At 73.6% G+C, this 110,281-nt stretch carries 112 protein-coding genes, 1 pseudogene and 1 riboswitch (2 of these 114 cut by a window edge); of the genes and pseudogenes, 49 read left to right on the top strand and 64 right to left on the bottom strand.

Features of this window, described 5'->3' with window-relative positions; translation table 11 throughout:
* The 8 genes in view from ACNAVT_RS06775 to hypE are tightly spaced (at most 33 nt apart) and all read left to right on the top strand, a layout consistent with a single transcriptional unit that may run on beyond the window.
* Positions 1-459, top strand: partial view of a nickel-dependent hydrogenase large subunit gene (locus ACNAVT_RS06775; RefSeq protein WP_416293867.1) — the 3' end only. 1,341 nt of this gene lie to the left of the window's left edge; only the last 459 of its 1,800 coding nucleotides appear in the window; the start codon falls outside the window, past its left edge; the stop codon is at positions 457-459.
* On the top strand, positions 452-1,069 hold the full coding sequence (locus ACNAVT_RS06770; RefSeq protein WP_416293866.1) for a hypothetical protein: 618 nt from the start codon (positions 452-454) through the stop codon (positions 1,067-1,069). Before ACNAVT_RS06775 ends, ACNAVT_RS06770 begins: the two co-directional genes overlap by 8 nt.
* A complete protein-coding gene (locus tag ACNAVT_RS06765) occupies positions 1,066-1,680 on the top strand; it encodes a DUF5947 family protein (RefSeq protein WP_416293865.1) in 615 nt (204 codons plus the stop codon). Before ACNAVT_RS06770 ends, ACNAVT_RS06765 begins: the two co-directional genes overlap by 4 nt.
* Positions 1,681-1,694: 14 nt before the next feature.
* Complete coding sequence (locus ACNAVT_RS06760) at positions 1,695-1,898, top strand: hypothetical protein (RefSeq protein WP_416293864.1); 204 nt, start codon at positions 1,695-1,697, stop codon at positions 1,896-1,898.
* Positions 1,899-1,931: 33 nt separating this feature from the next.
* Positions 1,932-2,033, top strand: a complete 102-nt coding sequence (locus ACNAVT_RS06755) for a DUF6893 family small protein (RefSeq protein ID WP_416293863.1) — start codon at positions 1,932-1,934, stop codon at positions 2,031-2,033.
* Between the two features lie 19 nt (positions 2,034-2,052).
* Complete coding sequence (locus ACNAVT_RS06750) at positions 2,053-2,325, top strand: HypC/HybG/HupF family hydrogenase formation chaperone (RefSeq protein ID WP_416293862.1); 273 nt, start codon at positions 2,053-2,055, stop codon at positions 2,323-2,325.
* 11 nt (positions 2,326-2,336) lie between these two features.
* Positions 2,337-3,464 carry a hydrogenase formation protein HypD gene (hypD, locus tag ACNAVT_RS06745; protein WP_416293861.1) on the top strand — a complete coding sequence of 376 codons (1,128 nt, stop codon included), beginning with the start codon at positions 2,337-2,339 and terminating at the stop codon, positions 3,462-3,464.
* Positions 3,461-4,612: a hydrogenase expression/formation protein HypE gene (hypE, locus tag ACNAVT_RS06740; RefSeq protein WP_416293860.1), complete on the top strand. Its 1,152-nt coding sequence runs from the start codon at positions 3,461-3,463 to the stop codon at positions 4,610-4,612. Before hypD ends, hypE begins: the two co-directional genes overlap by 4 nt.
* 16 nt (positions 4,613-4,628) lie before the next feature.
* On the opposite strand, the gene hypF is transcribed toward hypE, so the two are convergent.
* The 5 genes from hypF to ACNAVT_RS06715 are packed head-to-tail and all read right to left on the bottom strand — an operon-like array spanning position 4,629 to position 8,824.
* On the bottom strand, positions 4,629-6,914 hold the full coding sequence (gene hypF, locus ACNAVT_RS06735; protein WP_416293859.1) for a carbamoyltransferase HypF: 2,286 nt from the start codon (positions 6,912-6,914) through the stop codon (positions 4,629-4,631).
* A gap of 9 nt (positions 6,915-6,923) precedes the next feature.
* Positions 6,924-7,589 (bottom strand): D-sedoheptulose-7-phosphate isomerase, encoded by a 666-nt coding sequence (locus tag ACNAVT_RS06730; protein ID WP_416293858.1) that lies wholly within the window; start codon positions 7,587-7,589, stop codon positions 6,924-6,926.
* Complete coding sequence (locus tag ACNAVT_RS06725) at positions 7,586-7,825, bottom strand: HypC/HybG/HupF family hydrogenase formation chaperone (protein WP_416293857.1); 240 nt, start codon at positions 7,823-7,825, stop codon at positions 7,586-7,588. Before ACNAVT_RS06725 ends, ACNAVT_RS06730 begins: the two co-directional genes overlap by 4 nt.
* Positions 7,822-8,436: a D-sedoheptulose-7-phosphate isomerase gene (locus ACNAVT_RS06720; RefSeq protein WP_416293856.1), complete on the bottom strand. Its 615-nt coding sequence runs from the start codon at positions 8,434-8,436 to the stop codon at positions 7,822-7,824. The genes ACNAVT_RS06725 and ACNAVT_RS06720 overlap by 4 nt, the downstream gene beginning before the upstream one ends.
* A gap of 10 nt (positions 8,437-8,446) precedes the next feature.
* Entirely contained in the window at positions 8,447-8,824 is a 378-nt protein-coding gene (locus tag ACNAVT_RS06715; RefSeq protein WP_416293855.1) for a PadR family transcriptional regulator, read from the bottom strand.
* A 223-nt stretch (positions 8,825-9,047) separates the two neighbouring features.
* Between ACNAVT_RS06715 and ACNAVT_RS06710 the strand changes: the two genes are divergently transcribed.
* Together ACNAVT_RS06710 and ACNAVT_RS06705 are read left to right on the top strand one after the other, a co-directional pair.
* Positions 9,048-11,333, top strand: a complete 2,286-nt coding sequence (locus ACNAVT_RS06710) for a hypothetical protein (RefSeq protein WP_416293854.1) — start codon at positions 9,048-9,050, stop codon at positions 11,331-11,333.
* Positions 11,334-11,463: 130 nt separating this feature from the next.
* Entirely contained in the window at positions 11,464-12,702 is a 1,239-nt protein-coding gene (locus ACNAVT_RS06705) for a cytochrome P450 (protein ID WP_416293853.1), read from the top strand.
* A gap of 21 nt (positions 12,703-12,723) precedes the next feature.
* Here the strand turns inward: ACNAVT_RS06705 and ACNAVT_RS06700 are convergent, their stop codons facing one another.
* Positions 12,724-13,692, bottom strand: a complete 969-nt coding sequence (locus ACNAVT_RS06700; RefSeq protein WP_416293852.1) for a hypothetical protein — start codon at positions 13,690-13,692, stop codon at positions 12,724-12,726.
* The gene (locus ACNAVT_RS06695) at positions 13,686-14,018 is read right to left on the bottom strand and encodes a PadR family transcriptional regulator (protein WP_416293850.1); all 333 of its coding nucleotides are present in this window, start codon (positions 14,016-14,018) and stop codon (positions 13,686-13,688) included. The genes ACNAVT_RS06700 and ACNAVT_RS06695 overlap by 7 nt, the downstream gene beginning before the upstream one ends.
* Before the next feature lie 107 nt (positions 14,019-14,125).
* On the opposite strand from ACNAVT_RS06695, the gene ACNAVT_RS06690 reads away from it, so the two are divergent.
* The gene (locus tag ACNAVT_RS06690; protein WP_416293849.1) at positions 14,126-14,515 is read left to right on the top strand and encodes an MmcQ/YjbR family DNA-binding protein; all 390 of its coding nucleotides are present in this window, start codon (positions 14,126-14,128) and stop codon (positions 14,513-14,515) included.
* Between the two features lie 329 nt (positions 14,516-14,844).
* Here the strand turns inward: ACNAVT_RS06690 and ACNAVT_RS06685 are convergent, their stop codons facing one another.
* Positions 14,845-15,237, bottom strand: a complete 393-nt coding sequence (locus tag ACNAVT_RS06685) for a hypothetical protein (RefSeq protein WP_416293847.1) — start codon at positions 15,235-15,237, stop codon at positions 14,845-14,847.
* 179 nt (positions 15,238-15,416) lie between these two features.
* Here ACNAVT_RS06685 and ACNAVT_RS06680 point away from each other — a divergent pair, with 179 nt between their 5' ends.
* The 3 genes from ACNAVT_RS06680 to ACNAVT_RS06670 all read left to right on the top strand — a co-directional run bounded on the left by ACNAVT_RS06680 (position 15,417) and on the right by ACNAVT_RS06670 (position 17,398).
* Positions 15,417-15,752 carry a PadR family transcriptional regulator gene (locus tag ACNAVT_RS06680; protein WP_416293846.1) on the top strand — a complete coding sequence of 112 codons (336 nt, stop codon included), beginning with the start codon at positions 15,417-15,419 and terminating at the stop codon, positions 15,750-15,752.
* On the top strand, positions 15,749-16,519 hold the full coding sequence (locus ACNAVT_RS06675; protein ID WP_416293845.1) for a permease prefix domain 1-containing protein: 771 nt from the start codon (positions 15,749-15,751) through the stop codon (positions 16,517-16,519). The genes ACNAVT_RS06680 and ACNAVT_RS06675 overlap by 4 nt, the downstream gene beginning before the upstream one ends.
* Before the next feature lie 93 nt (positions 16,520-16,612).
* Positions 16,613-17,398 (top strand): alpha/beta hydrolase, encoded by a 786-nt coding sequence (locus tag ACNAVT_RS06670; protein WP_416293843.1) that lies wholly within the window; start codon positions 16,613-16,615, stop codon positions 17,396-17,398.
* A 24-nt stretch (positions 17,399-17,422) separates the two neighbouring features.
* Here the strand turns inward: ACNAVT_RS06670 and ACNAVT_RS06665 are convergent, their stop codons facing one another.
* The gene (locus tag ACNAVT_RS06665; protein WP_416293842.1) at positions 17,423-17,929 is read right to left on the bottom strand and encodes a DinB family protein; all 507 of its coding nucleotides are present in this window, start codon (positions 17,927-17,929) and stop codon (positions 17,423-17,425) included.
* A 143-nt stretch (positions 17,930-18,072) separates the two neighbouring features.
* A complete protein-coding gene (locus ACNAVT_RS06660) occupies positions 18,073-18,921 on the bottom strand; it encodes a M15 family metallopeptidase (protein ID WP_416293840.1) in 849 nt (282 codons plus the stop codon).
* A 240-nt stretch (positions 18,922-19,161) separates the two neighbouring features.
* Between ACNAVT_RS06660 and ACNAVT_RS06655 the strand changes: the two genes are divergently transcribed.
* Positions 19,162-20,193 carry a LacI family DNA-binding transcriptional regulator gene (locus ACNAVT_RS06655; RefSeq protein ID WP_416293839.1) on the top strand — a complete coding sequence of 344 codons (1,032 nt, stop codon included), beginning with the start codon at positions 19,162-19,164 and terminating at the stop codon, positions 20,191-20,193.
* Between the two features lie 103 nt (positions 20,194-20,296).
* Here the strand turns inward: ACNAVT_RS06655 and ACNAVT_RS06650 are convergent, their stop codons facing one another.
* The 7 genes from ACNAVT_RS06650 to ACNAVT_RS06620 form a co-directional block, all read right to left on the bottom strand.
* Positions 20,297-21,145: a DMT family transporter gene (locus ACNAVT_RS06650; RefSeq protein WP_416293837.1), complete on the bottom strand. Its 849-nt coding sequence runs from the start codon at positions 21,143-21,145 to the stop codon at positions 20,297-20,299.
* Positions 21,142-21,870 carry a polysaccharide deacetylase family protein gene (locus tag ACNAVT_RS06645; RefSeq protein ID WP_416293835.1) on the bottom strand — a complete coding sequence of 243 codons (729 nt, stop codon included), beginning with the start codon at positions 21,868-21,870 and terminating at the stop codon, positions 21,142-21,144. Before ACNAVT_RS06645 ends, ACNAVT_RS06650 begins: the two co-directional genes overlap by 4 nt.
* Complete coding sequence (locus tag ACNAVT_RS06640) at positions 21,870-23,117, bottom strand: MGDG synthase family glycosyltransferase (RefSeq protein WP_416293833.1); 1,248 nt, start codon at positions 23,115-23,117, stop codon at positions 21,870-21,872. Before ACNAVT_RS06640 ends, ACNAVT_RS06645 begins: the two co-directional genes overlap by 1 nt.
* Positions 23,118-23,129: 12 nt before the next feature.
* Entirely contained in the window at positions 23,130-24,890 is a 1,761-nt protein-coding gene (locus ACNAVT_RS06635) for a flippase-like domain-containing protein (protein WP_416293831.1), read from the bottom strand.
* 132 nt (positions 24,891-25,022) lie between these two features.
* Positions 25,023-26,309, bottom strand: coding sequence for a D-alanyl-D-alanine carboxypeptidase family protein (locus tag ACNAVT_RS06630; RefSeq protein WP_416293829.1), 1,287 nt, complete (start codon positions 26,307-26,309; stop codon positions 25,023-25,025).
* Between the two features lie 128 nt (positions 26,310-26,437).
* Positions 26,438-26,857 (bottom strand): protein-tyrosine phosphatase family protein, encoded by a 420-nt coding sequence (locus ACNAVT_RS06625; protein ID WP_416293827.1) that lies wholly within the window; start codon positions 26,855-26,857, stop codon positions 26,438-26,440.
* 18 nt (positions 26,858-26,875) lie between these two features.
* Positions 26,876-28,105 carry a glycosyltransferase family 4 protein gene (locus ACNAVT_RS06620; protein WP_416293825.1) on the bottom strand — a complete coding sequence of 410 codons (1,230 nt, stop codon included), beginning with the start codon at positions 28,103-28,105 and terminating at the stop codon, positions 26,876-26,878.
* Positions 28,106-28,246: 141 nt separating this feature from the next.
* Between ACNAVT_RS06620 and ACNAVT_RS06615 the strand changes: the two genes are divergently transcribed.
* Positions 28,247-28,801 (top strand): low molecular weight phosphatase family protein, encoded by a 555-nt coding sequence (locus tag ACNAVT_RS06615; RefSeq protein WP_416293824.1) that lies wholly within the window; start codon positions 28,247-28,249, stop codon positions 28,799-28,801.
* Here ACNAVT_RS06615 and ACNAVT_RS06610 read toward each other — a convergent pair.
* The gene (locus ACNAVT_RS06610) at positions 28,782-30,233 is read right to left on the bottom strand and encodes a polysaccharide biosynthesis tyrosine autokinase (RefSeq protein ID WP_416293822.1); all 1,452 of its coding nucleotides are present in this window, start codon (positions 30,231-30,233) and stop codon (positions 28,782-28,784) included. The two genes, ACNAVT_RS06615 and ACNAVT_RS06610, sit on opposite strands and share 20 nt — an antisense overlap.
* Before the next feature lie 489 nt (positions 30,234-30,722).
* Here ACNAVT_RS06610 and nhaA point away from each other — a divergent pair, with 489 nt between their 5' ends.
* Positions 30,723-32,030, top strand: a complete 1,308-nt coding sequence (gene nhaA / locus ACNAVT_RS06605) for a Na+/H+ antiporter NhaA (protein WP_416293820.1) — start codon at positions 30,723-30,725, stop codon at positions 32,028-32,030.
* Positions 32,031-32,041: 11 nt separating this feature from the next.
* On the opposite strand, the gene ACNAVT_RS06600 is transcribed toward nhaA, so the two are convergent.
* The 13 genes and pseudogenes from ACNAVT_RS06600 to ACNAVT_RS06540 form a co-directional block, all read right to left on the bottom strand.
* On the bottom strand, positions 32,042-32,260 hold the full coding sequence (locus ACNAVT_RS06600) for a hypothetical protein (RefSeq protein ID WP_416293818.1): 219 nt from the start codon (positions 32,258-32,260) through the stop codon (positions 32,042-32,044).
* Between the two features lie 178 nt (positions 32,261-32,438).
* Positions 32,439-33,026, bottom strand: coding sequence for a TMEM165/GDT1 family protein (locus ACNAVT_RS06595; RefSeq protein WP_416293816.1), 588 nt, complete (start codon positions 33,024-33,026; stop codon positions 32,439-32,441).
* Positions 33,027-33,263: 237 nt separating this feature from the next.
* Positions 33,264-34,046, bottom strand: a pseudogene (gene egtD, locus ACNAVT_RS06590) (L-histidine N(alpha)-methyltransferase); the annotation flags it as partial.
* Positions 34,047-34,125: 79 nt separating this feature from the next.
* Positions 34,126-34,791 carry a response regulator gene (locus tag ACNAVT_RS06585; RefSeq protein ID WP_416293815.1) on the bottom strand — a complete coding sequence of 222 codons (666 nt, stop codon included), beginning with the start codon at positions 34,789-34,791 and terminating at the stop codon, positions 34,126-34,128.
* A complete protein-coding gene (locus ACNAVT_RS06580; protein WP_416293813.1) occupies positions 34,788-36,029 on the bottom strand; it encodes a sensor histidine kinase in 1,242 nt (413 codons plus the stop codon). The genes ACNAVT_RS06585 and ACNAVT_RS06580 overlap by 4 nt, the downstream gene beginning before the upstream one ends.
* Positions 36,030-36,095: 66 nt before the next feature.
* Positions 36,096-37,088: a carcinine hydrolase/isopenicillin-N N-acyltransferase family protein gene (locus ACNAVT_RS06575; RefSeq protein WP_416293811.1), complete on the bottom strand. Its 993-nt coding sequence runs from the start codon at positions 37,086-37,088 to the stop codon at positions 36,096-36,098.
* Positions 37,089-37,159: 71 nt separating this feature from the next.
* Positions 37,160-37,651 (bottom strand): DUF1203 domain-containing protein, encoded by a 492-nt coding sequence (locus ACNAVT_RS06570; RefSeq protein WP_416293809.1) that lies wholly within the window; start codon positions 37,649-37,651, stop codon positions 37,160-37,162.
* 233 nt (positions 37,652-37,884) lie between these two features.
* The gene (locus ACNAVT_RS06565; RefSeq protein WP_416293807.1) at positions 37,885-39,498 is read right to left on the bottom strand and encodes an asparagine synthetase B family protein; all 1,614 of its coding nucleotides are present in this window, start codon (positions 39,496-39,498) and stop codon (positions 37,885-37,887) included.
* A 5-nt stretch (positions 39,499-39,503) separates the two neighbouring features.
* On the bottom strand, positions 39,504-40,466 hold the full coding sequence (locus tag ACNAVT_RS06560) for a hypothetical protein (protein WP_416293806.1): 963 nt from the start codon (positions 40,464-40,466) through the stop codon (positions 39,504-39,506).
* A 115-nt stretch (positions 40,467-40,581) separates the two neighbouring features.
* Positions 40,582-41,388, bottom strand: a complete 807-nt coding sequence (locus tag ACNAVT_RS06555) for an isocitrate lyase/PEP mutase family protein (protein ID WP_416293804.1) — start codon at positions 41,386-41,388, stop codon at positions 40,582-40,584.
* Entirely contained in the window at positions 41,385-42,392 is a 1,008-nt protein-coding gene (locus tag ACNAVT_RS06550) for a cytochrome P450 (RefSeq protein ID WP_416293802.1), read from the bottom strand. The genes ACNAVT_RS06555 and ACNAVT_RS06550 overlap by 4 nt, the downstream gene beginning before the upstream one ends.
* Before the next feature lie 162 nt (positions 42,393-42,554).
* The gene (locus ACNAVT_RS06545; RefSeq protein ID WP_416293800.1) at positions 42,555-43,295 is read right to left on the bottom strand and encodes an ArsR/SmtB family transcription factor; all 741 of its coding nucleotides are present in this window, start codon (positions 43,293-43,295) and stop codon (positions 42,555-42,557) included.
* An 82-nt stretch (positions 43,296-43,377) separates the two neighbouring features.
* On the bottom strand, positions 43,378-43,911 hold the full coding sequence (locus ACNAVT_RS06540) for a 2'-5' RNA ligase family protein (RefSeq protein ID WP_416293799.1): 534 nt from the start codon (positions 43,909-43,911) through the stop codon (positions 43,378-43,380).
* A 57-nt stretch (positions 43,912-43,968) separates the two neighbouring features.
* Between ACNAVT_RS06540 and ACNAVT_RS06535 the strand changes: the two genes are divergently transcribed.
* Both ACNAVT_RS06535 and ACNAVT_RS06530 read left to right on the top strand, forming a co-directional pair.
* Positions 43,969-44,397, top strand: coding sequence for a nucleoside deaminase (locus tag ACNAVT_RS06535; RefSeq protein WP_416293797.1), 429 nt, complete (start codon positions 43,969-43,971; stop codon positions 44,395-44,397).
* An 89-nt stretch (positions 44,398-44,486) separates the two neighbouring features.
* Positions 44,487-46,196, top strand: coding sequence for a DEAD/DEAH box helicase (locus tag ACNAVT_RS06530; protein WP_416293795.1), 1,710 nt, complete (start codon positions 44,487-44,489; stop codon positions 46,194-46,196).
* Between the two features lie 112 nt (positions 46,197-46,308).
* Here ACNAVT_RS06530 and lon read toward each other — a convergent pair whose 3' ends face one another.
* Positions 46,309-48,648: an endopeptidase La gene (gene lon, locus ACNAVT_RS06525; RefSeq protein ID WP_416293793.1), complete on the bottom strand. Its 2,340-nt coding sequence runs from the start codon at positions 48,646-48,648 to the stop codon at positions 46,309-46,311.
* A gap of 246 nt (positions 48,649-48,894) precedes the next feature.
* Between lon and ACNAVT_RS06520 the strand changes: the two genes are divergently transcribed.
* Together ACNAVT_RS06520 and ACNAVT_RS06515 are read left to right on the top strand one after the other, a co-directional pair.
* Positions 48,895-49,242: a histone-like nucleoid-structuring protein Lsr2 gene (locus ACNAVT_RS06520; RefSeq protein WP_416293791.1), complete on the top strand. Its 348-nt coding sequence runs from the start codon at positions 48,895-48,897 to the stop codon at positions 49,240-49,242.
* Positions 49,243-49,429: 187 nt separating this feature from the next.
* Positions 49,430-50,728 carry an MDR family MFS transporter gene (locus tag ACNAVT_RS06515; RefSeq protein ID WP_416293789.1) on the top strand — a complete coding sequence of 433 codons (1,299 nt, stop codon included), beginning with the start codon at positions 49,430-49,432 and terminating at the stop codon, positions 50,726-50,728.
* Positions 50,729-50,739: 11 nt separating this feature from the next.
* On the opposite strand, the gene ACNAVT_RS06510 is transcribed toward ACNAVT_RS06515, so the two are convergent.
* Positions 50,740-51,594, bottom strand: coding sequence for a hypothetical protein (locus ACNAVT_RS06510; protein WP_416293787.1), 855 nt, complete (start codon positions 51,592-51,594; stop codon positions 50,740-50,742).
* 275 nt (positions 51,595-51,869) lie between these two features.
* Between ACNAVT_RS06510 and ACNAVT_RS06505 the strand changes: the two genes are divergently transcribed.
* The 5 genes from ACNAVT_RS06505 to ACNAVT_RS06485 all read left to right on the top strand — a co-directional run bounded on the left by ACNAVT_RS06505 (position 51,870) and on the right by ACNAVT_RS06485 (position 54,378).
* Entirely contained in the window at positions 51,870-52,058 is a 189-nt protein-coding gene (locus ACNAVT_RS06505) for a hypothetical protein (RefSeq protein WP_416293786.1), read from the top strand.
* 13 nt (positions 52,059-52,071) lie between these two features.
* On the top strand, positions 52,072-52,482 hold the full coding sequence (locus tag ACNAVT_RS06500; RefSeq protein WP_416293784.1) for an Asp23/Gls24 family envelope stress response protein: 411 nt from the start codon (positions 52,072-52,074) through the stop codon (positions 52,480-52,482).
* Positions 52,483-52,509: 27 nt separating this feature from the next.
* Positions 52,510-53,028 (top strand): hypothetical protein, encoded by a 519-nt coding sequence (locus ACNAVT_RS06495; RefSeq protein ID WP_416293782.1) that lies wholly within the window; start codon positions 52,510-52,512, stop codon positions 53,026-53,028.
* On the top strand, positions 53,025-53,576 hold the full coding sequence (locus ACNAVT_RS06490) for a hypothetical protein (RefSeq protein WP_416293780.1): 552 nt from the start codon (positions 53,025-53,027) through the stop codon (positions 53,574-53,576). The genes ACNAVT_RS06495 and ACNAVT_RS06490 overlap by 4 nt, the downstream gene beginning before the upstream one ends.
* Positions 53,577-53,661: 85 nt before the next feature.
* Positions 53,662-54,378 (top strand): helical backbone metal receptor, encoded by a 717-nt coding sequence (locus ACNAVT_RS06485; RefSeq protein ID WP_416293778.1) that lies wholly within the window; start codon positions 53,662-53,664, stop codon positions 54,376-54,378.
* Between the two features lie 69 nt (positions 54,379-54,447).
* Here the strand turns inward: ACNAVT_RS06485 and ACNAVT_RS06480 are convergent, their stop codons facing one another.
* Positions 54,448-55,146, bottom strand: a complete 699-nt coding sequence (locus tag ACNAVT_RS06480) for a CBS domain-containing protein (RefSeq protein WP_416293777.1) — start codon at positions 55,144-55,146, stop codon at positions 54,448-54,450.
* A gap of 217 nt (positions 55,147-55,363) precedes the next feature.
* Between ACNAVT_RS06480 and ACNAVT_RS06475 the strand changes: the two genes are divergently transcribed.
* Positions 55,364-55,939, top strand: a complete 576-nt coding sequence (locus ACNAVT_RS06475; protein WP_416293775.1) for a hypothetical protein — start codon at positions 55,364-55,366, stop codon at positions 55,937-55,939.
* A gap of 159 nt (positions 55,940-56,098) precedes the next feature.
* Positions 56,099-56,467, top strand: a complete 369-nt coding sequence (locus tag ACNAVT_RS06470; RefSeq protein WP_416293773.1) for an FKBP-type peptidyl-prolyl cis-trans isomerase — start codon at positions 56,099-56,101, stop codon at positions 56,465-56,467.
* Between the two features lie 74 nt (positions 56,468-56,541).
* Here ACNAVT_RS06470 and ACNAVT_RS06465 read toward each other — a convergent pair whose 3' ends face one another.
* From ACNAVT_RS06465 to pdhA, 5 genes are all read right to left on the bottom strand, one after another.
* Positions 56,542-56,892, bottom strand: coding sequence for an STAS domain-containing protein (locus ACNAVT_RS06465; RefSeq protein ID WP_416293772.1), 351 nt, complete (start codon positions 56,890-56,892; stop codon positions 56,542-56,544).
* Between the two features lie 198 nt (positions 56,893-57,090).
* Complete coding sequence (locus tag ACNAVT_RS06460) at positions 57,091-58,356, bottom strand: Ig-like domain-containing protein (protein WP_416293770.1); 1,266 nt, start codon at positions 58,354-58,356, stop codon at positions 57,091-57,093.
* A 273-nt stretch (positions 58,357-58,629) separates the two neighbouring features.
* Positions 58,630-60,012: a dihydrolipoamide acetyltransferase family protein gene (locus ACNAVT_RS06455; protein WP_416293768.1), complete on the bottom strand. Its 1,383-nt coding sequence runs from the start codon at positions 60,010-60,012 to the stop codon at positions 58,630-58,632.
* Positions 59,997-61,001 (bottom strand): alpha-ketoacid dehydrogenase subunit beta, encoded by a 1,005-nt coding sequence (locus ACNAVT_RS06450; RefSeq protein WP_416293766.1) that lies wholly within the window; start codon positions 60,999-61,001, stop codon positions 59,997-59,999. The genes ACNAVT_RS06455 and ACNAVT_RS06450 overlap by 16 nt, the downstream gene beginning before the upstream one ends.
* Positions 61,001-62,206 (bottom strand): pyruvate dehydrogenase (acetyl-transferring) E1 component subunit alpha, encoded by a 1,206-nt coding sequence (gene pdhA / locus ACNAVT_RS06445; RefSeq protein WP_416294184.1) that lies wholly within the window; start codon positions 62,204-62,206, stop codon positions 61,001-61,003. The genes ACNAVT_RS06450 and pdhA overlap by 1 nt, the downstream gene beginning before the upstream one ends.
* Before the next feature lie 72 nt (positions 62,207-62,278).
* Between pdhA and ACNAVT_RS06440 the strand changes: the two genes are divergently transcribed.
* Complete coding sequence (locus ACNAVT_RS06440; protein ID WP_416293764.1) at positions 62,279-62,785, top strand: Lrp/AsnC family transcriptional regulator; 507 nt, start codon at positions 62,279-62,281, stop codon at positions 62,783-62,785.
* Positions 62,786-62,789: 4 nt separating this feature from the next.
* On the opposite strand, the gene ACNAVT_RS06435 is transcribed toward ACNAVT_RS06440, so the two are convergent.
* The 3 genes from ACNAVT_RS06435 to ACNAVT_RS06425 form a co-directional block, all read right to left on the bottom strand.
* Positions 62,790-63,773: a DNA polymerase domain-containing protein gene (locus tag ACNAVT_RS06435; RefSeq protein WP_416293762.1), complete on the bottom strand. Its 984-nt coding sequence runs from the start codon at positions 63,771-63,773 to the stop codon at positions 62,790-62,792.
* A 35-nt stretch (positions 63,774-63,808) separates the two neighbouring features.
* Complete coding sequence (locus ACNAVT_RS06430) at positions 63,809-64,138, bottom strand: hypothetical protein (protein ID WP_416293760.1); 330 nt, start codon at positions 64,136-64,138, stop codon at positions 63,809-63,811.
* Positions 64,139-64,290: 152 nt separating this feature from the next.
* Positions 64,291-64,521: a hypothetical protein gene (locus ACNAVT_RS06425; RefSeq protein WP_416294183.1), complete on the bottom strand. Its 231-nt coding sequence runs from the start codon at positions 64,519-64,521 to the stop codon at positions 64,291-64,293.
* 135 nt (positions 64,522-64,656) lie between these two features.
* Here ACNAVT_RS06425 and ACNAVT_RS06420 point away from each other — a divergent pair, with 135 nt between their 5' ends.
* The 4 genes from ACNAVT_RS06420 (at position 64,657) to ACNAVT_RS06405 (ending at position 69,263) form a co-directional block, all read left to right on the top strand.
* Positions 64,657-65,361 (top strand): histidine phosphatase family protein, encoded by a 705-nt coding sequence (locus ACNAVT_RS06420; RefSeq protein ID WP_416293758.1) that lies wholly within the window; start codon positions 64,657-64,659, stop codon positions 65,359-65,361.
* Between the two features lie 187 nt (positions 65,362-65,548).
* Positions 65,549-67,033 (top strand): S8 family peptidase, encoded by a 1,485-nt coding sequence (locus ACNAVT_RS06415; protein WP_416293756.1) that lies wholly within the window; start codon positions 65,549-65,551, stop codon positions 67,031-67,033.
* Positions 67,034-67,148: 115 nt separating this feature from the next.
* Complete coding sequence (locus ACNAVT_RS06410) at positions 67,149-67,649, top strand: hemerythrin domain-containing protein (protein WP_416293754.1); 501 nt, start codon at positions 67,149-67,151, stop codon at positions 67,647-67,649.
* Positions 67,650-67,718: 69 nt separating this feature from the next.
* A riboswitch (ZMP/ZTP riboswitch) is annotated at positions 67,719-67,808 on the top strand.
* An 18-nt stretch (positions 67,809-67,826) separates the two neighbouring features.
* Positions 67,827-69,263, top strand: coding sequence for a glycine hydroxymethyltransferase (locus ACNAVT_RS06405; protein ID WP_416293752.1), 1,437 nt, complete (start codon positions 67,827-67,829; stop codon positions 69,261-69,263).
* A 73-nt stretch (positions 69,264-69,336) separates the two neighbouring features.
* Here ACNAVT_RS06405 and ACNAVT_RS06400 read toward each other — a convergent pair whose 3' ends face one another.
* Positions 69,337-69,594, bottom strand: coding sequence for a hypothetical protein (locus tag ACNAVT_RS06400; RefSeq protein ID WP_416293750.1), 258 nt, complete (start codon positions 69,592-69,594; stop codon positions 69,337-69,339).
* Positions 69,595-69,741: 147 nt separating this feature from the next.
* On the opposite strand from ACNAVT_RS06400, the gene ACNAVT_RS06395 reads away from it, so the two are divergent.
* Complete coding sequence (locus ACNAVT_RS06395; protein WP_416293748.1) at positions 69,742-70,134, top strand: MmcQ/YjbR family DNA-binding protein; 393 nt, start codon at positions 69,742-69,744, stop codon at positions 70,132-70,134.
* Positions 70,131-70,817, top strand: coding sequence for an HAD family hydrolase (locus tag ACNAVT_RS06390; RefSeq protein WP_416293747.1), 687 nt, complete (start codon positions 70,131-70,133; stop codon positions 70,815-70,817). The genes ACNAVT_RS06395 and ACNAVT_RS06390 overlap by 4 nt, the downstream gene beginning before the upstream one ends.
* A 9-nt stretch (positions 70,818-70,826) precedes the next feature.
* On the opposite strand, the gene ACNAVT_RS06385 is transcribed toward ACNAVT_RS06390, so the two are convergent.
* A complete protein-coding gene (locus ACNAVT_RS06385; RefSeq protein WP_416293746.1) occupies positions 70,827-71,303 on the bottom strand; it encodes a dethiobiotin synthetase in 477 nt (158 codons plus the stop codon).
* 72 nt (positions 71,304-71,375) lie between these two features.
* A complete protein-coding gene (locus ACNAVT_RS06380) occupies positions 71,376-72,065 on the bottom strand; it encodes a TetR/AcrR family transcriptional regulator (RefSeq protein ID WP_416293744.1) in 690 nt (229 codons plus the stop codon).
* A 59-nt stretch (positions 72,066-72,124) separates the two neighbouring features.
* Between ACNAVT_RS06380 and ACNAVT_RS06375 the strand changes: the two genes are divergently transcribed.
* The 5 genes from ACNAVT_RS06375 to ACNAVT_RS06355 all read left to right on the top strand — a co-directional run bounded on the left by ACNAVT_RS06375 (position 72,125) and on the right by ACNAVT_RS06355 (position 76,085).
* Positions 72,125-72,958, top strand: a complete 834-nt coding sequence (locus ACNAVT_RS06375) for an alpha/beta fold hydrolase (RefSeq protein ID WP_416293742.1) — start codon at positions 72,125-72,127, stop codon at positions 72,956-72,958.
* A gap of 162 nt (positions 72,959-73,120) precedes the next feature.
* Entirely contained in the window at positions 73,121-73,573 is a 453-nt protein-coding gene (locus ACNAVT_RS06370) for a hypothetical protein (RefSeq protein ID WP_416293740.1), read from the top strand.
* Positions 73,574-73,747: 174 nt separating this feature from the next.
* Positions 73,748-74,356, top strand: coding sequence for a helix-hairpin-helix domain-containing protein (locus ACNAVT_RS06365; RefSeq protein ID WP_416293738.1), 609 nt, complete (start codon positions 73,748-73,750; stop codon positions 74,354-74,356).
* A 200-nt stretch (positions 74,357-74,556) separates the two neighbouring features.
* Positions 74,557-75,759, top strand: a complete 1,203-nt coding sequence (locus tag ACNAVT_RS06360) for a low temperature requirement protein A (protein ID WP_416293736.1) — start codon at positions 74,557-74,559, stop codon at positions 75,757-75,759.
* Between the two features lie 119 nt (positions 75,760-75,878).
* Positions 75,879-76,085 carry a hypothetical protein gene (locus ACNAVT_RS06355; RefSeq protein WP_416293735.1) on the top strand — a complete coding sequence of 69 codons (207 nt, stop codon included), beginning with the start codon at positions 75,879-75,881 and terminating at the stop codon, positions 76,083-76,085.
* A gap of 109 nt (positions 76,086-76,194) precedes the next feature.
* On the opposite strand, the gene ACNAVT_RS06350 is transcribed toward ACNAVT_RS06355, so the two are convergent.
* Together ACNAVT_RS06350 and ACNAVT_RS06345 are read right to left on the bottom strand one after the other, a co-directional pair.
* On the bottom strand, positions 76,195-78,306 hold the full coding sequence (locus tag ACNAVT_RS06350; RefSeq protein WP_416293733.1) for an amino acid transporter: 2,112 nt from the start codon (positions 78,304-78,306) through the stop codon (positions 76,195-76,197).
* Positions 78,307-78,458: 152 nt separating this feature from the next.
* Positions 78,459-79,325, bottom strand: coding sequence for an alpha/beta hydrolase family protein (locus ACNAVT_RS06345; protein ID WP_416293731.1), 867 nt, complete (start codon positions 79,323-79,325; stop codon positions 78,459-78,461).
* Positions 79,326-79,446: 121 nt separating this feature from the next.
* Here ACNAVT_RS06345 and ACNAVT_RS06340 point away from each other — a divergent pair, with 121 nt between their 5' ends.
* Entirely contained in the window at positions 79,447-79,995 is a 549-nt protein-coding gene (locus ACNAVT_RS06340) for a CGNR zinc finger domain-containing protein (protein ID WP_416293729.1), read from the top strand.
* Positions 79,996-80,093: 98 nt separating this feature from the next.
* On the opposite strand, the gene ACNAVT_RS06335 is transcribed toward ACNAVT_RS06340, so the two are convergent.
* A complete protein-coding gene (locus ACNAVT_RS06335; RefSeq protein ID WP_416293727.1) occupies positions 80,094-80,864 on the bottom strand; it encodes a DUF5995 family protein in 771 nt (256 codons plus the stop codon).
* Positions 80,865-80,970: 106 nt separating this feature from the next.
* The gene (locus ACNAVT_RS06330; protein WP_416293726.1) at positions 80,971-83,892 is read right to left on the bottom strand and encodes a helix-turn-helix transcriptional regulator; all 2,922 of its coding nucleotides are present in this window, start codon (positions 83,890-83,892) and stop codon (positions 80,971-80,973) included.
* 190 nt (positions 83,893-84,082) lie between these two features.
* Between ACNAVT_RS06330 and ACNAVT_RS06325 the strand changes: the two genes are divergently transcribed.
* Positions 84,083-86,224: an adenylate/guanylate cyclase domain-containing protein gene (locus tag ACNAVT_RS06325; protein WP_416293724.1), complete on the top strand. Its 2,142-nt coding sequence runs from the start codon at positions 84,083-84,085 to the stop codon at positions 86,222-86,224.
* Between the two features lie 85 nt (positions 86,225-86,309).
* Here ACNAVT_RS06325 and ACNAVT_RS06320 read toward each other — a convergent pair whose 3' ends face one another.
* The 3 genes from ACNAVT_RS06320 to paaK are packed head-to-tail and all read right to left on the bottom strand — an operon-like array spanning position 86,310 to position 88,642.
* Positions 86,310-86,876, bottom strand: coding sequence for a dienelactone hydrolase family protein (locus ACNAVT_RS06320; RefSeq protein WP_416293723.1), 567 nt, complete (start codon positions 86,874-86,876; stop codon positions 86,310-86,312).
* A gap of 49 nt (positions 86,877-86,925) precedes the next feature.
* Positions 86,926-87,297, bottom strand: a complete 372-nt coding sequence (gene paaI, locus ACNAVT_RS06315; RefSeq protein WP_416294181.1) for a hydroxyphenylacetyl-CoA thioesterase PaaI — start codon at positions 87,295-87,297, stop codon at positions 86,926-86,928.
* 37 nt (positions 87,298-87,334) lie between these two features.
* Positions 87,335-88,642 carry a phenylacetate--CoA ligase PaaK gene (paaK, locus tag ACNAVT_RS06310; RefSeq protein ID WP_416293721.1) on the bottom strand — a complete coding sequence of 436 codons (1,308 nt, stop codon included), beginning with the start codon at positions 88,640-88,642 and terminating at the stop codon, positions 87,335-87,337.
* A 249-nt stretch (positions 88,643-88,891) separates the two neighbouring features.
* On the opposite strand from paaK, the gene ACNAVT_RS06305 reads away from it, so the two are divergent.
* Positions 88,892-89,371, top strand: a complete 480-nt coding sequence (locus ACNAVT_RS06305) for a FluC/FEX family fluoride channel (protein ID WP_416293719.1) — start codon at positions 88,892-88,894, stop codon at positions 89,369-89,371.
* Complete coding sequence (crcB, locus tag ACNAVT_RS06300; RefSeq protein WP_416293717.1) at positions 89,368-89,730, top strand: fluoride efflux transporter CrcB; 363 nt, start codon at positions 89,368-89,370, stop codon at positions 89,728-89,730. Before ACNAVT_RS06305 ends, crcB begins: the two co-directional genes overlap by 4 nt.
* Before the next feature lie 3 nt (positions 89,731-89,733).
* Here the strand turns inward: crcB and ACNAVT_RS06295 are convergent, their stop codons facing one another.
* Entirely contained in the window at positions 89,734-92,838 is a 3,105-nt protein-coding gene (locus ACNAVT_RS06295) for a BTAD domain-containing putative transcriptional regulator (RefSeq protein ID WP_416293716.1), read from the bottom strand.
* Positions 92,839-93,108: 270 nt separating this feature from the next.
* Here ACNAVT_RS06295 and ACNAVT_RS06290 point away from each other — a divergent pair, with 270 nt between their 5' ends.
* Complete coding sequence (locus ACNAVT_RS06290; protein ID WP_416293715.1) at positions 93,109-93,810, top strand: MBL fold metallo-hydrolase; 702 nt, start codon at positions 93,109-93,111, stop codon at positions 93,808-93,810.
* A 7-nt stretch (positions 93,811-93,817) separates the two neighbouring features.
* Here ACNAVT_RS06290 and ACNAVT_RS06285 read toward each other — a convergent pair whose 3' ends face one another.
* Together ACNAVT_RS06285 and ACNAVT_RS06280 are read right to left on the bottom strand one after the other, a co-directional pair.
* Positions 93,818-94,150 (bottom strand): hypothetical protein, encoded by a 333-nt coding sequence (locus tag ACNAVT_RS06285; protein WP_416293714.1) that lies wholly within the window; start codon positions 94,148-94,150, stop codon positions 93,818-93,820.
* Between the two features lie 91 nt (positions 94,151-94,241).
* Positions 94,242-95,456, bottom strand: coding sequence for an MFS transporter (locus ACNAVT_RS06280; protein WP_416293712.1), 1,215 nt, complete (start codon positions 95,454-95,456; stop codon positions 94,242-94,244).
* Between the two features lie 142 nt (positions 95,457-95,598).
* Here ACNAVT_RS06280 and ACNAVT_RS06275 point away from each other — a divergent pair, with 142 nt between their 5' ends.
* Positions 95,599-96,588: a LacI family DNA-binding transcriptional regulator gene (locus ACNAVT_RS06275; RefSeq protein WP_416293710.1), complete on the top strand. Its 990-nt coding sequence runs from the start codon at positions 95,599-95,601 to the stop codon at positions 96,586-96,588.
* A 70-nt stretch (positions 96,589-96,658) separates the two neighbouring features.
* On the top strand, positions 96,659-97,366 hold the full coding sequence (locus ACNAVT_RS06270; protein ID WP_416293709.1) for an alpha/beta hydrolase: 708 nt from the start codon (positions 96,659-96,661) through the stop codon (positions 97,364-97,366).
* On the opposite strand, the gene ACNAVT_RS06265 is transcribed toward ACNAVT_RS06270, so the two are convergent.
* The 3 genes from ACNAVT_RS06265 to ACNAVT_RS06255 all read right to left on the bottom strand — a co-directional run bounded on the left by ACNAVT_RS06265 (position 97,360) and on the right by ACNAVT_RS06255 (position 100,113).
* Positions 97,360-98,538 (bottom strand): FUSC family protein, encoded by a 1,179-nt coding sequence (locus ACNAVT_RS06265; protein ID WP_416293708.1) that lies wholly within the window; start codon positions 98,536-98,538, stop codon positions 97,360-97,362. The genes ACNAVT_RS06270 and ACNAVT_RS06265 overlap by 7 nt on opposite strands.
* 114 nt (positions 98,539-98,652) lie before the next feature.
* Positions 98,653-99,069 (bottom strand): NUDIX hydrolase, encoded by a 417-nt coding sequence (locus ACNAVT_RS06260; protein WP_416293706.1) that lies wholly within the window; start codon positions 99,067-99,069, stop codon positions 98,653-98,655.
* 108 nt (positions 99,070-99,177) lie between these two features.
* On the bottom strand, positions 99,178-100,113 hold the full coding sequence (locus ACNAVT_RS06255; protein WP_416293705.1) for an aminoglycoside phosphotransferase family protein: 936 nt from the start codon (positions 100,111-100,113) through the stop codon (positions 99,178-99,180).
* A gap of 206 nt (positions 100,114-100,319) precedes the next feature.
* On the opposite strand from ACNAVT_RS06255, the gene ACNAVT_RS06250 reads away from it, so the two are divergent.
* Positions 100,320-101,768: a cellulase family glycosylhydrolase gene (locus ACNAVT_RS06250; RefSeq protein WP_416293704.1), complete on the top strand. Its 1,449-nt coding sequence runs from the start codon at positions 100,320-100,322 to the stop codon at positions 101,766-101,768.
* A gap of 51 nt (positions 101,769-101,819) precedes the next feature.
* On the opposite strand, the gene ACNAVT_RS06245 is transcribed toward ACNAVT_RS06250, so the two are convergent.
* The 5 genes from ACNAVT_RS06245 to ACNAVT_RS06225 form a co-directional block, all read right to left on the bottom strand.
* Positions 101,820-104,408 (bottom strand): discoidin domain-containing protein, encoded by a 2,589-nt coding sequence (locus tag ACNAVT_RS06245; RefSeq protein WP_416293703.1) that lies wholly within the window; start codon positions 104,406-104,408, stop codon positions 101,820-101,822.
* Between the two features lie 220 nt (positions 104,409-104,628).
* Positions 104,629-104,751, bottom strand: a complete 123-nt coding sequence (locus ACNAVT_RS06240; protein WP_416293702.1) for a 50S ribosomal protein L36 — start codon at positions 104,749-104,751, stop codon at positions 104,629-104,631.
* Between the two features lie 6 nt (positions 104,752-104,757).
* A complete protein-coding gene (locus tag ACNAVT_RS06235) occupies positions 104,758-105,606 on the bottom strand; it encodes an ABC transporter ATP-binding protein (RefSeq protein ID WP_416293700.1) in 849 nt (282 codons plus the stop codon).
* Positions 105,607-105,792: 186 nt separating this feature from the next.
* A complete protein-coding gene (locus tag ACNAVT_RS06230; RefSeq protein ID WP_416293698.1) occupies positions 105,793-107,091 on the bottom strand; it encodes a PHB depolymerase family esterase in 1,299 nt (432 codons plus the stop codon).
* A 200-nt stretch (positions 107,092-107,291) separates the two neighbouring features.
* The gene (locus tag ACNAVT_RS06225) at positions 107,292-108,173 is read right to left on the bottom strand and encodes a winged helix-turn-helix transcriptional regulator (protein ID WP_416293696.1); all 882 of its coding nucleotides are present in this window, start codon (positions 108,171-108,173) and stop codon (positions 107,292-107,294) included.
* 83 nt (positions 108,174-108,256) lie between these two features.
* On the opposite strand from ACNAVT_RS06225, the gene ACNAVT_RS06220 reads away from it, so the two are divergent.
* Positions 108,257-109,522 carry an MFS transporter gene (locus ACNAVT_RS06220; RefSeq protein ID WP_416293695.1) on the top strand — a complete coding sequence of 422 codons (1,266 nt, stop codon included), beginning with the start codon at positions 108,257-108,259 and terminating at the stop codon, positions 109,520-109,522.
* Here the strand turns inward: ACNAVT_RS06220 and ACNAVT_RS06215 are convergent.
* A protein-coding gene (locus ACNAVT_RS06215; RefSeq protein ID WP_416293693.1) for an FAD-dependent monooxygenase crosses the window boundary here: on the bottom strand, positions 109,464-110,281 show its 3' portion. The gene runs 358 nt beyond the window's last position; only the last 818 of its 1,176 coding nucleotides appear in the window; the start codon falls outside the window, past its right edge — the gene reads right to left on this strand; it ends in the stop codon at positions 109,464-109,466. The genes ACNAVT_RS06220 and ACNAVT_RS06215 overlap by 59 nt on opposite strands.

Below are 110,281 nucleotides of genomic sequence, written 5' to 3'. Positions count from 1 at the left end.
CGTTCGCGGGCCTACTTCATCGCGTACGCCGCGGCGATGTCGCTGTACTTCCTGGAGCAGGCGATGGAGCGGGTGCGCGGCGGCGACATGCGGGTCTTCGCCGAGTTCGACGTGCCGGACGAGGCCATCGGCTGCGGCTTCCACGAGGCCGTCCGGGGCATCCTGTCGCACCACATCGTGATCCGGGACCGCAAGATCGCCAACTACCATCCGTATCCGCCGACGCCGTGGAACGGCAGTCCCCGCGACAGCTACGGCACACCGGGGCCGTACGAGGATGCGATCCAGGACACGCCCATCTTCGAGGAGAACGGCCCGGACAACTTCAAGGGCGTGGACATCATGCGGGCGGTACGCAGCTTCGACCCCTGCCTGCCCTGCGGGGTGCACATGTACGTCGGCGGCGGTCGTACCCTCAAGAAGATCCACTCGCCGATGTTCGGCGCGTCGCATGGGTGAGCCGCCCTGCATCCAGCGGCTCGACGACGCGGCCGTCGAGCCGCGCCTGACCCGCCTGGACGCCGCGCTCGGCCAACTCGAGCAGACCCCCGGCCGCACCGCCGAGCTGGCGCTGGAAGCCGTCGAGATCCTGACCGAGGTGTACGGCGAGGCGCTGGCCCGGGTCACCGATCTCGCCGCCGACGACCGCCGTGCGCTCGACCGCCTCGCCGACGACGAACTGCTGCGGCACCTGCTGCTGTTGCACCGCATCCACCCGGATCCGGTGGAACGGCGGGTGGCCCGTGCGGTGGACGATCTCCGGCCGCAGCTGCGCGCCCGGGGCGCCGAGATCGCCCTGGTCGGCGTCCAGGACGAGGTGGCCCGGATCAGCCTGTCGGCGAGCTCCTGCGGCGGTGGCGAAGCCCTGCGCGACCAGGTGCGGGAGCTGGTGTTGACGTTCGCCCCGGAGCTCTCCGCGGTCGACGTGGTGGCGCCCGCGGCGGCGCCGGCGCTGATCCCGGTCGCCACCCTGTGGCAACGGCCCGACCGGGCACCGGCCGGTCAGGTGAGCGTGGGCGACCGGATGCCACAGGCCGCGGGTCCGCTGACGTCGGGTGGCCCGCCGTGACGCCCGGCGCGCTGCAACGGGTGATCCGCCGCGCGGCGCAGCGCTCGACCACGATCGAGCGCTGCGGCATGTGCGCCGGGCCGGTCGGCCCGAAGCACCGGCACGTGTGGGACGAGCAGGACGCCGAGCTGATCTGCGCCTGCACACCGTGCTCCCTGCTGTTCGAACGCGAGGCGGCCGGCGGCAGCCGGTACGAGCTCGTTCCCACCCGTGGCACTCGGTTGGCGGGTCTGTCCGCCGACGAGCTCGGCGTGCCGGTCGGTCTGGCGTTCTTCGTGAAGCAGCGGGACGGCCGGGTGCTCGGGCACTACCCGAGCCCGCTCGGCACGACCGAGTCGGAGATCGATGCCGGCGCCTGGCGGGTCGTCGAGGCACGATCGCCCGCGCTGGCCGAGCTGAGGCCACGGGTCGAGGCGTTGCTGGTGTGGACCGGCACGCCGCGCGGCGGCGACCACCAGTGGGTGGTCCCGGTCGACGACTGCTTCCGGCTCGTGGCGCTCATCCGGCAGCACTGGACGGGCATGTCGGGGGGAAGCGCGGTGTGGCGGGAGATCCGCCAGTTCTTCGACGATCTCGGCCGACGGCATGGCCGGCAGACCGGCAACGACTGATTGAGGGGGCGGAAATGGGCGAAATCCGGGTGGGCGATCCCGATGTCGAACTCGACGCGCCGGCGCACACCAAGGGTGTGGAAGAGGGCAACTCGCGGAGAAGGAAGCAGGCAGGCCATCACGATGACGGAACGGTGGATGGCCGCCGCTCGACCGGCATCCGGCCCAAGAAGCACGACCCGATCCTGCCGATCATGCCGAACCTGCCGCCGGGCTGAACGGCCCCGGGGTGGACCCGAAGGAGGTGAGCTGTGCGGAAGCTGTTCGCGCTGCTGGCCGTCGTGGCCGTCGTGGGGGTGTTCTGGAAGGAACTGCCCGCGCTGCGGCGCTATATCAAGATCGAAAAAATGTGATGGGAAGGCGAATCAGCCGATGTGTCTAGGGATCCCGGGCGAGATCGTCGAGATCAAAGCCGGTCGCGACGACCTCGCCATCGTGGACGTCGTGGGCGTCCGGCGGGCGATCAACATCGGCCTGCTCGGTCAGGACCAGGTGGGCATCGGCGACTGGGTGCTCGTCCACGTCGGGTTCGCCATGTCGAAGATCGATGAAGCCGAGGCCGCCGCCACGCTGACAATGTTGACCGGTCTCGGACAGGCGTACACCGACGAGCTGCAGGCGCTCGCCGAGTCCGACATCACCTAGGGAACGACCACATGCGTTTCGTTGACGAGTACCGCGACGCGGACAAGGCCCAGGCGTTGGCCACCCAGATCGCCGCACTGTGCGAGCCGGGGCGGCAGTACAAGTTCATGGAGGTCTGCGGCGGCCACACGCACACCATCTACAAGCACGGGATCGAGGACTACCTACCGGAGAACGTCTCGCTCGTGCACGGCCCCGGCTGCCCGGTGTGCGTGATCCCGATGGGCCGGGTGGACGACGCCATCGCGATCGCCCACGAGCCGGGCGTCATCCTGACGGCGTTCGGCGACATGATGCGGGTCCCGGGCGGGAACGGCTCGTTCTTCGACGCCAAGGCGGCCGGCGCCGACATCCGGATGGTGTACTCGCCGTTGGACGCCTTGAAGATCGCCCGGACCAACCCGGACCGCAAGGTCGTCTTCATGGCGATCGGGTTCGAGACCACCTCGCCGTCGACGGCGATGACCGTGCTGCGGGCAGCCGCCGAAGGGATCGACAACTTCTCGGTCTTCTGCAACCACGTCACGATCCTGCCGGCGATCAAGGCGATCCTCGACTCACCGGATCTGCGTCTCGACGGCTTCCTCGGACCCGGGCACGTCTCCACGGTCATCGGGTGCCGGCCGTACGAGTTCATCGCCCGCGACTACGGCAAGCCGCTGGTGTGCGCCGGGTTCGAACCGCTGGACCTCCTGCAGTCGGTCCTGATGCTGCTCAAGCAGCTCGCCGAGGGCCGCTGCGAGGTGGAGAACCAGTACACCCGGGTGGTGCCCTGGGACGGCAACCTGCGCGCGCTCGAGGCCATCGGCCAGGTCATGCAGCTGCGACCGTACTTCGAGTGGCGCGGCCTCGGCTTCATCTCCCACTCCGCACTGCGGATGCGGGACGAGTACGCGGCCTTCGACGCCGAGCGACTCTTCGACGTTCCCGGAGTGCGGGTGGCGGACCCGAAGGCCTGCCAGTGCGGCGAGGTGCTCAAGGGTGTGCTCCAGCCCTGGGAGTGCAAGGTGTTCGGCACCGCGTGCACGCCGGAGACCCCCATCGGCACGTGCATGGTCTCGTCGGAGGGCGCCTGCGCGGCCTACTACAACTTCGGCCGCTTCACGCGGCAGCGGCTCACGGAGGCGGTGCGGGCATGACGACCGAACGCACCGCCGAATGGGCCGAACGCGCCGTGACCGAGGCCGAAGCCCTGGTCGACGGGGAATCCGGACGGCTGTCGCCGGAGCAGCAGGTGCTGCAGCGCATCGAACGGGCCCGCCGACGTAAGCCGAAGGTCAGGGAGAGCCGGGTCACGCTCGCGCACGGCGCGGGCGGGAAGGCGAGCCGCACGCTGGTCGAGGGAATTTTCGTCGAGGCGTTCCGCAACCCGGCCCTGGAGGCGCTCGACGACGCGGCGGTGCTCAGCCCGGGAAGCGACCGGCTGGCCTTCACCACCGACTCGTACGTGGTGTCGCCGCTGTTCTTCCCGGGCGGGGACATCGGCGACCTCGCCGTCAACGGCACGGTCAACGACCTCGCCGTCAGCGGCGCCCGTCCGTTGTACCTGTCGGCCGGGTTCATCCTCGAGGAGGGATTTCCGGTCGCCGACCTGCAACGGATCACCACCTCCATGGCCCTCGCGGCGCAGCGCGCCGGTGTCCAGGTGGTCACCGGCGACACGAAGGTGGTGCAGCGGGGCAAGGCCGACGGCTGCTACATCAACACGGCCGGCGTCGGCCTGCTGGAGCGACCGGTGGCGTTGGGCACCACGCACGTGCGGCCCGGTGACGCGGTCGTCGTCTCCGGGCCGATCGGCGACCACGGCGTCACCGTCATGCTCGCCCGCGGCGAACTGGACATCGAAGCCGACCTCGTCTCGGACACCGCGCCCGTGCACGGTCTGGTGGCCGCCCTGTTGGACGCGGTACCCGGCGTGCGGCTGTTGCGCGACGCCACCCGGGGCGGAGTGGCGACCATTCTCAACGAGGTGGCGCAGGCGGCCGGGATGGCCGTCGTCGTCGACGAGGCCGCGGTGCCGGTGCGTCCCGCCGTCACGGGCGCCTGCGAGCTGCTCGGCATCGACCCGCTCTACGTCGCCTGCGAGGGACGCTTCGTCGCCGTGGTCGACGGCGCGCGGGCAGCGGCGGCCGTGGCGGCACTGCGGGGTCACCCGCTCGGCGAGAGCGCGACCGTCGTCGGTCACGTCGCCGCCGACCCGCCCGGGATCGTGCTGCTCAAGACCGCGTTCGGTGGCACTCGCGTCGTCGACATGCTTGTCGGTGATCCGCTGCCCCGCATCTGCTGACCAGGCCGCGCACCGCTCAGCCGGACGGGTCGGCCCGGTGGCGGGCGGCGGCCACGACGGCCTGACCGAGGGAGATGCCGCCGTCGTTGGGGGGCACCCGGGTGTGCACGAGCACCCGGAGCGCCTCCGCCTCCAACCCGCACACCACCCGGTCGAGCAGCAGCACGTTCTGGAAGACCCCGCCGGAGAGGGCGACGCTGGTCAGGCCCGTGCTCTCCCGGACGGCGACGGCCGCCCGTACCACGGCGTCCGCCAGGCCGTGGTGGAAACGCGCGGCGATCCGGCCGCGATCCACGCCGGCGCGCAGGTCCTCGACCACGCACCGGACCAGTTGGCGTCCGACGCCGGCGAGCGGCACCGGACCGGACGGGTCGATCCGGTAGCCGCCCCGCTCGTCGGGTTGAGCCCGCTGCTCCAGGGCGATGGCGGCCTGCCCTTCGTAGCTGACACGGTCGCGCAGGCCCAGGATCGCCGACACGGCGTCGAAGAGCCGACCCACGCTCGAGGTCCGCGGCGAGTTCGTCCCGCTGCGCGCCAACGCCACCACCGCGGGCCATTGCCGCTCGTGCCGCCGCAGCACCTCCAGGTCCGGCAGCGCGTCGCCGTAGATCTCGTCGAGGTACGCCGCGGCCATCCGCCACGGTTCGCGTACCGCCGCGGATCCGCCGGGCATGGGCACCGCGGCCACGTGGCCGACCCGGTCGAAGCCGATCAGGTCGGCGACGAGCAGCTCACCACCCCAGAGGGTGCCGTCCTCGCCGAACCCGAGACCGTCGAACGCGACCCCGATCACCGGGCCGGGCTCGCCGTTGTCGGCCAGGCAGGACGCGATGTGGGCGTGGTGGTGCTGCACGCCGACCAGCTCGACGTCCCCGCGTTGCAGCGCGTACTTCGTCGACAGGTACTCCGGATGCAGGTCGTGGGCGACGACCTCCGGCCGGACGTCGAAGATCCGTCCGAAGTGCTCGATGCCGTCGGTGAACGCGCACAGCGTCTCGTAGTTCTCCAGATCGCCGATGTGGTGTGACACGAAGGCGCGGCGTCCCTTCGCCAGGCAGAAGGTGTTCTTCAGCTCCGCGCCGCAGGCCAGCACCGGCCGGTCGAACCGCCACGGGACCGGCACCGGCGCGGGCACGTACCCCCGGGACCGCCGCACCGGCAGCTCGCGGCCCCGGAACAGGCGGACCACGGAGTCGTCGGTGCGGACGTGGATCCGCCGGTCGTGCGTCAGAAAGCCGTCGGCGATCCCCGCCAGCCGCGCTCGGGCGTCGTCGTCGCGGTGCGCGATCGGTTCGTCGGAGGCGTTGCCGCTGGTCAGCACGATCGGCATGCCGAGCCGGCCGACCAGCAGATGGTGCAACGGCGTGTACGGCAGCATGACACCCAGGTCGCGGTTGTCCGGCGCCACCGACGCGGCCACCGGCGCGTCGGGGCGGCGCGGTAGCAGCACCACGGGACGGCGAGCGCCGGTGAGCACCGGCACCGCCGCCGGCGCCACCTCCACCAGGGCGTGCGCCGCCGGCAGGTCGGCGGCCAGCACGGCGAACGGTTTCTCCTCGCGGTGCTTGCGGGCACGCAGCGCGGAGACGGCTCGGTCGTCGTCGGCGCGAGTGGCCAGGTGGTAGCCCCCCAGCCCCTTGACCGCGAGGATCCGCCCGTCACGCAGCCACCGCACGGCGGCGTCGACGGGATCGCCGTGGACCGGGTCGCCGTCCGCGGTGACGAGCCGGAGGGCCGGGCCGCACGCCGGGCAGCACACCGGCTCGGCGTGGAAGCGGCGGTCGCGCGGGTCCGCGTACTCGGCGGCGCAGTCGGCGCAGGGCGGGAACTCGGCCATGGTGGTGGTGCGACGGTCGTACGGGACGTCCGTGACGATGGTGAACCGCGGACCGCAGTTGGTGCAGTTCGTGAACGGGTAGCCGTGCCGGCGGTCCGCCGGATCCGACAGCTCCGCGAGGCAGTCCGGGCAGGTGGCGGTGTCCGGGGAGATCAGCACGTCCCGGCCGGCGCCGGTGACGCTGGAGACGATGACGAAACCGGGCTGCCCCGTCGGCGCGACGACCTCGGTGGTGAGCCGCTCCACCTGGGCAAGCGCCGGTGCGCGCCGGCTGAGGTCCGTCACGAAGGCGGCCAGATCGATGCCGTTCCCTTCGACTTCGACGAAGACGCCGCCGGTGTCGTTGCCGACGAACCCCGCCAGGTCGTACTCCGTGGCGAGCGCGTGCACGAACGGCCGGAAGCCGACCCCCTGCACGATGCCCTCGACGCGGACGTGGATCCGCGCCACGCTGACCAGGCCCATCGCGCTCGGTCAGAGTTCCCCGGCCAGTACCTGCTGGGTGAGCTCCCAGAGCACGTGGTAGACCGTCGTCTGCGCCTCCTGCACCCGGTGCACCGATGCGGACGGCACCACGAACAGGTGGTCGACGACGTCGGATTCCGCCATTCGGCCGCCGTCGTAGCCGGCGATTCCGACCGTGACCATGCCCCGCTGGGCCGCCTCCGTGAACGCCCGCAGGACGTTGGTCGATCCCCCGCTCGTGGACAGCCCCACCGCGATGTCCCCGGCGCGGCCGAACGCCGCCACCTGGCGGGCGAAGACCACGTCGAAACCCACGTCGTTGGAGAGTGCGGTGATCAGGGCGACGTCGTGCGTCAACGAGATGGCCGGCAGCGGGCGGGCTTCCCTCGGCGGATGCAGGAACAGCTGCGCGACGTCCTGGGCGTCGGTGCTGCTGCCGCCGTTGCCGAACGCGAACAGCGTGCCGCCGGCCTCGAAGGCCGCGGCGCAGCGGCGGGCGCAGTCGACCAACCGCTGCCCGTGCTCGGCGACCAACGACCTGCGAAGGGCCACGATCTCCGCCGCCTTCTCGGCGGTGGATGCCGCGACCGCGGCCAGCACCGCGTCCACGTCAGCCGGACCGGCGTCGAGGAACGGATAGAGCGCCCCGAGCGCGCCCTCGACCCGGGCGCTCATCGGACCTTTTCCACCACGGCGATGGCCTCCTTGGCGTGCACCAGCACGATGTCACCCGGCCCCGCCTCGACCAGGGCGACGCTGACCTCCTCCGGGCCGGCATCGGTGTCGACCACCGCCAGGCCGTCAGCCGTCAGCTCTCGAACCCGGACGGCGACCGCCGTGTCCGAGCAGGTGATGCAGCTGTCGTCGGCGTGGCATTCCGGCACCGCCCCCTGGCCGACCTGCCGGTTCATCGGACCGCCTCCCGTTCCAGCAACCCCGGCTGCTCGAAGAACACGTGCACCAGCTCCCAGAGGATGTGATAGGTCGTCACGTGGACCTCCTTGACGATGCACGGGTCGTCGGAGCGGGCGATGACGACATGATCGGCGAGCGCGTCGCGGGCGATGTCACCACCGTCGCCGCCGAGCAGCCCGACGGTGAGCAGGCCAAGGTCGCGGGCGGTCACAAGCCCCCGGCGTACGTTGGCGCAGCGGCCGTCGGCCGACAGTCCGAGCGCGATGTCCCGCGGGGAGGCGAGCAGCCGCAGCTGCGCGGCGAACACCTCGTCGAAGCCGTCCGCCCGGGCGATCCCGGTGAGGGTGGCGGCGTCGTTCGTCAGCGAGACCGCCGGCAGCGCCCGCTTACCCACGATGACCGGATGGACGAACTCGACCACGACATGCTGGGCATCGGTCGCCGGCCCACCATTGCCGAACACGATCAACTTGCCGCCTCGATGGAAGCGCCCGGCCATCTCGTGAGCGGCCCGCGCGACCCGCATCGCGTCGGCCGCGAGCGCCTCACCGGGAGCCAGCCGGCGCGCGAACGCGTGGTCAACCGCCGGCAACACAGACGATCGCATGGTCCTCCCCTCAGCCTCGAATTGCGGCGTAGGGATCGCCGTGCCCGCCACCGGCCCCGTCGACGGCGTCCGCCGAGCGCCGCAGGCAGACGTCGATGAGCTGCCTGAGTTGCGCCAGGTGGGCGATCCACGAGCGGAGATCGTCGCGGCCCTTGGCCGTCAGCTGGTAGCACCGGCGGGCCGGCCCGGCCCCGTCGGTCTCCCACGCCGAGTTCAACGACCGGTCGCGTTCCAGGCCGCGCAGCACCCGATAGACGTGGCCCGGCTCGATGTCGGGTACCCCCATCGTCTCCAGCCGCTCGATCAGGTCGTACCCGTGCCCGGGCCGCTCGTGGATCAGCAGCAGGAGGAACGGATGCAGCAACCCGCGCAGCTCGCGCCCATGCATGTCGTTCCCTCCCCGCGCCTGGCCACCGTGTCCTCCGCGCAGCTAAGCACAACCAGGTGCCAGATGTCCGTATTTTCCGGATTGAAAGGTTCGGCCCTCCTGCCGTCGATTCGACGACGAACGACGGTGCGGCCCGTCGGCCCGAATCACGTCCGATACGCGCGGCAACGCGAATCACCAGATTCAGCAGCGCGCCACGTCGCCGGTCTGTGACCCTGGCCGCGTGGGTACAGCACCTGGGGGGGAGACCGTCGAGTTGCGCGTGCACGGAGTGTCGGGCACCTCGGCGGACGGAATCCTCGATCACCCGATCGTGGTGCGCGTCGCCGGGGACCAGCACGCCGGGTTCTACCGGCCCCGACCGGGAACCGGCGAGGCCGGCGGCGCGGCCCCCGGGGTCGCCGTCGAGGCGTACCGCTGGGGTGCCCTGACGGCCGGCGTCGCCGTGCGCACGGCGTCCATGCTGCTGCTGTTGCCGTTCATGCTGGGCAACCTCGCGATCTGGCTGCGCCCGACACCGCGCGACCGGTTCGGTCTGCTCGGCGCGTTGTGCCGCCTGCTCTCCGCCACCCTCACCGTCTCTTTCATCCTCGCGATCATCGGCGCCACGGTGAACCTCGTCGGCTGGCAGTGCGTGCCGTACGTTGAGTGCCGCGCCGGCCGCTCCTACCTGTCCTGGCTCGTCAACCTGCCGATGGGTCCACGCCTTGCTCTGCTGTCGCTGATCCCCCTGCTCGCGCTGCGCATGTTCTGGGCGATCGGCGCCCGGTCCGCGCAGGCCTTCGAGGGTTTCCGACCGGCCTCGCCCGAACCGAAGCCCTCGGAGCTGACCGAAAGCCTCAGCACTCCCGGGTTCTGGGAGGACGAGCGGATCACCTCCTGGCTGCGCCACATCCACGTCGGGCTCGGCGCCGGCGTGGTCGACGTCAGCCTGCTGGCCGGCGTCTCGGACGGCGGGCACAAACTGCTTGGTTCGCTGCTGCTCGAGGCCGCCGCCGGCCTGGTGTTGTTCTGCGCGGTCCTGCTCTGCCTGCCCGCGCCCGCCAGCCCGGCGCACGCCCGTCGCCTCCTGCGCCCGCTGTGGGCGACCGTTGTCGCGGTGACCGTCCTGAGTCTCGGCTACGCCGCACTGACCCACGACGTCCGGGCCGTGGTCGGGCAGTTGCCGGGCTTCGAGGGCATGGCGAGCGGCCTGGTCGCGTCGCAGGGCGTCCTGCTCGTGGCGATCGCCGTGCTCACGCTCTCGGGCCAGTGGAAGCGTCCGACCGGGACAATTCCGCTCCTGCGGGGACTCGGCACGCCGCTCGTGTCGGCGATGTCGGTCAGCGTCGCCGCGGCCTTCACCTCGACCCTGGTCTTCCGGGTCGCCGACCAACTCGACCGCGGCGACATCCCCGATCCGATCCGGCCGAACCCACCGTCCTTCGGTCCCCTGGAGCCGCCGGTCGCGTACTGGTGGGCGGCACTCGCCGGACTCACCGCGCTGCTGATCGTCGCCGCGGCCACCGCCGCCACGCTCGTGCTCAGCCGCCGACGCCGGCGCGCCCTGGCCGAACGCGTCATCGAAGAGGACTACCCGCACGTGCCCCCGAACGCGGCGGCCCGGCTGGGCGTGGTGCGGGAGACCGTCGCCAAGGCCCAGGTGACCGAGGAGCTGGGCCCCATGCTGGTCGTGTTCTTCGTGATCTCCTCGCTGGGCCTGGCCACCGTCGCACTCGACCTGCTCGGGATCGGTCCCACCGAGCTCGTGGCCAGGCTCAGCGGGACGCGCAGCGGCATCGGACCGCTCGCCGCGTACGTCACCGACGCCGGAATCTGGGTCCTCAGCCTGCTCGTCGTGGGTCTGGTGATCCTCGGCATCAGCGCGTACCGGTCGACCCAGACCCGACGCCTCGTGGCGGTCCTGTGGGACCTGGGCACCTTCTGGCCGCGCACGGTGCACCCCTTCGCGCCTCCCTGCTACGCCGCCCGGGCGGTGCCCGAACTGGCCAAGCGGGTGACGGCGCTCGCCGCGCGGGGACGGGTGGTCATCTCCGGGCACAGCCACGGCGCGGTCCTGGCCACGGCCACCATCCTGCAACTGCCGCCGACCACCCTGCCCAGGGTCTCGCTGCTGACCTACGGCTGCCCCCTGCGCCGCATCTACGCCCGCCTCTACCCGGCCTACTTCGGGCAGCAGGCGTTGTGCGACATGGGCGAACGGCTCGGCTGGCGTTGGCGCAACCTCTGGCGCGACACCGATCCGATCGGCGGCCCCGTCTTCGAGGACCATCTACGGGGCGGGCCGCCATCCTGCGACAATCCGGCGGCCGGGTCGGTCGACGTCCGGCTCAGCGACCCCCGAGCCGTGACCATCGACCCGGCCGACACCGTGCCACCGCCGGTCGAGCGCCATTGGCCCTACCACACACAGCCCGAGTACCAGGCGGCCATCCAGGAACTCATCGACAGAAGCAGCCCCAGCAGCGGGAACAGCCCCACGGGTGGCCCGGAGCCCGCACCGCCCTGATCCTCCGCCCACGGCGGCCACTTCACCCGCGAGCAGTCTCGACCGCGCGGCGTGGCCGATGCCCAGCCAGCCGCATAACGTCTCGTTATCGATCAATTGCATGCCGTATTCGTTGATGAGATCGTGAGGCATGTTCACCCAGGGCCAGGATCTCGCTGCGGAACTGAGTCACCCGTTCTACGTCGACGCCGATGGCGTCAACCGACCTCCGGGCCCGGAGAAGCACCCGCACTACGCGCGGTTCGCCGCCTCCGGCTCCGGCCTGGTGCCGGTCCTCCGCCAGGTCGGCGGCGAGCTGGTCCCGGCGTTGCTGATCTGCCGCTATGTGGACGTAAGAGAGGTGCTGCGCCGGCAGGACCTGTTCTCCCGGGCCGCCGCCGCCCAGGCAGACCAGATCGACGTGGCGGGAACGATGCTCGGGATGGACGGCCCGGAGCACGCGCGGGTGCGCGGCACCGTCAAGGACTGCCTCACGAAGCCGGCGGTGGCCGAGCTGAGCGCCAAGGTGCGCAGCGCAGCCGAGGCCCATCTGGCCGGGCTGGTCGCTCGGGGTCGGCCGGCCGACCTGGTCCGGGACTTCGCCATCCCCTTCACCCTGGACGTCGTCTGCGACCTGCTCGGCCTGCCTCGGGAGGACCGGATGCAGTTCCGCCGGTGGGGCGACATGTTCCTCGGTGCCGGCGATCTCAGCCGCGACGAGGCCGCCCAGTCGGCCCTCGAGATGGGCGGCTACCTGTGGGGCCAGCTCGAGCGGCGGCGGGGCTGTCCCGCCGGGGACCTGCTGACGCAGATCGCGACCGCCGCCGCCGACCAGCCGATGGACGTCCAGATCAAGCTGCCGATCTCACTGGTCGTGGGCGGCTGGGAGACCGCCGCCAGCTCGATCGCCACCTTCGTCCACGTGCTGCGCACCCGCCCCTATGAGAGAGACCAGACCGGGTGGGAGTACCTGCTCGACCACCCGGAGAAGGTGGACTCCGCAGTCACCGAGTTGGAGCGCCTCTACTCCACCTCGAACGGCGACGACATGCCGCGCCGGGTGATGGCGGACGTGCAACTGCCGAGCGGCGCCCGACTTTCCGAAGGGGACATCGTCATCCCCTCGCACGACGCCGCCAACCGCGATCCGGAAATCTTCCCCGATCCGGAGCGGATGGACTTCGATCGCGATCCGAACCCCCACCTGTCCTTCGGGTACGGCCCGCACTACTGCATCGGGGCCCACCTGGGCGCCCTGGAGGTCCGCGCCGCCATCGCGCTGCTGCTGAGGGAGCTTCCCGGACTGCAACTCGCGGTGCCCGCCGACGAGGTGCAGTGGAAGGCCGGGCACGCGATCCTGGGCCCGACGGGGTTGCCGGTGACGTGGTAGTCGGGCCGCGCCGGCTGCGGATCAGGCCGGGGCCGGCGCGGCCTCCCCGGCCGGCGTGGCATCGGCCGGGCGGGTGGCCCGAACGGCGTACGCGAGCGCGTACGGTGTCAGCGCGAGGTAGAGGTACGGCTCGATCAGCACCCGGTCGGTGATCAGGAAGATCTCCCAGTCGGTCGGGCGGGGCAGCCCGAAGGCCGAGTCGGTGAGGCACGCGAACAGCCACAGGGGTGCCGAAACGTAGCTGATCGTGTCGCCCTGGGGCACCCCGTCAACGACTGACGCCGCACCGTTCGGGATCTGGCCTACCACGGCGAGGACCACGGCCAGGTCGGCCACGGCGAGCGCGCCGAGCGCGCCGAGAAGCCAGGCGGCCCACACCTGCCCCCGGGCGGCCAGCTGGCCGGCGCCCCAGAGCACCAGCGCCAGCCCAGCCAGCCAGAACAACAGGCCCGGCGCGACGGCCGGCAGCTCGTCGGGGCGTACGGCCCCCGCCAGGCCGACAGTGACCAGGACCAGCCCGATGGGCAGGACGACGCCGAGCGCGACAGGCAGCGGCCCGGTGAGCGCGGTGCGGCGCGCCCAACGGCCCGCGCCGACGGCCAACAGCACGGCCAGCGTGGCCGTGAGCGCGGTCCACACCGGCAGTTGCGCCGCCGTCGCCCAGCTCACCAGGCCCGAGAGCAGCGCGTACGCGAGACTCATCACCACTGCGCCGGCCACGACCGACGCGACCCCGCCGAGTGGGGCGAGCAGCAGCGGCAGCGCGGTCCGGCGCAGCCGGCGGTCGACGGGTGCGCGCTCGGCCTGAGGCGTGCCAGGACGGCTGACGGCCAGGCTCGCCGCGTACCGGAGCATCCGCGCCCGGCGCCCCTCGGCGGCCAGGACGTGCAGCTCGCCTGCCCACTCGCGGCCGAGGTCGCCGCGCAGCTCGGCGGGCCAGCGCCGGGCGGCCAGACGCAGCAGGAACGCCGCGAGGCGTCGGGTCACCATGCCGGCGCCCCCTGCACCCCGGTCCCGCCCGGCGACGGCCGCCCCCCGGGCGTGAGGGCGCGCAGTTCGGCGAGCGCCTGACGAGCTGCCGCGACGCCGTCGGCGGTGAGCCGGTAGTAGCGCCGAGCGGGCCGACCGGCGGCGACCGGATCGACCTCCTCCCAGTCGGCGGTGAGCCAGCCGGCGCCCTGAAGCCGGTGCAGCACCGGATAGAGAGTGCCGCTGGGCAGGCCGGTCATCCACATCAGGTCGAGACCGTAGCGCTCGGCGTCGGGGTCGGCCAGCAGCGCCGCGAGCACCTTCGCTACCGGAATGGTCATCCGCACACAGGTGACCATATCCGAACTCTACATAGGGGACAGCCTCGACCACGGCCTTCTGCCGCTGGTCACGACATAGACTGCGGCCACGTCGTTCGACCGTAGGAGACAACGTGGCCAGGGACGATGAAGGTCTGCTCGATGAGATACGGCGAATCTGCACCGCGTTTCCCGGCGTGACGGAGCGGCCCAGCCACGGCACGCCGACCTGGTTCGTCAACGGCAAGGCATCCTTTGTCCAGCTCTGGCCACACGGGCACCACCGCGACGAGTTCCCACACCTGTGGTGCGCGGCGGAGCCGGGGGCGCAGGAGGAGCTGGTGGCGGCGAACCCGCGGGTCTTCTTCCGGCCGCCGTACGTCGGGCACCGCGGCTGGATCGGCGTCCGGCTCGACCAGGGCGCCAGCTGGGCCGAGGTGGCGGAACTGTGCGAGGACGCGTACCGGGCGGTCGCCCCCAAACGCCTGCTCGCCGAGCTCGACGCCGACCTTGCGGAGAGCTGAGGTCGCGCTGGCCGGCCGATGTGGAGCCGGTGCCGGACAAGGGCCGACGACGCGCATGCGGCAGCCCTGACGAACTGAAGGCACGGTTGGGGCCCACCAGCCATCTACCCGGTCGCGATCATGCCGCCCGCGCTGCGGTGGTTCGCCCGCGTCAACCCGCTCACCTGTCAGACCGACATCCTGCGCGCCCTGATGCTGACCGGCGGACGAAGCGCCTTCGGGCTGCCGCTGGAATTCGCGGTGCTGATCGGCACACTCGTGCTCCTCGTCGTCATCGCCGCGCGACTCTATCCTCGCGTCGTGCTGTGCGCACACCGCCGCGTCGGGCGCTATCCGGCCTGGGCGACCGGATGGCGCTTCATCTCCTCCATGAAGGGGAACCGCGCGGTGAGTTCGCCGAGCGTGGACCCGGCCCGCCAGGCGTCGGCCACCTGCGCCACCTGGAGGAGGTCGGTGGCATCGCCTCGGGCCTGCACCTGCCCCGACACCCGAAGATCGATCATGAAGTAGCGCGCCTGGGAGCCGAGCCCGATGCAGACGACGCCCCGCTCGGAGGTCAGCTCAGCGCAGGTGAACCGGCTCCGGCCGTGCTCGGGGGCGCTCACCTGGCCGAGGTCGAGCTGATACCGGGCGGCCGCCTCGGCGAGCGCAGGGGCCAGACCGCCCTGCTCGACCAGGTCCGGATAGAGGCGCACACCCAGCGCGCTCGACACGTCACTCATGACTGACTCCCACTTCCTCGTGACAGAGACCAGCGGCACGCGGGTTACAGGCATGTTTCCAGCGCACCTGATCATCCTGTCCCTCCTGGACCCCCTCGGCAATAGGAACCGTCGGTTCGGCCCCCCATCGGGGCGACATCCCTTGACGCCCAGTTCTTCTATGCCTAGCCTTTCTAGGTATGGCGATGGACCTGCGTGGACACCTCGACCTGCTCATCCTGGCGGCGCTGCGGCGGACCGGCCCGACCCACGGCTACGCCCTGATCCAGGCGCTGCGGGAGCGCTCCGACGGCACCTTCGACCTGCCCGAGGGCACCGTCTATCCCGCCCTGCACCGGCTGGAGCGGGCCGGCCTGGTGGTCAGTGCCTGGCACGACGGGGGCGGCCGCCGCCGCCGCTGTTACGAGCTGACCGACCAGGGTCTGGCCGCCCTGGTGACGAAGCAGTCGGAATGGCAGGCCCTCGTCCGCGGCGTCGCCGCGGTCCTCGCGCCGACCCAGGGAGCAGCGACATGAACGAGCCACCGATCGACGCCCACCTCGACCGGCTCTTCGACCGGCTGGCCGGCACCGGCGCGGCCGGACGCCGGGCACTCACCGAAGTGGAGGACCACCTGCGCAGCGCGGCGGCCCAGGCGGTCGCCGACGGCGCCGACCCTGTCGAGGCCGAGCGGATCGCCGTGGCGCGCTTCGGCGACGCCGGCGAGATCGCCGCCCGACTACGCCGGGTCCACCTGCCCACCAGCGACGTGTTGCGCCGGGTCTTCGCCGGCGCGTGGCTGCTCGGCGCCCTCGGTCTGCTGGCGATCGGGGTCAGCGGACTGCTCGCCGAGGTGCTGGGGCGGCTCTTCGGACCGCACCTGGTCGCCGGGGACGCGCCGGGCGTCACCTATACCGCCGCGCGCTGCGCGGAGTTCCTCCGCTACGCGCCCGGCTCGTCGACCTGCGCCCGTGCCGCAGAAGTCCACCACTGGGGTGAGGTCGTGGAATACCGCGTCGCGGCCGGCCTGCTCGGGCTGCTCGCGCTCGCCCTCTACACCGCCCTACGCCGACGCGGCCCGTTGCGGGCGGCCCGGTGGACCCCGCCCACGCCCCCGCTGGCGCTGGTCGCGGTGGCCGTGTTCGGCCTGGCCGCGGCTCTGCTCACGCTGCCCGTGCTGGCGCAGGCCGCGCTCGGCGATTCGGCCGGCATCGGCGCGAACCTCTCCGCCGGCCTCGTCGCCGCGGTCGCCGCCGTGGCCGCGGCGGGCGTCGGCCTGCGCCGCCGGCACACCCTCGGCTGAGGCCGACGTCTCGCGGCAGCGGGCGAATCACCCGGGGGCTGGCCGTACGACGACTTTCCTGGGTGGCGGCAGGCGTCGGTAGGGTTGATCAGCATGGCGCGGATCCGTTGTGACTTCTTCTCCGAGGCGCTGGGCCTGGGTACCTCGATGACGGTGCTCCTGCCGGACCGGACCTCGCCCGGGATCGGCATGGCCGGCGGCGCCACCGCTGGTGATCCGCCGGTGCTCTACCTGCTGCACGGCCTGAGCGACGACGACACGATCTGGACCCGGCGAACCTCGATCGAGCGGTACGCCGCGCCGTTGGGGCTGGCCGTGGTGATGCCGCAGGTCGGGCGCAGCTTCTACACCGACGAGGCGCACGGCAACCGCTACTGGACCTTCCTCAGCGAGGAGTTGCCCGAGGTCTGCCGGTCGTTCTTCCGCCTCTCCGAGCGCCGGGCGGACACGTTCGTCGCCGGCCTCTCGATGGGCGGCTACGGGGCGATGAAGTGGGGGCTACGCGCCCCGAGCCGATTCGCGGCGGCGGCCAGCCTCTCCGGTGCACTGGACGTCGTCCGGCGGCGGGACCACCCGACCAGCCCGGTGGACCCGGCACTGTGGCACACGGTGTGGGGCGACCGGGAGGTGGCGGGCACCGACGACGACACGGTGGCGCTGTTGGAACGCGCCGGCGACGATCTGCCCGCGCTCTACGTGGCCTGCGGCACGGAGGACTTCCTGTACGAGGACAACACCCGTTTCGTCGAGACCGCCCGCGGCCGCAGGGTGCCGGTCACCGTGGACTTCTCCCCCGGCGGCCACGACTGGGCGTACTGGGACGCCAGAATCCAGGACGTGCTGGCCTGGCTGCCGCTGCGCCGCGACGTCTCCGGGTGAGCGGCCGGGGCCGGGCCGGCGGGGTCACACGCCGACGGCGCCGTCGATGGCCTCGCGGAGGAAGTCGGCGTGCCCGTTGTGCCGGGCGTACTCGTGCATCATGTGCAGCATCACCAGGCGCAGCGAGACATCCTCACCCCAGCGGGCCTGGTGGCCGGTGACATCCAGCGACTCGGCCTCCCGCTCGATACGGCGGGCGTGCTCCACCTCCCGCTGCCACGCCTCGAACGCCTCCGACCGGTCGGCCGTGGTCGCGTCGTACGCCTCCTGGAAGTCGCCGGTCTCCGACCAGACCAGCGGGATGTCCTCGCCGTCGATGACCCGGCGGAACCAGGTCCGCTCCACCTCGGCCATGTGCCGGACCAGGCCGAGCAGCGACAGCGTGGACGGCGGGGAGGAGCGGCGACGCAACTCCTCGTCGGTCAGCCCCTCGCACTTCATCGCCAGCGTGGCCCGGTGGAAGTCGAGGAACGCGCGCAGCGTCTCCCGCTCCCCGGCGAGCAGGGGCGGACCGATCCGTTCGGTCTCCACAGGGAGTCCTTCCTCGCGGGCCGACCGGCCCGCTCGTCGCGGTTGGCGGTGATCCACGCGGAGCCTAGTCCCAGCGAAGCGGCCCGCCTTCGAAGGGATCATGATGCCGCCCAGGGTGGGGCGCCGTCCCGGACGGGCGGCGCTCACCGCAGCGACGAGCGGGCCACCGGGAAGTCGAAGTACGTGTCCGGGTACGGCTCGTCGGCGAGGCGGTAGTGCCACCACTCCAGGGCGTAGTTCTCGAACCCCTGCGCGGCCATCAGCTGTTTGAGCAGCTGCCGGTTGTCCCGCGCCGCTCCGGTGATCCGGGCGTCGGCCGTGTGGGCACGCGGGTCGAAGCAGTCGAACCCGGTGCCCATGTCGAGCGAGTTGTCCGGGAAGCGGCGCCCGGCAGGCGCGGTACAGGCGACCAGCGGCTGCCCCGGCACGTACGCGGGCTGCTCGGGGGTGGGCACCGGGACCAGCGTGAGGTCGAGGGTGCTGCCTCGGCTGTGCGCGGTCGGCGCGCCGATGTATCCGTCGGCGAAGAGCCGGGTCTTGGGCACGTCGGAGTAGAACTCGCCCTTCATCTGCTGCTCCCCCGGCAGCTTCGCCCAGGCGACGAACTCGTCGACCGCCCGTTGCGGCCGGTAGCAGTCGTACACCTTGAGGCTGTGGTGCTGGGCGAGCGCGGCGGCCTGGACCCGGTGCAGTGCCTCCGCCGCCGGCCGGGTGAGCAGGCAGCGCGGCTCCGGATAGCCGGTGATCGGCCGGCCGACGAAGTTGTGCGCGCTGGCGTACCGGATGTCGGTGCGGATGCTCGGATCGACGCCGGCGAGGTCGACGAAGTCGGCCGGGGCGCGCGGGCCGGCGGGAGTGACGGACGGGGACGGCGGCGGAGTCGGAGTCGGAGTCGGGGCCGGCGCGGGACGCTGGCAGGCGGCGGTGAGGGCCGTGGCCAGGACGGCCAGGATCGCCGCCGCACGGGCCGTCGCTCGTCTCCCGGTCCCCATCCTGCCGTGTCTACCAGCCCCGCCGCCCTGACGGCGCGGCAACCGCGCAAGACGCCGGGTGGCCGGTCAGTGGACCGACTCTTTCCGGAAGGGCTCCGCGACTTCTCGGAACGCGAGGACCGGCTCGCGCTGTCGTCAACCCCCCTTCGTACGGCAGGATTGCCGTGGGGCGGGCCGGCCGTCCCACCGCATCGGCGGGCGCTGTGGCGGTCGGTGTTCCGGCCGGTGAAGGAGACGCGGGTGAGCGCGGACGACGGGCGCAGGGTGACCATCACCGCGATCGCGCGGGAGGCCGGCGTCTCCGTGCCCACCGTCTCCCGGGTGCTCAACGGGCGCTCGGACGTCGCGCCCGGCACCCGGGAGCGGGTCGAGGAGCTGCTGCGCCACCACGGCTACCGCCGCCGCGGCAGTCGTACCGTGCGGCGGGCCGACCTGGTCGACCTGGTCTTCAACGACCTGGACAGCCCCTGGGCCGTGGAGATCATCCGGGGCGTGGAGGACGTCGGCCACGCGGCCGGCATCGGCACCGTCGTCTCGGCGATCCACAGCCAGTCCACCTCGACCCGTCAGTGGCTGCAGAACCTGCGGGCCCGCGCCTCGGACGGGGTCATCATCGTGACCTCCCACCTGAGCCCGCCGGTGCAGGCCCAGCTACGCCGCCTCAACGTGCCCGTCGTGGTGGTCGACCCGGCCGGCGTGCCGGCGACGGACGTACCCACCGTCGGCGCGACCAACTGGGCCGGCGGGCTCGCCGCCACCGAGCACCTGCTCAAGCTCGGGCACCGCCGGATCGGCTTCGTGGCCGGGCCCGCGCACCTGCTGTGCAGCCGGGCGCGGCTGGACGGCTACCGGGCGGCCCTGGAGGCGGCCGGAGTGCCGCCGGACGAGCGACTGGTGCAGCCCGGCGACTTCTACCACGCCTCGGGCTTCGCGGCGGGGTCCGCCCTGCTCGACCTCGACGACCCGCCCACCGCGATCTTCGCGGCCAGCGACCAGATGGCCTTCGGGGTCTACGAGGCGGTCCGCCGGCGCGGGCTGCGGGTCACCGACGACGTGAGCGTGGTGGGCTTCGACGACCTGCCGGAGGCCAGGTGGGCGTCCCCGCCGCTGACCACGGTGCGGCAGCCCCTGGTGGAGATGGGCCGGCTCGCCGCCCGTACGGTGCTGCGGCTGGCCCACGGCGAGCAGATCGAGTCACCTCGGATCGAGCTGGCCACCGAACTCGTGGTCCGGGACAGCTCCGCGGCTCGCCCAGACGGGAGTCGCCGGTAGGACCATCCCGACCGGCGCTGACCCTTCACCCACCTTCCGGAAGTTTCGGGCCCGAAGGCCCGCCGGTGGCGGTGCCGGGGCAGGCCCAGCGGAGCGCCGAGGTTCAGCGGGCGGGGGCGCGCGGCGCACCGCTGGCCAGCCAGACACCCACCACGATCGCACCCGCCGCAAGCACGACAAGCGGGATCCGGTACCCGCCGAGGGAGAGGGTCTCGCGGAACGCGGTCACCCCGACGACCACACCGGTCACCGGCTCGGTAAGGGTTGCGGCGGTCAGCGGGGCGGCGATCCGCCCGCTCTGGAACGCGTTCTGGTTGAGCTGCACGGCAAGCAACGAGACCACCGCCAGCCCGGCCAGCCGCGGGTCCGTGAGCAGCGCGAGCAGGTCTCCGTTGAACCGGGTCGCGACCGCCTTGAGCAGGGCCGCGGCCAGGCCGTACAGGATCCCGGTGGCCACGCCGAGCAGCGCGCCACGGGCCGCGCCGGTGGTCGGACGGGCCGCCACCACGCAGGCGGCCACCGCGCCGCCGGCCCCGGCCGACACCCACCACCACGCGGCGGCGGCCGGGGCGTCGATCCCCGCCGACGGGTTCCCGGTGACCAGGAACGCGGTCAGTCCCGCCGCACCGACCAGGGTCGCCACCAGGTCCCGGCGCTGCACCGGCCGCCGGTTCCAGGCGGCCTCGATCAGGATGGCCATGAACAGCCCGGTGGCCAGCAACGGCTGCACCACGGCCAACGGACCGTGGCGCAGGGCGACAGCCTGGGTGAGGATGGCACCGGCGTCGGGCGCCCAGCCCCACTGCCACAACCGGGTACGCAGCAGCCGCCACAGCAACTTCGGATCCAGCGTGCGCTGCGGCGGCTGCCGCTTCGCCGCCCGCTGATGGATCGTGGTGGAGAGCGCGAAGCAGAAGGCCGCGACGAGGGCGGCCGCCACGGCGATGATCACCAGGCCACGTCCCGGTGCCCGCCGAGCGGGCCAACCGTCCAGCCCTGGCGGCGGCACTCGGCCAGCAGCCGGGGCAGGGCGGCCAACCCGGCCCGCCAGGCGCCCGACGCGGCGGTGCACGAGGAGTCGTGCAGCAGGATCGTGCCCCCGCCGGAGAGCCCCGCCCGGACGGTGTCGTACACCGTGTCGGCGGTGGCCGTGGCGGTCCAGTCCCGGCCCCAGCAGCTCCACAGCACCGGCTCCAGCCCCAACCGATGCGCCGCCAGCAGGGTTGCGCCGGTCAGCAACCCGTACGGCGGGCGCAGGAACCGGGGCGCCCGCCCGGTCACGGCGGTGATCAGCGCGCGGGCGCGAGCCAGGTCGCGTACGGTGCCGGCCGGCCCGCGCAGCAGCAGGTTGTCGTGCCGCCAGCCGTGCACCGCCACCTCGTGGCCGGCGGCGACGATGTCCCGCCCGAGCTGGGGCGACCGCTGCAACATCACGCCGAGCAGGAAGAAGGTGGCCCGGACCCGATGCTCGGCCAGCACCTCCAGGAACCCGGGGGTGGACTCCGGGTCGGGGCCGTCGTCGAAGGTGAGCGCGACCCGGTCCGGCGGGCCGACGCCGTGCAGCCCAGGGAAGAAACGACGTCGGACGGCCGGCAGCGCGGTCACCACCGGTGCCAGGTGCAGGGCCGGCAGCATCGCCGCCGCAGCCCAGCGGGCCCGGGCGGGACCACCGCTCATCAGGGGCCGCCGGAGGACTGGAGCAGCGCGGCGAGCACCGCCGCCGCGTCCCCGACCGTGTCGGCGAAGGCCCGGCGACCGCGCTCCTCGCCTCTCGCGCTTCCGGCCCGGCGCGCCGCCTCGGCGATGACGCCTGCCGCGTCGAGCCACGGCTCGGCCAGATCGGCGCGGACCGCGCGTCCGGACACCCCGGCGCCGGTGCCGCGCTTCCCCCAGGGGGCGTCGGTCAGCGCCGCCAGGACCGGTCCGAGCTGGTCACGATCAGGCACCCACCGGCTGAGGCCGGACCGGGCCAGGACCCGGGCGTTCGCTCGCCCGTGCCCCGGAATAGGGCGGTAGGTCACCACGGGCACCCCGCAGGCGAGCGCCTCCTGGCAGGTCAGGCCGCCGGCGTTCTCCACCACCACGTCCACCGCGCGCATCAGCGTCGGCATGTCGTCCACCCAGCCGAAGACGTGGTGGTGGTCGGCCCGCAACTGCTGCCGCAGCACCTCGTTGCGCCCGCACACCACCACCGGCCGTACCCGGCCGGTCGCGGCGACCTCCGCCACCGTGGCCTTGAGCTCGCCGGCCCCCCAGGAACCCGCCACGATCAGGGCCAGCCGCTCGTCCGCCGGCAGGCCGAAGCGCTGCCGGGCGTCCCGGCGGTCGACGGCCGGTGAGGTGGTGAAGGCCGGGGACACCAGCGGCTGGACCACGGTGACGTCGACATCGTCCGCCGCGCTGGCCGGGAACACCTCCGCGTGCCGCACCGCGCAGTAGGCGTCCACGCCCGGAGAGCGCCAGGTGGGATGGAGGACGAAGTCGGTCACGTAGGTGATGAGCGGGATGTTCAGTAGCCCCTGCCGGCGTAACGGGCCGAGCAGCTGGTTGGCGAACGGATAGGTCGTCACCACCACCCGGGTGTCCGCGGGGATGGCACGGCGCATCCGGTGACGGACCGGCCGGAGCAGCAGCCGGAGCACCGAAACGGAGAACTGGGACCGGTTGCCGAGCGCGAACAGCACGTCGTAGCCCCACGGCAGCCACCGCAGGATCCCCCGGTACATGTCCTTGAAGGCCCAGTGTGCCGGGCGGGGCAGCACGTCCAGGAAATTGAGCCGGTCCACCACGAAGCCCCGGCCGCGCAGCCGCCGCGTCAGCTCGGTGGCGGCCGTGTCGTGGCCGGCACCCACGTCCGCGGAGACCACGACGATCCGTCCCGGGCACTTCATGTCGCGGCGCATACCCAGCGTGCTGGCATCCACGCCGGCCGCCGGTCAGACGGCGTGGCGGCGGACCAGCAGGCGCAGCGCCACATACCCGGGCAGCACCGGCAGCCAGAAGGTGGCGAGCCGGTAGATCAGCACGCCGGCGACGGCGGTGTCCGCCGGAACGCCGTAGAGCAGCAGGCCGGAGACCAGGGCCGCCTCGGTGGCACCCAGCCCGCCGGGCGTCGGCGCGGCGGTGGCCACCCCCTCACCCACCAGGGCCACCAGCACCACCGGCGCGACCAGGGCCGGGTCGGCGGGCAGCCCGACGGCGAACAGCGAGAGCCAGAGCGCGGCCCCGTACGTCAGGGTGAGCGCCACGCCGACCGTCAGCAGCCGCAGCATCCGCCCGCTTCGGGCCAGCGAGCGGAGCGCGTCGAGGGCCTGGCGGCTGGCCCGGCGGACGCGGGCCCGCCAGCGGGGCGTGCCGATCGCCACGGCGGCCAGCACCAGCAGGGCGAGCCCGACGAGCAACACCGTCCGGCCCCGGCCGGCGGCCGCGGCGCGCAGGTGCTCCGCCGAGCCTCGCGCGAAGGGCACCAGGACGGGCAGCAGCAGGGCGACGGCGAGTACGCCCGCCATCCGGTCGACCGCGACCGCGGTGGCGGCGAACGGAAGGGGCAGGCCCTGCCGGCGCAGGTAGCGGAGGCTGAGCGCGAACCCGCCGACGGCGCCCGGCGCGATCCGGTTGACGAAGGAGGACGCCACCTGCACCGCCACCGTGGTGGCGAGGGGAATCCGTTCGGCCGCCGCGAGGCGCAACGCCAGGGCGCTGAGCGGGTACGTCGCCGCGGCGGCCAGCAGCGCGCCGGCCACCGCCCACGGCTTGGCGTGCCGCAGGGCGTGCAGCGCCGCGCTGACCTGACCGAGCTGGGCGACCACGAAGTACGCCAGGACGGCGAGCATGGCCAGCAGGAACACGTTCCGGCCGGAGAACCGGACGACCCGGGCGGTACGGGCGGGGCGCCCCGGGCAGCGGTGGGAGACCTCGGCGCGGAGCTCGTCGAGCAGGCCCGGCCGGGCGTGCAGCGTGCGCCGGGCGGCCCGGGACAGCAGTGCGGGTTGCAACCAGGGCAGGCTGTCGGCCACCGCGCCGGCGCCCAACTGGGCGATCGCGGCCGCGACGGCCGGGCGTACACCGGCCAGCCCGGCGAGGGTGACCAGCGGCTCCACCAGATCACGGGCGCGCTGTTCGGGGGTGGCCCGGTCGGTGCCGGCGGCCAGTCCGACGAGCCGGGCCGAGGAGTCGGTCACCAGCACGTTGGCGCCGCGCAGATCGCGGTGGGCCAGGCCGGCCCCGCGCACCAGCGCCACCTGCCGCCAGACGTCGGCGAGGGCGTCCGCCCCCAGTTCGCCGGGGCGGAGCGCGTCCAGCGGCCGACCGGGCACGAACTCCTCGACGAGCAGCCCCTCCCCGGCCGGGCCGGCGACCTCCGTCAGCAGGCGTGGCACGCGGACTCCGGCCTGCCCGGCGAGCCGCAGCAGCCCCGCCTCGTGCTCGGTCTTCTGCACCGCGGTGGCGTACTCCGGCTCGTCGCCGAGCCGGCGGTAGCGCAGCCGCCGCCACCACCGGCGCAGGCGCCCCGCGTCCCGCTGCCGGCCGGCGGACAGCTTCACGAACAGGCCCCGCCCGTCGGCGGTGGTGACCCGCCACGGCTGGGACCCGCGGCGGTCACCGGGCAGCGGCGCGACGGTGCGTACCGACAGACCCCGGTCGGCGAGGAGCAGGCGGACCCGCGCGGCGGAGCCGGCCGCGCCGCTGTCCCGCATGCTCCGACCATAGGGCGATCCCGCGTATGCCGGGCGGCAACGACGCCGGTCCCCCCGGCGGCGGGAGGCCCTGTCCCACGGACCCTGCCCTGCTGCGCCGAGGCTCGCTCAGACGAGCGGGACGCAGCGGGCCTAGGTGCGCCGGCGGGACCGGCTCCGGCGCGCGGCCAGTGCCGCCACGAGACCGCCGACGGCCAGGGCAAGGATGCCGGCGGCCGGCAGGATGAGCTGCCAGTCGCCGTCGGCCATCCGGCGCAGCGCGGTTCCGGCCGGTCCCCGCCACTGCTCGGGCGGGGCCGGCGTGGGCGTGGCCGGCGAGCCGCTCGGGGCCGCCTCCGCCGCGTCCAGTTCGCCGGGCTCGACCAACCGGCCGACCGAGGCGTCCCGGGGCAGGGAGAACCCCCAGTCGAGCAGTTTGGCGCCCTGCTGCCAGCCGCGTTCCGGACGGGCCTCGGCGCCGAGCAGGGTCACCACGAGCCGGCGGCCGTCGCGCTGGGCTGCGCCCACGTAGCTGTGCCGGGCCAGCTGGGTGAAGCCGGTCTTGCCGCCCAAGGCACCCGGATAGCGGTAGATGAGCTGGTTCTCGTTCTGGATCTGGAAGCCGCCCTTCTTCAGGGCCGGCTGGGCCGGGATCTGGGTCCGTTCGGTGAGCGCGTAGCGGCGGAACAGCGGGCTGGCGAAGCAGGCCCGGGCGATCAGCGCCAGGTCGTACGCGCTGGTGAACTGTCCCTTCCCGTCCAGTCCGGACGGGGTGGCGGCGTGGGTCTGCCGCGCTCCCAGCCGCCGGGCCTCCTCGTTCATCGCCCGTACCCCGCCGGGCACGCCATCGGTGCCACCCCCGAGCCGGGCCAGCACGTTGGCGGCCTCGTTGCCGGAGTTGAGCAGCAGCCCGAGCCAGACCGTCTCCACGCTGTATTTCCCGCCGACGAGCAGGCCGACCGCGGAACTGCCCGGTTCGATGTCCAGGTCGCCACGGGTCACCGTGACCACCTGCTTCGGGTCGAGCCGGGGCAGCATGGTGGCGGCCAGCAGCAGCTTCTGGGTGCTGGCCGGGGTGCCGTACTCGTGCGGGCCGCAGGCGCCCAGCACGGCACCGGTGTCCAGGTCGGCGACCAGCCAGGACGCCGCGGTGACGGCCGGCGGTGCCGGCGCGCCGTCGGGCGCCACCAGCCCGGGTGTGTCGAGCTGCTCGCCGCCGACGACCCGGTCCGCCGCGACGTCCGACGGCGGCACCGGCCTCGGCGGCCGGGACACCTTCGGAGCCGGCGCCTTCGGGCACGGCACGGGGGCCTGGGCAGCCGCCGCCGCGGGGACGACCCGAACGGGCGGTCCCGCCGGCGCGGCGTGCGCCGCCGGGACGGCCGTCCCGGTACCCAGGAGGACGGCGGTGGTGAGGGCGGCAAGTGCCCGAGCTCTCATGACCAGGCAGACTAACCCGCAAGATCGGCCGGCGAAGTCACCGGTGGGACCAGCCACGCCGCGCTCATCACCGGATCACTCGGGGTAACCGCTCCAGCCGTGCTCGTACCTGGTCAGGCGCCAGCGGCTCAGCGCAGCCGGCGCAGCCACCACCGCTGCCACGGGGTCTCCACCGCACGGGGGTGGTGGTGCGCGCGCACCCAGGCCACCGCCCGTTCGGGGTCGAGTCCGTCAAGGACGGCGAGCGCGGCGAGGGCGGTGCCGGTCCGACCGACGCCGCCCCGGCAGGCGACCTCCACCCGCTCCCCCGCGTTCGCCCGGCCCCACGCCTCCCGCAGCGCGTCCAGCGCGTCGACGGGGTCGAGCGGGACCCAGAAGTCGGGCCAGCGCACCCGCCGGTACGGCCAGGGCGGGGGTGGTCCGGGGGCCAGCAGCAGCGCGAAGTCGGCCGGTGAGGCTGGCGCGCCGACCCGGCGGCCGCGTACGGTCGCCCCGCCGGGCAGCACGACCAGGCCGATCCGGTCGGTCCACCGCTCGTCCGAGTTCATCCGGTCATTGTGCGGCCGTCACGTGCGTGGGCGGGCGACGCGCGAGGTGACGTCGTGGAGCATCTGCTCGATCCGATCCACGCCGGCCCGCAGCGACATCCCCTGCAGGTAGGCGTCCCGCCCCCTGCGGCCCATGTCGACCCGCGCCGGCGGCGGGATCGCGGCGGCCAGCCAGAACCGGTCCGCCAACGCGGCCCAGTCCTCCGGCGGGCAGGAGAGCCCGGCGCGGGACCGCTCCACGAGCTCCATCGTGTCGCCGCCGGCCGAGGCGACCACCGGCGAGGCGCAGGACAGGGCTGCCTGCAGTTTGCCGGGCACCATGCCGCGCAGCTCCGGGAGGTCCCGCAACATGACGAGCTGGTAGTCGGCCGCCGCGTAGAGCTCCGGCATGTCCAGCGGCGACCGTCGTTCGACGAACCGGACGTTGTCCGCCTTGAGCTCGGCGGCGAGCCCCCGCACCCGCCGCTCCTCAGCTCCCGAACCGACCAGGACCAGGTCCATCCGGTCGTCCAGCGCTGCCGCCGCCCGCACCGCAGTCTCCAGACCCTGGCGTACGCCGATGGTCCCGGCGTGCATGACCACGCAGCGGTTGTCCCGGCGGATCAAGCGCTGGGCGGCCCGGCCCGGCTCGGTCGGCCGGAAGATCCGCTCGTCGGTCCAGTTGAGCACCACCCGCACCCGGTCCGGTTCGGCGCCGGCGGAGACCACCAGGTCCCGCATGGACGGGGCGCTGACCGCGATGCCCTCGGCCTCCTGGTAGACCCGGCGCAGGGTGGCGCCGAGCCGCCCGGAGAACCGTCGGCCGTCGCCGGCCCGGGACGGACCCTCCTCCGGCCAGACGTCCTGCACGTGCAGCACGGTCGGCACCCGGCCGAGCATCCGGAGCAGGCCGGCGGTGGCGAAGGTGACCGCCGGGAGCTGGAAGACGTACAGGGCGTCCACGTCGCCGAGGTAGCGGCGGCCGGTCAGCGCCACGCTGCCGGCGAAGGAGAGCCAACTGGCCATCCGTGCCCGGGCCGAACCGTCGCCCCCGGCGTACCGGGGCACGCGGCGGACGGTCAGCCGCTCGCTGTGTGTCTGATGCCGCCAGCGCTGCTGCCAGCCCGGGTAGACGTGCCCGCCGGGGTAGTCCGGAAAGCCGGTGAGCACGCGTACCTCGTGACCGCGGGCGGCCAGTTCCTCGGCGAGGCTGCCCGGGATGAACGCCGGCTCCGGCGGGAAGTGGTAGGACAGAATCCCGATCTTCATGGCCGTGCTCCCGGCGCGGCAGCACGGCGCCGGGCACGGCCCACCCCGTACGATGCCCGCATCCCCTCTACGTCCGGCCGCGGCCGGAACACCGCCGTCGCGGCGATCCGTCCCGCGACCGTGACGACGAGAGGGGTGCAAATGGTCGACGGAGTGCTCTTCGTCTGCCACGCCAACATGTGCCGGTCCCCGATGGCGGAGTACATCGCCCGCCGACTCCTCGCCGACCTGCCGGTCAGCCTGGAGAGCGCGGGGACCGACGCCGTCGACGGGGCGCCCATGCATCCGTACGCGATCGACGTCGCGGCCGGGACCGGCGCGGACCCGGCCGCCTTCCGCACCCGGCGGCTGCGTCCCGAACACCTGACCGGAGCCACGCTGGTGCTGACCGCGACCCGGCGACAACGCTCCGTCTGCACGGCGCTGGCTCCGGCAGCGCTGCACCGGACCTTCACACTGCGCCAGTTCGGCCGGCTGGCCGCCGCGGCCGAGGTGACCGGGGCGCCCGGCCGGTCGCCGCTGCGCACCGCGGTCATCGCCGCCGCCCGCGCCCGGGGGCGGCTGCAACCCGCCGCCCCCGCCGCGGACGACCTGCGCGATCCGATCGGTGGCTCACCCGCCGACTTCCGGCGCTGCGCCGAGGAGATCGAGCGGTCCATCCGACCCGTGTTGGCACTCATCGGGACAGCCGGCTGAGTTCCTGGGTCCGGTCGCCGGCCATGGCGGGCTCACCGCGCCGGGCGGCGCCGGCCCGGTCGGCGGGCACGGACCGCGAGGCCTGCGGCACGACCACCTTGTACGCCTCGTACTGGTGGGCGTCCGCCTTGGCGACCTTGGCCATGTTCAGCACGCACCCGAGCAGGCGTACCGAGACCGACTGCAGCGCACGGGCCGCGGCGGCCACCTGGCTGCGCGAGGTACGCCCCTGCTGGGTGACCAGCAACGCGCCGTCGGCCTGCACGGCCACCACCACCCCGTCGGTGACGGCGAGCAGCGGCGCGGTGTCGATGACCACGATGTCCGCCGACTCCCGCAACGCCACCAGCAGGTCCGCCATCGCCTTGGAACCGAGCAGCTCGCTGGGATTGGGCGGGGTCGCGCCGCTGGGGAGCACGAGCAGCGACTTGCCGCCCCACCGCTGCACCACGTCGCCGACGTGGACGTCGCCCACCAGCACGTCGGTGAGGCCCACCCCGCCGTCGAGACCGAGGTAGTCGGCGACCTTGGGGCGGCGAAGGTCAGCGTCGATGAGCAGCACCCGCCAGCCCGCCTCGGCCAGCGCGATCGCGGTGTTGCACGCCATGGTGGTCTTCCCCTCGCCCTGGAGGGCGCTGGTGACCGCGATGACCCGGGCCGGCTCGTGCACGTCGACGAAGCGCAGGTTGGTCCGGAGCTTGCGGACCGCCTCGGCCCGCGCCGAGTTGGCCGCCTCACCGACGATCAGCGGGGCCGCCTTGGCGCCGGCCTCGTACGGGACCTCGCCGAGCAGTGGGCTGCCGGTGACCCGCTGGAGCGCGACCGCGTCCCGCATCCGGACGTCGGCCAGCCCGCGCAGCACGGCCAGCACCGCCCCGGCCAGGAGGCCCACCAGCCCGCCGAGCACCAGGTTCTTCACCGGCTGCGGCGACACCGGGCTGGTGGTCACCCGGGGCCCGCTCACCACCTCGAGCTTGATCGTGGACGAACTGCCGCCCGGCGGCGTCTCCACCCGCTGCACCATCTCGACGAACTTCGCCGAGAGCGCCTCGGTGGTCTTGAGTGCCCGGGTCCGGTCGGTGTCGGTGAAGGTGGCCTTCAGCAGGACGGTGTCGGCCTCGGTGGAGGTGCTGATCCGGCCCTGCACCTGGTTCGCGGTCAGACCGAGCGGGCTCTCCTCCACCACGCTCTGTGCCAGCCGGTCGCTGGTGAGCAGGTCGGCGTAGGACTTCACCCGCTGCTGGAGGACGAGGCCGGTCTGGGACGCGTCGGTGCCCTGGCCCGGAGTGGTGACGAAGAAGGTCACCGAGGCCTGGTATCGGGCCGGGGTGCGGACCGTCACCAGGGCGGCGATCCCCAGGGCCAGCATCACGGTGATCAGGACGATCCACCAGTGCCGGCGGATCAGGCGCGGGTAGCTGAGACCATCCATCACGTTCCCCCTCGCGATACGCCGATCAGCAGTTGAACCTGCACGAAACCCCCCTAGAACGCCCAGAACGCCCAATATGCGTGGCAGGATCGAAAACACCTAAAACAGTGCGGTACGCACGCATACGAATGTAATCGACCGAAGACACACAGATGGTCTAAATCCTGCCATTTCTGGATCCGATGTGAAGGGCAACCGTGGTATCGCGGGGCCACCGCCACCGAAGACGGCGAATGACCCCATCACCCGGTCACCCGACGCGCGACCACCCTGTCTCTGTTAACGCCGGACACCGCCGGGTGGTGCGGCGGATTCCCGGGCTGTTCGGGCGCCGACGAGACGGGCCTCCGGCCGCTGCACCCGCTCGTCTCGCACGTCCGCCTGCCGGCGCTTCTGCAACGGCACGCCGACTCGGATAGGGTTGGCGACGGTGTGCCGGGAAGTCTGGTCGGCGATCTTGTCGACGACCCGACCCCGAGGTGACACCGCATGGCCGACCGCACCCCGTCGTCCCCCCGTCAGCGTCTTCTTGTCCGCCGGTCCTGGGCAGAGGCGCGCTTCCTGGCCGACGTGCTGCGTACCGAGACGGTCGGTGGGGGCCTGCTGCTGCTCGGCGCGGTCATCGCCCTGGTCTGGGCCAACTCGCCCTGGCGCACCGTGTACGCCGCACTCGGCGACTGGGTGCCGTGGCCCGGCGGCGCGCCGCTCCACCTCGACCTCAGCCTGGCGGCCTGGACCGCGGACGGGCTGCTGGCGATCTTCTTCTTCGTGGTCGGTCTGGAGCTCAAGCGCGAGTTCGTCGCCGGAGACCTGCGCGATCCCCGGCGGGCGGCGCTGCCGGTGGTGGCCGCGCTGGGTGGCATGCTGCTACCCGCCCTGTGCTACCTCGCGGTGACCCTCGCCGCGGGCGGGGCGGGGCTACGCGGTTGGGCCGTCCCCACCGCCACCGACATCGCGTTCGCGCTGGCCGTGCTGGCCGTGGTCAGCTCCCACCTGCCGCAGGGCCTACGCGCGTTCCTGCTCACCCTCGCGGTGGTCGACGACCTCTTCGCGATCGTCATCATCGCGGTCTTCTACACCGCCGCACTCCACCCGCTGCCGCTGCTCGGGGCCCTCGCGCCGATCGCCGTCTTCGCCCTGCTGGTGCGGCGGCGCCGGACCTGGTGGTGGGCGCTCATCCCGCTCGCCGTGCTCGCCTGGGTCCTGGTGCACGCCTCCGGGGTGCACGCGACGGTCGCCGGGGTGCTGCTCGGCTTCACCGTCCCGGTGCGGCCCGCGCGGCGCGGCGAGCCGGGCCTGGCCGAGCGGCTGGAGCACCGCTGGCGGCCGGTCTCGGCCGGCCTGGCGGTGCCGGTCTTCGCGTTCTTCGCCGCCGGCGTGTCACTGGTCGACGTGGACCTGGCCGGCGTGTTCACCGACCCGGTGGTGCTCGGGGTGGTCGCCGGCCTGGTGCTCGGCAAGACCGTCGGCGTGTTCGGCTCGACGGTGCTGCTCGCCCGGTTCACCCGGGCCGAGGTCGACGAGGACATCACCTGGGCGGACCTGTTCGGGCTGGCGCTGCTGGCCGGCATCGGCTTCACCGTGTCGCTGCTCATCGGCGAGCTGGCCTTCGGGGCCGGCAGCCCCGAGGACGACCGGGTGAAGGTCGCGGTCCTGGTCGGCTCGCTGGTCTCCGCCGGGCTCGCCGCGACGGTGCTGGTGCGGCGCAACCGGGTCTACCGGCGGATCTCGGAGCGGGAGAACCGGGACTCCGACGGCGACGGCGTGCCGGACGTCTACCAGGAGGAGTCCGGGTAGCCCGGCCGAGATCACTCCCGATGCTCGCTGGCGCGCACCTCCTCCTCGGTCTCCTCGGGCCCCATGGTCTCCTCCTCCGTCGCCTCGACGTACGGCTCCATGAGGTCGTCGGCCGGCACCACGATCGCGTCGACCCGGTCCTGCTCGTCGGCACGGCCGCCGGGCGGCGGCTCGGGAGCGGTCGTCTCGCCGGCGAAGCCGTACTCGTTGGGTTCGTCGTGCCTGGCCATGCGCTGGACCTCCCGGTCGTCCCTAAGGTTCCCTCTCCTGTCGCTCACGCTAGGCGGTGATCCGCCGCGGCGCGGCGCAGACGTTCATACCCGGAGGCGGCCTCCGCGCACACCGCGGCGGGGGCCGCCGACGCGACCATTCGGGACGATCGCGCCGGCGGACACGCCGCGGACCGGCTCAGGTGAGCTTGGTGACCGCCTCGAGGATCAGCCAGAGGCCGGAGATGGCGAAGAGGATCGCCGCGCCGTACCGGATGGCCTTCTCCGGCAGGTGCCGGCCGAGCAGCCGGCCCACCATGATCGCCAGCGCGTCGGCGGCCACCATCCCGATCGTCGAGCCGAGCCAGGTGCCGAACCAGCCGTACTTGGTGGCCAGGGTGATGGTGGCCAGCATGGTCTTGTCGCCCAGTTCGGCCAGGAAGAAGGCGACACCGACGGTGATGATCGCGGATCTGCTGCTCTTCTCGGCCTTGCGCTTCTCCTCCTCGGTGAGCTTGTCGCCGCGCAGGGTCCACGCACCGAAACCGAGGAACGCCAGACCGGCGATGAGCGAGATCCACGTGGTGGGCAGCGCGGCGTGGAGTCCGTAGCCGATCGCCACCGACGCCAGGTGCACGACCGCGGTCGCGACGGTGATTCCGATGAGCACCGGTACGGGCTTGAACCGCGTGGCGAACGTCAGGGCCATGAGCTGGGACTTGTCGCCCAGCTCGGCGACGAAGATGACGCCGAAGCTGATCACCAGCGCGACGAGGAAACCGTCCATGTGAACCTTCCCGATCAAGCCGGGAGGAGGTACGGGGCGCCCTCGACCCGGCTGCGACAGCCTGAGTCGAAGGTCTCGCCCGCCCCGGTGACCGGGGCCGCGTGGCCGGATGCGGACGCATCAGTATGTCGACCACGACATTGGGGGCTACTCCCCTTCGCGCCGCCCAGCCTAGCCCACCACGCCGGGCGGGCGCCCCGCGGGTGAACCGCCTCACCTGCCCGCGCTGCGGCCTGGTCAGTCGGCCCGGGCGAGGGTGACGCCGAACAGGCCGTCCGGGTCGGTCCAGAACGCGTGCCGGTCGAACCCGGTGGCCGCGAGCTCCGCCGCGATCCCCTGCGGACGGAACTTCGCCGAGATCTCCGTGCGCAGCTCCTCGCCGGCGGCGAACTCGACCTCCAGGTCCAGCACGTGCACCCGGGTCGGGCGCTCGGCGCGCAGCCGCATCTCGATCCACTCGTGCTCCGGATCCCAGACAGCCACGTGGGCGAAGGCCGCCGGGTCGAAGTCCGCGCCCAGCTTCCGGTTGATCACGCCGAGCACGTTGCGGTTGAACTCGGCGGTGACCCCGGCCTCGTCGTCGTACGCCGGCACGATCACCTTCGGGTCCTTGACCAGGTCGGTGCCGATCAGCAGCCAGTCGCCCGTCTCCAGGGCGGCGCGCATGGCGGTGAGGAACTCGGTCCGCTCCACCGGCAGCAGGTTGCCGATGGTGCCGCCGAGGAACACCACCAGCCGTCGGCCGCCCGTGGGCAGCCGGTCCAACTGCCGGGTGAAGTCGCCGACGATGCCGCGTACCCGCAGCCCCGGGTATTCGGCGGCGATCTGCTCGGTGGACCGGCGCAGCGCGCTGATCGAGACGTCCAGCGGCACGAACGTGCCCAACTCGCCGTGGCGGGTGAGGGCGTCGAGCAGCAGCCGGGTCTTCTCCGACGAGCCGGAGCCCAGCTCGATCAGCGTCTTCGCGCCGGTCAGCTCGGCGATCTCGTCGGAGTGCTCGGCCAGCACGGCCCGCTCGGCCCAGCTGCGCGCTCGACCTGGGTACGCCCCCGGTCGCCCCCGACCGGGTGGACCCGTACGACCCAGGTCGTACGCCGGCTCAGCCACCCGGCGTTATCAGGCCGCTCTCGTACGCCAGCACCACGGCCTGCACCCGGTCGCGGAGCTGGAGCTTGGCCAGGATCCGGCCGACGTGGGTCTTCACGGTCGCCTCCGCGACGTGCACCCGGGAGGCGATCTCCGCATTGGACAGCCCCTGCGCCACCAGCAGCAGAATCTCCTGCTCCCGCTCGGTGAGCTGGGCGAGCCGCGGATCCTCGGTGGGGCCCGGGCCGAGCTGGCCGGCGAACCGGTCCAGCAGCCGCCGGGTGATCGACGGTGCCACCACCGAGTCGCCCTCGGCGACCACCCGAATCGCGGCGAGCAACTCCTCCGGCGGCACGTTCTTGAGCAGGAAGCCGCTGGCCCCCGCCCGCAGCGCCGCGAACGCGTCCGCCTCGGTGTCGAAGGTGGTGAGCACCAGCACCCGGGGACGCCCGGCGGACGGTCTGGCGCAGATCCGCCGGGTCGCCTCCACCCCGTCCATGGTGGGCATCCGCAGGTCCATCACCACCACGTCGGCCTCGACCCGGTCGAGAACCCGCAACGCGTCGGCGCCGTCGATCGCCTCGCCCACCACCGCCAGGTCCGCCTGGGAGTCGAGCACCATGCGGAATCCGGCGCGGACCAGTGCCTGGTCGTCGACGATCACCACGCGGACGGTCACGCCGCCACCTCCTCCTCCGTACCGGGCACCGACGGTAACGGCAGTCGCGCCTCGACCCGCCATCCCCCGGCCAGCCTGGGACCGGCGGTGAGGCTGCCGTCGTACACCCCGACCCGCTCGCGCATGCCGAGCAGGCCGTGCCCGCCGGACGGCGCCGGCCGGACCACCGGCCGGCCGCGCCCGTCGTCCACGGCCCGGACCACGACGGTGGTCGCGGACCAGTCCAGGCTCAGCTCGACCGACGCGCCCACCCCGGCGTGCTTGAGCGCGTTGGTCAGCGACTCCTGCACCACCCGGTAGACGGTCAACTCCAGGCCCGGCGGCAGGGGCGCCGGTTCGCCGGTGGCGGCGCAGGTGATCCGCAGACCGGCGGCGCGGAACCGGTCGAGCAGGGCGGGCAGTTCGACCAGCGCCGGCCGGCGGTGCGCCGGCTCGGCGGAGAGGCCGTCGCCGGGCTCCGCGGGCGCATCCGGCACGGCCACCGGCGCCGGCCGGCTCGGCTCCCGTAGTACGCCCACCAGCCGGCGCATCTCCTCCAGCGCCTGGCGGCCGGTGTCGGCCACCACCTTGGCCGCCTCGCGGGCGGTGGCCGGATCCCGGTCGATGGTGAACCGGATCCCGTCGGCCTGCACGATCATCACGGCCATGCTGTGCGCGACCACGTCGTGCAGCTCACGGGCGATCCGGGTCCGCTCCTCGGCCACCGCCGCCCTGGATTCCGCCTCCCGCTCCCGTTCCAGCGTGGCGGCCCGCTCCTCCAGGCTCAGCACGTAGAACCGGCGGGTCCGCACGTTCAGCCCCATCAGCCACACCGCGCCGGTGATCAGCCCGAACCAGATCGCGCTGGCCCACCACACCGCCGGCCCAGGCATCTGGAGCGCGGCGAGCACCACGCCGACCGCGGCGACCAGCCCGGCGATCACCCCGTCGCGGAGCCGGTCGGCGTACTTGACCACGCTGTAGAGGGCGATCAGCACGGCGACGTCGTAGCCCAGCGGGCCCCAACTGAGGACAACCTGGAGCAGTGCCAGCGCGCCCACGACCGCCGCCACCGCCGACGGGTGGGTACGCCGGAACAGGAGGACCACGGCCATCGCGACCCCGACCAGGGTGGCCGTCCAGCCACCGGGCTGGGCGACCCCGCCGGCGACGGCGAAGAGCGCCACGAACCCGGAAACGGCCGCGTCGAAGGCAACGCTGCGTAGCGGGCGGCCGAAGATGATGCGGTCCACGGTCACCCAGCGTACGGGGTGTCCGACCATCGATGCTTACCGCTGCTGCCGAGGAAGCTCCGCTCGGCTGGCTCAGCTCATCGGCAGTCGGTAGGCGCGCTCGCCGCCACCGGCGGGGGCCAGCCGCACTTCGCCGCTGCGCAGGCCGTAGGCCACGGACCAGCGGGTGTGCGCCTGCCGCACCGAGTCGAGGAGCCGCAGCGCCGTCGAGCCGTCCACCGCCCCGCCTGACCGGTCCAGCGCCTCGGCCAGTACCCCGTACCGGTGGTCCCGGCGCAGGTCGCTGTCGGCCACGCCGACGGCCGGCACGTTGGTCAACGCCTGCCACGCCCCCCGGCCCTTCTCCGCGCGCATGGTGCCGTCGACGAACTCGATCACCGCCGAGGTCCCGGCCGCGTCGGCGAGCAGGTAGTGCAGGGGCGGCCCGCCGTCGAAGTCCAGGTTGTAGCGCCCGAACACGGCGATCGCCTCGTCAACGGTGGCCGCCTCGTCCAGCACCAGCCGCAGGATGCGCACCGAGCCGACCGTCGGACGCCCGGCCACCGGTCGTGCCGTCGCCCCGTCGTCGGCCGCCAGCCCCACCGCGAGGCCACGCTCGTTCATCCCGTCGAACGGCAGCAGCGGCGCGTTGAGCAGGCGGCGATCCCCGGCCGGGTCGGCACCGACCCCCAGGTACGAGATGTCCACCAGGGAGATGGAGGCGTACCCGTCGGGCGGGTCGGTGCGCAGCACCAGGGCCGGGTTGGGGTCCCAGTCGAAGTTGCGGGCGAACAGCGGACGGCTCCGGTCGCCGAACGCGGCGAACAGCGAGCAGCCGAACGGGCTCGCCTCGGGAGTGCCGGAGACGCCGACGGTCGGGTCGTAGTCCCCGACGTAGGTCATCTCGTACAGCGGCAGGTCGTCGACCTTGCGGAGGCTCGCGAGGGTCCGCTCGACCTGGCCGGCGTCCTGCCGAGAGGCGGTCGGCGGGCCGGCCGGGGACGACGCCGGGGTGCGCTGGCCGGCTGCGCAGCCGGTGCCGACGAGCAGCAGGGCGAGACCGGTGGCGAGCAGGGTCCTCCGCATGGGGCGACGCTAGAAGAGGCAGCGACGATTGTCCATCGGATCAGCGGACGGGAAGGCGCGCCGGTTGCGCGTCACGCCCCGCTCGCCCGGCTCCGGGGACGCGCGACGAGGAACATGAAACAGCCGTAAACCACGTTGCGGCTGTGCAGGCGGTCCACCGCCGGGTCGACGAGCAGTTCGGAGATGACGCCCTCCGGGTCGCCGCCGTCGTGGAGCCGGCCGCCCACGATCCGGCCCCGGTGGTCGTACGCCCGCAGCACCTGAGGCCGCCCCCGCCAGTCGGCCGGGTACCCCGTCCCGCCGTCGGGGCCGGGGCAGTCGGCGTCGTGGGCGAAGACCGGCCCCACCTCGCGATACGGTCCGGCTGGGATCGGCGGGGCGTACCCGAAGAGCAGCAGCGGCTCACCTGCCGTGGCGTCGCGCAGGCAGCAGCGCAGCGGCTCGCCGCCGGCGGCGACGAGCCGCTCCGGGGGCTGCCCGGACGCGTCGAGGCCGGTGCGCCGCACCTCGGCCAGCACCTCGGTCGGCATCGGCTGGATCAGGTACCCGATTCGCGTCGTCATGCGCCCAGCCTGGCCCGAGTGCGGGGTGGGCGCTGGCGGCGATCGGACCTCGCGTTCTCGCTGCCAGCCACCCTCGGCCCGTCCCGTCAGCGGCGCGAGACCGGGATCTGGAGCTCCGTGACGCCCTTCTCCGGCTCCCGGCCGAGAACGGCGAATTCTCCGGTGAACATGGCCCCCTCACGCTCGTCCCTGACGCGGTGTCAGAGTCAAGCGCGCCGGACCACCGGCCCGGCTCAGCCGGGCAGCGGTGCCTCGTCCCCGCCACGGGTACGGCGCGGGTTGACCAGCCGGCGGACCATCGGCAACGCGTTCCACCGCGCCGCGCCGACCAGGTCGCGGGCGTGCTCCAGCACGGTGTAGTCGGGCCGGGCCAGCCCGTCGGCGATCGCCCGGTCCAGGTCGTTGCCGCAGCGGGTGAGCACGCTGTCGAAGTCCCGGCGGACCGGTTCCAGCAGGTCGTAGCCGAAGGACCGGTGCAGGCGGGCGAAGAACGGCTTGTAGAGCCGGGCCCGCTCGTGCAGCCCCGACGAGTACGACATCGGATTCTTCGGCCGCCGCCGGACGTAGTCGGGCAGCACGTCGGCGAAGGCCCGCCGGAGGATCCACTTGTCCTCTCCGTCGCGCATCTTCAGGTCCAGCGGGATGCGCATGGCCAGTTCGACCACGTTCAGGTCGAGGAACGGCACCCGGGCCTCGACCCCGTGGCCCATGCTGGCCCGGTCCACCCGCTGCAACTCCGTGCGACCGAGGTTACGGATCTTGTGAAGGAAGAGCCGCCGGGACCGGTCCGGGCCGACCTGCTGGTACATCGGGTAGCCGCCGAAGAGCTCGTCCGAGCCGTCACCGGTGAGCACCACCTTGATCCCGAGTTCCCGCAGCCGCTGGAAGATCGGCACCGAGACGACCGCGTTGATGATGTCGCCGTACTCGGTCAGTTCGGAGATCCGGATCGCCTCGCGGATCTCGGCCAGCCGGATGTCGCGCGGGCACAGCTCGACCACCTCGTGCGGCACACCCAGGTCCTTGGCGAGCCGCCGCGCGTACGCCACGTCCGGGCTGTCCGAGACGCCGACGGTGACCGCCACGCAGTCGGGGTGCATCTGCCGTGCCTGCAGCAACGCGAGCGAGCTGTCCAGGCCGCCGGAGAGGACCACACCGACGGTGAGGTCGGTGTTCAGCCGCACCCGGATGCTGTCGGTGAGCGCGACCCGGACGAGCAGGGCGGCCTCGTCCGGGTCGTCGACCACCGGCAGCCCGGCGCCGAGGCCGAGCAGGTCCACGTGCGGGCGCAGCCGGACCGAACCGTCGGGCTCGGCCCAGCCGTGGTGGCCGGACGGGACCTCGCTGATCGGGGCGCCGTGCCCGACCAGCGCCTTGACCTCGGAGGCGAGGTGCAGGCAACCCGGGCCGCGGGCCCAGTAGAGGGGCTTCACTCCGAGCGGGTCGCGGGCCAGGTACGCCCGGCCGGTGGCCTGCTCCACCACCACGAAGGCGTACTCGCCGCGCAGCCGGTGCACCGCCTCCTCGCCCCAGTGCCGGAAGGCGGTGAGCACCACCTCGGTGTCGCTGACGCTGCGAAAGTCGTATCCGAGCCGGGTGAGCTCCGCGCGCAGCTCATGGTGGTTGAAGACCTCGCCGTTGAAGCAGAGCAGGTGGCGTTCGTCGGGCGAGACCCAGGGTTGCACCGCCCGGTCGCGGTCCACGATCCCCAGCCGTCGTGCGCCGGCGAGCAGGCCGTTCTCCTGCCGGGTCTCGGTGACCTCACCACGGGGCGCGAGCACGGTGAGCATCCGCCGGAAGGTGGCCGGGTCGGCGTTCGGGCCGATGCTCAGCGCGATCCCACACATGCTCCTCACACCCCCATCTCGGCCTCGTACGCCCGCCGGAGCCGGCGACGGGCGGCCGGCGCGAGACAGACGTGCCAGACCTGCCCCTCGTCGACCACGTTGATCTCGCCGGCCTCCTGCCGGGCCAGCAGCAGGTCGGCGAGCGTGTCCCGGACGCCGAAGCGGCGGAACCAGGCCATCTCCAGGTCGGCCGCCCAGCCGAGGCAGTGTGCGCTGGGCACCATCGCGGCGTACCCGAGGCGGCGCAGCCTGTGCTGGTGCTCGGCGCTGCGCGCCAGGCTGGTCGCCCAGAGCGGCGGGGTGGCCGGCGGGGTCGCCCTGGCGAACTCCCGGCCGATGTCGTTGAGCAGAGCCACGACCTCGCGGCGGGCCCGGCGGAACATCAGCCCGGCGGTGCGCGGGGTGGCGTCGGGCAGCAGCCGCCGTCGGAGCGCGCGAAGGCCACGCCCGAGCACGGTCGCCGACTGCCCCTGATAGCGGAAGGCGATCAGTCCGCGCCGGCGCAGCCACTCCAGGTCGACCAGGTCGGTGCTGGTGTCGACCTGCTGGTCGGTGCGGAACGTCGGGGTGTCCCGCCACCACATCACGTCGATGCGGGACAGCAGGTAGATCCGGACCAGCGCGGTGAGGTCGTGCGCCGAGCTGCGGGCGTTGGGGTGGTAGCGGGCCATCTCCAGCAGCAGGGTCTCCCGGGCGCCGATGAATCCCTGCGGGGTGGCGTCGAGGACGGCGGCGATGGCCGGCTCCCGCAGCCGCTGGTCCAGCAGCACCTGGCGGGCGATGGTCGACGGGGCGTCCGCCAGGGCGCCCACCTCGATCAGCAGCTCCGCCACCGCCGCGCGGTACGCGGCCAGGTCCGGCGCGTCGGGGGCCGGACGGCGGTCGGCGGCCGAGGGCAGTCGGGTCGGGGCGGTGGACGCGCCGGCGGGACCAGGTTGCTGGCCGCGGCTTCGGCTGGGCACTCGCATCGGGTCCCCTCTCCTGGCAGGACACGGCGTGATTGAGGCTGAACACACCGTAACCACCAGGATCGGCGGCTCCCCGAACAATTCTCCTATCTCCCCTAAAGAGAGATGAGTTGCCTCATCCGGAGCACTCGGCCCCGAACCGCCCGGTCAGCTCCTGCACCCATCCGTACGAGGGGGCGTGGGGCAGGTCGACGTCCCGGCCGGCACGGAGAGCGTCGGCGACGTCCAGCGCCGCGCCGAGGGCGGCCCGGAACAGCAGGGAGCCGGTGCTTACCCGGGCCACCCCGAGCCGGCCCAACTCGGCCAGGCTCAGACCACCGGGCCGGTGCAGCACGTTCAGCGGGCGCCCCGACTCGGCCGCCAGCAGCCCGATCGTGTCGTCCGGGGCTCCGGGGACGAACAGGCCGTCGGCGCCCGCCTCCCGGTACGCCCGGAGCCGCCGCACGGCCTCCTCCCGCGGCCCCGGCACACCCAGCCACCAGGCGTCGGTGCGGGCGTTGACGAACAGCCCCGGCACGGCCGCCTTCACCGCAGCGATCTTGGCGGCCGCCAGCTCCGGCGGCGCGAGCGTCCCATCCGGGCGACCGTCCTCCAGGTTCACCCCGACCACGCCGAGCGCGGCCAACTCGGCGACGTAGTCGGCCACCGCCGCCGGGTGGTCGCTGAAGCCGCCCTCGACGTCGACGGTGAGCAGCACGGGCAAATCCCGCAGCCGCCGGGCGAGGTCGATGTTCTCGGCCCGGGTGGCCCCGGCCGCGTCCGGCTTCCCAGCCGCCGCGGCGATCCCGAGGCTGGTGGTGCCGATCGCCGGGTGGCCGCGGGCCGCCAGGGCGGCGGCGGAGGCGTGGTCCCAGGCGTTGGGCAGCAGCAACGGCCGGCCCGGCCGGTGCAGGGCCTGGAATGCGGTGGCGCGGCCGGTCATCTGACGGTCACCTCGATGCTGGTCGGGACGCGCAGGGTGGGGTGCGGCGCGTACCCGACGGGGGTGTCGGTCGGGCGGCAACGGCGGCGCAGCACGTCGACCACCCCGGCGGCCAGGGCCAGCGCGTGCCGCTCGCCCGGGCAGCCCCGTGGCCCGGCACCGAAGGTCAGCGATCCGCCGCGCCGGCCGGGCAGGAAGCGGCCCGGCTCGACGAAGGCGGCCGGGTCGCGGTTGGCCGCATCGAAGCGGAGCAGCAGCGGGGCGTCCGGGCCGATCTCCCGCTCGCCCAGGCGCAGCGCCCCGGTGGTGATCCGGCGGGTGGCGCGAACCGGCGGGTCGAGGCGGAGCAACTCGGCGAGCAGTTCATGCGTGGACACCGCCGCCGGCACCGCGCGCAGGTGCCGGGCGGCCCCGCCGATCAGCCCGGCGGTGGCGTCGCAGGCCTGGACGAGCAGCCCGATCCGGTTCGCGGCGACCTCCGGCGGCGCCGGAGGTGCCATCGCCAGCAGCGCGGCCACCGCCGTGTCGGCGCGTGCCACCGCCGTCGGGCCCGCGCCCGGGTGGTAGGCCGCCGCCACCGCCGCCACCGCGGGCCCGGCCACCGTTGGGTCGGCCAGTCCGAGCCGCGCCGCCAACACCGCCAGGGGTACGCGCCGCGCCAGCCGATCCATCACGTCGATCCGACTGACAGCCTGCTCGAGTTCGGTTTCGGTGAGCCGGGCCGCGTCCTCCCGCAACTCCTCCGGATCGAGGCGGGCCAGCGCGGTGACCCCGATCGCCCGGCGGGCCGGGTGCCGGTCCGGGCCGCTGAACCGGCTGACCGTCCCGCGCAGCCAGGCGAGCGTGCCGGCCGGGCCGCCGGCCGAGACCGGCACCACGCACCGCGGATCGGTCAGTACCTCGACCACGTCGGCGTGCCGGGTGACCACCCAGCCGTCATCGACTGGTACGGGCGGCCCGCAGGCCGGCGTGTCGGGCGGGACGGGGATGGACGGCTGGCTCATCGCCCGACCGTAGGGCCGGTTTCCTTCGGTCCCGACCGAACCGTCCCCCGAGCGGCGTCCACCCCCACACCGGTTGCCACCGTCCACTGACCCGACGCCACCCCGGCACCAACGCGGCCTGGGCCACTCCCACCTCGTCGAGGTGGAGCCCGTCGACGACGGTCAGGCGCGGTGGGCGGCAGCATCGCGGGGCGGGGCCAGGTCCGCCGCGTCGACGCCGAGGGCGGCGGCGAGGGCGGGGCGACCGGCCGGGGTGACCCGGATCGCGCGACCGGTGCCGCGTACGGTCCAGCCGAGGTCGAGGAATCGACCGCAGAGGGCCGCGCCGAGCGCTCCGGCCAGGTGTGGGCGGCGCTCGGTCCAGTCCAGGCAGTCCCGGACCAGCGGGCGCCGGGCCGCGCGCAGCGGTTCGACCGACACCCCCAGCTCCGCGAGCCACGCCACCCCGTGCGGGGTGAGGGCGAGCCCACCCGTCCGGTCCAGCACACCCTGATCGAGCAGCGCGTCGTGCAGCAGCACGCCGAGCCGGCCGGCCAGGTGGTCGTAGCAGGTCCGGGCGTAGGCCAGGGCGGCGCCGGCCGACGCGGCGCGCAACGTGCGGGGCGGCGCCGGCGGGGCGGGAGCGTGTCCGGCCAGATCCTCGATGAGCTGAGCCACCGACGGGCCGGCGAGGCGGACGTACCGGTGCCGGCCCTGCCGCTCCTCGACCAGAAGCCCGCCGCGCACCAGTCGGGTGAGATGGTCACTGGCGGTGGAGGGCGCCACCCCGGCGGCGCGGGCCAGCTCGCCCGCCGTCCAGGCCCGCCCGTCCAGCAGGGCCAGGCAGAAGCCGGCCCGGGTCCGGTCGGCGAGCAGTGCGGCGAGCCCGGCGAGCGAGTGGCCGTCGGTGCTGGTGGCGGTCATGTGCCCATGCTGGCACGCGGACGGTTCGGCACCGGCCGACCGGTGTGGCAGCTCAGCCACCGCCGGGCGGCCCCGGGTCGGGTCAGTCGCTTGGGGGCGGGCACGCGGGGACCAGGTCGCTGACCGTCCGGGTCTCGCTGTCGCAGCTGCGCGCCGCGACGAACTCGCCGGCCGGCCGGTCGACGCCGGCCACCGCCCGGGCCTTGCGGCGGTCGGCGTCCCCGAACCGCAGCGCCAGGCTCAGGTGCGGAATCCAGCGCCCGGGCAGGTGCCAGGGGCGCGGGCCGGGCGCCTCGGCGAGCACGTCCCAGACCGCGCCGTGCAGGGCGACCAACTGCGGCGCGGGCCGGACCAGCCAGACCAGCGGGGCGCTGCCGTCGAGCACCGCCACGCGGTCGAGGCGGACCGGCAGGGGCAGCGCCGCGTCGCAGAGGTCGGCGAGGCGCTGCTGGGCCCCGGGCGGGAACTCGTCGACCGAGGCGAGGGTCAGGTGCGGCCGATTGGTGGGGTGGACGTTGCGCGCCAGGCTGGGCAGCCCGGCGAAGGCCAGCCGGTGCCAGGCCGCCCGAACCGCCTCATCGAGCTCCGGCGAGCAGAGCAGTTCGACCGTACGCACGCCGTCAGGCTAGCCGTCAGTGGTGTGCCGCGCCGTCCCGCGGGGAATGCGCACCGGATGAACGCGCTGACCGAGACCGATGAACGCCACCTGCGCCTGGCCATCGCGCTGGCCGCCGTCGCCCGGGACGCGGGGGACGGCCCGTTCGGCTCGTTGCTGGTCGACGCCGACGGGCGGGTGCTGGCCGAGGAGGTCAACACCGAGCGCAGCGACGACGACATCACCGCGCACCCGGAACTGAAGCTGGCCCGTTGGGCGGCGCGCCACCTGAGCGCCGACGCCGCCGCGGTCGCCACGATGTACACGAGCTGCCAGCCGTGCGGCATGTGCACGACGGCGATCGAGCGTTCCGGCCTGGGCCGGGTGGTGTACGCGCTCAGTACCGAGCAGTTGCTGGCCCTGCGTCCGGCACCGGCGCACACTCCCGTGGCGTACGCCGGGCCGGCGCTGCTCGCCGAGGCCCGGGTGCCGGTCGAGGCGGGCTGACCGCCCGCCGGGGGCGCAGAAACGTGGCCCGGTCGACGGTTGTGCCGGTCGCCGCGACGGCCCGTCGGCGGTGATGAAAGGCTTGACGCATGAGTTCCGCACCAACCCCGACCGACTCGCCCATCCCCGTCGACGCCGACGAGGCGACCGCCTTCGCGGATCTCGGGCTGCGCGCCGAGTTGCTGGGCGCGCTGGCCGCGCTCGGCTACGAGGAGCCGACCCCGATCCAACGGGAGGCGATCCCGCCGTTGCTCGCCGGCCAGGACCTGCTGGGGCAGGCGGCGACCGGTACGGGCAAGACCGCCGCCTTCGCCCTGCCGCTGTTGCAGCGGATGCCCGACGGCCAGCGGGGCGGGGACCCGGCATCGCTGGTGCTGGTGCCCACCCGGGAGCTGGCGGTGCAGGTCTCCGAGGCGTTCCACCGGTACGGCAAGGAGCTGGGTGCCCGGGTCCTGCCGATCTACGGCGGCCAGCCGATCGGCCGCCAGCTGCGCGCCCTCGACCTGGGCGTGGACGTGGTGGTGGCGACGCCGGGCCGGGCGCTGGATCACATCGCCCGGGGCACCCTACGGTTGGGTTCGCTGACCACGGTGGTGCTGGACGAGGCGGACGAGATGCTCGACATGGGCTTCGCCGAGGACATCGAGGCGATCCTGGAGCACGCCCCCGCCGACCGGCAGACGGTGCTCTTCTCGGCGACCATGCCGGCGCGGATCGACGGGCTGGCCCGCCAGCACCTGACCGACCCGGTCCGCATCCAGATCGAACGCGAGCGGCCGGTGGCCGGCGAGGCGCCCCGGGTGCGGCAGAGCGCGTACATCGTGGCGCGGGCGCACAAGCCGGCGGCGCTGGGCCGGGTGCTGGACGTCGAGTCGCCGACCGCGGCAATCGTGTTCTGCCGCAGCCGGGAGGAGGTGGACCGGCTCACCGAGACGATGAACGGCCGGGGCTACCGGGCCGAGGCGCTGCACGGCGGGATGAGCCAGGAGCAGCGGGACCGGGTCATGGGCCGGCTGCGGGCGGGTACCGCCGACCTGTTGGTGGCCACCGACGTGGCGGCCCGCGGCCTGGACGTCGAGCAGCTCACGCACGTGGTCAACTACGACGTCCCGTCGGCCCCCGAGTCGTACGTGCACCGGATCGGCCGGGTGGGTCGGGCCGGCCGGGAGGGGGTGGCGATCACCCTGGCCGAGCCGCGCGAGCACCGGATGCTCAAGACCATCGAGCGGGTCACCGGCCAGCGGATCACCGTCGACAGGATCCCCACGGTGGCGGACCTGCGGACCCGGCGGCTGGAGCTGACCCAGGCGGCGCTGCGGGAGTCGCTGCTCGAGGACGACCTGGAGCCGTTCCGGGCGATCGTGGAGTCGCTGACCGACGAGTTCGACCTGATGGAGGTCGCGCTCGCCGCGGTGAAGCTGGCCCACGAGGCGACCCTCCCCGGCACGGCCGACGAGGAGGAGGAGATCCCGCAGGTCGCGGTCCGTCCGCCCCGGGAGGTGCGGGGGCACGAGGGCCGGGACCGGCGCGGAGGCGGCCGCCCGCGCGCGGGCGGTACGACGCAGGTCTTCATCGGGCTGGGCCGGCGCGCCGGCGTCCGACCGCAGGATCTGGTCGGGGCGATCACCGGGGAGACCCGGGTCAGCGGGCGGGACATCGGCTCGATCGAGATCGCCGACCGGTTCTCCCTGGTGGAGGTCCCGGCCGGGGTCGCGGACGAGGTGATCCGGGGGCTGCGGGGCAGCACCATCAAGGGCCGCAAGGCGACCGTACGCCTCGACCGCGGCGACCAGCGCTGATCCGTCGCGCCTGTCCGCGGCCAAGCCAGGGCAGCGGCCCCTGCCACCCGGTAGGGCGCCAGGGGCCGCTGCCGGCCGGCGCGTGACTGTTCGGTCCGCTCCGGCTGAGCACTCAGGCGGCGGTGAGGCTCGGACCGCCGAGGGTTCCCGCGTCGACGTCGGCCGGGCGCAGCGCCAGGGCGAGCACGTCGGCGACGTCGGCGAGGGTGTGGATGGTCAGCGCCTCGCGTACCTCGGCGGGGAGGTCGTCGAGGTCCGGCTCGTTGCGCTTGGGGATGATCACCTCGGTCAGGCCGGCCCGGTGGGCGGCGAGCAGCTTCTGCTTGACGCCCCCGATGGGCAGCACGCGGCCGGAGAGGGTGACCTCGCCGGTCATCCCGAACTCGGGGCGGACCGGGCGGCCGCTGGCCAGCGAGGCGAGGGCGGTGACCATGGTGATGCCGGCGCTGGGGCCGTCCTTGGGCACCGCGCCCGCCGGGACGTGCAGGTGGATCCGCCGCCCGGCGAGGGCGTTCGGGTCCAGCCCGAGCCGCCGCCCGTTCGACCGCAGGTACGACAGGGCGATGTGCGCGGACTCCTTCATCACGTCGCCGAGCTGGCCGGTCAGGGTCAGCCCCGGCTCGCCCTCCATGCTGGTCGCCTCGATGAAGAGCACGTCGCCGCCGGCGCCGGTGACCGCCAGTCCGGTGGCCACCCCGGGCACCGCCGTCCGCTCCGCCGACTCCGGGGTGAACTTGGGCCGGCCCAGGTAGCGGACCAGGTCCTCGACGTCCACCCGGACCGGCGCCGGGTCGGACGCCAGCGCGACGGCCACCTTGCGCAGGATCTTCGCCAGGGCCCGTTCGAGCTGCCGGACGCCGGCCTCCCGGGTGTACTCCCCGGCGATCCGGGCCAGGGCCTGGTCGGCCACGGCCACCTCGTCGGCGGTCAGGCCGGCCCGCTCCCGCTGCCGGGGCAGCAGGTGGTCCCGGGCGATGGCCACCTTCTCGTCCTCGGTGTAGCCGTCCAGGGTGACCAGCTCCATCCGGTCCAGCAGCGGGCCGGGGATGGCCTCCACCACGTTGGCGGTGGCCAGGAACAGCACGTCGGACAGGTCGAGGTCGACCTCGAGGTAGTGGTCGCGGAAGGTGTGGTTCTGCGCCGGGTCGAGCACCTCCAGCAGGGCCGCGGCCGGGTCGCCGGCGTAGCCGGCGGCCAGCTTGTCGACCTCGTCGAGGAGCACGACCGGGTTCATCGAGCCGGCCTCGCGCAGCGCGCGGACGATCCGGCCGGGCAGCGCGCCGACGTAGGTGCGCCGGTGGCCGCGGATCTCCGCCTCGTCGCGGACGCCGCCGAGGGAGACCCGGACGAAGTTGCGGCCCAGCGCCCGGGCGACGGACTCACCGAGGCTGGTCTTGCCGACGCCGGGCGGGCCGGCGAGGGCGAGCACGGCGCCGGAGCCACGGCCGCCGACCACCCCGAGGTTGCGCTCCGCGCGCCGGTTGCGCACCGCCAGATACTCCAGGATGCGGTCCTTCACGTCGGCCAGGCCGGCGTGGTCGGCGTCGAGCACCGCACGGGCCGCGGCCAGGTCGGTGTTGTCCTCGGTACGCGTGTTCCACGGCATCTCGAGGACCGTGTCGAGCCAGGTACGGATCCAGCCCGCCTCCGGGGAGGCGTCGCTGGCCCGCTCCAACTTGCCGACCTCGCGCAGGGCTGCCTCGCGGACCTTCTCGGGCAGGTCGGCGGACTCGACGCGGGACCGGTAGTCGGCGGAGCCGTCGGGCTCGTCCTCGTCCAGCTCCTTGCGGATCGCGGCGAGCTGTTGGCGGAGCAGGAACTCCCGCTGGGACTTCTCCAGCCCCTCCCGCACGTCGTTGTTGATCCGCTCGGTGACCTCCTGCTCGGCCAGGTGGTCCTTCACCCAGCCGACCAGCAGTTCCAGCCGGGCGGTGACGTCGGGAGCCGTGAGCAGCTCGGTCTTCTGCGCCAGGCTGAGCCAGGGCGCGTAGCCGGCCGCGTCGGCCAGCTCGGAGAGGTCGGTCATCCGCTCCATGGCGTCGATGACCTGCCAGGCGCCGCGCTGCTGGAGAACGGAGGTCATCAGCGCGCGGTACTCGCGGGCGAGTTCCCGGGCTCTGCCGGCCGGGGCGGGTTCGTCGAGCTCGGTCGCCTCGACCCAGAGCGCGGCCCCCGGTCCGGGCACGCCGGAACCGATCCGAGCCCGGGCGAGGCCGCGGACCACCGCGGCGGGCTCGCCGCTGGGCAGCCGGCCCACCTTCTCGATGGTGGCGATCACGCCGACGGAGCCGTACTCGCCGTCGATGCGGGGCACGGCGAGAAGCTTCTTGTCGCCGCTGGCGCGGGCCGCGTCGACCGCGGCCTGGGTGGTGGGGTCGAGGGTCACCGGGATGACCATGCCGGGCAGCAGCACGGCGTCGGTCAGAGGAAGTACCGGAAGAAGAGTTGCCATCGAACACCTGCTATCGCGTTGAGTTGAGCGTGTCAGACTCAAGTAACAGAGCGTTCCCCTTGTTCCGCGCTGTGACCCACGCCACAGTCCTGGCGCCGTCGAGGGCGATGCACAGCGCGCCGGCCCGCCATTCCGGTGGCCGATTAGCCGACTCGCCGAATGGCGAACGGCGGGTATTGTTGCGAATTTGCCGCGCCATACGTCAAACTCTTGGCCAGACGTCGCCCGACACAGGGAGCAATGGCAATGGCAAGGAAAGTAATCACCGTTCTGACCGACGACCTCGACGGCGGAAAGGCGGATCGGACCGTCGAGTTCGGCCTGGACGGCGTGGCGTACACGATCGACGTCTCCGACGAGAACGCCGGCGTCCTGCGCAAGGCGCTGGACCCGTACATCAACGCTGGCAGGCGAATCGGTCGTGGACCGGTGGACAGCGGGCGCACGGCGCGTCGGACGGTCCGCCCGGCAACCTCCGGAATGGACCGTGAGCAGAACCGCGCCATCCGGGAATGGGCCGCGAAGAACGGCTACGAGATTTCCGAGCGGGGCCGCATCCCGGTCTCGGTGGTGGAGGCGTACAAGAACCGTTGAGCCGTCCTGGTTCACCGTCGGGCACACCGGGGTCACGCTGAGAAATCGGCGTGGCCCCGGTTGGCTTTTTCCGGCGTTCACAATTTTCCACCGCCCGGGAGCGCCGGCATCCGGCACCCACGGTGAGCAGTGAGCGGCACCACCATGATCACCCCGCGACCGGTCCGCGTCTTACCCCTGGGTTGTAATGACCAGCACGGCGAGAGGTCATTACGCGTACGACGCTCCGGGGGTGGCGATGGCGAGCTGGTGGGGACAGACCGCGGGTGGGTTGCCGCGCACGTTCTGGTATCTCTGGACCGCCACGCTGATCAACCGGCTGGGCAGCTTCGTCGCCATCTACCTCGGCGTCTACCTGGTCTCCGTGCGCCACCTCGACCCGTCGTACGCCGGCGTGGTGATCGGGTTGCACGGCGCCGGCAGCGCGCTCGGCACGCTGCTCGGCGGCATCGTCGCGGACCGCTGGGGGCGGCGGCCGGCGATGCTGGTCGGCAACGTCGCCGCCGCGGCCACCGCGCTCGGGCTGGGACTGACCGGCCGCCCGGTCGCCCTCGCGGCGCTCACCCTGACCCTCGGGCTCTTCCTCGGCGTCGCCCGGCCGGCCTTCACCGCCACCATCATCGACGTCGTCGGCGACCGCGACCGGCTGCGAGCGCTGACCCTGAACTACTGGGCGATCAACATCGGGTTCTCGGTGGCCGCCACCGTGGCCGGCGTGCTGATCCGCGCCGACCCGCTGCTGCTCTTCGTGATCAACGCGGCCGTGCTGCTCGGCACCGCCGCCCTGATCGCGGTCAAGGTGCCGGAGTCCCGGCCCGCGCCGGCAGCCGTCGGGCACCGCGGCCGGGCGGACGGGGGCGGCCTCGGCACGGTGCTGCGCGACCGCGTCTTCCTCACCTTCACCGCGCTGACCGGCCTGATCTGGCTCTGCATCGAGGCGAACGCCATGCTGCCGGTGGCGTTGCAGGCCGACGGGCTGCCCGCGTCGGCGTACGGGCCGATCATCGCGGTGAACGGGCTGATGATCGTGGCGGGCCAGTTGTTCGTGCCCCGGCTGATCGCCCGCTTCGACCGCTCCCGCACCGTCGCGGTGGCGGCGGTCGTGATCGGCGGCGGGTTCGCGGTCACCGCGATGGCCGACACCGTCCTGTGCTACGGCCTCGGCGTGCTGGTCTGGACGCTCGGCGAGATGCTGATGACGCCCGCCAACTCGGCCCTCACCGCCGATCTCTCCCCTGCCGCGCAACGCGGCCGCTACCAGGGCGTCTACTCGCTGGGGTACGCCTTCGCCAGCTTCGCCGGCCCGACCGTGGGCGGCCTGGTCACCGAACGGTTCGGCGACACCGTGCTCTGGCTCGGGCTGGGCGGGCTGGCCCTGCTGGTGGCGTTGGGCAACCTGCTCACGGGCCCGGCGCGCACCCGACGGATCGAGGGGCTACGGGTGCCCAGGCCGGAGCCGGCCCGACCGGTGCCCGCGGCGGTGTGACGGATGGTGGATCAGTCGGCGCAGAGGTGGTCGAAGGCGAAGCCGTCCTCGAACTCGTCCCGCCGGGCGGCGAGCCGGACGATCTGCTGCCGCAGCTCGTCCCGGTCCACCAACGGCGGCTCGACGGCCTCGAGGTCGCGCAGCCGCTCCCCCACCGCCACGGCGGCCAGGTCCTCGGCGAGCCGTCCCGGATCCACCCCGCAGGAGAACCGCTGCGTGCAGAGCTGGACCCGCTCGACCAGACACCGGCCGGGCCGCACCTCGACCCAGCTCCACCCCTCGGCCGGGCCGTCCGTCCACCGCACGTGCAGCCCGCGGACGATCGGGTCGGCGAGGCGTCGCTCGACGTACGCCTCGACGGCGGCGGCCCGGGCGAGCGCCCCGAGATCGTTGACCGGCCCGCGGCGGCCGTCGGGGAGCCGGCCGACGATGTCCCGGAACCCGACCGCGTCCCCGCTCTCCGGCCCGGAGTCGGTGCCGTCGGCGTAGCCCCGCGCGTCGATGACGTACTCGACGAGCCGGCGGCCGTGCACGGCGCCGCGCAGCGCCGGCGACGTGACCCGCAGCACCGGCAGGCCGACGGCGGCACAGACCGCGCTGGTCATCCGCTCGGCGCGTTGGGCGGCGGAACCGGCGGGCACCGGCGGGGCGACCTGCACGGCGAACAGCGGCCGGCCCGTGTCGGCCGCGCACACCACCTGGTCGAAAACCTCCCGGCTGGCGGTGTTCCACTGGTGCCCGGTGATCCCGGGCGGGCGCCCCTGCACCAACTCGCCCAACCGCCGCGACGCGTACCCGATGTGGCCGGCCCGGGTGAGCAGTGGGGCTCCCCCGGCCGTGATCGGACGCAGCCAGGAAGCCGCCACGCTACCGCTGCTCGTCATCTTCGCCAGACCCATCCGTCGTTCGATCGACGCCCGAGTCTAGGCCGTCGATCATGGACCTCGTCTCACCGGTGCGGTGGACCGTCCGACGACGGCCCGTACGAGACGGTGGGCGGCGCCGGGCCGGATCGTACCCGTTCGTCGTCTTCTCGGTACACCGGCGGTGCGGTGACGGCCCGTGGCCGGTCCGCGATGACTGCACGGCACGGAAACGGGTACGCCCCGCCCGTCCGGTCGGTCGCTGAGCGGAGGTGGGCATGACGCGACAGCAGTTCGGATTCCTCGCCGGATTCCTCCTGGTGGCGGTCTGGGCGCTCGGCGGGGCCGGCGCCGTCACGGCCGCCGCCCTGGCCGGGCTGGCCGGCTGGCTCCTGGTCCGGGTCCTCGACGGCGACGCCACCGTGGCCGGCTTCGCGGACCGCGTCGGCGCGGCCCGGCGCCGGTGAGGGGAGCGCGACGATGACCGGCACCCTGCCCCGGCGCGGCGCGTCCGCACCGGATCACGCCGCCGCCCTGCCCCAGCCGTGGACCGAGCAGCGGATCGCCCGGCTGGCCGAGGACGCGGCGCAACACGAGCCGCCCGTTTCCTGCCTCGGAGCGACCGTCCGGGTCGACGGCGACACCGCCCGGATGGAACTGGACCTGATCGTCGACCACGGCGTCCACCTCCCGACGGTCACCGAGGCGGTACGCCGGCGGGTCGCCGCCCGGGTCGAGGCGGACACCGACCTCGCCGTCGAGGCGGTCACCGTCACGGTGGTGGACCTACGCCTGCCGGCGGAGGCCCCCGCGGGCAGCCCGAGCGGCCGGACCGAACGCTCGGCTCCGGCCGACGGGCGGGCCGGTGAGGACGCCCGGGAGGCGACGTGAGCGGCCGCCCGGCGACCGGAGGCTGACGTGCGGACGGCCAACCGGATCGCCACCCTGCTGCTCGCCGTCGCCCTGCTCGCCGGCGGGGTGCTCGTCGCGGTCGAGGCGCTGCTCGCCGCAGCCGGCCACCCCGGCCCGCTGCTCCGCCGCTGGGACACCGCCGTGACCACCGCCCACTGGCAGGATGTTCCGGTCCGGGCGATCGCCGCAGGTGTCACCCTGCTCGGCCTGGTCATACTCGCCGCGCAGCTGCGCCGGTGGCATCCGGTCCGGTTGCGACTCGCCGAGGACGACGGCTGGCACCTGCACCGCCGCTCGGTGGAGCGGCGGCTGGCCCGGGCGGTTCGCACCGTGCCGAGCGTCCGGCGGGCCCGGGTACGCGTCCGCCGACGCGGGGACGCCTGGTGGCCCCGGGTGACCGCCAGCGGCGACCCGGCGGCCCGCGCCGACGTCGAGTTCGCGCTGCGCCGGGAGCTCGACCGGCTGGCCGCCCCGCGACGCGACGCGATCGAGGTCCGGCTCCTTTCCACCCGGCGGACGACGTGAGCAACGCCGCCAACCGGCTGCTCTGGACGGTGCTCGCCCTGGTGCTCCTCGCCGCGGGCGGGGCCGCGTCGGCGGTCGGGCTGGGCTGGCTGCCCGGCGGCGGCACCCCGCTGCTCGGGGCTGGGCCGGCCACCTGGTGGCGGGCCGGTACGCCGTGGAGCGCCCTCGCGGTGGCGGTCGGCGGGGTGCTGCTGGCCCTGCTCGGGCAACGGCTGCTCGCCGCCGGGCTGCGGGTGCCGGGCCGGCTGGCCGGCACCCTGACGCACCCGGGGGAACGTGGTGGGCGTACCCGGGTGGCGAGCGAGGTGCTGACCGACACGCTGGAACGGGACCTGCTCCGGGCCCCGGGAGTCCGCCGGGCCCGGGTGCTGCTCACCGGCCCGGTCGAGCGGCCGGACGTCTGGGTGGAGGTGCGCCTGGACCCGTCCGCCGGCCTCGGGGCGGCCCGTGCCCACGTCGACGCCGCGGTCCGGCGGTTCGCGGCGACCCTCGGCTGCCGCCCGGCGCACCTGGACGTGACGGCGGTAATGGACGAGGCCCGCCGCTGACCGGCCCGGCCAGTGCCACCCGACGCCGCCGCCGGCCGCCGGACCCGATACGCGAGGATGGTCCGGGCGAGAGGGAGGGGCGGCCGTGCGGGTGGTGTCACTGGTGCCGTCGTTGACCGAGGCGGTGGCGTTGACCCGGCCCGAGGTGCTGGTCGGCGCCACCGACTGGTGCACCCACCCGGCCGGGCTGGACGTCGCCCGGGTCGGCGGGAGCAAATACCCGGACCTGGACCGGGTCCTCGCGCTCCGGCCCGACCTGGTCCTGCTCAACGAGGAGGAGAACCGGCTCGCCGACGCGGACGCGCTGCGCGCGGCCGGCGTACCGGTGCGGGTCACCTTTCCCCGTACGGTGCCCGAGGCGCTGACCCAGCTCGGCGAGCTGCTCACCGCGCTCGGCGTGGCCGGCGAGCCGGACTGGCTTCGGGCCGCCCGGCGGGCCTGGGCCGGGCCCCCCGTCCCGGCGCCGCCACGGGGCGCGGTCGTGCCGGTGTGGCGGCGGCCGTGGGTGGTGCTCGGGCGGGACACCTTCGCCGGTGACGTGCTGCGCCGGCTCGGCGTCGCCAACCAGTGGGCCGACCACGAGGAGCGCTACCCCCGCCCGAGCCTCGACGAGCTGCGCGCCCGGGCACCCGAACTGGTGGTGCTGCCGGACGAGCCGTACCGGTTCACCGCCGAGGACGGGCCGGAAGCGTTTCCCGGCGTACCGTCCGCGCTCGTCTCGGGCCGGCACCTGACCTGGTACGGCCCGTCGCTCGCCGAGGCGCCAGCACTGCTCGCCGCGCAGCTCGCCCGCCCCGTCTGAGCCGCCGAAGCGCCCGCCGACCACCCGGACCGCACCGGTCCGGGTGGCGGGGCCCCCTCGGGGTGGCGGTCAGGCGACCGGAGTGGCGTGCACCGGGTCCATCTCCCTGAGAGTGGTGTCGTCCACGTCGTACGCGACGGCGTTGTGGACCTGCACGACGCCGCTGACCTGGGCGGCGAGCCGTCCGGCGAGCTCGACGGCACTCCGCCGGTCCAGCCGGCCGTCCAGGGTGACCTCGCCGTCGCGGACCTGGACGGTGACCAGGCCGTCCCGCACCGCGAGCACCCGGCGCAGCACCTCCTGCACCACGTCCTCGCGGATCTCCGCGTCGGTACGCAGGTGCACCCGGAGCAGGTCGCTGCGGGTCACGATGCCGACCAGCCGACCGAGGTCGTCCAGCACCGGCAGCCGCTTGATCACCTCACGGTCCATCAGCCGGGCCGTCGCCGGCAGCGACGCCTGCGGGTACGTGGTCACCGCCGGCGTGGTCATCAGGTCCCTGGCGACCAGCGCGCCCGCCTTCTCCCGGGCGGTACGCCGGCGTCGTCCCTCGAAGACCCGCCGCTCGTCGGGCCGCCCGGCCCGCTCCACCTTGTGCAGCAGGTCCGCCTCGGAGACCACGCCCAGCACCCGGCGATAGTCGTCGACCACCGGAACGGCGCTGATGCCCCGGCGGATCAGCACGTCGACGATCTGGCGGTACGGGGTCTCCTCCCCCACCGTCGCGACGTCCATGGTCATCACGTCGCCCACCTGCCACGTCCTCATCACGACCTCCTTGCTCCGGCTTCCACCACGACGCTAGGGCGGGTGCGACCACCCTGGTCAGAGGCGATCGGCAGGCCGGGAGAGGCCGACCGGACCGGGCCGGGAGGGGTACAAGGTCCCGGTCAGGAGCGGCCCGGTCGGCCCTGCCCGCGGCCGCGCCGCGGAGGTGGAATGAAGGTGCCACCGGAAAGGCGCGGTGCGAGGCACAGGAAGGGACGTGGACACCATGACCGCGACGATCGAGCGGATCACCGCCAACACCATCGCTCCGGAGGCCGAGACCACCCGCGACGTCGAGCCCACCCGGCAGAAGGCCGCCCGGTACGTCTTCGCCGGCCTGCGGATCGCCCTCGGCTGGGTCTTCCTCTGGGCCTTCCTGGACAAGGTGTTCGGCCTGGGACACGAGACCGCGGCGAAGAACGCCTGGATCAACGGCGGCAGCCCCACCAAGGGCTTCCTCGCCTTCGGCGCCAAGGGCCCGTTCGAGGGCTTCTACCACGGGATCGCCGGCGCGGCCTGGGCGGACTGGCTGTTCATGCTCGGCCTGGCGGCCATCGGCCTGGCGCTGGTCCTCGGCATCGGGATGCGGGTCGCCGCGGTCGCCGGCGTGGCCCTGCTGGTGATGATGTGGACGGTCGTGCTGCCCCCCGCGAACAACCCGTTCATGGACGACCACCTGATCTACGCGGGTGTGCTGGCCGGGCTCGCGCTGGTCGGCGCCGGCAACACCCTCGGACTCGGCCGGGCCTGGGCGAGGCTCCCCATCGTCCAGCGGCTCCCCTGGCTCAGGTGAAGTGATCGAACCGGGCGGGCGTCACCGAAGGTGGCGCCCGCCATCTCGTTTGCCCCGGTCCCCGCCGCCGCCCCGCGGCGGGGACCGGCGCGTATCGGCCGGTCACGATCCGGCAGGATCGACGGGGACCGCATCCGGAACCACCGAGGAGACCCGCTCATGGAGAAGCCCGAGGTTGGCCCGATCGAGGGCGCGCCGCCCGCCGATCTCGTCATCGAGGACATCACGGTCGGCGAGGGCCCGGAGGCCCGCCCCGGCCAGCTCGCCAACGTGCACTACGTCGGCGTATCCCACTCGACCGGCCGCGAGTTCGACGCCTCGTGGAACCGAGGTGAGGCGTTCGAGTTCCCGCTCGGCGGCGGCCAGGTCATCGCCGGCTGGGACCAGGGCGTGGTCGGCATGAAGGTCGGCGGCCGGCGCAAGCTGACCATCCCGCCGCACCTGGGCTACGGCGCCCGTGGCGCCGGGGGCGCCATCAAGCCGAACGAGACGCTGATCTTCGTGGTGGACCTGCTCGGCGTCCGCTGACCCCGCGACCCGACCCGCGCCAGGGCCGTCGGCACCCGTGCCGGCGGCCCTGGGCCGTCTCCGACGTGGCTGGATCAGGCCGGGACCAGCTCCGCCGCCGGGGCCGACTCCCGGACCGGCATCACCCGGTGCAGCCCGGTGGCGCGCAGCACCCGGCCGACCACCGGGTCGGGGTCGACCAGCACCAGCTCGCCACCCCGGGCCCGGACCCGCAGGTGCGCGGCGACCAGCGCGCGCACCCCGGCCGCGGACAGCAACCGCACACCGGAGAGGTCCAGCCTCAGCACCGGCCGCGCGGGGGCGGCCCACAGCGCCGCCCGGAACGACCCGACGGTGGCGATGTCGATCTCGCCGACCGCCCGGACGTCCACCACGTGGTCGGCCACGCTGATCTCCACGTGGAACCGGTCGCTGCGCTGCTCCATGCCGTGGAACCTATCCCCCGGGACCGACACTTCCCACCCGTCCGAACCGGAATCCGGGAACGCCCCGGGTCCGACCCCGAGGCCCTCGGGGTGGTCCCTCAGGTGGTCGTCCCCGTGTCCGGATCGACCTGAACGGACGGACAAGGGCCGGCCCGCCGTGGTGGCGGGCCGGCCCGTGGTTGTTCCTCCCCCTGGTGGTCAGCCGCCGCTGTTGGAGGGGGCGGGGGCGGGCGCCGAGCCGCCGGCCACCGCGCCCGGGTGCGGCGTGGAGCTGGGCGAGGGCTTCAGCCCCGCCGGTACGGGCAGCGCGCTGCCCTTGGCGAAGTCGTCCCAGCTGGCGTTCCAGGCGGTGAAGCCGTTGCCCTGGTCCAACTTCACCTCGGTGCCCTTGACCGTCACCAGGTCGCCCACCTGGGTGACGCCCATCAGCCAGTGCGCGGCTTCGGCCGAGACGTTGGTGCAGCCGTGCGACACGTTGGCGTTGCCCTGGTCCCCCTCCGACCACGGCGCGGAGTGGATGAACTCGCCGCCCCAGGTGAGGCGCTGCGCGTCGTCGACGTCGACCACGTAGCCACCGTTCGGGTCGCCCCGGGTGTCGAAGGTGGTGCGGTCGAACTTCTCCATGATCACCATCTTGCCGCTGGAGGTGGGCGTGCTCTCCTTGCCGAGGCTCACCGGGATCTTCTTGAGCAGCTTGCCGTCCTCGAAGACCGACATCTGCTTGGTCGCGTTGTCGATCTCGAGCGACCCCTGCCGGCCGATCTTCGAGGTCGCGGTGTGGTCCGCGTCACCGATGGCGTCCTTGCCGATCGGCAGTCCCTGCAGGGCGCTTCGCACGCTGATCTTCGTGCCCGTCTTCCAGAAATCGGGTGCCCGGTATTCGACCTGGGTGCCGTCCGCTATCCACGACCACGTGCCCGGCTGCGGTGGATCCGTCTTCACGAACAATCGTCGCTGCACGTCCGCCCTGGCCTCTTTCGGAATCGCCGGGTCGAACTTGACGACCAAGGGCATCGCCGTCCCGTACGTCTGATTGTCGGTGAAATACAGAGTGCTGGTGACCGCCGACTTGGTCGATGGCGCGGCCGTGGTGAACGTGGTCTTCTGCGTGGTGGTCTTCCCGGCGTCGCCGGTCGCGGTCACCTCCGCGGTGTACGTCCGCGAATTCTGCAACGGCTGGCTCGGCACCCAGCTCGAGCCGTCCTCCCGCGCTTCGGCCGGCACCTGCGCGCCCTTGTCGTCCGTGAGCCGGACCCCAGTGATCTTCCCGCCGCTGACGGTGGCGCCCACCTCGGCGCTGATCGGCACGTCCTTCGTGTGGTCCGCCGGTGTCACGGTCAGCGACGGAGGCTTCTTCTCCTGGCCCGACTTCACCGCCTTCGGCCCGGCCGTGCAGCCGGCGACAACCAGCGGTGTGGTAGCCATGGTTACCGCCAATAGCGTGAATCGTCGCCTCACATCCATATTCGGCCCCCCATTTCCACTCCCCTTGACCACATTCTGTACGGCGCTTTCCGGACCACGGCGCTCTTCCCAGAGAAATGCTCGCGAAACCAGGTGCATTTCGTCGCCGGTGTGTCGCGCAGGTCGCTCCGAGGAGGCAATGTCCAGGATTCGGCGCCGGTGGTGGCGGCGTACCGGGCGTGCCGGAGAGGGCCGGTCAGTCCCGGTCCTCGTCGTGGTACGAACGCACGACGGGGCCGGTCACCCCCAAGGGTGACCGGCCCCGTGCGGGGTTCAGACGTTCGCCACCAGCAGGGCGGGCTGCTCGACACAGTCCGCGATGTGGCGCAGGAAGCCGCCCGCCACCCCGCCGTCACAGACCCGGTGGTCGAAGGTGAGGCTGAGCTGGGTCACCTTGCGGACCGCCAGCTGCCCGTCGACCACCCACGGCTTGTCCACGATGCGGCCGACGCCGAGCAGCGCGGCCTCCGGGTGGTTGATGATCGGGGTGGAGCCGTCCACCCCGAACACCCCGTAGTTGTTCAGGGTGAAGGTGCCGCCGGTCAGCCGCGCCGGCGGCAGGGTGCCGGTCCGCGCGGCGGCGGTGGTCTCCGCCAGCGCGGCGGCCAGTTCCCGGGTGGTCAGCCGCTGGGCATCGCGGAGCACCGGGACGAGCAGGCCCCGGTCGGTCTGCGCGGCGATGCCCAGGTGCACCCCGGCCGACTGGATGATGCGCTGCCCCTCGGTGTCCACGTGCGCGTTGAGCTGCGGATACTTCCGCAGGCCGCTCAGGCAGATCCGGGCCAGCAGGGCCAGGATGCTGACCGGCGCGTCCGGGGTGGCGGCGTTGATCGCGGCCCGGGTCTCCAGCAGCCCGGTGGCGTCCACGTCCACCCAGATGGTGACCTCGGGGATCTCCCGCCGGCTGCGGGAGAGCTTGTCGGCGATCGCCTTGCGGATGCCGGTCAGCGGGATGACCACGTCCCCGGCGCCGGTCGGCGCGAGCTCGACGTGCGCCTCGGGCGCTACCGGCGCGGCGGTGACACGCGCCGTCGGGGCGGCCAGCGCGGCCTCCACGTCGGCGCGGCGAATCACCCCGCCGGGCCCGGTGCCGCGCAGCGACGCCAGGTCGACACCGCGCTCCTTCGCCAGCCGTCGAACGATCGGCGAGATGACGAGAGCGCCGGACGGGGCCGGCGCGGCGTCCGGACCGGGGGCACCGGCCGCGGCCGAGCCGGTCGGGGCCGGCGCGGCGACCGCGGGCTCCGGGGCCAGCGCGAGGCGCGGCCGACTGCGCCGCCGGCCGGAGCCGCCGTGGCCGGTGCCGTACCCGATCAGGACGTTGCCGGAGCCGGCACGTTCCTCCTCGCGGTAGGTGGCGTGCCCGGCGGGCTCGTCGGCGCCGTCGCCGTCGAGCGGGGCGATGGTGATCAACGGCTGGCCGACCGGACGGACCTCACCCGCCGCGCCGTGCAGGGCGACGACCCGGCCGGCGTACGGGCAGGGCACGTCGACGACCGCCTTGGCGGTCTCCACCTCGACCACGGTCTGGTCCACGGTGACCACGTCGCCGACGGCGACCCGCCACTCGACGATCTCGGCCTCGCTCAGTCCCTCCCCGAGATCGGGCAGGAGGAAGTCGCGGGTCCCGGTCGTGGTGGTCATGCGGCCACCCACTTCGTGTCCGGCTGGTCGTCCCACTGCAGGCGGGCCACCGTGTCCAGCACCCGGTCCACCGAGGGCAGGTGGGTGTGCTCCAGCATCGGCGCCGGGTAGGGGATGTCGAGACCGGACACCCGCAGCACCGGGGCGTGCAGGGCGTGGAAACAACGCTCCTGCACCCTTGCGGCGATCTCCGCGCCGACGCCGGCGAAGCCCTGCGCCTCCTGGATCACCACGCACCGGCCGGTCTTGCGGACCGAGGCGGTGACGGTCGCATCGTCGAACGGCACGATGGTGCGCAGGTCGACGACCTCCAAGTCCCAGCCCTCCTCGCGGGCGGCCTCGGCGGCCTCCAGCGCGACCGGCACCGCCGGGCCGTACGCGACCAGGGTGGCGTCGGTGCCGGCCCGGCGTACGACGGCCTTGCCGAACGGCGCGGTACGGGCGGGCAGCTCCGCCTCGGCGCTGGAGAAGTAGAGCTTCTTCGGCTCCATGAACACGACCGGGTCCGGGTCGTCGATCGCCTCGCGCAGCAGCGAGTACGCGTCCTCGACGGTGGCCGGGGTGACCACCTTCAGGCCGGGGGTGTGCGCGTAGTACGCCTCGGAGGAGTCGCAGTGGTGCTCGACGCCGCCGATGCCGCCGGCGTACGGCACCCGGATGACGATCGGCACGCTCAGCGCCCCGCGGGTGCGGTTGCGCAGCTTCGCCACGTGCGAGGCGATCTGCTCGAACGCCGGGTACGCGAACGCGTCGAACTGCATCTCCACCACCGGCCGCAGCCCGGACATGGCCAGACCGACGGCGAAGCCGACGATGCCGGCCTCCGCGAGTGGAGTGTCGAAGCAGCGCTTGTCGCCGAACCGGGCCTGGAGCCCGTCGGTGATCCGGAAGACGCCGCCGAGCTGCCCGACGTCCTCGCCGAAGACGACCACCCGCTCGTCGTCCAGCAGCGCGTCGGCGAGCGCGGCGTTGAGCGCCTTCGCCATGGTCATGGTGGCCATCAGGCGTCCCCCTCCTCGTCGCGGGCGGCGGCCAGCTCGGCACGGACCTGCTCGCGCTGCTCGACCAGCTGCGGGGTCGGCTCCGCGTACACGTGGTCGAAGAGGCTGAGCGGGTCGACCGTGGGCTGGGCGTTCATCCGCTCGCGCAGCGCGGCGGCGTACGCCTCGGCCTCGTCGGCGATGGCCGCGACGGCGTCGTCGTCCAGCGCGTCCCGGTCGCGCAGGTACGCCTCCAGCCGGGCGATCGGGTCACGGTCCCGCCACGCCTCGACCTCCTCGGCGTCCCGGTAGCGGGTCTGGTCGTCCGCGTTGGTGTGCGGCTCCATCCGGTAGGTGTGCGCCTCGACCAGGAACGGCCCCTTGCCGGACCGGGCGTGCTCCACCGCGCGGGTGAGCACGGCGAGGACGGCCACCGGGTCGTTCCCGTCGACCTGCTCGCTGGGCACCCCGTACCCGACGCCCTTGTAGGCCAGGCTCGGCGCGGCGGTCTGCCGGGACAGCGGCACGCTGATCGCGTACTTGTTGTTCTGCACGAAGTAGACGACCGGCGCCTTGAACACGGCGGCGAAGTTGATCCCCTCGTGGAAGTCGCCCTCGCTGGTGGCGCCGTCGCCGATGAAGGCCAGCGCCACGGTGTCCCGCCCCTGGTACGACTCGCCGTAGGCCAGGCCGGCGGCGTGCACGCACTGGGTGGCGAGCGGGGTGCACTGCGGCGCGGTGTGCCGGGCGGCCGGGTCGTACCCGCAGTGCCAGTCGCCACGCAGCAGGGTGAGCACCTCGACCGGGTCGATGCCCCGGGCGGTCAGCGCCATCGACTCGCGGTAGGTCGGGAAGACCCAGTCGGTGTCTCGCAGCGCGAGGATTCCGCCGACCTGGCACGCCTCCTGACCACGCGAGGACGGGTAGACGGCGAGCCGGCCCTGCTTGGTGAGCGCGGTGGCCTGCACGTCGAAGCGGCGACCGACCACCATCCGGCGGTACATCTCGCGCAGCGCCTCGACGGGCGGCTCCGGGTAGTCGTCCCGGGCGGGCAGCAGGGCGCCGTCCGGGTTCAACAGCTGGACCGGCTCGGTGCGCGGCAGCAGGCCGGCCGACGGATCGGGGACGGCCGGGGTGGCCTTCCGGCGGGTGCGGGGGGATGCCCTGCGGACCGCCTGGGGTGTGGTCGTCACGACGGGGACCTCCTGGACGTGTGGTGGACCTATGCTTCCGCCGTCGGATGATTGACTCAAGTTGCCGGTTGAACGTGGGACGAATGGCATGACAAGGAGCGACTCATGAGCCAGGAGACCACCCCCGCACCGGGCGTGGCGGGCGGAACGGGACGTTCGGCCGGGCCGCTGGACGAGGTCGACCGGCGGATCCTGCACGAACTGGCCCGCGACGGCCGGCTCTCCATCCGGACCCTGGCCGAACGGGTGCACGTCTCGCGCACCAACGCGTACGCCCGGGTGGAGCGGCTGATGCGGGACGGGGTGATCACCGGTTTCCAGGCGCGGGTGGCGCCGGAACCGGCCGGGCTGGGCACGTCGGCGTACATCGCGCTGACCATCGAGCAGAACACCTGGCGGGAGGTGTCGGCCGAGCTGGCCCAGGTCCGCTACATCGAGCACGCGGCGCTGCTCAGCGGCGAGCACGACGTGCTGGCCCTGGTCCGGGCGCCGGACAATGCCACCCTGCGGGACGTGGTGCTGGAGCGGGTCCAGAGCATCGCCGGGGTGCTGTCGACGCGGACCTGGCTGGTCTTCGGCGAGTTCGACGGGACGCAGAGCCCCTGGTCGTAGGCGGTCAGCGTTCCGGCGGCGCCGCCAGGCCCTCCCGGTCGGCCAGCTCCAGCAGCGGCTCCAGGGAGAACCGGCGGTCGTCCAGGCCCGCGTGCGGGTCGCCCCGCTGCGCGAACCGGGCCGGCAGGCTCACCACGTCGAAATCCTCCGGCCGCGCGTCGTCCAGCTCCGACCAGTCAAGCGGCGCGGAGACCAGGGCCCGCGGGGTGGGCCGGATCGAGTACGCCGACGTCACGGTGTGGTCGCGGGCCATCTGGTTGTAGTCGACGAAGACCGGCCGGTCCCGCTGCTCCCGCCACCACGTGGTGGTGACCAGGTCGGGCAGCCGCCGCTGCATCTCCCGGCCCAGCGCCAGCACCGCCCGTCGGCAGTCGCCGAAGCTCCACCGCGGCTCGATGGACAGATAGACGTGCAGCCCCCGGCCGCCGGTGGTCTTCGGGTAGCCGACCAGCCCCAGCTCGTCGAGGAACGCCCGTACCTCGTGGGCGACCGGGACGACCTGGGCGAATTCGACGCCGGGCATCGGATCCAGGTCGATGCGGAGCTGGTCCGGGTGCTCCACGTCGCTCGCCGAGACCGGCCAGGGGTGGAAGCGCAGGGTGCCCAGGTTGACCGCCCAGGCCACCACGGCCAGCTCGCTCGGGGCGACCTCGTCGGCGGTCCGGCCGCTGGGGAAGGTGATGTGCGCGGTCCGCACCCAGTCGGGCGCCCCCGCCGGCAGCCGCTTCTGGTAGAACGCGTCGCCGCGGTTGTCCTGTCGGGTGGCGATCTTGGCGCCCTCGAAAACGCCGCGCGGCCAGCGTTCCAGCATCGTCGGCCGGTCCCGCAGGGCGCGCAGGATGCCGTCGCCGACGGCGAGGAAATAGCGGACCACGTCCAGCTTGGTCAGGCCCCGCTCGGGGAAGTAGGGCTTGTCGGGGCTGGAGACGCGCACCAGCCGCTCCCCCACCCGGATCTCCTCGGCCGCCGTGGTCGCCACGCCCCACACCGTACGACGCCGACCGCCGCCATGCGGGGAGGTCGTCAGGCGACGAGCAGGACCCCGAGCGCGATCAGCGGCACGGAGACGAAGAGGAAGATGCCGACGCCGGTGAGCACCCGGCCCCCGCCGGCGTCCTCCCGCTCGGGGGCGAGCCCGAAGGCGGACCGGGCGTCCAGCATGCCGATCCGGCTCAGGGTCAGGTCACCGGTCATCCCGATCACCGCGCCGACCAGCATGAACGCCACCCCGAGCCGGTGGGTGAAGTCACCGCCGCTGACCGCGACCCAGATCCCCACCATGGCCCCGATCGCGACCACCGCGACCAGGAAGAGCACCAGTGCTTCCCGCAGGCCCCTGATGACCGTCGACATGAGTCGCCCTCCCCCGACCGGGCCCACCCCGGTACGTTGGACGACATTCTGTCCGGTCGATGCCATCGGGCGCTGCCCCGCCGAGCGCCGGACAACGGAATCCGTACGCGCCGGCCGGGGTGGTCGCACCCACCCCGGCCGTGGCGTACCGGTCAGCCGCCTTCCCGCTGGAGCCTGTCCATGAGCATCTTCTTGCCCTGATCGCTGGCCTTCCGATTGTTCTCCTGGATCTTCCGGAACCAGGTCGCGAGCTCCTTGTCGCCCCGATCCTCGGCGTCGGCGATGTACGTCTCCAGCTGAAAGATGTGCTTGAGTGACAGCTGCACCTCGTGGATCAGGTCGTAGTTCTTGTCCTTCACCGGGCTCATCGGCTCTCGGACCATGGTTGCCACGGCACACCTCCCCTGTGTCGCCCTTCCGTGGACAGCCCGCTTACCCGGCTACGTCCCCTTCACGCCCACCGGGTGCGCCGCCGGCCGGCACGGTTACCCCGGGTGGCCCCGGGTACCGGAGGGCGCATGGCGGAACTGGCGGCGCTCTGGATCGTCCGGCACGGCGAGAGCACGGCGAACGTGGCGGCCACGGCGGCGGAGGCGTCCGGCGCCGAGCTGGTCGAGCCGCCCCAGCGGGACGCGGACGTGCCGCTGTCCCCCACCGGGCGGGAGCAGGCCCGGACCACCGGCCGCTGGCTGGCGGGGCTGCCCGAGGCGCGCCGGCCGGAGCTGGCCGTGGTGTCGCCGTACCTGCGGGCGGTGCAGACCGCCGAGCTGGCTCTGGCGGGCACCGACGTGCCGGTGATCCGGGACGAGCGGCTGCGCGACCGGGACCTGGGCATCCTCGACGGGCTGACCGGGCACGGCGTGCGGCGGCGGTACCCGGCCGAGGCGGCGCGGCGCAGTCGGCTCGGCAAGTTCTACTACCGGCCGCCCGGCGGCGAGTCCTGGCCCGACGTGGCGCTGCGGCTGCGCGCCCTCCTCGGCGACCTGCGCCGGGACCACGAGGGTGGGCGGGTGCTGCTCTTCGGCCACGACGCCCTGGTCTTCGTGCTCCGGTATCTGGTGGAGGGGCTCACCGAGGCCGAGCTGATGGTGCTCGCCCGGGAACAGGTCATCGCCAACTGCTCGATCACCGGCTGGTCCGCCGACGCCACCGGCCGGTTGACCCCGGACGTGTTCAACGACGTGGCCCACCTGCACCGGCCGGCCGCCGCATACCACAGATGACCAGGTCAATGCCCATTCGGCCCAAGCCAGACATCTGACACTTCTGGTCTGACCGAACGGCTGTGTGTAACGCCACAAGGGGTGTCTACGCTGATCCCTTCGAAAGCGAGCACCCCCGCTCGCTTTCCGCCGGCCCGCTTCCCGCCAGGCAGTGGGGCTCGGCTGGAACGGCCCCCAGGGAGTTTGTGTGAAGAACCTCCGTCACAAGACACTGGCCGCGGCGTCCGTCGTGACGCTCGGCGTCGGCCTCGCCATCACCGGCGGGCTGTCGCCTGCGGCGGCAACCGGACCGGACAACACGTTCCTGGTCCTCGCGCCGCCGAACGGCAAGACCGACAAGGCCGCCGCCCGCGTGGCGGCCGCCAACGGTACCGTGGTGGCCAGCTACGACCAGATCGGCGTGCTCGTCGTCCGGTCGACCAACCCGAACTTCGTCACCCAGGTGGCGGGCGTGGGCGTCGACTCGGTCGCGTCCACCGCCGGGCTGGGCACCGCCCTCGAAGAGGGCGAGACCGTCGAGGTCTCCGCGGAAGAGGTCGCCAACGCTACCGGCGACCCGACCAAGGAGCCGATGTACGGCCAGCAGTGGGACATGAACATGATCCACGTCCCGCAGGCCCACGCCGTCAACACGGGCAGCTCGAACGTCGTGGTCGGCGTGCTGGACAGCGGTATCTCCAGCACTCACCCCGACCTGGCGACCCAGATCGCCAAGGACAAGAGCACCTCCTGCATCGGTGGTGTCACCAACACCGCCGAGGCGGCGTGGAACCCGACCACCAGCGACCACGGCACCCACGTGGCCGGCACCATCGCCGCCGCCGTCAACGGCGTCGGCGTGACCGGTATCGCGCCGGGCGTCAAGGTCGCCGCCGTCAAGGTGGTCAACGACGACGGCTACATCTACCCGGAGGCTGCGGTCTGCGGGTTCTTGTGGGCCGCCGACCACGGGATGCAGCTGACCAACAACAGCTACTACATCGACCCGTGGGAGCTCAACTGCCGCAACGACGCGCGCCAGCGTCCGGTGTGGCAGGCCGTGCAGCGGGCCATCCGTTACTCGCAGAGCAAGGGCGTGCTGAACATCGCGTCCGCGGGTAACTCGAACTACGACCTCGCGCACAAGATCACCGACACCGGCAGCCCGAACAACGGGACGCCGGAGAACCGCGAGAACCTCACCAACGCCTGCCTCGACCTGCCGGCCGAGGCGCCGGGCGTGGTGACCGTCGGTGCGGTGGGCCCGACCGGGGAGAAGAGCTACTACTCCTCGTACGGCCAGGGGACCATCGACGTGACGGCGCCGGGTGGCGACTCCCGGATCCGGACGCAGGGCCTCCGCTCCACCTCCACCGACGCGATTCTGTCGACCACCTTCAACACGGCGACGAAGACCAACGGTTGGGGCTACAAGCAGGGCACGTCGATGTCCGGCCCGCACGCCACCGGTGTCGCGGCGCTGGCCCTCTCGGCGCACCCGGGGATGACCCCGGGCCAGCTGTCGTCGTTCCTGGAGCGCACGGCGGTCGGGATGTCCTGCCCGCAGGGCGTCTACAACCCGACGCCGCTGTGGCCGAACAACGCGAACACCTACGAGGCGACCTGCTCCGGCGGCGCGCGTAACGGGTTCTACGGCTTCGGCATGGTCGACGCCTACAACGTGGTGAAGTAACACCCGCACCACCAGCGACGGGGTCCGGCGGCAACGCCGGGCCCCGTCCTGCTGTTTGCGCTGGCCGGAGCACGGGTACCGGGGGCGGCATCAGCCGACTCTAGGAGGTCACCCGGTGTCCACTGATGCCATCGTCCTGCTCAAGGAAGACCACAAGGAGATGCGCCGCCTGTTCAAGGCGTTCCAGGACGCTGAGGAGGCGCCGGCGAGCGAGCGGCAGAAGTTGGTGAAGCAGATCCTCGAGGCGCTCACGGCGCACACCTACCTGGAGAACGAGGTGATGTACCCCGAGGTCCGCCGGCTCGTGCCGGACATCGAGGACGACATCCTCGAGTCGTACGAGGAGCACCACGTGGCGGACGTGCTCTGCTTCGAGCTTTTCGCCATGGGTCCGGACGACGAGCGCTACAACGCCAAGACGACCGTGCTGATCGAGAACGTGCTGCACCACGTCCAGGAGGAAGAGGAGGAGTGGTTCCCGAAGGTGCGCGAGGCGCTCGGGCGCAACCAGTTGCAGGAGATCGGCGAGCGCATGATCGAGCTGCGCCGGAAGGCGCCGAAGAACCCCGCCGCGCCGAAGGCGCTCAAGAAGTCGCTGGACGCCGTGACGGCCTGAGGAACCTGACGTGACCAGCCCGGTCGGCCGGAGGTGGGCCGGGCGGGCGACGGCGTACCCGGTAGGATCGGCGCGGGCCGTTACTGGCGCGTGGGGATGGATCACCATCGGGGAGCGGTCCCGTCACGAGGACGCACGCCGAGCGCCTGGGCCTTCCGCACGTCATCAGGAGGTCGCATGTCGCTGAACGCCGAATCCACCGCCTTCCGCAGCGCGCTGGAGGTGATCCGCGCCGTCGAGCCGCGGGTGGCGGACGCCATCGGGGCGGAGCTGGCCGACCAGCGCGAGTCGCTCAAGCTCATCGCCAGCGAGAACTACGCCTCCCCGGCCACCCTGCTGGCCATGGGCAACTGGTTCAGCGACAAGTACGCCGAGGGCACCGTCGGCCGTCGCTTCTACGCCGGCTGCCAGAACGTGGACACCGTCGAGGCGCTGGCCGCCGAGCACGCCCGGGAGCTGTTCGGCGCGGCCCACGCGTACGTGCAGCCGCACTCGGGCATCGACGCCAACCTGGTCGCGTTCTGGGCGATCCTGGCCGACCGGGTGGAGTCCCCCGCCCTGAAGAAGGCCCAGGTACGCCAGGTAAACGAACTGACCGAGGCGGACTGGTTCGCGCTGCGCCGGGAACTGGGCAACCAGCGGATGCTCGGCATGTCGCTGGACGCCGGCGGCCACCTGACCCACGGCTTCCGCCCGAACATCTCCGGCAAGATGTTCGACCAGCGCAGCTACGGCACCGACCCGGCGACCGGGCTGGTCGACTACGACAAGGTCGCCGAGGCGGCCCGCGAGTTCAAGCCGCTGATCCTGGTCGCCGGCTACTCGGCGTACCCCCGGAAGGTCAACTTCCGGATCATGCGGGAGATCGCCGACGAGGTCGGGGCAACCTTCATGGTCGACATGGCGCACTTCGCCGGCCTGGTCGCCGGCAAGGTCTTCACCGGCGACTTCGACCCGGTGCCGCACGCGCACATCGTCACCACCACCACCCACAAGTCGCTGCGCGGCCCGCGCGGTGGCATGGTGCTCTGCGGCCCGGAGCTGGCCGACCAGGTCGACCGCGGCTGCCCGATGGTGCTCGGCGGCCCGTTGCCGCACGTGATGGCCGCCAAGGCGGTCGCCCTCGCCGAGGCCCGTCGCCCCGACTTCGCCGACTACGCGCAGCGGATCGTCGACAACGCCCAGGCGCTCGCCGACGGGCTGCTGCGCCGCGGCGCGAAGCTGGTCACCGGCGGCACCGACAACCACCTGGTGCTGATCGACGTCTCCGGTTACGGCCTCACCGGCCGGCAGGCCGAGCAGGCGCTGCTCGACTCGGGCATCGTAACCAACCGCAACTCCGTCCCGCAGGACCCGAACGGCGCCTGGTACACCTCCGGCATCCGGATCGGCACCCCCGCCCTGACCAGCCGGGGCCTGGGCACCGCCGAGATGGACGCCACCGCCGAGCTGATCCACAACGTGCTCACCCAGACCACCCCCGGGTCGAACCCGGACGGCACCCCGTCGAAGGCGAAGTATGTGCTCGACCCGGCCTTGGCCGACAAGGTGAGCGGGCAGGCCAGCGAGCTGCTGACCGGTTTCCCGCTCTACCCCGCCGTCGACCTCGGCTGATCCTGGCCTCCCGACGCCCCGCCCGGCCCCGCCGGGCGGGGCGTCGCGCGTCGTCGGTGGGGCTCGCCGGTCGTCAGCGCACCGGGAGCGGGCGCTTGAGGTGGTAGCGGTGCACCTCGGTGCTGCCCTGGACGTTGTTCACGTCCTCGGCGGCGGAGACCAACTCCCAGCCGTCCCGGCCGACCCGGTTGAGGTGCGCGATCGCGGTGTCGCCGTACGGGGTCACGTCGGTTCGCGACCCGTCCGGGGCGTACCAGACGAACGAGACGTGGAAATTGCGGCCCTGCCCCTGATAGCGGCGGACCAGCAACGCGTACTCCCAGGCAGCCATTCGTCCATTATCTACGGTCTCTTCCGGGCCCAGGCACACGGGTGGTGGCGGGACAGCGGGATGCGCCGCTGGTGCGGCGTCGGCACGTGCGGCCGCTCGGGCACGGAACCCCTGTGCCACACCGCTTGAGCCCACTATGGTCGACCCATGGCGACCTGGGATGACGTACGCCGAATCGCGCTCGCCCTGCCCGAGACGACCGAGCGCGGCTCCCACGACGACCTGCCCGCCTGGCGGGTGCGGGACAAGCCCTTCGTCTGGGAACGTCCGCTGCGCCGCGCCGATCTCGAGGCCCTGGGCACCGCCGCCCCCGACGGACCGATCCTCGGCGTCCGGACGCCCGATCTGGGCGCCAAGGAGGCGCTGCTCGCCGACGACCCGACGATCTACTTCACCACCCCGCACTTCGACGGCTACCCGGCCGTGCTGGTCCGGCTCGACCGGATCGACGTCGAGGAGCTGACCGAGTTGGTCGCCGAGGCGTGGTACGCCCGCGCCCCGAAGCGCCTCGCCGCCGCGCACCGGGCGGAGACCCGGTGAGCGCGCCCCCGCGTCCCGGTACGCCGGATCGGACCCCGACGACCCACCAGGGGCACACGCGGGTGGACGGGATCGTCTTCGACATGGACGGCACCCTGATCGAGTCGCACGCGGTGGTGCCCGCGGCCTACCGAGCGGCCGTCCTGGACGGCGGCGGGCCGGCGCCCTCAGACGCCGAGATCATCTCCGGGTATCCGCTCGGCCCCCCGTCCGCGCTGCTGGCGCACCTGCTCCGGCGTCCGGCCACCGACGCGGACCTGGCCAGCTACCACGCCCACCTGGCCGCGCTCGCGGAGCGGGTGACCGTCTATCCCGGTGTGGCCGACGTGCTCGCGGACGTCGCGGCCCGGGTGCCGGTCGGCCTGTTCACGGGTGCCAGCCACCGCGCGGCCGAGATCCTGCTCGATCGGGTCGGCCTGCTCGGGCACTTCCGGGTCGTCCTCGGCGGGGACGAGGTCCCGCGTCCCAAGCCGGCCCCGGACGGCGTCGAGTTGGCCTGCCGCCTGCTGGGCCTCGCCCCCGGCCGCGCCGCGTACGTCGGCGACTCACCGCTCGACCTGCGGGCGGCGCGGGGCAGCGGCGCGGTGGCGGTGGCGGCCGGCTGGGGCCACCAGTACGACCCCGGCGAGGCGGCGGATCTCAGCGCCGGCCGTCCCCGGGACCTGCTGTCGCTGCTCTGCTGATCGGCGCGGTCAGCGCGGTTCCCCGAGCGCGACCCGGACCGCGTCCTCCGGGCTGTCGACCGGGATCGGCCCCGGCACCGGGTCGCCGTGGACGTCGATGACCCGCCAGCCGCCGAGCACGACCACCGGGACCCCACCGCGCCGCATGCCCAGCGCCACCTCGCTCAGGGTCCCCCACGAGCCGCCGACCGCGATCACCGCGTCGGCGCTCCACACCAGGATCGCGTTGCGGGCCTGGCCCATGTTCGTCACCACGGACACGGACGCCTCGGCGGGGCCGGGATCGGTGCCGTCGTCGGGGCGTACCCCGATGACCAGGCCGCCGCAGGAGCGGGCGCCGGCGGCGACCGCGGCCATCACCCCGCCGCCCGCGCCGCAGAGGACGGTGACTCCCCGCTCGCCCAGCAACTCCCCCACCCGCCGGGCCCACGCCGTCTCGGCCGGCGTCGCCTCCGCCGGCCCGCACACCGCCACCTGCACCCGCATCCCGCCATTGTCGCCGCGAATCCGCAGGCCGTGCCGGCCCTCTCCACCCGCCACCGACCCGGCCGAAATGGGTCAGGCGGGGTTGGGGTCGAGGAGCGCGGTCAGGACGCCACGTACGGCTCTGTCGAACAGGTCGTCACGGGGTGCGGGCGACGCCGGGGCGGCGAACGCGGCGGTGAGGTGCGGATACGCCGCGAAGTCGACGTGGTCGAAGGCGAGCGACCCGGAAGCCGCCTCGCTGCGGGCGAAGAGCGAGACCAAACCCGTGACCATGGCGATCGCTTCGAACTTCGCGGCGGCGCCGCAGCGCAGCGGTTGCAGGATGCGTAGGCAGTTGTCGAAGTAGGCGAGGGTGTTCGGTCCGGGCGCCGTTCGGCGCCCGATCGCGTCGGACAGCCACGGGTGCCGCCGGTACAGCGCCAGTTGGCGGCGGGCCACCAGCAGCAACTCGTCCAGCCAGCTCCCGAGGGCCTCCGGATACGGCGCCAACTCGCCCACGGCCCGGTCGACCATGAGGTCCAGCAGATCCTCGCGGGAGGACAGCTGCCGGTAGAGCGATCCGGCGGCCATCCCGAGCGCGGTCGCGACGGCACGCATCGATACCGCCCCCAGCCCTCCGGCATCCGCCAGTTCCACTGCCGCGGCGACGATGGCGTCCCTGCCGTGGATCGGGGCGGGGCCACGGGTGCCCCGGTGCGGCCGCGTCCAGATCGACCGGCCGGCGGAATCGTCGTCGCTGGAATTCGTAGGTGCGCCACTCACCAGACAACTGTAAACTGCAAACACCGTTCGCGGTTTCGATGGGGGCGAGGGGAGCAGCCATGGAGCGGATCACGGCACCGGACGGCGCAGGCATCGTCCTGCACTCCACAGGCGACGGACCGGGCATCGTGCTGGTGCACGGGGGCGGGGTGACCATCAACGAGTACCGCCGGCTGGCCATGCGCCTCGCCGATCGGTTCACGGTCCATCTGTACAACCGGCGCGGCCGGGCCGACGCCGCGCCGAGGCGCGAGCCGTACACGGTCGAGCAGGAGATCGAGGACCTCGGCGCGGTGCTCTCGCACACCGGCGCCCGCCGGGTGATCGGGCACAGCTACGGCGCGTTCGTCGTCCTGCGGGCCGCGCTACAGCTGCCGCTGGACCAGGTCGTGACCTACGACGCGCCCATCTGCCTCGCCGGCCACGGACTGCCGACGGCGTTCCTCGACCCGGCCGAGGAGGCGATCCGGGCCGGGGACATCCCCCGGGCGATGGCCATCGTGGGAGCGGGCGTCAACCCGCAGTCCGGGGCGTCGAAGCTGCCAATCGGCGTGCAGACCGCGGTCTGCCGGGTGTTCCTCCGCACGCCGATCGGGCGGACGATGGGCGACCTGCTGTCCATGACGCTCCGCGAAACCCGGCAGATTCAGGAGCACGACGGACCGGCGGAAGAGTACGCGGGGATCACGGCCGAGGTCCTGCTGGCCTGCGGGGCCAAGGCGGCGGCCTACTACGCCGAGGTCGACGAGATCCTGGCCGGCGTCCTGCCCCGGGCTCGGGCGCTGCGGGTTCCGCGCTGCGCCCACAACGCGATCGCCATCGCGCCGCCGAGGCTCGTCGACCCGATCGCCACCTTCTTCGCCGCGACGCCAGCACCTCGCGCGCCGAGGTGACCCGCCGCCCACCGTCGCGACGGGCTGCTGCCCGCCTTGATCATCAGGCGGGCCGGCGCCGGGTTCGCGCTCCGCGGCGTCCTGACCGGCTCGAACGTCGGTGCCGGTTGGTACCCTCCGCACGCCGCTCGGCGCCCGCCGACGGCAGCAGGGAGCGCACCGATGACCGACGGGCCGCCGCAGCTCATCGCGATCGACCACGACGACTACCACGCCGAACACGTGGGGCACACCGCCGACGGCCGGCAGTTCTTCCTCACCACGCCGTTCGAGCCCGGTGACGCGGAGACCGGCGGGGGTGCAGAGTTCGTCGCCCGCTTCCTGTTCGACGCCACGGGTCGGCTGCTCGACGCCGCGATCGACGCGTTCGGCCCGCGGCACCTGATGGACCGCGACGCCCGGCGGCAGACGTACGAGGAGCGGCTGGCTCAGCTCGGCCCGGTGACCTACGGCCGGATCGAGGTGGCGCCGTTCGCGGTGGAGCGGTTCGGCACCACCTTCGGCCTGATCCCCCGCCCGCCCGAGGACGAGGACGACTCCTGGTGGGTCGAGCTGCACCCGGGCAACTACATGGCCTTCACCAAGCCCTGGGACAGCGGCGAGTACGACACGTGAACGCCCGCCCACGAATCACCGGGCCGTACACACGCTCGGTCACGTCACCGGCACGACCCGTCCCACCAGCGGCGGAAGCCGCCGACCTCGCTGTCTTCTCCGACGTACGTGTGCGAAGCTGCCCCGAGTTTCCTCGCGATTGTCGTTCACGTACGTACCTAGGAGGAGTTGACCGTGCCGTCGAGTTTCGGGCAATGGCTGCAGGTGGCCTGGCGGGTGGTTAGCGGTCGCCGGACCGCCACCGGCCCGGCGACGCCCACCGTGGAGGCTGACCCCCGAGCCGCCGAGGCGAACGCCCCGGCGACCGCCACCGTTGACCAGGAGCGGCCGGAGGCCGTCGTCGACGAAGTTCCCCCGCCCGCCGAACCCACCACTCCACCCGCCCCCGCCGAGCCGGCTGCCGTCACGGCCAGCACCGAGCCGGTCGCCCCCGTCGAGCCTGAGCCCGTCGCCGAGGCCGCGCCGTCCGCGGCGCCGGAGCAGCCTGTGGTCCCCGCGCCGCGTGCCGCTGTCGAGGACGGCGCTCCCGCCGAGGTGGACGGCGGCGTCGCCCCGGCCGCGACCGACGAGGCCGCTGACGACTTCCGACGGATCCAGGGCATCGGGCCGAAGATGGCCGCCGCCCTCCAGGGCGCCGGCATCCGCACCTACCAGCAGCTCGCCGAGCTGGACGAGGCAACGCTGCGCGACACCATCAAGGCCGCCGGCCTGCGCGCCGCGCCGAGCCTGGCGACCTGGTCGCAGCAGGCGAAGGTGCTGGCCGCTGCCGGTGCCGAGGGCTGACCGGGTGCTCCCGGCGGGAGCCGGCGGGAACGTCTGAACCCGTCCCCGGGCCGGTGGTGACCGACCGTCACCGCCGGCCCGGGCCCACCTCCCCGTCGATGGAAAGCACGAATCCGGACACGAGTCGTCGCGGCCGTCGCTACCGTCGGTGACGGGCCGGACGGCCCGCCGCGCCGATCCCGCCACCGCAGGAGCAGTTCGTGCCCTTCGCCACGCCGGAGCCATCCGCCGACCGGCCGGCCCTGGTCCGCGATCCTGACGCACCCCGCCGGGTGACCCTGCTGGAACTCTTCTTCGACCTGGTGTACGTGGTGGCGCTCGCCCTCATCTCGCGCCACCTGATCACTGAGGTGTCCTGGGAGCGGGCCTTCCAGTCCCTGCTCCTGTTGATGGCGATCTGGTGGACCTGGGCGATCACCACCCTGGTCACCGACATGTACGACCCGCAGCGCCCCGAGATCAAGCTGCTCATCGCCGTGGTGATGTTCGGCGCGCTGCTGATGACCACCGCCATCCCGGAGGCGTTCGAGGCCCGGGGCCTGGTCTTCGCCGGGACATACGTCGCGATCCATCTCGGACGCGGACTGTTCCTCATGCCCACGGCCCGGCACCGGCCACAGGCCCAGCGCCGGGCGGCCCGAATCTTCCTCTGGTTCTCGGTCTCCGCCATCCCCTGGCTGATCGGCGGCGTGGTGCACGGCTACGCCCGGGAGACACTCTGGGCGCTGGCGCTGGGCATCGACTATCTCGGCTTCCGGCTCGCCTACCCGGTGCCCGGGCTCGGGGTGGTGCCCGAGGCCCAGCGGACGGTCACCGCCGAGCACCTGTCCGAGCGCTACCAGCAGTTCTTCATCGTCGCCCTGGGCGACGCCATCCTGGTCACCGGCACCATGTTCAGTCTCCACCACTCCGAGGGGGAGAACATCGGCGCGTTCGCGGTCGCCTTCGTCAGCACCCTGCTGCTCTGGCGGATCTACGTGCACAAGTCCGGCGAACTGCTGCCGAGCGCCATCTCCCGGGCGAGGCGCCCGAGCCGGTTCCTGGTCACCGCGCCGTACACCCATCTGCTGATGGTGGCCGGCGTGGTGACCACCGCCGCCGGCTTCGACCTGGTGCTGCACGAGCCGACCGGGCGTACGCCGCCGGCCTGGGCGGCGATCATCCTCGGCGGGCCGACGATCTTCCTGGCCGGTCGCGCCGCCTTCGAGTACGAGGTGTTCAGTCGGGTGTCGCTCTCCCGCCCCGGTGGGCTGCTGGCCCTGCTGACCATCGCGCCGGCCGTCCTCTTCGTGCCGCCATTCTTCGCCGCGTTCGGGGCCATGCTGGTGCTGGCCGGCGTGGCCGTCGCCGACTACCTACGCAGCCGAGGCCGCCCGCCGGAGGACCCGTCCCCGCCGCACTGAGCCAGCCCGCTGATAATCGAAATCGGCCGCGTCGTCACCCGGGCGCTGTTTGACCGCTCACCCGATCTGGGTACATGGCCTCCACCTCGGATCCACCACAACCCCCGTGGAGGCAACTCATGCGTGGCACCTCGATAGCCGGCGTCCTGGTCGTCATCTGGCTCATCATCGGCGCGATCGCCGCCGGACAGCGCGGCTACTACGCCAACGAGGACACCAACTGTGCCCATGCGGGCACGATCCTGGTCACCATCGTGGCCGGCCCGCTGAACTACATCGGCGCCAACCCCAAGGTGGACTGCAAGCTCCCCGAACCGTCCAAGTAGGCCACCGCACCCTTCGGCCCGCGCCCGCTCCCCCGAGGCGCGGGCCTCGTCGGTTCCGGACCCGCCTGCGGGGCTCTTGAGAGGGGAGCCGTCTCGACCGGACATGACATCAGCCGCCGACGTGGATGCCGGGACGGCGCGCGGGGTCCGGCTCGGACTTGCGGATGATCTCCCGGACCACGGGTGGGGTGTCGCCGCGGCCGAGGATCAGGTAGCGCAGCAGGTGGGCGATGGGATTCCCCTCGGACCATTCGAAGTGGCAGTGCGGGCGGACCCCGGTGGCGTCGCGGAGCGCCAGCAGGATGGCGGCGATCGCGTTCGGTGCGGCTGGGCTGCCGGCCCGCAGGATCCGGTAGCCCCCGACCTCCACCCCGTGCACTCGCAGGACCTGGCTGAACTGCGACGGGTCGGTGACGTCGATCTCCAGGAACAGCACGTCGGCGGCGCCCGGCACCGGGTTCATCCCGCGCTGGGCGCGCTCCTTGACCCGGTACTCCTTGAGCGATCCGCTCTGCCGCTTGTTCGCGATCAGGTGCAGCCGGCCGTCGTGGGCGACCGAGTCGTCGATGAACCGCCGGGCCGCCTCGTCGAACTCGATCCGCTCGGCACGCAGCTCGGTGGTCCGGGACACCCGGGAGATCAGCGAGACGGCGATGATGCCGGCGATGAACAGGCCGGAGATGGCGATACCGTCCGGTTTCGTGATCACATTCTCGGTGAGGGCGTAGAGCAGCACCGCGCTGAGCGCCGTGAAGCCGAGCCCGGCGAAGGGGTGCCGCGCCCGGTAGGCCGAGATGGTCACCGCGATCGCGCCGGAGACCATCATCGCCAGGATCCCGGTGGCGTACGCGCCGGCCTGGGCGTTGACGTCCGCCCGGAAGGCGACCGTGATGGCGATGCTGATCGCCGTGTAGACCAGCACCACGGGGCGGATGGCCCGCCCCCACTCCGGCGCCATGCCGTACGCGGGCAGGTAGCGGGGCACGATGTTGATCAGACCGGCCATCGCCGAGGCGCCCGCGAACCAGAGGATGAGGATGCTGCTGATGTCGTAGATCGTGCCGAAGACCTCGCCCAGGTGCTCGTGCGCGACGAAGGCCAACGCCCGCCCGTTGGCCGCCCCACCGGGCTGGAACTCCTGCGGCGGGATCAGCACCGTGGTGACGAACGTGGTGGTGATCAGATAGACCGTCATGATCAACGCCGCAGCGGCGAGCAGCTTGCGGGCGTTGCGGATCCGCGCCTCCAGCCGCGCCTCGGTGTCCCCGCCGTGTCCCTTGATCAGCGGCATCATGCTGACCCCGGTCTCGAAACCGGAGAGTCCCAGCACCAGCAGTGGGAAGGCCAGCACGGACGTGCGAACCAGGCCGCCGATCCCACCGGTGGTGGTGGTCAACCGCTGCGTCCAGCCACTGACCACCGCCGGGTCGGCGAGAATGTGGGACAGGCTCACGACCACGATCACCGCGTTCAGCACGAGGAAGACCGCGACGAGGGGGATGGCGACGCGCACCGCCTCCCGGAACCCCATCAGGAACACGCCACCGAGGATGAGCAGCAGTACCCCGGTCACCACCACCGGGGCAGTGTCGCCGTGCGGAAACGACTTCGGCAGGTACGGGTTCTCCAGCAGGTGCACCGTGGCGTCGGCGGACGACAGCGTGATCGTGACGATCCACGAGGTGGCCACGAAGCCGAGCAGCACCAGCACGAAGATCTTGCCACGCCAGAACGGCAGCAGCCGCTCCAGCATGGCCACCGAGCCCTGGCCGTGCGGGCTCTCCCCGGCCACCCGTCGGTACATGGGCAGCATCCCGAACAGGGTCAGCGCCACGATCAGCAGGGTGGCCAGCGGAGAAAGCGCCCCGGCCGCCAATGCGGCGATACCGGGCACGTAGGAGAGGCTGGAGAAGTAGTCGACGCCGGTCAGGCACATCACCTGCCACCAGGGGTGTGCGGGCGCCTGATGCTCCCGGGTCTCCGGGCCGACCGGCTGCACCCGGTGCTGGAACAGCCACCGGCTCAGCGGGCTGGCCGGCTCACGCGGCCGGACGGGGCTCTCCATGCAGGCGGGGATCCGGTTCGACCCGCGGCCGGCGCGGTCACCGTGGTCCGGGTCGCGGGCCGCGCGCAGCGCGCGATCCTCCGCGGCAGGCCGCGCCTGGTTGCGTCGCCCCCGCGGACGCCGGGGCTGCGCCGCCCCGTCCCATCCCTCCGCCATGTGCACCCCTTCAGCCCTGAATCGACCGTAGGCGCTACCGGCGGCGCCGCCCGTCGGAACCCGACAACCGGCAAAGATCATCAGGGTGCGGGCGGTTGGACGGCCGGGACCGGCCGGCACCCCCCGGGCCGGCCGGTCCCCTCTCCCGTCGGTCAGCCGCGCAGGCCCAGCCGGCCGGCCAGCCAGGCGAGCCGGTCGTCGCGGACGCGGGTCGCACCGAGGTCATGCTCCTCACCCGGGTAGAGCGACACCCGGGCCTCCGGCGCTGCCGCGCTGAAGGCCGCCCGGGTCTGCGCTCCGACGAACCGGTCCGCCTCGGCGAACTGGAGGTACGCCCCGGAGCCGAGCCGCCCCACCAGGTCCACCGGGTCCAGCCCGGCGAAGACCTTCCGGTACGCCGCCTTCTCCCCCTCGGGCAGCTGGAGCCAGTACAGGTCGAACCAGTTCGCCCAGGTGGCGTCGGGCGCGAGCAGGACCGCCGTCCGCAGCCCCGGTTCCCGGGCGGCGAGGCCGGCGGCGTACATCGCGCCGTAGTCGTGGCCGACGACAGCGGTCCGGGTCGGAACCACTCCGGGCTCGGCGAGCAGCCGCCGGTAGGCGCGCTGCACGGCGTCGAGCTGGGCGGTGACCGTGGCCCGGTCCCGGGCGTCCCCCACCGGGTCGCCCGCCCACGGGAAGGTGAGCTGGGGCAGCAGGGACACCACCCCGCGCCCGGCCAGGGCGGTCGCTTCGGCGAGGAACTCGGTCCGGTCCTGGCTGGCCCGGCCCGGTTCGAACCAGTGCAGGTTCAACACCCCGGCCAGCCCGCTGCCCGGTCGCTGCGGTCGCACCAGGTACGCCCGGACGGCCGGCTGCCCCGGCACCGGGATCTCGATGTCCCGGACCAGCACCGGGTCACCATGCCCGGTGACGGGCGGTGCCGCCTCGGCGGGCGCCTTGGCGGACGCCCCGGCCGCACCGGCGAGCGCGCCGGTGACCAGGAGCAGTGCCGTGGACAGAAGTGCGGATAGACGACGCACGGGGTCACCTCCGTAAGTTTTTAAACAAGTTTTACGGCTGATGACGTTAAGATGGCGAACGGCGGTCGGTCAAGGGGCGGAGGGACGGCGTGTCGGCAACCGGACGGCGAAGCGGGCGCGGATGAGCGCGGTGCCGCCCCTCGAACCGGCGCTGCGGCTGGCCGTCGCGCTGCTGCACAGCTACTGGGTGCTCCAGGACCCGGTCGACCAGCTCTCCGTGGCCCGACTCCGGGCCGCCGGCCGGGAACTCGGCCTCGCCGAGGTCACCGACCCGCTCGGCGAAGCCGACCTGCCCCGGCTGCGGGACCTGCGGGACCAGCTCTACCAGGTCTTCGCCGCGCCCGACTCGGCCGCCCGGGTGGCCACCCTCAACGAGGTGCTGGCCGAGTTCAGCGCGGGCACGGCGGTCGAGTCGGCCCCGGACGGGACGCTCCGGCTGACCCCGCTGCCCCGGCCCGGCCCGGTCGGACCGTTCGCCGCCCTGGTCAGCGGGGCTCTGGCCCGGGCCGCGGCGACCGGCGGGACGGACCGGTTCGGAGTCTGCGCCGCCGACCCCTGCCGGGCGCCCTACCTCGACCGCACCCGGGCGGGCCGGCAGCGATACTGCTGTGAGCTGTGCAACAACCGGGCCGCCGCGGCGGCGTACCGCAGCCGGTCCCGGCGCACCTGAAAGATCAGGCCAGGCCGGTGATCCACCGCCGGTCCGGGCGCATTCCGGTCATGCTATGCGCCGCACACGCCAGCTCCCACAGCCGAGGTGCGGGTCGGCTACTGGAGGAACGCGCCGAGCGGCGAGAGCAGCAACCGACCGAGCAGCGCGGCGTTGTCGTCCAGCCGCGTCCGCTCACACTCGCGGGCCTCCGGATCGTGCCGGCAGCGCCAGATCTTCTGTGCGTTGCGCCAGGCAACGTTCCGGGTGTACTCCACCAGTTCGCCCTGGTACCAGTCGTCGATGTCGCCGTTCAGCATGTCGATCATCAGCTGCCAGTTGTCCAGGTAGCCGCGGCGCAGCCCCGGGATCCGCTCGGCGAAGATTCTGTTGATCTCCAGGTAGTCGCGGTGCTGCTCGCTACCGTCAACCGGCTCGGACTCCAGGCTGTCGAACGTGGTCACCAGCGCGAACGGCAGGTCGTAGTTGATGTGCGCGTTCACCCCGGCCGCGGCGGACGGCAGCGGTCGGGCATCCGGGCCGCGCATCCGCTCGAACAGGCACGCCCACGCCTTCGGGGTGTTCGGGCTGGACTCGGTCCAGAACCGCATCGCGTCGAAGTAGCGGGCGGCGAACTCCACGTCCAACCGGGCCAGGAAGACCGGATCGGTGAACCGGTCGTCGTACAGGCCGTCCAGGACGCTCGTGGTGATGGTCAGATAGAGCTTGTTGAAGTCCGCCAGGGGGCAGCTCTCCTCCAGCGGGGGCAGCCGCACCAGCAGATCCTGGAGCTTGGTGAGGTGATCGACGACCGCCGGCACGTCGGCAGGGCGGTCGGCGAGCAGCCCGACGATGTCCTGGTGCACAGGACCCCAGACCGGTTCGGTCATCTCTCCTCCACTGTGGCCGACGCGTGCTGGCGTCACCGGTGACGCTGGACAGCCTGCCAGCCGGCTCAGGCCGCCCGGATCGGTAGAACGACGTATTCGCCGCTCGTCACTCGGGGCGGTTGCGCAGGAAGATCGCGCTGGCCTGCACCCGGGTGCGGACCTGGAGCTTGTCGAAGATGTGCGACACGTGCACCCCGATGGTCCGTTCGCTGATGAACAGCCGCTGGCCGATCTCCCGGTTGGTCAGTCCCTCGGCGACGGCGGCGAGCACCTCGCTCTCCCGGGCGGTGAGCACCGCCAGGTCGTCCACAGCCGGCGGGGCGGCCGGTGCCGCACGGGGCCGGGGCACGGGAGGGGCGGTCGGCCGCTCCTCCAGGGTCACCCGCGCCCGCCCGGCCAGCGTCCGGATCTCCGAGCTCAGTGGCATCGCACCCAACCCCTGCGCCATCTGGTACGCCTGCCGCAGCAGCTTGCCGGCGGTGGCCACCCTGCTGCGCCGGGCCAGCAGCGCCTCCGCCTGCCGCAGCCGCGAGTACGCCGCCGGGTAGGGGTGGTTGCGCCGGTCCCACTCGATCACCGACCGGGCCCACAGCTCCGGGTCGCCCTTGCCGTCGAGCCGGCTCACCTCGGCGTCGCAGAGCGCCAGGAACCCGTCCACGACGTAGCGCACCGGGGCGCCGGCCTTCTCGCTCTTGGCGGCCACCCGGTCAGCCACCTCGCGGAGCCGGCGTACGGCGGTGGGGTCCACCTCGACGGTCCGGCTGGCGTGCGCCTCGGCCTCCGCCCGCAGGCCGTGCCAGGCGAGGGTGGCCAGCACGATCACGTCGTCGGAACGGCTCTCGGTCAGGCCACGCTGGACGGACTGCCGGGCCAGGTCGTGCCGGCCCTGCCACATGGCCAGGCCCGCGCGCAGGATGAGCATCGGCAGCACGTGCCGGGCGCCACCGCCGGCGAGCACCGTGGCCACCGCCTCCAGATCCCGGTCGGAGGCCGCGATGTCGCCGTACCCGACGGAGAGCCGGCAGCGGGCGAGCAGCAGCTCCACCGCGTCGGCGCCGGACGGGCGGTGCCGCAACGCGGCCGCGACCACCTTCTCCGCCTCGGCCCACTGCCCCACCCGGAACAGCCCGTTGGTGGCGATGGCCAGCAGCCGGGTCTCCCAGGTGCGGCCGAGCCCCAGCTCGGCGACCCGCTCGGCGCCCCGGCGGGCCACCACCACGCCCTCCTCGAGGATGTTCAGCGGCCCGGTCAGCAGCTCGGCCAGGTGCAGGTACGCGCACGCCACGTCCTCCGGCCGGCCGGACCGCTCGGCGGTCTCCAGGGCCTGTCGCATGACGGCCAGCCCGGCCTCCGGGTCCTCCAGGTACGCCTCGCTGAAGCCGAGCGCGGCGCTGGCCAGCACCACCTCCGATGTGGACCCCGCCACCTCGGCGGCGAACTGCAACGCCTCCCGCGCCTGGTCACCGGCCTCGGCGTACCGGCCGAGGTGCAGCAGCAGCTCGGCCAGGCGCGCGGCGGCCGTGGCCCGCTCGTGGGGCGTGCAGTCGGCGGACTCCAGGGCCCGCCGGTATTCGGCCTCGGCGGGCGCCGACCGGCCGGCCGCGGCCAGGTAGCGGGCCCGCCGGATGTGCAGGGCACAGGTCGGCGGGCCGGCCGGATCCTCGGCCAACTCCTCCAGCAGGGTCAGCGCCCGGGCGTGCTCGCCGCAGTGGTGCGCCGTCTCGGCGGCATGCTTGAGCAGCTCGACGCGGTCGGGCCGGGCGGCGTCGGGCGGGACCACCGCCGGGGCGGTCGCCAGCTGCAACGCCGCCGACCAGTGCCGGTGCGCTTCGGCGTACCCGTGCAGCCGCTCGGCCTCGCGGGCCGCGGCCATCGCGGCCGGCAGTGCCCGACCGGGCTCGCCGGCCAGCCGCCAGTGATGGGCCAGGCGGGCCTGGTGCAGCTCGGCGGTGGCCGAGGTCAGCGCCTCGGCGTAGCGCCGGTGCAGCGAGGCACGCTCGGCGGGCAGCAGCTCGTGAGCCAGCACCTCGGCGACCAGCCGGTGCCGCAGCCGGTACCCGTCGTCGGCGCCGACCAGCAGCCGGTGCGCCACCGCGGCCCGGACCGCCTCGATCAGCTCCATTTCCGGCAGCCCGACCACCTGGGCCAGCATCCAGTGCTCCACCGGTTCGACGCCCGCGGCGACCGCGTGCACCACCGCGTGCGCGTGTTGCGGCAGCGCGTCGACCCGGGCCAGGAACACCTCGCGCACCGTGTCGGAGAGCCCGTCGCGGCCGTCGCGCAGGTCGCGGGACAGCTCCTCGACGACGAACGGGTTGCCGCCGCTGCGCTGCCACATCTGGTCGGCGGCGTCCGGGGGCAGCGGCGCGCCGACGATCGCGGCGGCCAACTCGTCGGTGCCGGCACGGTCCAGCGGCGCCAGGTCGACCACCCGGACCGACCGCAACCGGCGCAGCTCGGTGAGGACCCGCCGCAGCGGGTGCGCGCCCTGCAACGCCTCGGCCCGGATCGCGGCGAGCACCGACAGGTGCAGGTCGCCGAGACCGGCGAGCAGATAGAGCAGCAGCTGGCGGGTGCTCCGGTCGACCCACTGGAGGTCGTCCAGGACGAGGACCAGCGGGCGACCGCCGGCAACCACGTGCAGCCCGCGGGAGACTCGCTCCAGCAGCGCGCCCGCGCCGTCCGGGCCCGGGGTCTCCTCGTCGAAGACCTGGAGCAGGCCGCGCACCGCCGAGGAGGTGCGTGCCTCGGTGAGCTCGGCGTCGAAGCGGCGCAACGCCTGCCGCAACGGGTGCAGCGGCGAGGCGTCGCCGATGTCCAGGCAGGAGCCGGTGAGGACCAGCGCGCCCGCGTCCCGTAGCCCCTCGCTGACCTCTGCCAGCAGTCGGGTCTTGCCCACCCCGCTCTCACCGGTGAGGAAGACCGCCGCGGTGTGCCCGGGCGCGACGTCGTCGAGCAGTGCCGACCGGGTCGCCGCCAGGGTGTCGGCGCGGCCGACGAGCGGTGCGGTGTCCACATCGCTGCCCATGGCTCGCAGCCTAATCACAGGCCCCCGCACCGTTCTACGGGCTCAGGGTGCCAGTGGTACATCTCGCGTCGACATTGCGACTAAAGGTTGCGGGTGGTCGACATACGTCGTCCTACCGATCCCCCGACGACCCGGTGGTGAAAGTCTCCGGAGGTCGTCAGGCGCCCGACGGGGCGAAAGGGTGGGTGCGATGCCAATGGCCACGATCGTGGGGAGTCGGGAAGCCGCCACCGCCGCGCGCTGGCCGGTGCCCGAGGAGAGGCGCACGGTCACCGTGCTCTTCGCCGACCTCGTCGGCTCGACCGGTCTGGTCGAGCAGCTCGACCCGGAGGACGTCCGGGACCTGCAGCGGGCGTACTTCGGCGCGGTCACCGGGGTGCTGCGCCGGTGGAACGGCGTGGTGGAGAAGTACATCGGCGACGCGGTGATGGCGCTGTTCGGGGCGCACGGCTCCGACGGGTTCGACGCTTACCGGGCGGTACGGGCCGGGCTGGAGATCCAGGACGCGCTGGACCGGCGGGCCCCGGCCGGCACCCGGCTGCGGGTCCGGGTCGGCGTGGCGACCGGCGAGGTCCTGGTAGACCTCGCCGCCACCCGCGACGGCGCACACGGCACGGCCAGCGGCGCGGTGATCACCACCGCCGCCCGCCTGCAGGAGTACGCCCCGCCGGGCGGGGTGGTCGTCTGCGCGGCCACTCACCGGGCCACCGCCGGCCTTGTCGAGCAGCGCCCGCTGGGCGCGATGACAGTCGCCGGCAAGGCGTTGCCACTGGACGTCTGGCGGGTGACCGGGCCGGCCCGGCCGGCACCGGCCTGCCACCACGGCCCGCTGATCGGCCGACGGCGGGAGCTGGCCACCGCCGGCGACGAGATCACCCGGGCGTTCCGGGACCGGCAACCGCGCTGGATCTCCCTGATCGGGCCGGCCGGCAGCGGGCGCACCCGGCTGCTGCACGAGCTGACCCGAACCATGTCGACAGTGGACGGCAGGCCGGTCCACTGGTGCGTGACGCACTGCCCGCCGTACCCCCAGGAGGAGCTGGCGCCGCTGGCCGACATGGTCCGTGCCTTCGCCGGGGCCCGCGACGCGGACCCCACCGGAACCGTACGCCGGCGGCTGGCCGCGGCGCTGGACGGGCTGCTGCCGCCGGCCCGGCGCGACACGGCGGCGCACGCGCTGGCCGACTTCGTCGCGACGCCGCAGGACACGGGGGCGGCGAGCCGTGGCGCCGAGGTCTGGCGGGAGGTCCTCCTCGCCCTGGCCGCCGGCCAGCCGGTGGTGGTGGCGGTGGACGACCTGGACCGTGCCACCCCGGCGCTGAGCCGGTTCCTGCACCGGCTCTTCGCCGCGGCGAGCGAGCGGCGGCTGCCCCTCGCCGTGGTGGCCACGCACGGTCCTGGCTGGGCCGACCTGCTGCCCGGGGCCGCCGGCCGGCGGCGCCGGGTGCCGCTGGCCGCGCTGGGCGCGGTCGACACCGGGCGGCTGCTGCGGCACCTGCTGGACCGGGCCGGCCGGCCCGCCGCGCTTGCCGCCGAACTGCTGCCACTGGTCGGCGGCAACCCGGCCGCCGCACGGGCGTACGTCCGGGCGCTCGGCGAGGACGGTGTCCCCGCCGGGGTGCCGGACGCGGTACGCCGCATGGTCGACGCCCGCCTGGACAGGCTGGACGGGGACCAGCGGGCGGTGCTGATGGTGGGTGCGGCCCGCGGTGCGGACGTCAGCGCCGGCGTGGTCGACCGGCTGCTCGGTTGGTCGGCGGGCCGCGCCGAGCCGGTGCTGCGGACCCTGGTCGGGGCCGGTCTGCTGCGCCGGGCCGTCGGTGGGTACGCCGTCGCCGACCCGATCGTGGCCTGGGTGGCACAGCACCGGCTGCCCCGCGCGCTCCGGGCGGCATTCGCCCGGCGGGCACAGACCACGGTGCCCGGGCCGGTCCGGGCCGAGATGCGCCCGGGGGTGGTCCCGGGGGCCGCCCGCCACACGATCCTCCGCGGTGTGCCGGTGGTCGCACCCACCGCCGCCACGGTGTCGACGGTCAGCACGCTCACCGGCGGTACCGTGCCGCGCCCGGCCATCGCCGACCCACGCGCCCCGGCCGGAGCAGGCGGGCGACTACGGCCGCCGCTCGGCCTCGCGTCCGGCGCGGAGCCGGCCGCCCCGAAGGGCCGCGCCGGACCGTCCGCCGGTCGCCCGCCGGGCTGTCCCTCGGGCGCGGTACACGAGCCGGTGCCCGGCGCCGGCCGTACGTCCGATGCCGCCGATCGAACGGCCGCCGCCCCGGCTCGGATGCGACCACGGCGAACCGCCGGCGCGCCGGCCGTCGCCGCGGCCTGAGCCCGGCGTCCGGGTGGGAGCGGGCACGGGGCTGCTCCCACCCGGACGTCGTCCCATGGTGGGCCTGGGCAGCCGGCGACGGCGCTCAGCGATCGGCGAGGAACGCCAGCGCCCGGTCCCAGGTCAGCGCCGCCGCCGACGCGTCGTGGTCGGGTACGCCGGGGTCGGTGAAGAGGTGCCCGGGGCCCGGATAGCGGTGCACGGACACGTCGGCACCGGCGGCGGTCATCGCCCGCAGCCACTCGTCCACCTCGGCCTGCGGCTCGTACTCGTCGGGGTCGGCGAGGTGCAGCTGCACCGGCAGCCCGGGCCGGACCGAATCCGGGGCGCCACCGGTGCCGTGCAGCAGCAGCAGTGCCGCGGCCCCGGGCCGCTCGGCGAGCAGCGCCCCGGCCACCCCGGCGCCCATCGAGAAGCCGGCCAGCACCGCCTCGCCGGGCAGCTCGCGCGCCGCCGCTCGGGCCCGGTCGAGCACGACGTCCCGGCCGACCTTGTCGAGCAGCGCGAAGCCCTCCTCGACGGTGTCCACAGCCGGTTGCCCGTAGAGGTCGGGGGTGGTCACCTGATGCCCGGCAGCCCGCAACCGGTCGGCGGCGGCCAGCACGGCGGGCCGCAGCCCGTAGACGGAGTGCAGGAGCAGGATGTGTGCCATTGGGCCATCCTGCTGCACCCCGCCGACCGGAGAGCTCGGGCGCGCCGGCTCAGCCTCGGGCGATGGTGCGGCTACGGCCGCGGAACTCGGCGACCACCTCGTCGTCCCGCCAGACGGTGACGTCGTAGATGCCGCTGCGGCCGTAGCGGACCCGCTCGGTGGCCCGGGCCTCCAGCAGGTCGCCCTCACGGACCGGACGCAGGAAGCTGATCTCGCCGCCGGCGGCCACGGTGGCCGGGCCGTGACTGTTGCAGGCCAGCGCGAACGCGGTGTCGGCGAGCAGGAAGACGAAACCGCCATGGCCGATGGCGTGGCCGTTGAGCATGGCCGCGGTGACCCGCATCCGGGCCACCGCCGCGCCGGCGCCGGCCGAGACCAGCTCGATGCCGAGCCCCTTGGATGCCACGTCGGCGTCGAACATCTCGTGGGCCGCGGTGCGGCCGCCGCGGTCCGCCACGTCAGTGCCCCCGCCGCTGGTCCACGATCCGCCGCATCTTTCCCATCGACCTTTCCACTCCGTCCGGCTCGATGACCTGCACCGCCACGCTGACGCCGATGGTGTTCTTGACCTGCGCGACCAGGGCCGCCCCGGCCCGCTCCGCCTCGTCGGCGGCCACCCCGGCCCGCCGCTCCACCTTGACGGTGAGGGTGTCCATCCGGCCCTGCCGGTCCAACACGCACTGGAAGTGCGGCGACAACTCGGGCGTACGCAGGATCAGCTCCTCGATCTGGGTGGGAAAGACGTTCACCCCGCGGACGATCATCATGTCGTCGGTCCGGCCGGTGATCTTCTCGATCCGCCGCATCGTCCGGGCGGTGCCCGGCAGCAACCGGGTCAGGTCACGGGTGCGGTAGCGGACCACCGGCATGGCCTCCTTGGTGAGCGAGGTGAGCACCAGCTCACCCCGTTCGCCGTCGGGCAGCACCTCGCCGGTGACCGGATCGATGATCTCCGGGTAGAAGTGGTCCTCCCACAGGTGCAGGCCGTCCTTGGTCTCCACGCACTCGACGGCCACCCCGGGACCCATCACCTCGGACAGCCCGTAGATGTCCACCGCGTGCATGTCGAGGCGCCGCTCCACCTCGCGGCGCATGTCCTCGGTCCACGGCTCGGCGCCGAAGATGCCGACCTTCAGCGAGGTCGACGTCGGGTCGACGCCCTGGCGTTCCAGCTCGTCGACGATGGCCAGCATGTAGCTGGGGGTGACCATGATGACGTCCGGCTCGAAGTCGCGGATCAGCATCACCTGCCGCTCGGTCATGCCGCCGGAGACCGGGATGACCGTGCAGCCCAGTTCCTCGGCGCCGTAGTGGGCGCCGAGGCCGCCGGTGAAGAGGCCGTAGCCGTACGCGACATGGACCCGGTCGCCGGGGCGGCCGCCGGCGGCCCGGATGGAGCGGGCCATCAGCTTCGCCCAGGTGGCCAGGTCGTCCCTGGTGTAGCCGACCACCGTGGGGCGGCCGGTGGTGCCGGAGGAGGCGTGCAGCCGGGCGACCCGCTCCCGGGGCACGGCGAACATCCCGAACGGGTAGTTCTCCCGCAGCTCGGCCTTGCCGGTGAACGGGAAGCGGGCCAGGTCGGCCAGCTCGCGCAGGTCGTCCGGGTGGACGCCCGCCGCCTCGAAGGCGCGGCGGTAGTGCGGCACGTTGTCGTACGCGTGCCGCAGCGACCAGCGCAGCCGGTCCAGTTGCAGCGCCCGCAGCTCGTCCACGGACGCCCGCTCGACGGGTTCCAGCTCCTCAGGACGAGGGGCGCGCTCCTGCACGGTTACCTCCTGGGCGACGTCCCCGACGCCGCGTCGGGCCGGGCGATGCCGCACACCGTACGCCCGTACCGCTGGTCCTGCCAGGTCAGGGCATCGCGTCGCCGGGTCGCCACCATCGGCCCGGCCGCCGACGGGTTATCCTCGGCGCAGACCGGCGGTGGGGCCCGCCGTCCCGGCCCGCACCGGGAGAACCGCGACACCGTCGCCAACGGTCCCTGCCAGTGATGCCCGTCCTGGTAGGGAGGCACCGTGACACCACCACCCGACCTCCCCGTCGACCCCGACGTCGACCTGCACGTCCCCGCCGACCGAGGGGAGCTGACCAGGCACCCGGCAGCGGTGCTCGCGGCAATCGCCGCCGGCGGCGTGCTCGGCGCGCTGGCCCGGGCCGGCCTCCAGGCGTCCTTCCCCCACCCGCCCACCGGTTTCCCGTGGGCCACCTTCGGCATCAACGTCGCCGGCAGCCTGCTGATCGGCGTGCTGATGGCGGTGATCACCGCCCGCCCGGCCGGCCCGCTGGTCCGCCCGTTCCTCGGCGTCGGCGTGCTCGGCGGCTTCACGACCTTCTCCACGTACGCCGTGGAGGTGCACCGGGCGGTGCTGGCCGGGGCGCCGGGGACGGCGTTGGCGTACCTGGCGGCGACCCTGGTCGGGGCGCTGCTGGCGGTGTGGACCGGGGACACAGTGGCCGCCCGGCTGCTGGCCCGGGCCGGTGGGGCGACCCGGTGACGGTCCTGCTGATCGCGGTCGGGGCCGCGCTGGGGGCGCCACTGCGCTACCTCACCGACCGGGCGGTGCAGGCCCGGCACGACTCCGTCTTCCCCTGGGGCACCCTGGCCGTCAACGTTGCCGGATCGCTGCTGCTCGGCGCGGTGATCGCGATCCCGGCCACCCCGGCGGCGACCGCGCTGGTCGGCACCGGCTTCTGCGGCGCACTGACCACCTGGTCCACGCTCAGCTACGAGACGCTGCGGCTGGCTCGCGAGGGCGCCCGCCGGCATGCGCTGGCGAACGTGCTGGTCAGCCTGGTCGCCGGGCTGGCCGCGGCGTCCCTGGGGTATGTGCTCGCCCGCGCGGTCACCGGCTGACCGCTACCGGCGGCACCACCGCGCCTCACCCGACGGCGCCACGTACCCCGTCTCCCGGGCCAGGTGCGCGGCCCGGTCGTCCATCCGAGCCGCCTCCGCCGCATCCCCGGACACCTGGGCGGCGCGGGCGAGGACGCGGGCGGCCCGGATCTCGATCGGCCGGTAGCCGGCCTGGGCCGCCAGGGCTGACGCGGCACGGCCGTGCTCCCGGGCCGCGGCCGGTTCCCCGGCGGCCAGCCGGGCCGCGGCGAGGCCGGCCAGCGCGGTCGCCTCGCCCCAGCAGAACCGCGTCCGCCGCGCCAGCTCCAGAGCCCGGCGGTGCTCCTGCGCGGCCTCGGCCGGTCGATCACGTGCCAGCAGGACCCGGCCGAGCGCGTCCAGCGCCCACGCCTCGGTACCGGTGTCACCGATCTCCCGGGTGAGCGCCACCGCCCGCTCCGCGTCCGGGTGGGCCGCCTCCGCCCGGCCCGTCGCACACCAGAGCACCGCCCGGCCGGCGAGGGCGGTCGCTTCGCCGTACCGGTAGCCGAGGTCGCGGTTGGCGGCGACCGCCCGGGTGTACAGCTCCTCGGCCGCGTGGTGGTCGCCGAGATCCCGGCATACGTTCGCCAGGTCGACCAGGAGGACGGCCACGTTGTACCGCGCCCCGGCGTGCTCGCCCCGCTCCAGCGCCGCCTGGACGTGTTCGTACGCCTCGGCCAGCGCCCCCAGCTGCCAGTACGCGAAACCGAGGTTGGCCAGGGACATCGCCTCCCCGCCCTCGTTGCCAAGCTGCCGGTTGAGCTCCAGCGAGCGGCGGGCGCAGGCGATCGCCGCCTGCGGATCGCCCAGGCGCTGGTGCACCGCGCTGAGGTTGTTCAGCATCCCGGTGCGCCCCTCCGGCCAGCCGTCCCCGGCGTCGATGCGCAGCCCGTCGAGCAGGTGCCGGCGGGCGTCCTCGTACTGTCCGCTGGTGACCTGGACCAGGGCGATGCTCTGATGCATGGCGGCCTGCGCCCGGGGGTCGTCCTCGGCCCGGGCGGCCGCCAGCGCGACCGTCGCCGCCGCCAGCCACTCCGCGCGCCGTCCCCGCTGGTGGAAGTAGGCCCGCAGCGCGTCGGTGAGCTGCCAGGCGTAGCGGCGGGGGCCCTGCCGGGCAGCCTGCTCCACCGCCGCGGTGAGGTTCGTCCACTCGGCGTCCAGCCAGGCCTGGGCCGCCTCGGTGGAGCCGAACGGGTCCACCGGTGCCGGACGCGGCAGCCGGACGAAGTGCGGAATGAGCCGGCGGCCCGCCGCGTCCGCGGTGTCCAGGTAGTGGTCGAGAAGGCGCTGTCGGGCCGCGTCCCGCTGCGCGGCGTCCTCCTCGGTGGTGATCCGGTCCACCGCGTACCGGCGCAGCAGGTCGTGGAACCGGTACCGCCCGCCGGCGTGCCGCTCCACCAGATGGGCGGCGGCCAGCGCCCGGAGCAGCCGTTCGGCCGTGGCCGGCGACGTGCCGACGAGCGCGCCCGCCGCATCCTTCGCGAAGCTCGCTCCGGGCACCAGCCCGAGCCGGCGGAACATCCGCCGCTGCTCCGCCGACAGCGCCCGGTACGACAGCGCGAACGCCTTGGTCACCGCCGACTCGTCGGCCCCGTCGATGGTCAGCCCGGCCAGCGGGTCCCCCTCGGCGAGTTCCCGGGCCAGCCCGGCGATCTCCGGCTCACCGGCGGCCTGGAGATTTGCGGCCGCGATCCGCAGCGCCAGCGGGAGGTGCCCGCAGAGCCGGGCAAGCCGCGCCACCGCCTCCGCCTCCGCCCGGACGGAACCGTGCCCGAGCAGGGTGGCCAGCAGGCCGGCCGAGTCCGCCGGGGTGAGCACGTCCAGCGGCAGCGTCCGGGCGCCGGCCCGGACCACCAGTTCGCCGAGCCGGTGCCGGCTGGTGACCAGCACGGTGCCCGCGGACGGGATCAGCGGCAGCACCTGCCCGGCGTCGCGGGCATTGTCCAGCACCAGCAGGATGTCGCGCCCGGCCAGCAGGGAGCGGAACAGCGCCGCCCGGGCGTCCAGCCCGTCGGGAACGGCCCGGGGGTCGACCCCGAGCCCACCCAGCAGGTGGGCGAGCGCGACGCCCGGCGGGACCGGCTCGCGTTCGGCGTCGAAGCCGCGCAGGTCGAGGAAGAGCTGGCCGTCGGGGAACGCGTCGCGCACCCGGTGCGCCCACCACACGGCCAGGGCGGTCTTGCCCACCCCGGCGGTGCCGCTGACCACCCAGATCCGGGTGCCCGTGGACTGTTCGTGCAGGGCCGCGTCGAGCCGGGCCAGGTCGGCGGCCCGACCGGTGAAGCCGGGGATGTCGTAGGGCAGTTCGGCGGGGCGGACCGGGCTCCGCTGGCCGGTGCTGTCGGGCGGGTCCAGCGCCGGGTCGGCCCGGAGGATGAGCTGCTCGAGCCGACGCAGGTCGGGTGCGGGGTCGAGCCCGAACTCGTCGGCGAGCAGGTCGCGGACCCGTCGGTAGGTGGCCAGGGCCTGGTCGGCGCGGCCCTCCCGGTGCAGGGCGAGCATGAGCTGCCCGACCAGCCGCTGGCGGCCCGGATGACGGGCCACCTGATCGGTCAACTCGCCGACCACCTGCCGGGCGTGCCCCAGCCGCAGCAGCGCCTCCGCCCGGTCCTCCACCGCCGTCCACCGGGCCTCCCGCAGCCCGGTGCCGAGCCGGTGGCGCACGTCCTCGTCGGCCACGTCGGCGAGCGGCTCTCCCCGCCACAGCCCCAGCGCCCGGTCGAGGAGGTCGACCGCGGCCTGGTCCCCGGCGGCCCGGGCCCGCGCGGCCAGCGCGGTGAACCGGTGCGCGTCCACCAGGTCGGGATCGACCCGCAGAAGGTAGCCGGCACCACGGCTCACGATCTCGACCGGCGCGTCGAGCCGGCGGAACGCGGCACGCAACCGGGAGACCAGCGCCTGCACCGTGGCCCGGGCGCTGCGCGGCGGAGACTGCGGCCAGACCAGGTCGATCAGCCGGTCCACCGGGATCACCCGGTCCGGCTCCAGCAGCAGCGCCGCGAGGACGAGTCGCGGCTGTTGCCCGCCCACGTCGACGCGGGCCCCGTCGGACCACACCTCCACCGCGCCCAGGATCCGGAACTCCACGACGAACCTCCCCGGTGCGGGAGTATGCCGGTTCGCTGCGGACCGGCTGCAAGCCGGTTGCAAGGCGGCTGCACGGGTGGGTGTGGATCATCGGCGGGCACCGCGGGTGGGCCGCCGCGCGCCGCCCGCCCGCTTCGGGGGCGGCCGGCCCGGACTGGGGAGCCGGGCCGGCCGGCCCGCCGGTCAGCCGGATGCGAGCCGGAGCGATAGCATCGCTCGCCTGCGGACCGGATCACACGGAGGGGAGGGGCTGCCGCCATCGACACCCTCGTGCCTCGACAGCTCGCCGGCCGGGTCTGGTTGTTCCCCGGCGATCCCGACCCGTACGCGATCCGGCCGACCGTGGCGGTCGTCGCCGACGACCGCGGAAGTGTGCTCGTCGACGCGGGGCAGAGCCCCGCCCACGCGCGCGAGATCCAGGCCGGATTGCGCGCCGCCGGCCTGCCGGAGCCCCGCTGGCTGGTCTACACCCACCACCACTGGGACCATGTCTGGGGTGCCTGCGCCTGGCCGGGCGTCGAGATCGTCGGGCACGAGGCCGGCGCCGCACCGCTGCGCGCCGAGGCGGCCCGGCCGTGGAGCCACCGCTACCTGCGCGAGCAGGTACGCGACGATCCCCGACTCGGACCCAGCTTCCGGGCCCGGGCCCTCGCCGTGGACTCCTGGGACGGCTTCGCGGTCCTCCCGCCGGCGCGTACCTTCACCGACGAGCTGATCCTGCCGACCGGCGTGGTCGTCCGGCACGTGGGGGGTCGGCACGCCCCGGACTCGTCGGTGGTGCTGGTGCCGGACTCCGGGGTGCTGCTGCTCGGCGACTGCTGGTACCCGCCCCCGATCCACCTGCGGACACCGTCGGACGAACCCGACCTGGCGATGGCACGCGGCCTGCTCAGCGACGACGTCGAGTGGTACGTGTCCGCCCACGAGGAGCCGACCCGGCTGGCCGAGGCACGCGCCGCACTGGCCGGCTGACCGGCCGTCAGCGGGCGCGGCGCTCCGGGTGAGCCCGGTTCCAGGCCCGCATCCGCTCGGGGTAGCCGGTGCGCGCCGCCTCGTACAGCGGGACCGCATGCCGGTGGGCGATCTTGGCGGCTGCCCGGGGCGAGCCGGTCCGGCGACGGATCCACTCACCGTCGTGGGCGATGGCGACCACGGTGGTGTCCGTGGCCGTCGTCTCCGGCTCCAGATAGAACTCCACTCCGCGCCGGCTGGTCACGAAGGCTTCCAGCGCGGCCAGGTCGTCCCGGGTCGCCTCGCGGTCGAGCTTGGTCGGGGTGGTCGGGTCGGCGGACCGTCGGCTGAACCAGCGCATGCCAGCCTCCTCTCGTCGGGTCCGCCCCAGTGCAGCACCGTTACCTGACAGGTGGCTGGGAGCGCCGTGCGAGGACGCTGGACAGGCGGAGTCAGCGAGCCGGCGGGCGCAGCGCCGGGACCAGGGCGAGGGCGGGCAGCAGCAGGAGCGGCACGAGGCCCAGGGCGTGCAGCGTGCCCAGGTGGTCGCCGAGGAAGCCGAGCAGCGGCGGGCCGCCGAGGAAGGCGGTGTAGCCGATCACGGCGACCACGCTGACCCGGGCCGCCGCGCGGTCCTCGTCGTCGGCCGCGGCGCTCATCCCGACCGGGAAGCCGAGCGAGGCTCCGATCCCCCAGCACGCCACGCCGACCACGGCGAGGGGCCCGGAGCCGGCCAGCACGGCCAGGGCGGCGCCGGCGGCGGCCAGCCCGATGGTGCCGAACAGCACTGGCACCCGCCCCCAGCGGTCGATGGCGACGGTGCCGGCGGTCCGGCCGAGGGTCATGCCGACCACGAAGACGCCGAACACGGCGGCGCCGACCGCCTCGCTGACGCCGTAACCGTCGACGAACGCCACCGCCAGCCAGTCGTTGGCGCTGCCCTCGGTGAACGCCATCACCAGCACCAGCAGGCCGATGAGCAGGGTGCGCGGCTCCCGCCAGGTGGCCAGCAGCGCCCGCCGCCGGGCCGCCGGGTCCGCCGTACCCTCCGCCTCCGCGGGGGCCGGCAGGAACGCGCGGGCGCCGAGCAGCGTGCCGACCAGGACCACGGCCGCGAGCACGGGCAGGTGCACCCCGACCGGTACGCCCAGCCGGGCCGCCCCGGCGCCGATCCCGGCCCCGGCCACCGAGCCGAGGCTCCACGCCGCGTGGAACCGGGGCAGGATGGTCCGGCCGAGGCGCTTCTCCACCGCCGCGCCCTCGACGTTCATCGCCACGTCGCAGGTGCCCGAGCCGTAGCCGAAGGCGAACAGCCCCGCCGCGACGCCGACCAGCGAGCCGGCCAGGCTGGCGGCGAGACCGGCGACGGTGATGCCGAACGAGACGAACAGGACCGCCGCTACCACCGTGCGGGCCGGCCCGAGCCGCTGGGTGACCAGCCCGGCGGTGGGCATCGCCAGCAACGCGCCGGCCGACATGGCCAGCAGCAGCAGGCCGAGCCGCCCGGCGCTGAGCCCGAGCGCCTCGCGGGCCGCGGGCACCCGGGAGAACCAGGTGCCGACCGCGAGCCCGTTGAGGGCGAACACGACCGCCACTCCGGTCCGGGCGGCCAGGACCGCCCGCGGCACCGCGTGCCGGTCGACGGCCGCATCGATGGTGCTGCTCACTGTTGTGTCTTCCTCTCCCGTGGCGGCCCGACGACCATCGCACACCTGAGAGCGCTACCACCACAACCGCTTCCCACGCCATACCGCGCGCGGCCCGGACCGGGCATGATGCCGGAAGGGGCCGGCATGCGGGGAGGACGACATGGGTACGCCGACGACACGCCCGGCCACCCTCGACGACGTGGCCCGGGCGGCCGGCGTGTCGCGGGCCACCGCCTCCCGGGTGCTGGGCGGCTACGGGTTCGCCTCGCCGGCCGCCCGGGACCGGGTCACCGCCGCCGCCGACCACCTCGGTTACGTGCCGAACACCGCCGCCCGCGCGCTGGTCCGCGGCGCCGGAGTACGGCTGGTGGTCGCCGTCTCCGGCGCGGACGCCACGGTCCTCGACGACCCGTACGTGGATCGGGTGGTGTCCGCGGCGGCCCGGGTGTGCGGGCCGCTGGGGGTCGGCGTGGCCCTGGAGTGGCTCTCGCTGGCCGCCCCGACCGGCCTGCGCCGGCTGGGCGAGGACCGGAGCGTCTGCGGAGTGCTGCTGGTCAACACCACCGCGGCGGTGCTCGCCGCGGTACCTGCCGGGCTGCGCGGGCGGGTCGCCTCGATCGGCACCGGCTCGCCCGTCGTCCCCTCCTTCGACGTGGACAACGCCGCCGGCGCCGACGCGGTGCTGCGCCACCTCTACGCCGGGGGCCGCCGTCGGATCGCCATGGTCACCGGGTTGCGCTGGCTCGCCTGCGCCGAGCGGTCGGTGACCGCGTACCAGGCGCTGATGCGGGCCGCCGGGCTGCCGGTGCGCCTGGTGACCGGCGACTTCACGGCCGAGCGGGGCGGCCGGGCGGCGCTGGAGGTCCTCACCCGCTGGCCGGACACCGACGCGATCTACGCGGCGAGCGACGCCAGCGCGCTGGGCGCGATCGCCGCGCTGCGCGGGCGCGGATTCCAGGTGCCGCACGACGTGGCGGTCGCCGGCTTCGACGACATCCCGTACGCCGCGGTCAGCAGCCCGACCCTGACCACCGCCACCCACCCGGTCGGCCCGATCGCCACGGCGGCGGCCACGGCCGTGCTGCAGGGGCGTCGGGTGCCGCCGGTCACCGCGTTCCCCTCGACCCTGGTCACCCGGGAAAGCGCCTGACCGGGCGGTTGGGCGGCCGGGAGCCGGGTATGCGCCGGCCGACCCACCCACGACAGAGGGGCGATCAGAGGTGACCGAGCCGGCGCCGCCACACCGGCAGCCCGAGGAGGGGCACCGGCACGGCCGGCTGGCCACCCGCCCGGTCGCCGTGGCCACGCCCGGCCCGCCCGGGCTGACGTCGATCCTCGACCCGGAGGGCGGGACGCCGGCGCTGCGGTACGTCCCGACCGACGGCGCCGGGCCGTACCGGCTGGTGGTGCTGCTGCACGGCGCCGGCGGCTCGGCCCGGCAGGGGCTGGACCTGTTGCTGCCCCTCGCCGACGCGCACCGGCTGCTGCTGCTCGCCCCGCAGGCCGACGCGAGCAGCTGGGACCTGATCGCCGAGGGGTACGGCCCGGACGTACGCCGGATCGATTCGCTGCTTGGTGCGGCGTTCGGGGCGTACCCGGTGGCCGGGGTGGCGCTCGGCGGCTTCTCCGACGGCGCGTCGTACGCCCTCTCCCTGGGCCTGACCAACGGCGACCTGGTCGACGCGGTGCTGGCCTTCTCCCCCGGTTTCGCCGCGCCCCTGGTCAGCCACGGCCGGCCGCGCGTCTTCGTCTCGCACGGCACCGACGACCGGGTGCTGCCGGTGGACGTGTGCAGCCGGCGGCTGGTCCCCCGCCTGCACACCCTCGGCTACCCGGTGGAGTACGCGGAGTTCGCCGGCGGCCACGAGGTGCCGGCATCGATCCGACAGCGCGCGGTGGACTGGCTGGCCGGCGGACGGGATCAGTAAGCCGGCCCGGCGACCGCCGCGTCGACCCGGCTGAGCACCGACGCGTCGTCGTCGACGCCGACGCCGCGCAGCAGGTCGATCGCGGTGGCCCGGACCTGCCCGATGATCATCGCGAGCGGCAGGGTCTGGCCCGGGGTGAAGAGCCGTCCGGCGGCCCGCACCGCCTCCAGCGCGGCCACGTCCGCCCGCTCGGCGTGCGTGTCGGCGATCCGGTCCTGCCCGTTGAGGTCGGCGGCGAGCGCGTCCCCGGCCGAGCGGACCGCCTCGGCCAGGGTACGGACGGCGGCGCCCAGGTCGGGCGGCACCGGCACCGGGCCCCGGGTGAGGGTGACCGCGGCGCGGGCCAGCACCCGGATGTTGCGGACCGCGTAGTCGATCTGCCGGATCGAGCCCTCCACCGAACGCAGCCGCCCGAGGTGCTCGCGGCGGCGCAGGTTGAGCCGGAGCGCCTCGCCCGCGGCCTGCACCGCGCCGCGCAGCCGCTCCACCCCGGCGTCGGCCTGCCGCGCGCGTTCCAGCGCGGCCAGGGCCGCCTCGTCGTCGCCCTCGTCCAGCGCCGCGGCGATCTCGTCGAGCACCCCGGCCAGCTCCTCGAAGGTGTGCCGGAACTCGGTGACCAGCGGGGCCAGCGGCCGGCGGGCGTCGACGAGCTGGCTCGCCACGACCGCCACCGCGCCGCCGATCAGCGCGTCGACGAACCGGAACGGGACCAGCGTCTCGGTCGGCGGCGCGACCACCACCAGATAGAGCGCGGAGACGGCGGCCTGCACGACGGTGACCGAGCTGGCCCCGACCGCCACCGCGAGGGCCACGGTGAGGAGGATGACCGTGAAGACCGTCCAGGTGGTACGCGGCCCGAGCGCCTGCACGACCAGGTCGGCGACGAGCACGCCGGCGGCCACCCCGAGCACCACCTCGACCGCCCGGCGCATCCGCTGGCCACGGGCCTGGCCGAGCACGATCAGCGCGGCGGCCGGGGCGAAGAACGGCTGCGGGTGGCCGACCAGCCGGGTGGCGAGGACCCAGGCGACGGTGGCCGCGAGGGTCGCCTCCACCACCGGCAACCAGCCCCGACGCAGCCGCCCGACGGCCTCCCGGGCGACTGCTCCGGGTCGCGGCGCGGCGTCAGAGCCGCCGCGCCGGAGTGGCCGGGACCTGTCCCACCGCGCCATCGTCGCCTCCCGTCGCCCGCCCGGACCCCACCATGGTGCGCCGCGGCCCGCCGCACGGCAGCGGCCGGGGTCACCCTCCGGGAAACCGCTGCTCGTCGTGGCGGCGTGGTGCGATCAGGTGGGGTGCCGGGCGTACTCGGGGGAGGACAGGAAGCGGGCGAGCACGTCCGCGGTGCCCGGGGTGTACGGCCGGCTGTCCAGCACCTCAGCAGGGGCGGTGAAGACGAGCGCGGCGCCCTCGCCGAGCACCACGTCCTCCTGTCGGGCGGTGGTCGTGCCGCAGAAGTAGTGCTTGACCCGGCCGGCCTCCGGGATCTCCTGCTTGGTGAAGAACCGCAGCGGGCCGTCCGGGCGCAGCCCGGTCTCCTCCCACAACTCACGCAACGCCGTCTCCTCGATCGTCTCCCCCGGCTCCCAGTGCCCGCCGGGCAGGCACCACACGTTCGGGTGGTACGTCGCGTACTCGTCGCGGAGCTGGAGCAGCAGCCGACCGGCACGGTCGACCAGCAGGACACAGGCGATCGGATGCATCCGGTCAACCTAGTACTGCCCTGGCCGGGCTGGCTGCCCCCACCGTCCGGGTCGGCGCGCGACGAGCAGCGGCACCCGGATCGCCCGCCGACTGCTCGGCCTTCCCGATCACTCCGGGCGGGCCGACCACTCCGCGTAGTCGGTGAGGACGGCGTCGAGCATGTGACGGGCTTCCGCGGCGCGGACCGGGTCGGGGTTGCCGAGCGTGATCAGGGCCTTCCAGAGCACCCAGCCCCGCCCCCGGGACCAGGTCGCGTCGTCCACGCCGAGCGCGGCCCGGAACGCCGCCCGGCTCGGACCGGACAGCAGCGTCCAGGCGATGGCCAGATCACAGGCCGGATCGCCCATCCCGCAGCAGCCGAAGTCGATGACCGCGACGAGCCGGCCGTCCCGCACCAGCAGGTTTCCCCAGGCGACGTCGCCGTGGAACCAGACCGGCGGACCCGTCCAGGTGGACCGCAACGCCACGGCCCAGATCTCGGCGACGGTGTCGGTGGGGATCCGGTCACCGAGCGACTCGATCGCCCGTCGGGTCTCTCCGTCGTAGGTGGCCAGCGGAGCGCCCCGGAAGGCGCTGTGCGCACCGGCGAGCGGACCGTTCACCGGCTCGCTGCGGTGTAGCGCCGTGAGGAAGCCGGCGAGGGTGGTGGCGAACCGGATCGGATCGCCGATCCGCTCCGGGGTGGCGGTCTCGCCCTCGATCCAGCGCCGGACCGACCACGGGAACGGGTAGCCCTCGCCGGGTTCTCCCCGGCCCAGCGGGCTCGGCACCGCCAGCGGCAGCCGTGGCGCGAGGACCGGCAGCCAGCGGTCCTCCTTCGCCACCTGCGGCACGTACCCCTCGGCGCTGGGCAGGCGCACGGTCAGCTCGTCGCCCAGGTGGAAGGTGCGGTTGTCCCAGCCGTCGACCGCGACCGGCCGGACCGGCAGGTCGGCCCAGCGCGGGAACTGCGCGGCGATCAGCCGGCGGACCAGCGCCACGTCGATCGGGGGGACGGCGGGCCGTACCGGCACCGTGCCCGGAGCCTCGTCCTGTCGCGTCATTCCGGCCAGCCTTGCCGGCGGCACCCACCGCGGCAACCGATTTCGGCGGCCCCCGGCACATGACCGTCGATGGTTGCACCGCGCCACGGACCCCTCTACCCTCTCGGTGGGAGCGCTCCCGAAGCGGTGTCGCGTCGAACTGTCCGGGCGAGTTCGCGACGGCACGGCCGTCATCCACCACCACCCACCAGAGGGGACGATCCCGCATGACCTCGATTTCGCGCCCGCCCCGGCGCTCACTCCTCGCGGCAGGCGCCGTCGGCGTGCTCGCCCTGGCCGCGGCAGCCCTGCTGCCGTCGACGAACGCCATGGCCGCGACCGGCTGTGCCGTCACCTACACCACCAACTCCTGGCAGGGCGGTTTCACCGCCAACATCACCATCCAGAACCTGGGCGACCCGGTGAACGCCTGGACCCTCGGGTTCACCTTCCCGGACGCCGGGCAGAAGGTGGTCCAGGGCTGGTCGGCGACCTACCAGCAGAGTGGCAAAGCGGTCACCGCCAAGAACCTGGACTACAACGGTTCCCTCGCCACCGGGGCGAGCACCACGATCGGCTTCAACGGCTCGTGGACCGCCGCCAACCCGTCCCCGACCTCGTTCACCCTCAACGGCACGACCTGCACCGGCGGCACCACGCCGCCGACCAGCGCGCCGCCGACCACCGCTCCCCCGCCGACCACGCCCCCGCCGACGACCACGCCGCCGCCGACCGGCACCACCCCCGCGGCCATCAATGGCCAGCTCCGCGTCTGCGGGGTCAACCTCTGCAACCAGTACGGCAAGCCGATCCAGCTGCGCGGCATGAGCACCCACGGGTTGCAGTGGTTCGCCAACTGCTACAACGACGCCTCGCTCGACGCGCTCGCCAACGACTGGCAGGCCGACCTGCTGCGGATCTCCATGTACGTGCAGGAGCAGGGTTACGAGACCAACCCGACCGGGTTCACCAACCAGGTCAACAACCTGGTGGACAAGGCGACGGCCCGCGGCATGTACGCGCTGATCGACTTCCACACCCTCACGCCCGGCGACCCGATGTACAACCTGGACCGGGCCAAGACCTTCTTCGCCGCGGTCTCGGCCCGCAACGCCGGCAAGAAGAACGTGATCTACGAGATCACCAACGAGCCGAACGGCGTCAGCTGGTCCACCATCAAGAACTACGCCGAGCAGGTCATCCCGGTCATCCGGGCCAACCACCCGGACGCCGTCGTCCTCGTCGGCACCCGCGGCTGGTCGTCCCTGGGCGTCTCCGAGGGCGGCAACTCCGACGAGGTCGCCAACAACCCGGTCCGGGCCAGCAACATCATGTACACGTTCCACTTCTACGCCGCGTCGCACAAGGACAGCTACCGGAACGAGGTGCAGCGGGCCGCGAGCCGGATCCCGCTGTTCGTCACCGAGTTCGGCACGGTGACCTACACCGGTGACGGGGCGGTCGACACGGCCAGCAGCAACGCCTGGCTCGACCTGCTCGACCGACTGAAGATCAGCTACGCGAACTGGACGTACTCCGACGCGAACGAGGGCAGCGCCGCCTTCCGGCCGGGCACCTGCGCCGGCGGCCAGTACGCCGGCACCGCGAACCTGACCGCGTCGGGGAACTACCTGCGCAGCCGCATCCGTACCCCGGACAACTTCCCCACCAGCTGACCGCCGGGTCCGGCGGCGGCCTGGTGCGGGCCGCCGCCGGACGTGGACCGGTCAGGGATAGCTGACCAGGTTCACCGGGACGGTGCTGGTGCCCTGCGCCGCGGCGCCGGTGTCGTTGATGACATGGGTGATCGACCCGTTGCCGCCCAACGAGACGGTGAGCAGGTCGTGGAACCGGACGCCGGCCGCGTTCGGCGCCTCGAACCCGTGGTAGGCGGCGATGGTCGGGTCGACGTTGAAGTAGCAGTAGCTGCCCATCCCCCATCCCTCGAACGAGGTGACCGTGTTCGCCACCTTGAAGGCGGCGTAGCCGACCATCCCGCCGTTCATCCAGGCGCCCGCGTTGGGTGGGTCGTACGGCAACTCGTTCTGGAAGAAGATGGTCCGGCCGTTGCTGCCGTTCCAGACCACCTCGTACTTCTGGTAATGCTCGACGAACAGGCCGAGGGCGGTGACGTAGTTCCCGTTGACGATCAGGCCGGTGTCGGCCGTGTTGACGGTCCAGCCCACCCCGGTGCCGTGGTCGGCCCGCCAGGCCCAGATGTGGTCGATCAGCGTGTCGTGCTGGTTGACGATCAGGCTGGTGGTGGCCTTGCCCGCGCCGGCACCGCCGATCCGGAAGAAGACGTCCTGGACGGAGGTGGGGTTGGCGGTGTGGCGGGCGGTCGCGCCGCTGGGCCCGACCTGGAGCAGGACCGGCGAGTTGACCGGCCCGGCGTCGAAGAGCATCCCGGCCAGCCGGACTCCGTCGACGTCGGCCACCGACATGGCGGTGACGCCGTTCTGCGGGACCAGCGTCGGGAAGCCGATGCCGAGGACCACGGTGCCCGGCCGGTTCACCGTGATGGCCTGGGTGACCTGGTAGACCCCGGGGGTGAACAGCAGGTTCAGGCCCTGCGCCAGGGCGGCGTTGATGGTGGCGGTGGAGTCGCCGGGGCGCGCCACGTAGAACTGGCTCAGCGGGATGGAGCTGCCGGGGGTGGCGCCGCCCAGCCAGGACGCCCCGGAGGCGTTCGTCCGGGTCGACGGGACGAAGACCTGGTAGGCGCCGGCCGCGTCGAGGTAGAGGTACGGCACGTCCCGGCTGACCGGGGTCTGGGCGAGGGTGGTGTAGGGCGGGTTGGGGAAGCTGGTGGCCGGCGCACCCGCGACGCCGGACTGGACCATGTTCCACACCGCGTTCTGGTAGCCCCCGACATTGCTGTCCCGGGTGTACCACTGCTGCTGCGAGTACGGCTGCACGGTGCCGGTGACCCGGCTGTCGGCGATGTACCCGCCGCTGGCCCAGCCGTAGCCGTTGGGGGCCAGGTTCAGGTTCCCCTGGATGTCCATCCGGCGGAACGGTGCGGCCTGGGAGACGGCCCACCGGGTGAATCCGGCGGACGGGAAGACCTCCATGTTGGACGCGGAGCGCCAGAAGTTCTGGGTGGCGTTGCCGTTGAACCACCCGGCGTCCACGGTGACGTCGCCGTGGATGCGGACGTCGTCGGGGTTCCGGCCGAGACCAATGATCGAGGTGTAGAAGCCGATCTGCGCGTTGATCCCGGTGTAGTCCCCGGGCTTGAACATCAGCGCGTACCGCTGCGTGCCGAACTGGTTCGACTCCTGGGTCCGGAAGACGGTGTCGAGCTGGCTCTGGATGGTGGCGCTGGACATCGACGGGTCGAAGGTGATCACGTTGGGCCCGAGCGACCCGCCTCCCGGAATGCCCCCGCCTCCTCCGGTGGTGTTCACGGCGAACTCCCAGAGTGAGTAGCCGTACCCGGTGGCCCGCGCGGTGCCGTACATGCGCACGTAGCGGCCGCTGCCGGTCACGGTGAGGGTCTCGGTGCCACCGATGCCCGTGGTGGTGGAGTAGACGGTGGCCCAGCTGGTGCCGTCGGTCGAGGTCTGGATCTGGTACGCCCGCGCGTACGCGGCCTCCCAGGTCAGCACGACCCGGCAGAGGGCCTGGACGCTGCCCAGGTCGACCCGCAGCCACTGCGGGTCGCTGGCGGCGCTGGACCAGCGGGTGCCCGGGTTGCCGTCGACCGCCGCGGTGGCGGGCGTGCCCGCGTTCTCGGTGGAGGAGGCGGTCGCGGGCCGGCCCTGCGCGGCGTTGGTCGCGGTGTCGCACCCGGTGCCCCCGCCGGTGCTGCCGTAGACCTGGAACTCCCACAACGAGTAGCCGTACCCGGTGGCCCGCGCGGTGCCGTACATGCGCACGTACCTGCCGGTGCCACTGACGGTCAGGTCGACGGTGCCGCCGGCGCCCGCCGTGGTGGACCAGAGCGTGGTCCAGGTGGTGCCGTCGGTCGAGGTCTGGATCTGGTACGCCCGGGCGTACGCGGCCTCCCAGGTCAGCACGACCCGGGAGACGGTGGCGGTGGCGCCGAGGTCCACCTGAAGCCACTGTGGATCGCTGAAGGCGCTGGACCAGCGGCTGCCGGTGTTGCCGTCGGTGGCGTTCGCCGCCGCGGTTCCGGCGTTCTCCACCGACGACGCGGTCGTCGGCCGGCCCTGCGAGAGCAGCGGGTCGGCCGCGCGGGCCGTGGACGGCGGGGCGACCAGCGCGGTCGCCGCGAGCAGCGACGCCAGGGCGGCGAGCAGCCGCCGCGCCGGGCTCCGGGGTGGGCTGAGGTGCCGTGGGACCGGTGACATGGGCCTCTCCGTGGGGGTCGGGAGCCGGGATGGCGTACGGGCTCCGCGGTGTTGCGGACCCCCGCCCGGTCGGCTGGAGATTCCCCGACGCAGTGGCACCTGTCAATGCCTTAGGCTACTCTTCCCGCCTTTTTTCGCGTCTTGTGAAAAGACGAAGAACAACCCTCTGAGCTGTCACTTCCGCCCACCCCGGAAGGCGCCGGCCACGGCGCCCGGTCGGTCAGCCCTGCCGGGCCTTCTGCCGGCGGTCCGCCTTGTTGATCACGTAGAGCTTGCCCCGACGGCGTACCACGATCGAGTTCACCTTCCGCTTCAGCCCGCGGAGGGAGCTGCGCACCTTCATTCCGGGTCACCCCCGTTCGCGCCGGTCCTCGGTTGTCCGCTCCGCGTACCCGACGACGGCACGCCCATGCGTCGGCGAGCCGGTCCCTGGCGACTTCGCCTCGATTCGGCCGAGCCGGCTCAGCCGACCGTCGATCATCTCGTACGCGGTGTCACAGTGCTCGAGGACGTCGTGGTCGTGGGTGACCATGACCACGGCGACCAAGCGCTGTTTCGCCTCGCCGGCGAGCAGTCGCACCACGTCGTGGCCGCAGTCCCGGTCGAAGGCCGCGGTGGGTTCGTCGACGAGCAGCACGTCGGGTTCGGTGACCAGCGCACGCGCGATGCCCACCCGCTGGCGCTCCCCACCGGAGAGCTGGTGCGGGCGTCGGTCGGCCCGGTCCGCCAGGCCGACCTCGGCGAGCAGTTCCAGGGGATCCCGGCGCGCCCGACGGCGACAGGAGGCGAACTGCAGCGGCAGCCGCACCTGGTCGCGGGCGGTCAGGGCGGGCAGCAGGTTGCCGGACTGGAAGACGAACCCGACGTGCTCGCGGCGCAGCGCGGCCCGGACCCGCTGGCTGTCCACCGTCAGGTCGTGACCGGCGACCAGGACCGTCCCGGAGGTCGGGCGGGTCAGGCCGCCCGCGACGGCGAGCAGGCTCGACTTTCCGGCACCGGACGGACCCACGACGGCGGCGAGTTCACCGGGCGCGACGGCCAGGCTGACCTCGTCGAGCGCCCGGACCACGTCGGGGTGGTCCCCGTGCCGCAGGGACACGTCGCGCAGGAGCAGTCCGGGCGGTGCCGGATCGGCGTCCAGGGCGACAGCGGTATCGCCGGCCGGCGTCCCGCCGGACGGAGGGGGTGTCGTGCTCACCGATTGCCTCCAGGGTGTTCGCGGGGTTGACGGAGACCGATTCGGGCCACGGCGAGCGCGGCGCCGACCGGCTCAGCCCGAACGCGGCAGCGATGACGGCCTGCCGGCAACCAGGTCGGCAGCCCGACCGGGGCCGACGCGGCGCCGCCGGACGCCGTTGCGGAAGGCGTCCGGCGGCACCGGCCGTCAGGCGACCGCGCAGGCGGCGCCGTTGAGCGTGAACGAGGTGGGTTTTCCGGTGTTGCCGGTGTGGTTGGCCTGGAAGCCGATGTTGACCGACGCGTTGGGCGGGATGGTCGCGTTGTAGGCGACGTTGCGGGCGGTCACCGTGCCGCTGGACGGTGCGTACGTGGCGTTCCAGCCGTTGGTGATGGTCTGCCCGCCCGGCAGGGTGAACACGAGGCTCCAGCCGTTGACCGCCACGGTGCCGGTGTTGGTGATGGTCACCGACGTGGTCAGCCCGGTGTTCCAGGCGTTGACGTCGTACCCGACGCGGCATCCGCCGGACGGCGGCGGCGTCGTGGGCGGCGCGGTAGTGGGCGGCGGGCTGCTCGGCGGCGTGCCGGTGTCCAGGCCGAAGAAGCGGATCGCCTGGGCTGCGTCGACCGGGAGGTTGTGCGACACCCCCTGCATGCTGATCGCCTCGACCGGCGCGGTGCCACCACTACTGCCGTAGCGGGTGCGGGTGTAGCCCGACTGTGGGCTGTCGGTGTAGGTCGGGGTCTGGCTCAACCCGTTCAGGTTGGTCCACTGCTTGATCTCTTCGCCGAAGTTCGGGTAGCGCAGGGTCTCGTCGTTGGTGCCGTGCCACAGCTGCATCCGCGGCCGCCTGCCGGTGTGTCCCGGGTACGCGTTGCGGACCAGGTCGCCCCACTGCTGGGCGGTCTTGACGATCTGGCCGTTGGCGCACTCGCTGTTCCACTCCGCACCGTTGGTGGTGGCGAAACAGCCGAACGGCACGCCGGCGAACGCCGCCCCGGCGCTGAACACGTCGGGGTAGAGGCCCAGCATGACGTTGGTCATCATGGCCCCGGACGAGATGCCGGTGGCGAAGATGCGGCTCGGGTCGACGGCGTAGCGCTGCCGGACGTAGTTGACCATCGACATGATGCCCACCGGATCACTGCCGCCGTCGCGGCGCAGCGCCTGCGGCGAGGAGACGTCGAAGCACTGACTGCTCCGGGTGACCGACGGGTAGACCACGATGTAGCCGTACCGGTCGGCCAGGGACGCGAACTGGGTGCCGGAGTACATCGCCGGCCCCGAGCCGGTGCAGTAGTGGATCGCCACCACCAGCGCCGGCTGGGGCGCGACGCGGTCCGGTACGTACAGGTACATCCGCAGGTTGCTCGGGTTCGCGCCGAAGTTCGTCACCTCGGTCAGGGCGGCCGCCGAGGCGGGAGCCGCGGCGGTGACCGCTCCCACGGCGGCCAACCCGGCGGCGAGCAGGGCCGCGCCGAGCAGATTGATCCTTCTTTTGAGCATGCGATCTCCTCAGGTGGTGGGGACGCCGCACAGGTGCAGGTGCGCAAGCGGCGTGCTCGCCGGCGAGGCGCCATCGCGGGCGGCCCGGACCCTCGGAGACGAGATAGACAACCGCCTATCAGGCGGTTGGAGTGCAGTTTACGAGCCGCGAGCGCATTCCAACAACCGGCGTCCATCTTGCGGACCGGTTTGCGGGACCACTATCGGGTCGCGCGCCGGCGCACCTGGTCGAGCATCTCGTCGACGGAGCCGGCCGGGTCGGTCACCGGGAACTGCACCGCCCGCACCACCGACTCCGGATCGACCAGCAGGGTCAGCCGCTTGAACCGCACAGCCCCACCGGCCCGGAAGGTCGGCAGCAGCAGGCCGGCGGCGAGCCGACCGTCCTCGTCGGACAGCAGCGGATACGGCAGCCGAGCATGCTCGGCGAAGGCGCACAACTGGTCCTGGCGCTGGGTGCTCACACCACGCACCTCCGCACCGGCGGCGCGAAAGTGGTCGTGCCGGTCGGCGTACGTCCGGGACTCGAGGGTGCACCCGGCGGCGCCGGGGATCTCCCCCCAGGTCGGCGGAAGGCCCTGGCTGCCCGGCGCGAACGCCCCCGGGAAGAGGTAGAGGACGGTCCACCGGCCGGGCGCGGCCGGCGGTTCCTCGCCGCCGTCGTGCCGGCGCAGCACCAGCTCCGGCACGCGGCGACCGACCAGCCGGTGAACCCGGCGCGTCTCGGCGGAGTCGGCGTCGGCGGTGGCGGTCAGCGCGCCGTCGCCCATCACGTGCCGGGTGCCCCAGTCCTGCAACGCGACCAGGACCGGCAGCAGGGCCTCTCCCTTGCCGGTCAGCAGGTAGTCGTGGCGCGGCGGGTGCACGGAGTACGGCCGGCGGTGCAGCACCCCGTGCTCGACCAGGCCGGCGAGCCGCTCGGTGAGGGCCCGCCGGCTGACGCCCAGCTCCCGCTGCATCGCGTCGAAGCGGGTGGTGCCGCCGGCGATCTCGCGAACGATCAGGAAGGTCCACCAGTCGCCGAGCACGCCGAGCGCCTGGGCGATGCCGCAGTCGGCGTCGCCGAGGTCCGCGCGCCTCACATCCCACCTCCCGCTCGACCGGCCGACTCGACTATAGTCCGTTTCAGTTTGGAACTCACTGGCTCGGATCGGGGGTTGGCGGCATGTCCGTCAGGCAGGGGGCCGGGGTGTTCTGGCGCTGGTGGACCGCCGGCACGACCAGCTCGGTGGGGTCGGCGGTCGGCGCGGTGGCGCTGCCGCTGACCGCGCTGACCGTGCTGGACGCGTCCGCGTTCGAGATGGGGCTGATCGCCGCCGCGAGCTACGTGGCCTGGCTGGTGGTCGGGCTGCCCGCCGGGGTGATCGTGCAACGGCTGCCGCTGCGCGGCGCCCAGGTCGGTGCGGACCTGGCCCGCGCGGCGGCCGTGGCGTCCGTCCCGCTGGCCTGGTGGTGGGGCTGGCTGACCGTCGCCCAACTGGTCGTGGTCGCGCTGGTGGTCAGCTTCGCCAACGTGCTCTTCGACGTCGCCAACGCCACCTTCCTGCCGGCCATCGTCAGCCGGGAGCAGCTGCACGCCCGCAACAGCCTCACCTCGGCCACCCATGCCGGCACCCAGCTCAGCGGCCCGACCTTCGGCGGCCTGGCGGTGCAGGCCCTCGGCGCGGTGCCGACGGTGCTGGTCGACGCGGCCAGCTACCTGGTCTCCGCCGCGCTCCTGTGGTCCCTGCCGGCGCGCCGGGTGGACGTCCCGGACCGCTGGCCACCGGTACGCGCGATGATCGCCGAGGGCTGGCGGTACGTCACCCGCCACCCGGTGATGGGCCCGACGATGTGGACGGCCACGGCGGTGAACTTCGTCTGCGGGGCGCAGCTCGCGGTCTACCCGCTCTACCTGGTCCGGGAGCTGCACGCCCCGGCCGCGCTGGTCGGTGTGCTGCTCGCGGTCGAGGGGGTCGGGTCACTGGTGGGCGCGGCCCTGACTCCGTGGATCACCGGGCGGTGGGGCACCGCCCGCTCCGTCGTGGTCGGCTGCCTGGTCGCGGTCGGCGGCGCGGTCCTGGTGCCGGTGGGTGCCGGCTGGCCGGCCTACCTGGCGTTCGCCGCCGGCAACGTGATCTTCGCCGGGGGCGTGGTGGTGCTCAGCGTGACCACCCGCACCTACCGGCAGACCGCGAGCCCGCCCGACCTGCTCTCCCGGGTGATGGCCACCGTCCGCTTCGTCTCGTGGGGAGCGATCCCGGTCGGCGGGGTGGTCGCCGGCGCGCTGGCCGGTCTGGCCGGGGCGCGGACCACCCTGTTCGTGTTCGCCGCGGCATCGGTGCTGGCGCCCCTCGCCCTGTTCCTCTCCCCCGTACGCGGGCTGCGCGACCTCACCGACCTGCGGATCGGCGACCCGGCCGAGCCGCGCCACGTCGCGCCGATCGGCTGACGATCAGCCCCGACCAGGGGGTGAGCACGCGGGCGGCGGCATTGCGGGTCGCCAGGCCGATCCGGGTACGGGGCACGAGCAGCCCGGCCACATAGCGGGCGGCCCGCCGTTTCGGCTCGGTGCGGCGGCGGTGCACCGCCTCGTAGCGGCGGAACGCCGCGCCGTGCTCGCCGCCCGACAGCGCCTCGGCGAGGGTGTGCGCACCGGCGACGGCGAGGCTGGAGCCCTCGCCGAAGAGCGAGACGCAGGAGGCGGCGTCACCCACGAGCACGATCCGTCCCCGCGACCAGCAGGGCAGGTGCACCCGGCTCACGCTGTCGAAGTAGAGGTCGGCGGCGGCGCGCACCCGGTCGAGCAGTTCCGGCACCCGCCAGCCCCGCTCACCCTGGTACGCCTCGACGACGAGCCGCTTGTGCCGCGCGAGGTCGCGGTGGTCGAAGCCGTCGACCATCGGACCCCGGAAGATGAACGCTGCCATGGCGTCGCCCCGGGCCGGGTGCACCGAGGCGAGCCGTCCCGGCGTGTTGTACAGCAGCACGTCCTGCGGGTCTTCGGCGGGCCCGCCCAGCGGCAGGCCGGCCACCCACACGCCGAGATGGCGGACGTACTCCGCCTCTGACCCGAAGGCGAGGCGGCGCACCGTCGAGTGCAGGCCGTCCGCCCCGACGACCAGGTCGAAGCGACGCGGCCCGCCCCGGGCGAAGGTCACGTCGGCCCCGCCCGCGTCCTCGGTCAACCCAGTGATCGTGTCGTCATACC

The organism is Micromonospora sp. SL4-19, from assembly GCF_047921475.1.
Taxonomy (GTDB): domain Bacteria; phylum Actinomycetota; class Actinomycetes; order Mycobacteriales; family Micromonosporaceae; genus Micromonospora.
The sequence above is the reverse complement of the archived record's forward strand: the minus strand, read 5'-3'. Positions and strand labels throughout refer to the sequence as shown.

Excerpts from the sequence above, each read along its gene's own strand:
- ACNAVT_RS06350 (WP_416293733.1), bottom strand. The coding sequence starts at position 78,306 with ATGGCGGAGGGATGGGACGGGGCGGCGCAGCCCCGGCGTCCGCGGGGG.
- ACNAVT_RS06450 (WP_416293766.1), bottom strand. The coding sequence starts at position 61,001 with ATGGCCACCATGACCATGGCGAAGGCGCTCAACGCCGCGCTCGCCGAC.
- ACNAVT_RS06500 (WP_416293784.1), top strand. The coding sequence starts at position 52,072 with ATGACCGGCACCCTGCCCCGGCGCGGCGCGTCCGCACCGGATCACGCC.
- ACNAVT_RS06465 (WP_416293772.1), bottom strand. The coding sequence starts at position 56,892 with ATGGAGCAGCGCAGCGACCGGTTCCACGTGGAGATCAGCGTGGCCGAC.
- ACNAVT_RS06275 (WP_416293710.1), top strand. The coding sequence starts at position 95,599 with ATGGGTACGCCGACGACACGCCCGGCCACCCTCGACGACGTGGCCCGG.
- ACNAVT_RS06675 (WP_416293845.1), top strand. The coding sequence starts at position 15,749 with ATGAACGAGCCACCGATCGACGCCCACCTCGACCGGCTCTTCGACCGG.
- ACNAVT_RS06370 (WP_416293740.1), top strand. The coding sequence starts at position 73,121 with ATGACCGACGGGCCGCCGCAGCTCATCGCGATCGACCACGACGACTAC.
- ACNAVT_RS06565 (WP_416293807.1), bottom strand. The coding sequence starts at position 39,498 with ATGTGTGGGATCGCGCTGAGCATCGGCCCGAACGCCGACCCGGCCACC.
- ACNAVT_RS06470 (WP_416293773.1), top strand. The coding sequence starts at position 56,099 with ATGGAGAAGCCCGAGGTTGGCCCGATCGAGGGCGCGCCGCCCGCCGAT.
- ACNAVT_RS06430 (WP_416293760.1), bottom strand. The coding sequence starts at position 64,138 with ATGTCGACGGTCATCAGGGGCCTGCGGGAAGCACTGGTGCTCTTCCTG.
- ACNAVT_RS06545 (WP_416293800.1), bottom strand. The coding sequence starts at position 43,295 with ATGACCGCCACCAGCACCGACGGCCACTCGCTCGCCGGGCTCGCCGCA.
- ACNAVT_RS06715 (WP_416293855.1), bottom strand. The coding sequence starts at position 8,824 with ATGCATGGGCGCGAGCTGCGCGGGTTGCTGCATCCGTTCCTCCTGCTG.
- ACNAVT_RS06230 (WP_416293698.1), bottom strand. The coding sequence starts at position 107,091 with ATGCTCAAAAGAAGGATCAATCTGCTCGGCGCGGCCCTGCTCGCCGCC.
- hypF (WP_416293859.1), bottom strand. The coding sequence starts at position 6,914 with ATGGGCCTGGTCAGCGTGGCGCGGATCCACGTCCGCGTCGAGGGCATC.
- ACNAVT_RS06285 (WP_416293714.1), bottom strand. The coding sequence starts at position 94,150 with ATGCGCTGGTTCAGCCGACGGTCCGCCGACCCGACCACCCCGACCAAG.
- ACNAVT_RS06460 (WP_416293770.1), bottom strand. The coding sequence starts at position 58,356 with ATGGATGTGAGGCGACGATTCACGCTATTGGCGGTAACCATGGCTACC.
- ACNAVT_RS06325 (WP_416293724.1), top strand. The coding sequence starts at position 84,083 with ATGCCAATGGCCACGATCGTGGGGAGTCGGGAAGCCGCCACCGCCGCG.
- ACNAVT_RS06245 (WP_416293703.1), bottom strand. The coding sequence starts at position 104,408 with ATGTCACCGGTCCCACGGCACCTCAGCCCACCCCGGAGCCCGGCGCGG.
- ACNAVT_RS06515 (WP_416293789.1), top strand. The coding sequence starts at position 49,430 with ATGACCAGCACGGCGAGAGGTCATTACGCGTACGACGCTCCGGGGGTG.
- hypE (WP_416293860.1), top strand. The coding sequence starts at position 3,461 with ATGACGACCGAACGCACCGCCGAATGGGCCGAACGCGCCGTGACCGAG.
- ACNAVT_RS06480 (WP_416293777.1), bottom strand. The coding sequence starts at position 55,146 with ATGAGGACGTGGCAGGTGGGCGACGTGATGACCATGGACGTCGCGACG.
- ACNAVT_RS06625 (WP_416293827.1), bottom strand. The coding sequence starts at position 26,857 with ATGAACTCGGACGAGCGGTGGACCGACCGGATCGGCCTGGTCGTGCTG.
- ACNAVT_RS06440 (WP_416293764.1), top strand. The coding sequence starts at position 62,279 with ATGAGCCAGGAGACCACCCCCGCACCGGGCGTGGCGGGCGGAACGGGA.
- ACNAVT_RS06550 (WP_416293802.1), bottom strand. The coding sequence starts at position 42,392 with ATGAGCCAGCCGTCCATCCCCGTCCCGCCCGACACGCCGGCCTGCGGG.
- ACNAVT_RS06260 (WP_416293706.1), bottom strand. The coding sequence starts at position 99,069 with ATGCATCCGATCGCCTGTGTCCTGCTGGTCGACCGTGCCGGTCGGCTG.
- ACNAVT_RS06595 (WP_416293816.1), bottom strand. The coding sequence starts at position 33,026 with ATGGACGGTTTCCTCGTCGCGCTGGTGATCAGCTTCGGCGTCATCTTC.
- ACNAVT_RS06395 (WP_416293748.1), top strand. The coding sequence starts at position 69,742 with ATGGCGACCTGGGATGACGTACGCCGAATCGCGCTCGCCCTGCCCGAG.
- ACNAVT_RS06635 (WP_416293831.1), bottom strand. The coding sequence starts at position 24,890 with ATGCGGGACAGCGGCGCGGCCGGCTCCGCCGCGCGGGTCCGCCTGCTC.
- paaI (WP_416294181.1), bottom strand. The coding sequence starts at position 87,297 with ATGTTCGACGCCGACGTGGCATCCAAGGGGCTCGGCATCGAGCTGGTC.
- ACNAVT_RS06330 (WP_416293726.1), bottom strand. The coding sequence starts at position 83,892 with ATGGGCAGCGATGTGGACACCGCACCGCTCGTCGGCCGCGCCGACACC.
- ACNAVT_RS06530 (WP_416293795.1), top strand. The coding sequence starts at position 44,487 with ATGAGTTCCGCACCAACCCCGACCGACTCGCCCATCCCCGTCGACGCC.
- ACNAVT_RS06400 (WP_416293750.1), bottom strand. The coding sequence starts at position 69,594 with ATGGCTGCCTGGGAGTACGCGTTGCTGGTCCGCCGCTATCAGGGGCAG.
- ACNAVT_RS06405 (WP_416293752.1), top strand. The coding sequence starts at position 67,827 with ATGTCGCTGAACGCCGAATCCACCGCCTTCCGCAGCGCGCTGGAGGTG.
- ACNAVT_RS06630 (WP_416293829.1), bottom strand. The coding sequence starts at position 26,309 with ATGAGAGCTCGGGCACTTGCCGCCCTCACCACCGCCGTCCTCCTGGGT.
- ACNAVT_RS06560 (WP_416293806.1), bottom strand. The coding sequence starts at position 40,466 with ATGCGAGTGCCCAGCCGAAGCCGCGGCCAGCAACCTGGTCCCGCCGGC.
- ACNAVT_RS06725 (WP_416293857.1), bottom strand. The coding sequence starts at position 7,825 with ATGAACCGGCAGGTCGGCCAGGGGGCGGTGCCGGAATGCCACGCCGAC.
- ACNAVT_RS06575 (WP_416293811.1), bottom strand. The coding sequence starts at position 37,088 with ATGCGGAGGACCCTGCTCGCCACCGGTCTCGCCCTGCTGCTCGTCGGC.
- ACNAVT_RS06660 (WP_416293840.1), bottom strand. The coding sequence starts at position 18,921 with ATGGGGACCGGGAGACGAGCGACGGCCCGTGCGGCGGCGATCCTGGCC.
- ACNAVT_RS06240 (WP_416293702.1), bottom strand. The coding sequence starts at position 104,751 with ATGAAGGTGCGCAGCTCCCTCCGCGGGCTGAAGCGGAAGGTGAACTCG.
- ACNAVT_RS06680 (WP_416293846.1), top strand. The coding sequence starts at position 15,417 with ATGGCGATGGACCTGCGTGGACACCTCGACCTGCTCATCCTGGCGGCG.
- lon (WP_416293793.1), bottom strand. The coding sequence starts at position 48,648 with ATGGCAACTCTTCTTCCGGTACTTCCTCTGACCGACGCCGTGCTGCTG.
- ACNAVT_RS06730 (WP_416293858.1), bottom strand. The coding sequence starts at position 7,589 with ATGAGCGCCCGGGTCGAGGGCGCGCTCGGGGCGCTCTATCCGTTCCTC.
- ACNAVT_RS06250 (WP_416293704.1), top strand. The coding sequence starts at position 100,320 with ATGACCTCGATTTCGCGCCCGCCCCGGCGCTCACTCCTCGCGGCAGGC.
- ACNAVT_RS06425 (WP_416294183.1), bottom strand. The coding sequence starts at position 64,521 with ATGGTCCGAGAGCCGATGAGCCCGGTGAAGGACAAGAACTACGACCTG.
- ACNAVT_RS06535 (WP_416293797.1), top strand. The coding sequence starts at position 43,969 with ATGAACGCGCTGACCGAGACCGATGAACGCCACCTGCGCCTGGCCATC.
- ACNAVT_RS06770 (WP_416293866.1), top strand. The coding sequence starts at position 452 with ATGGGTGAGCCGCCCTGCATCCAGCGGCTCGACGACGCGGCCGTCGAG.
- ACNAVT_RS06340 (WP_416293729.1), top strand. The coding sequence starts at position 79,447 with ATGAGCGCGGTGCCGCCCCTCGAACCGGCGCTGCGGCTGGCCGTCGCG.
- ACNAVT_RS06600 (WP_416293818.1), bottom strand. The coding sequence starts at position 32,260 with ATGGCCAGGCACGACGAACCCAACGAGTACGGCTTCGCCGGCGAGACG.
- ACNAVT_RS06335 (WP_416293727.1), bottom strand. The coding sequence starts at position 80,864 with ATGACCGAACCGGTCTGGGGTCCTGTGCACCAGGACATCGTCGGGCTG.
- ACNAVT_RS06705 (WP_416293853.1), top strand. The coding sequence starts at position 11,464 with ATGTTCACCCAGGGCCAGGATCTCGCTGCGGAACTGAGTCACCCGTTC.
- ACNAVT_RS06670 (WP_416293843.1), top strand. The coding sequence starts at position 16,613 with ATGGCGCGGATCCGTTGTGACTTCTTCTCCGAGGCGCTGGGCCTGGGT.
- ACNAVT_RS06375 (WP_416293742.1), top strand. The coding sequence starts at position 72,125 with ATGGAGCGGATCACGGCACCGGACGGCGCAGGCATCGTCCTGCACTCC.
- ACNAVT_RS06355 (WP_416293735.1), top strand. The coding sequence starts at position 75,879 with ATGCGTGGCACCTCGATAGCCGGCGTCCTGGTCGTCATCTGGCTCATC.
- ACNAVT_RS06700 (WP_416293852.1), bottom strand. The coding sequence starts at position 13,692 with ATGGTGACCCGACGCCTCGCGGCGTTCCTGCTGCGTCTGGCCGCCCGG.
- ACNAVT_RS06615 (WP_416293824.1), top strand. The coding sequence starts at position 28,247 with ATGGTCGACGGAGTGCTCTTCGTCTGCCACGCCAACATGTGCCGGTCC.
- ACNAVT_RS06505 (WP_416293786.1), top strand. The coding sequence starts at position 51,870 with ATGACGCGACAGCAGTTCGGATTCCTCGCCGGATTCCTCCTGGTGGCG.
- hypD (WP_416293861.1), top strand. The coding sequence starts at position 2,337 with ATGCGTTTCGTTGACGAGTACCGCGACGCGGACAAGGCCCAGGCGTTG.
- ACNAVT_RS06420 (WP_416293758.1), top strand. The coding sequence starts at position 64,657 with ATGGCGGAACTGGCGGCGCTCTGGATCGTCCGGCACGGCGAGAGCACG.
- ACNAVT_RS06320 (WP_416293723.1), bottom strand. The coding sequence starts at position 86,876 with ATGGCACACATCCTGCTCCTGCACTCCGTCTACGGGCTGCGGCCCGCC.
- ACNAVT_RS06610 (WP_416293822.1), bottom strand. The coding sequence starts at position 30,233 with ATGGATGGTCTCAGCTACCCGCGCCTGATCCGCCGGCACTGGTGGATC.
- ACNAVT_RS06220 (WP_416293695.1), top strand. The coding sequence starts at position 108,257 with ATGTCCGTCAGGCAGGGGGCCGGGGTGTTCTGGCGCTGGTGGACCGCC.
- ACNAVT_RS06570 (WP_416293809.1), bottom strand. The coding sequence starts at position 37,651 with ATGACGACGCGAATCGGGTACCTGATCCAGCCGATGCCGACCGAGGTG.
- ACNAVT_RS06760 (WP_416293864.1), top strand. The coding sequence starts at position 1,695 with ATGGGCGAAATCCGGGTGGGCGATCCCGATGTCGAACTCGACGCGCCG.
- ACNAVT_RS06645 (WP_416293835.1), bottom strand. The coding sequence starts at position 21,870 with ATGAGCGGTGGTCCCGCCCGGGCCCGCTGGGCTGCGGCGGCGATGCTG.
- ACNAVT_RS06720 (WP_416293856.1), bottom strand. The coding sequence starts at position 8,436 with ATGCGATCGTCTGTGTTGCCGGCGGTTGACCACGCGTTCGCGCGCCGG.
- ACNAVT_RS06520 (WP_416293791.1), top strand. The coding sequence starts at position 48,895 with ATGGCAAGGAAAGTAATCACCGTTCTGACCGACGACCTCGACGGCGGA.
- nhaA (WP_416293820.1), top strand. The coding sequence starts at position 30,723 with ATGGCCGACCGCACCCCGTCGTCCCCCCGTCAGCGTCTTCTTGTCCGC.
- ACNAVT_RS06385 (WP_416293746.1), bottom strand. The coding sequence starts at position 71,303 with ATGCGGGTGCAGGTGGCGGTGTGCGGGCCGGCGGAGGCGACGCCGGCC.
- ACNAVT_RS06555 (WP_416293804.1), bottom strand. The coding sequence starts at position 41,388 with ATGACCGGCCGCGCCACCGCATTCCAGGCCCTGCACCGGCCGGGCCGG.
- ACNAVT_RS06620 (WP_416293825.1), bottom strand. The coding sequence starts at position 28,105 with ATGAAGATCGGGATTCTGTCCTACCACTTCCCGCCGGAGCCGGCGTTC.
- ACNAVT_RS06255 (WP_416293705.1), bottom strand. The coding sequence starts at position 100,113 with ATGACGCGACAGGACGAGGCTCCGGGCACGGTGCCGGTACGGCCCGCC.
- ACNAVT_RS06685 (WP_416293847.1), bottom strand. The coding sequence starts at position 15,237 with ATGAGTGACGTGTCGAGCGCGCTGGGTGTGCGCCTCTATCCGGACCTG.
- ACNAVT_RS06750 (WP_416293862.1), top strand. The coding sequence starts at position 2,053 with ATGTGTCTAGGGATCCCGGGCGAGATCGTCGAGATCAAAGCCGGTCGC.
- ACNAVT_RS06265 (WP_416293708.1), bottom strand. The coding sequence starts at position 98,538 with ATGGCGCGGTGGGACAGGTCCCGGCCACTCCGGCGCGGCGGCTCTGAC.